Below are 115,343 nucleotides of genomic sequence, written 5' to 3'. Positions count from 1 at the left end.
GCGCTGCCGAGCGTGGCCGTCGCAGCGGTCTGGAACCAGCCGGTGCCGTTGGCGCAGCGCTCGTCCGACGGCGCGGCGCCCGCGGCCGCCCAGGTCAGCGAGTCGATCGTGTTGCCGCTGCCGTCCAGGAGGAAGACCGAGTCGTTGTCGCCGAGGCCGATGGTGGAGTTGAACGTGACGTAGCCGCCGGCCGGGATGCTGCTCGCGCTGGGCGAGGAGGAGGAGACGGTGACGGCGGAGTGGGAGGTGTCGCCGTCGACGTACTTCCACGATCCGACGCTGACCGCGCTCGTGCCGCCGTTGTACAGCTCCACGGTGTCGGAGCCGGCCGAGGTGACCTCGTTGATCCGTACACGGCTCGCCGCGGGGATCGACGACGGGCAGCCCGAGGCGTTCGCGGCGCCGAACGTGGCCGCCGTGGCCGTCGTCACCCAGGCGCCGGTGCCGTCGCCGCCGCAGCGTGCCATGGCGGGCTTCGCCTTGTCGGTCGCCCACTCCACGCGGTCGACCACCGTGCCACCGGACGTGTAGATGACCACCTTGTCCGAATCACCCAGTCCCTTGGGCGAGTTGAAGGTGACGAAGCCGCCGGCCGCGATCGTGGTGGAGGAGGGGGTGAACGTCTGCGCCGAGAAGCTGTCGTCGGACATCTTCCAGCCGCTGATGCTCACCGCGGTCGAGCCGGCGTTGTACAGCTCCACCGTGTCGTTGCCCGACGAGGTGACTTCGTTGATCCGGACGTTCTGAAAGCCGGCCGGGTCCGCGGCGGCCGCCGGCTGGGCGGCGAGTATCCCGGTGGCGAGGAGTCCTGAAAGCGCAAAGGCGACGGCGCACACAGAGGTGACGCCCGAACGCGACTGTGAGGTAGGCACGAGGGGGAACTCTGGCGAGATGATCTTGAAACGGCGTGTACTCCGGCTGAACACCGCCTGCTGGCCACCGGAACGTCAGGCATACGCGCCTCGGCCGTGCGGCGGGAGGGACGGAAATGGCCGAGAACGCCCCCTGGGGCATGCCGTCCTCTCCTACGGGCCGTGCCCGCAAAGGTTCTGACGGGCCGACGTCTCCGGCGGTTCCCTTGCCGGCCGCCGGGCCCGTTGGCACGTCGGGTCCCGGGTGCGAGCAGGGACGCGTGGCCGTGCCCGCGCCGGGGTGGCCGGCCGGGCAGACGGGTGACGTCCGTGCGTTCCGCGGGGAGGTGGCCTCCCGTCGGGGCAGCATCGGGGTGCGCCGGCGACTGGAGCCGGCCAGCTCGTGGAGGCCGGAGGGATCGGGTGCTCAGCCAGGCGATGGGGGCCATGCTGCCGGCCGCGCTGGCGGTCGCGCTCAGCCCCTTCCCCGTGATCGGGATCGTCCTGATCCTGTCCGGCGCCCACGGCCGCCGCAACGGCCTGCTGTTCGCCGCCGGATGGATCACCGGTCTCACGATCACGGCGACGGTCGTCGCGCTGCTCTTCGGCGGGGCCGACGACCCCGACAGCACGTCCTCGGCGATCGCGGACTGGGGGCGGGTGGTGGCCGGAACGGCGTTCCTCGTGCTGGGCGTGCGCACCTGGTGGAGACGCCCGCGCGCCGGTGAGGAGGCGGAGCCGCCGCGCTGGATGTCCTCGCTCGACGACGTCACGGCCGGCCGGGCGCTGCTCCTCGGCGCGCTGCTCTCGGGCGCGAATCCGAAGAACCTCGTCCTGACGGCGTCGGCCGCGACGTCGATCGCCGAGGCCGGCGCGCATGACGTCGGCCTGGTCGCCGCGGTCGCCGTCTTCGTGCTCATCGCCTCCTGCACGGTCCTCGGCGCCGTCGCGGTCCATCTCGCGGGAGGACGGCGGGGCGCCTCGTTCCTGGACGGTGTCAGACGGTTCATGGTCGCCAACAGCACCGTGATCACGGTGATCGTGCTGCTTCTCCTGGGGGCCGGCGTCCTGGGTGACGGACTGTCCGGACTCGGCCGCTGAGCGACCGCCCTCGACCGGGGCAGCGGCCGGCGGGTCGTGCCGCCGGCCCCTGCGCCCGTCGCCGTTCCTCGTCGGCGCGGGCAGCGGGCGCGGACTCAGTTGCCGGCGCCGAGGCTGGACATGAACGCGGAGGGGTAGCGGTCGCCGCGCGCCGCGCCCGGCGGTACCGCCTTCTCGATCTCGGCGAGGTCGTCCGCGGTGAGGGTCACTTCCATCGCGGGCAGCGCCTCGGCCAGCCGCTCGCGGGTGCGGGCGCCGACCAGCGGCACGATGTCCGGTCCCTGCGCGGCCACCCATGCGATGGCCAGCTGCGCCACCGTGAGGCCCTTCGCGTCGGCGACCCGGCGCAGTGCCTCCACGAGCGCGAGGTTGTGCTCCACGTTCCCGTCCGAGAAGCGCGGGCTGAAGCCGCGGCTGTCACCGGGACCCGCGGTCCGGCCGGCGGCCCAGTGCCCGGAGATCAGACCGCGGCCGAGGACGCCGTACGCGGTCAGCCCGATGCCGAGGTCGCGCAGCGCGGGCAGGATGTCCGCCTCCACCGCCCGGGAGATCAGCGAGTACTCGATCTGGAGGTCGGCGACGGGGTGGACGGCGTGCGCCCGGCGGATCGTCGGCGCGTCGACCTCCGAGAGGCCGAGGTGGCGGACGTACCCGGCGTCGATCATCTCCTTGACCGCGCCGACCGTCTCCTCGATCGGGACCGCCGGGTCCAGCCGGGCGGGACGGTAGATGTCGACGTGGTCCGTGCCCAGCCGGGTCAGCGAATAGGCCAGGAAGTTCTTCACCGCCTCGGGGCGGCCGTCGATCCCGCCGATCCCCGGGCCCGGTCCCCGCTGGACGCCGAACTTGACGCTCAACCGGTAGCTGTCGCGGTCCCGGCCGCGCAGCGCCTCCGCGAGGAGCAGCTCGTTGTGGCCCATCCCGTAGAAGTCGCCGGTGTCGATCAAGGTGACACCGGCCTCCAGGGCGGCGTGCACGGTGGCGATGCTCTCCCCGCGGTCGGCCGCGCCGTAGGCACCCGACATGCCCATCGCGCCCAGGCCCAGCGCGGAAACGGACGGACCGGTGCTGCCCAGCGTGCGTGTCTGCATCGTGTTCTCCTTCGCCGTTCGATCTCCCACCCACTGTGCGCCCGCACCGCCCGGCACGGGAGCGGAGCACCGATCCTGGGAGTGCCGCTCCCTGGATAGACCGGACGCCACAAGCGCCTCCCGGGCGATCCAGGTTGTGCCGTGGACGTCAGCGGCTCCGCCGTACGGGGCGCGTAGCCGGCAGCACGTGGGCGAGAAACGCCGGGACATGTTCATGTATTCGATGCTGGGAACTGACCTGTCCTGACCGGCCGCCGGCCGGCCCGGCGTCTGCGACGCGTCAGGAACTCCGGGTGGCGTCCAAGAACCGCTCGGCCTCGCTCATCAGGTCTGATGAGAAGCCCGAGAGGTCACTGATGATCGAGGCCAGTTGGCCGGCGACGTCCGGATGGTCGCTCCAGACAGCGGACGGCCTGGTCAGAACCGCGCGGAGCAGGTCTCCCTCGTACATGTGGCCTTCGGCCAGTGGGTCGTCTCGGAGCACCTCCACCGCCAACGGCAGAAGCACCGCCAGCCCGATGTCCTGCCCGATCAGCAGGCGCAGGTCTTCCACAGTCAGAGTCCCGACCGGCTTGCTCCGCAAGGCATGCGCCGCCGCTTGCGACTGACTCCGTCGATCGTTGTCGGGGCCGCCCGAAGTGGCAAGACCCTCTCCAACAGAACCGCCGGGCCCCGGGGCGCACCCCCTGGTCAGAGCCCCTGGCATCCCCCATACGCTTCTCCGATCACGCACGGCGGAGGAGACGGCGGAAGCGATGTTCGGGCTTGTTGGATTCATTGTGATCCCCTTGATCATGGCCGGGCTGGCCCAGTGGGCGGCGGCAAGGAGGCGGCGCGGCCTGGCGGCAGGCCGCGCCGTGCACTTCCGCTGCAGGCTCGACGGCCGGAGGGGACGGCTGCTGGCCGACCCCCGCCTCGAGGGACCTGTCTTCCTCGGCCGCTCCGGGAACACCACTGCCGTGCCGCGCGGAGGCGAGGTGCTGGACACGACGGTCGCAACCATTGGCAGGACCACGTTCGAGAAGGTGGGCCTGCGCTATCGGACGCCCGATGGCCAGGTGTTGCGGCTGGGCCTGGCCACGCACGACGCGCGGACTCTCGACACCTGGCTGCGCGAACAGAGCCGTCCGGCTCTCGTTCCCGCCCGAAGGCTGCCGCTGCCGGTCGCGCCGCTATGGGCGATTCTGGCCCTCGCGGCGTCCCTGTGCACAGGCATGGCCGCCGCGGACGTCGCCCTGCTTGGCAAGCACACCTCCGCCGAGGTCGTCCGGGTGAACCGGGACGACGACAGCTGCACCGTCGGCTGGGACGGCGGCTCACAGCGGACTGCCGTGGACTGCGACACGACAAGAGTCCGCTCCGGCGACCGCATTCCGATCGTCGCGCTGCCCTGGCCCTTCCTGGGGGAAGGCGTGGACACGCGGACGACCCCGGACGTGGTTGCCGTTCTCGTAGGCGGCCTTGGCCTGCTCGGCCTCGGCGGTGCGCTGGTGGTCAGCCCGCTGGCCAACGCCCGGCGCGTCCGGCTGGCACGCCGGGCCGAGCCGGTGATACCCCCTCAGACGGCCGCGGGCGACGCAAAGGGCGAGGACGGCGAGGACAGATGGCCGGGCCTCGAGGACGACCTGAGCTACGCGAACCTCGCCGCCGCGGCCCGGCACGGCGATCGCCATCGGCCAGACCCCCAGGTGACCCCTCCCCGCCGCGGCGCCGGCCGTACGTCCCTGTCGCCGGGCGTCTGGGTGCTGAGCACCGTCCTCGGCACCGGCGCCTGGTACTTCCTGCTGCTCTCCCTCGGCGCCATTCTCGACGACCAGTTCCACCTCGGGCATTGGCGCTTCCTCGTACTCGGTACGGTCGGCATCGTCTCCCTCGCCCGGATCGGCTGGTTCGCCACCAACCGCTCCGCGCTGTGCGGTCCAGTACTGCGTGCCGCGCGTTCGGGTACGGGGGAAGGCAAGTGGCAGCCCATGCGCTACGTCCGGCTGCGCCGGGATCCGGGCGAGATGGTGCTGGTCCTCTTCCGGCCAGAGGGCTGGGCGATCGCGGCGCCGCAGTTCCTCCAGCCGATCTCACTGTCCCGCGGCCGTGGGCGTCGCACTGTCGGCGGCCCCGCTCCGGTGGGCGAGGCCCTGGTATGCGACACCGGCGTGGGGCCGCTGCTCTGTGAGATCGACGGCGTCCGCTACCTCCCGAAAGGCCGTGCCACCGAGGTCGCGGCCGACACCGCACTGAACCACCGCGAACTGCGCAGCCTCGCCGAGAGCCACCTCCGACCAGCCGGACGAAGCTAGTTCGGACGGGTGATTCCGCGCAGTCGGTCGCACCTGGTCATCGGCTCAGCGTCGGCCGGCTTCGTCGGGACAGGACATCTCACGGCCCCGACGGGGGCAACCCGTCCGGGTCCGTCAGACGTACTCCGTCGCCGCGTCCAGCAGCCAGTGCGCCAGATGGCCGGCGTAGGACGAACGGACCAGTACCCAGAACCCGGCCCTGGGTTCGTCCCGGGCGATCAGGACGACCTGGGTGCGCCCCAGGGTCGTCTGGGCGCAACGGCCGGGGCCGAAGGCCCTCGGGTGCAGATCCAGCGAGCAGCCGTGCGCCAGCAGATCGCGGGCGCGGGGGCCCGTCACGAGGAGCGTGGTGCGCTGGGCGGAGACATCGGTGACGGAGACGGGCTCGTCCCCCACCGCCTCCCGGATCCGGCGCTCCAGGTCCCGTTGGCTGCCGGCCGCGGCGGCCACCAGCCATTCGTCGGGACCGAGCCACAACGCGGTCAGTTCCCCGGCGCGTACGACGGTGTCGGGTTCGAGGGGCAGTCGCAGGCCCAGCGCGAGCCCGACGGCGTCCGTCGCCGCTCCCTTGACGTCGAGGCGCACGTCGATCTGGGCCAGGAAGGGCAGTTCGGCCAGCCGGATCGCGCCCCCCGACGTGCGGGTCGCGGCGGCGAGGCGGTCCGCGACCTGCGACAAGGGGCTGCGGAGCGGGGCGGTCGGGGCGGTGTCAGCCATCGCGGCGGGCTCCCTCGGGGTCGTAGAGGACGGGGCTCGCGACGGTCACCGGGACGAGCCGGTCGCCGACGGGGGCGTACAGCCGCTCGCCGATGCGGTCACGGCCGCTCTTGACCAGGGCGAGCGCGAAGGTCCGGCCGAGGGCGGCGCTGCGGTAGCTGGAGGTGACATGGCCGAGCATCGGGACGGGCGGTGGGGGCAGTTCGCCGTCGGCGACCAGGTGGGTGCCCTCGGGGAGGAGGACGGCCGGGTCCACGGGGAGCAGGCCGACGAGGTGCTTGCGGTCGGGGCGGACGGTGTCGGCACGGGCGTGGGAACGCTTGCCGATGAAGTCGGGCTTCTTCTTCGACACCACCCAGTTCATGCCGAGGTCCTGCGGGGTGACGGTGCCGTCGGTGTCCTGGCCGATGATCGGGTAGCCCTTCTCGGCGCGCAGGACGTGCATGCTCTCGGTGCCGTACGGGGTGATGTCGTACGGGGCGCCGGCCTCGCCCAGTGCCTGCCACAGGGTGAGTGCTTCCCAGGGCGACACGTTGATCTCGTAGGCGAGTTCGCCGGAGAAGCTGATCCGGCACACCCTGGCCCCGATGCCCGCGACGGTGGTCTCCCGCCATGCCATGAACGGGAAGTCGCCGTTGGCCACGGCCAGTCGGGGTGCCAGCGCGCCGAGGACATCGCGGGAACGGGGGCCGACGAGGGCGACGGTGGCCCACTGATCGGTCACGGACGTGCAGTGGACCCTCAGTTCGGGCCACTCGGTCTGCAGCCACTCCTCCATCCAGTCCAGGACGACGGCCGCGTTTCCGGTCGTGGTCGTGACCAGGAAGCGGTCCCGGGTGAGGCGGAGGACCGTGCCGTCGTCGAGGACCATGCCGTCCGGACGGCACATCACGCCGTAGCGGATCATGCCGGCCTTCAGGGTGCTCATCATGTTGGTGTAGAGCAGGTCGAGGAAGGCGCCGGCGTCAGGGCCCTGTACGTCGATCTTGCCGAGGGTGGAGGCGTCCATGAAGGCCACGCCGCCGCGGGCGGCGGCGCACTCGCGCAGGACCGCGGCTTCCCTGTCCTCCCCGTCCCGCGGGTAGTACCAGGGACGCTTCCACTGGCCGACGTTCTCGAAGACGGCGCCGTGCGCGGTGTGCCACGCGTGGAGGGCGGTCGTGCGGACCGGGTCGCTCAGGACGCCCCGGTGACGGCCGGCGAGCGCCGCGAAGGAGACCGGTGCGTACGGCGGCCGGAACGTGGTCGTGCCGAGCTCGGAGACGTCCACGCCGAGCAGTTCGGCGACGACGCCTCCGGCCAGCACTCCCGAGGTCTTGCCCTGGTCGTTGGCGGTGCCCGCCGTCGTGTAGCGCTTGGTGTGCTCGACCGAACGCAGACCGGCGCCGGCCGCCCGCGCTAGGTCGTCGACGGTGACGTCGCGTTGGAGGTCGACGAAGCGGGGCGAGTCCGGTGCACCGGGAAGGGTGTACACGTGCATCGCCGGCGTCGGCAGCGGCCGCGGGGCCACGGCAGGCAGACTGGGCGCGTGCGGCATGTAGCCCTCGGCCTCCACCGCGCGGGCACCGGCGGCGGCGCCCTGGGCCAGGACCTCGGCCGGATCCAGGGCACCGCTCGCGCTGCCCGCGACCTCGACCGCCTGCCGGCAGGTGTCCGGAACGAAGGAACCCAGTGCCTCGTCGTGGCGCAGCGTGCCGCCCGACTGGCTGAACAGGTGGGCCACCGGGTTCCAGCCGCCCGAGACCAACAGCAGGTCGGCGGTGAACTCCCGCTGCCCTGAAGCGTCTTCGTACGAGGCGACGGTCACCGCGGTGAGCCGCGCCTCGCCCTTCGTGCCGGTGACGGCGTGCCCGGCCAGCACCTCGACGCCCGCCTGCCGGGCGCGCCGCGCCCACTCCCCCGGTTCGGCTCGGGTGTCGACGACCGCCGCGATGTCCACGCCCGCGGCGGCGAGGTCCAGCGCCGCTTCGTAGGCGCTGTCGTTGGTGGTGAGGACGACCGCCCGGCGGCCCGGCAGCACACCGTGACGGTTGACGTGGGTACGGGCCGAGGCGGCGAGCATCACGCCGGGGCGGTCGTTGTCCGCGAACGCCAGCGAGCGCTCGTGGGCACCGGTGGCCAGGACGACGCGACGCGCCCGGATGCGCCAGACGCGCTCGCGGGAGACGTGCTCGGGCGCGTCGGCGCCGAGGTGGTTGGTGCGGCGTTCGACGGCGAGGAGATGGTTGTCGTCGTAGTAGCCGAAGACGGTGGTTCGGCACAGGATGCGCGCCTCGGGGTCGTCGGCGAGCTGCCCGGTGACGTCCGCCACCCAGTCGAGGTGTTCGGCCCTGCCCAGAAGGCTGCCACCCGGCTCCGGATGCTCGTCGGCGACGATGACACGGGCTCCGCTGTGGACGGCGGCCGCCGCCGCGGCGAGGCCGGCCGGTCCCGCGCCGACGATCAGCAGGTCGCAGTGGGCGTGTACGGCGTCGTAGCGGGCGGGGTCCGGTTCGCGGGCGAGGCGGCCCTGACCGGGGAGGCTGCTCGCGACCAGGCCCTCGTAGAGCTCGACGGTGGTCGCGGGGAGCATCGGCTCGGGGAAGGGCGCCTCGATCTGCACGACCGCGTTGGGCTCCTCCACTCCGGCCGAGAAGATGCCCCGGGGGCGGCCGAGTCTGATGCTGCTGCCGGCCTCGATGACGCCGTTGGCGAGGAGCGCGGAGGCGAGGGTGTCACCGCGCAGGCCCTCGTACTCGGTACCGTCGAAGGTGAAGGTGAGGGGGGTGTCGCGGTGGACGCGGCCGCGGGTGGGGTGCCGGAACGGCAGGCGCGCGGCGGAGCCGCTGACGGATGCGGCACGGCCTGTAAGCGCGCCGCTGATGGATGCGGCACCACCACGGCTCCCACCCGTCCCGCCCCGAACCGGCTCCGTCCCGTCCTGAACTGGCTCCGTCCCGTCCTGAAGCAGCTCCGCCCCGCCCCGAGAGAGATCCTTCCCGTCCGTCCTCGTCGCCGTCGGCGGCGAAGACGTCTCGTCCTCGGAGTTCCCCGGAGCGGGCACCCCCGGACAGGCTGGGCGCACCGGGCGTGGCTTGGGGGTCGCGGGGCGTTCCTCACCCGCCGGATACACCGTAAGGATCTCGTTGGTGGCCGTGTCCCGTACCGCGTTGAACCACCGGCGGCAGCCCGACGCGTGACTCCAGCGCTCGGCGAACGGGCCCTTCGGGTTGTCGCGGAAGAACAGATAGCGGGCCCACTCCTCGTCGGTGAGCGTCGAGGGGGCCTCGGGGTAGGGAACGTGGGCCTGGCCGCCGTAGTGGAACTCGGCCTCGTCGCGGGGCCCGCACCACGGGCAGGGGATGAGCAGCATGGTCGGGCTCCCTAGTGGGCCACCGCGGCGGCGCCGTGCTCGTCGACGAGCGCGCCGGTGGTGAAACGGTCGAGCGAGAAGGGGGCGTTGAGGGGGTGCGGGACGTCGTGGGCGATGGTGTGGGCGTAGACCCAGCCCACACCCGGAGTGGCCTTGAAACCACCGGTGCCCCAGCCGCAGTTGAGGTAGAGGTTGTCGACGGGGCTGAGCCCGACGATCGGTGAGGCGTCGGGGCTGACGTCCACGATGCCGCCCCAGGTGCGCAGCACATGGGCGCGGGCGAAGACCGGGAAGAGCTCCAGGGCCGCGGACATCTGCTCCTCGATGATGTGGAAGGCGCCGCGCTGGGTGTAGGAGTTGTACGCGTCGATGCCCGCGCCCATCACCAACTCGCCCTTGTGCGCCTGGCTGACGTAGACGTGGACCGCGTTGGACATGACGACCGTCGGGTGCACCGGCTCCAGCAGCTCCGACACGAGCGCCTGCAACGGATGGCTCTGGAGCGGGAGTTCGATGCCGGCCATGGCGGCGAGGACCGAGGTGTGACCCGCCGAGCAGAGCGCGACCTTGCCCGCCGCGATGGGGCCGAGGTTCGTGCGGACTCCGACCACGCGGTTGCCGGCCAGTTCCAGACCGGTGACCTCGCAGTTCTGGATGAGGTCGACGCCGGCGGCGTCCGCCGAGCGGGCCAGGCCCCAGGCCACGTGGTCGTGCTTGGCGATGCCGGCGCGCGGCTGGTAGGTGGCGCCCAGGACCGGATGGCGCACGTCCGGCGAGGTGTTGACGATCGGGCAGATCTCCTTGACGCCGTCCGCGTCGAGCCACTCCGCGTCCACACCGTTGAGGCGGTTCGCCTCGACGCGGCGCACGCTGTCGCGGACGTCCTGGAGGCTGTGGGCGAGGTTCAGCACACCGCGCTGGGAGAAGAGGATCGGGTAGTCGAGCTCCTCCGCGAGTCCTTCCCACAGTCCGAGCGCGTGCTCGTAGATGCCGGCGCTCTCGTCCCACAGGTAGTTGGAGCGGATGATGGTGGTGTTGCGGGCCATGTTGCCGCCGGCCAGCCAGCCCTTCTCCAGCACGGCGACGTCGGTGATGCCGTGGTTCCTCGCCAGATAGTGGGCGGTGGCGAGGCCGTGGCCGCCGCCGCCGACGATCACCACGTCGTACGAGCACTTCGGCTCGGGTGTGCGCCAGAGGAAGTCCGGGTGGTCCGGGAGGCCGGCGCCCGGGGTCGCCTTGCCGTCCGGCAGCTCAGGGGTCACCGGCGGTGCTCCTTGTCTCGAGGTCGGCGCTCAGCCACGGAGGCGGGACATGGTCGGATCGAACAGGGGCTCCTCGGCGACGACCGCCTCGACGCGCCGGTCGAAGTAGCCGATGTGCACGGTGGTGCCTGGGGTGGCGAGTTCCGTCGGGAGCCAGGCGTACGCGATGCCCTTGCCGATCGTGTGGCCGTAGGCGGCGCTGGTCACGTAGCCGACGGCGCGGTCACCGTCGTACACCGGTTCCTTGCCCATCACGACGGACCACGGGTCGTCGATGGTGAGGCAGGTCAGCCTGCGGCGGACGTCGGTTGCGCGGCGCCCGAGGGCGGCCTTGCCGATGAAGTCGCCCTTGTCGGTCCTGACGGCGAAGCCCAGGCCGGCTTCGTAGGGGTCGTGCTCGAAGGTCATGTCGGTGCCGAAGGACCGGTAACCCTTCTCCAGGCGAAGGCTGTTGAAGGCGCCGCGTCCGGCGACGACGCCGCCCAGCGGCCTGGCCGCCCGCCACAGGGTGTCCCACAGTTTCCGGCCCAGGTCGGCGGTGGTGTACAGCTCCCAGCCCAGCTCGCCGACGTAGGACAGGCGCATCGCGGTGACGGGGACGGAGCCGATGTGGGCGCGCCGGGCGCGGAAGTACTTCAGGCCGTCGTTCGAGAAGTCCGTGTCGGTGAGGGGCTGGAGGACCTCGCGGGCGAGCGGGCCCCACAGGCCGACGCAGCAGGTGCCCGGGGTGATGTCACGGACCTGGACCCTGCCGTCGGCGGGGAGATGGCGGGTGAACCAGTCGAGGTCCAGGTTGCCGTTGACGCCGACCTGGAAGAGGTCGCGCGCCAGCCGGGCGACGGTGACATCGCTGCGGATGCCGCCGTTCCGGTCCAGCAGGAGGGTGTACGTGACCGAGCCGACGGACTTGTCGACCTTGCCGGTGCAAAGCCCCTCCAGGAAGGCGGCGGCACCGGGACCCGTGACCTCCAGGCGTTTGAGGGCCGTCATGTCGTACATCGCGACGCTCTCGCGGGTGGCCTGCGCCTCGGCGCCGACGATCGGGGACCAGAAACGCGCGGCCCAGTCGTTCGGGGCCGGGATGGAACGGCCCTCCAGCAGGCTCGCGTTGGCCTCGTACCACTGGGGGCGCTCCCAGCCGTTCGCCTCCAGGAAGAAGGCGCCCAGTTCCTGCTGGCGGGTGTGGAAGGGGCTCGTGCGGATCGGGCGCGGGTCCCCGGACGGCTGGAGCGGGTGAAGGATGTCGTAGACCTCGGCGAAGTTCCGGCAGTCGCGGGCCAGGACGTACTCGGGGGCGAGCTGGTGCGGTTCGAAGCGGTTGACGTCGCACTCGTGCAGGTCGAAGGACGAGCAGTGGCCGTCGACCAGCCATTCGGCCATGGCCCGGCCGACGCCGGCGGAGTGGGTGACCCAGACGGCCTCGGCGACCCAGAAGCCCCTGACGTCCGGGGACTCGCCGAGGAGCGGATGGCCGTCGGTGGTGAAGGAGAACAGGCCGTTGACGCCCTCCTCGATCTTGGCCTCGCGCGTGGCGGGGAGCAGGGAGCGGGTCTCGGTCCAGGCGTCCTCGAAGTCGTCCGCGGTGAACTTCAGGACCGACGGCATCCCGCCGGCCTCGTCCACGGGCAGGATGTCGTCCACGGGGACGGGCATCGGGCGGTGACCGTAGGAACCGATGCCGATGGTGTCGAAGCGGTCGCGGTAGTAGAGGTCGGCGTCCTGGTGGCGCAGGATCGGGCGCACCGCCTCCTCGCGCTGGCCCGCGAGCGCCGGTACGGGACCGGTCCAGGCGAGCTGGTGGGCGAGCGGGGTGAGCGGGAGGTCCATGCCGACCATGCGGGCGATCCTCGGACCCCAGATGCCGGCGCAGCACACGACGACGTCGGCGGGGATCTCCCCCTGGTCGGTGAGGACGCCGGTGACGCGGCCCTCGTCGTGCCGGACGTCGAGGACCTCGTGGCGGGCGAGGAAGCGTACGCCGCGCTCGGTGGCGCGGCGGATCTGTGCCTCCACCGCGAGGACGGCCTTGGCGAGGCCGTCGGTCGGGACGAGAAGGCCGCCGAGGACCTTGTCCGGGTCGAGGAGCGGGTGCTGCCCGACGCACTCCTCGGGGCTCAGCAGCCGGGCCTCGATGCCCCAGGCGGTGATCCAGCCGTGGCGGCGGTGCAGTTCTGCGGCGCGCTCGGGGGTGGTCGCGACTTCGAGGCCGCCGACCCGGAGGAAGCAGGGCTCGCCGTCGACGTCGAGGGAGCTGAGTTTCTCGACCGTGTAGCGGGCCAGCTCGGTCATGGTCTTGGAGGGGTTCGTCTGGAAGACCAGGCCCGGGGCGTGTGACGACGATCCCCCGGTGGCGGGCAGCGGGCCCTGGTCCACCACGGTCACCTCGGTCCAGCCGCGCGCGGAGATCTCGTCGGCGAGGGCCGCTCCCACGACGCCCGCTCCGATGATCACCACTCGGGGTCCCGCCATCGCCGCACCTCCGAAATCGAAGCCCGCAAGTTGCTTTGTGCGCAACGGAATTCAGGTTGCGCAACTCAATGTGCCCGCCGCCGGGAGGGGGTGTCAAGGGGGCCGCGAGGGCCCGGAACAGGCCGGGACACCGCCCGGAAAACAGCCCGGAAACGCCGATGCCCGGCGGGCGGCGCGCCTGTGCACGCACCGCCCGCCGGGCATCTCCGACCGGCTCGTGGCCCCGGTCTACTTCAGCCAGGCGTCCACCTTGTCCTTGTTGGCGTCGACCCACTTCTTCGCCGCCGCGTCGTCGGACAGCTTGTCCTGGGCGATGTACTTGGCGACCGTGTTCTGGTCCTCGTTCGTCCAGTTGAACTTCTTCACCAGGTCGTAGGCGGGGCTGCCCGAGCCGGCGAACTTCGAGCTGACGATCTTGTCCAGGTCGTAGACGGGATAGTCGCAGGCGACCTTCTCCGCGACGGCGTCACAGCCGGTCGTGTACGTCGGCAGGGAGACCTTCTTCAGTGGTGTCTCGGACAGGAACCACTGCGGCTCGTAGAAGTAGCCGATGACCCACTTCTTGTTCTTCTCGGCGTCCCGGAAGGCCTGGATGAGCGCGGTCTCGCTGCCCGCGTACACCACCTTGAAGTCCAGCTTCAGGTTCTTCACCAGGGCCGCGTCGTTCGTGACGTACGAGGGGTCGCCGTCGAGGAGCTGCCCCTTGCCGCCCGACTCGGACGTCTTGAACCTGGACGCGTACTTGTTCAGGTTCTTGTGGTCGAGGATGTCGGGGTGCGCCTTGGCCAGCCATGGCGGCACGTACCAGCCGATGATCCCCTTGTTGCCGGTCTGGCCGGCCTCGACGGCGGTCTTCTGCTGGGTGATGTACTTCTTCTTCAGGTCGTCGTGGCCCCAGTTCTCCAGGACGGCGTCGACCTCGCCGGTGCCGAAGCCCTGCCAGGCGATCTCCTCCTTCAGGTTCTTCTTGTTCACCTTGCAGCCGAGCTCGTGCTCGGCGACGTACGCGACGACCGCCGCGTCGGCCTCGTAGCCCACCCAGGGGTTGACCGCGAGGTTGAACGTCCCGCACTTGCCCGAACTGCCCGTGCTGCCCTTGCCCGAGGAGGAGTCGCCGACCTTCGCCCCGCCGCACGCGGTGAGGGTGAGGCCGAGGACCGCCAGGCCGGCCGCGCCGGCTCGCCAGTGTCTTGCCATGGTGTCCTGCTCCTTAAGCGCCGACGCGCCGCGCCGCCGCCTGAGTGATCCGGTCGAACATGACTCCGAGCAGTACGATGGCCGATCCCGCCGCCAGCCCCTTGCCGTACAGCTCGCCCTGCGAGAAGCCGGCCACGACGTCGTAGCCGAGGGCTCCCGCTCCCACCAGGCCGCCCACGACGACCATCGACAGCACATAGATCAGGCCCTGGTTGGTCGCGAGCGTCAGGGCACCGCGGGACATCGGCAGTTGAACCCTGGTGATGATCTGCCAGGTGTTGCACCCGGCCGAGGTGGCCGCCTCCACGGTGGTCCCGGGCACGGCCCGGATCCCGTCGGCGATGATCTTCATGGCGACCGGCGCACCGTAGACGACCGCGGCCACGATGGCCGTGAACCGGGTGGCACCGAACAACGCGAGGAACGGCACGAGATAGACGAACGGCGGCATGACCTGGGCCGCGTCCAGAGTGGGCCGGATCAGCCGGTCCACGAGCGCACTGCGCCCCATCCACACGCCGAGGACGATGCCGAGCACCATCACCAGCACCGTGGCGACGAGCGTGGAGGCCAGCGTCGTCATGGCGTCCGACCACACCCCCGTACCGACCAGCAGGCCCACGCACACGGCCGTGGTGGCCCCGGTCCTCCAGCCGCCGAACACCACGCCCAGCGCGACCAGTACCGCGCCGACGAGCCACCACGGGGAGTCGGTGAGCAGCGACTGGAACGGATTGAGCAGGCCGTTGGTGACGGCGTCGCGGAACGCGTTGGTCACACCCGACAGATGGTCCTGCGCCCAGTTGGCCGCGGTGTCCGCCGCACCGGCGATGTGGTGGCCGACCGTGCCGTCGCCGGGGAAGTCCGCCGCCCACACATAGGTGTGCGAGAGATCGATCAGGACCGCCGTGACCACGGCGCCCGCGCCGAGCAGTGGCCGCCGCCACTTCACGGAGCGGTTCACCGGACGCCGCGCGCTCTCCGCGCGGGCACTGGCCGCGGTCGTGACCCGGTCCAGGACGATCGCCATGACCACGATGGCCAGACCCGCGTTGAAGGCCGTGCCGACGTCGAGCGACTGGAGTGCCTGGAGGACGTTCACGCCCAGACCCGGCGCGTTGATCAGGGCAGCGACGGTCACCATGGCCAGGGCGGCCATGATGGTCTGGTTGACCCCCATCACCACGGTCCGTCTGGACATCGGCAGCAGGACCTTGAGCAGGGACTGACGGCGGGTGGCGCCCAGGGATTCGGCCGCCTCGACGGTCGTCCGCGACACGTTGCGGATGGCGTGCGCGGTGATGCGGATCGTCGGCGGGGCCGCGTAGATGACGGTGGCGATGGTGGCGGACGCTCCGCCGATGAGGAAGAACAGGGTCAGCGGTGCCAGGTAGACGAAGGTCGGCATCGTCTGCATGAAGTCCAGGAAGGGCGTCATGATCCGGTTGAACCGGTCCGACAGCCCGGCCCACACCCCGAGCGGGATCGCGAACAACAGGGCCACGAACACCGCGGACAGCGTCAGGGCGAGGGTGTCCATGCTCTCCTGCCACAAGCCCTGCAGCCCGAAGAAGGTGAAGCCCGCCACGGCCAGCAGCGCGACCCGCCAGTTCCCCACGGCCCAGGAGACGTACCCGGCGATGCCGACGACACCGAGCCAGCCGATCTGCGGAACGGGCCGGGCCCCTGACGGCTGGGAGATCAGGTGCTGGAGGAAGGTCACCAGGTAGTCGATGACCAGCCGGATCTCGTTGAAGAAGTACAGGAAGAGCGGGTTGGAGTTGCGATGGGCGCCGATGGAGTCGTTGACGTCGTTGATCCACCGGTGCAGTCCTGTCAGATCCGCCGTCGCCAGCGGCAGGGTCTGCTGTCCGCGCAGGACGACGAACAGCACCAGCCAGAGGGCCAGGATCGCGCCGGTCACCACGGGCCGGCTCACCCTGCGCGCGCCCTCGGCGGGCGCGGCCGGCTCCACGGCCTCCGGTTCCCCGGGTCTGCGGGATTTCTCGACGGCCACGGTCATCACGCGCCGCCTTCGCGCCCGGCGAGCACCGCGAGCATCTCCTCGTCGCCGACGATGCCGAGCAGCTTGCCGTCCTCGACGACCTTGACGGGCTTGTCGGCCGTGAGCACCGCCCGGGTGGCGTCCTTCACCACGACGTCGGGGCCAAGCTCGGGGCCGTCGAGTTCGTCGCCGTCCTCCCGCGCGCGCATGATCCAGCGCAGGGTGAGGACGTCGCCGCGCGGCACGTCCTTGACGAACTCCCGTACGTAGTCGTCGGCGGGGGCGCCGACCAGCTCGTCACCGGTGCCGCACTGGACCGTCCTGCCGTCGCGCATGATCAGGATGCGGTCACCCAGCTTGAGGGCCTCGGAGAGGTCGTGGGTGATGAACACCATCGTCTTGCCGACCTCGTGGTGCAGCCGGATGACCTCGTTCTGCATGTCCCGGCGGATCATCGGGTCCAGAGCCGAGAACGGTTCGTCGAAGAAGAGGACGTCGGGGTCGCCGGCCAGCGCCCGGGCGAGACCGACGCGCTGCTGCATACCGCCGGAGAGCTGGTCGGGGTAGGAGTTCTCGTAGCCGGAGAGGCCGACCAGTTCGACGACCTCCAGGGCCCGCCTGGTGCGTTCGGCCTTGGCCATGCCGCGGATCTCCAGGCCGAACGACACGTTGTCGACGACCCTTCGGTGCGGCAGCAGCCCGAAGTGCTGGAAGACCATGGAGAATTTGCGGCGGCGCAGTTCGCGCAGGCGCTTGTCGTCGGCCTCGCGGATGTCCTGGCCCTCGAAGACGACCTCCCCCGCGGTGGGTTCGATCAGCCGGGTCAGACAGCGCACCAAGGTGGACTTCCCGGAGCCGGACAGGCCCATGACCACGAAGACCTCGCCGGGCGAGACGTCGAAGCTCACATCGCGTACGGCGGCGGTGCATCCGGTGCGGTCCATCAGCTCGCGCCGGGTGAGCCCGCACAGCTCCTCGGAGTCCGGCACCCGGTCCGCCTTCGGCCCGAACACCTTCCACAGCTTGCGCACGGAGATGACCGGGGTGGGGGCCGAGTCCTGGGGCGTGCCGCGCCGCTGCGGTGCCTCGGCCTGTGCTGGGGTCACGATCGGCCTCTCTTCGGCGTTCAGCCGCGGAACCAGTGCTGCGGCCGGGGTTGGATGTTCTGCCAGATGTGCTTGGACTCCCGGTACTCGCCGAGACCGGTCGGTCCCAGCTCCCTGCCCACGCCCGAGTGCCCGAGGCCGCCCCATTCCGCCTGCGGCACGTAGGGGTGGTAGTCGTTGATCCACACCGTGCCGTGGCGCAGTCGCCGGGCGACCCGCTGGGCCTTCCCGGCGTCCTGGGTCCAGACGGCTCCGGCCAGTCCGTACTCGGTGTCGTTGGCGATGCGTACGGCGTCGTCCTCGTCGGTGAAGCGCTCGACGGTCAGTACGGGTCCGAAGGACTCCTCGTGCACCACCCGCATGTCCTGGGTGCACGCGTCGAGGACCGTCGGCGGGTAGTAGTAGCCGTCCTGGAGAGCGGGATCGCCGGGCCGTTCCCCGCCGCAGCGCAGTACGGCGCCCTCCGCGAGGCCCGCCGCGACGTACGCCTCGACCTTCTCCCGGTGCCGCGCGGAGATCAGCGCGCCGGTCTCGGCCCCGGGGTCGAAGGGCCCGCCCAGCCGGATGCGCCGGGCGCGACGGACGACCTCGTCGACCAGGGCGTCGTGGATCGCGTCCTCGACGATCAGCCGGGCACCGGCCGAGCAGACCTGGCCCGAGTGCAGGAAGACGGCCGTGAGGGCGAAGTCGACGGCCGTCTCGAAGTCGGCGTCGGCGAACACCACGTTGGGGTTCTTGCCGCCTAGCTCCAGCGCGACCTTCTTCACGGTCGCGGCCGCGGCGGCCATGACGCGCTTGCCGGTCTCCAGGCCGCCGGTGAAGGAGACCATGTCGACGGCCGGGTGCTCGCACAGCGGTGCGCCCGCCTCGGGGCCCGTGCCCAGGACGAGATTGGCGGCGCCGGCCGGGAGCCCGGCCTCCTCCAGTGCCCGCATCAGCAGGATCGAGGTAGAGGGGGTGAGCTCACTGGGCTTGAGGACGATCGTGTTGCCCGCGAGGAGCGCCGGGGCGACCTTCCAACTGGCTTGTAACAGGGGGTAGTTCCAGGGGGTGATGAGCCCGCACACGCCGACCGGTTCATGCACGACACGGCTGACGGCGTCATCACGGCCGGTGTCGATCACCCGGCCGGCGTCCGTGCCGGCGATCCCGCCGTAGTAGCGGAGGCACGAGACGGCGTCGGCGATGTCGTACTCGCTCTCCACCAGGCGTTTGCCGGTGTCCAGCGACTCGGCTCGGGCGAACTCCTTGGCGTCGCGCTCGACGAGCCCGGCGGTGCGCAGCAGCAGCGCGCCGCGCTCCCTTTCGGGGGTGTGCGGCCAGGGGCCCGAGTCGAAGGCCAGGCGTGCCGCCGCGATCGCCGCCTCGGTGTCCGCACGCGTCGCCTCGGACACGGTCGCGACGAGCGCGCCGTCGGCGGGACAGCGGATCTCCCGGCGGCCACCGGCCACGGCGTCACGCCATTCACCGGCCACGTACAGGTCTGCCACTCGTCAAGCCCTTCAGCCGTTACGAGTTGCGCATCGTGCACTCAATTGCTCGTGGTGGAACACCATGGCGAACGCCGGAGACCTACGTCAAGGGGTTGACGGACGCGGATCGAAACAGGGGTCGCCCACGCCGCATGTGGCCTGCGCGGGCTTGTCCCCCATGGCCTGGACGGCGAGGTGGTCCACCGGCTACCCGGCCTGCTTCCGGGCGTCGCGGTGGCGGTAGTAGGCGGCCTTGGAGGGGGGAAGCGGCTCCTTGCCGAGGATGAGGTCGGCCGCCTTCTCCGCGATCATCATCACCGGCGCGTAGATGTTGCCGTTGGTGACATGGGGCATGACCGACGCGTCCACGACGCGCAGCCCCTCCAGGCCGTGCACCCGCATGCTGGTGGGATCGACGACGGACATGGCGTCGGTGCCCATCTTGCAGGTGCAGGAAGGGTGCAGGGCCGTCTCGCCCTCCTTGGCGACCCAGGCGAGGATCTCCTCCTCGCTCGCCACGGACGGTCCCGGTGAGATCTCACCGCCGTTGTACGGGGCCAGGGCGGGCTGGGCGAGGAGCTCTCGGGCGACCCGCACCGACTCGACCCACTCGCGGCGGTCCTGTTCGGTGGACAGGTAGTTGAAGCGCAGCGCCGGGTGTTCCCGCGGGTCCTTGCTCTTGATCTTCACCGAGCCGATGGCGTCGGAGTACATGGGGCCGACGTGCACCTGGTAGCCGTGGCCGCCGGCCGGCGAGGAGCCGTCGTAGCGGACCGCGACGGGCAGGAAGTGGAACATCAGGTTGGGGTAGTCCACGTCTTCGTTGCTGCGGACGAAGCCGCCGGCCTCGAAGTGGTTGGTCGCGGCGGGGCCCTTGCGGAAGAGCCACTGCAGGGCGATGAAGGGCGCGCGCCACTTCGCCATGTACGGCTGTACGGAGACGGGTTGGCTGCAGGCGTACTGGATGTACACCTCCAGGTGGTCCTGCATGTTCTCGCCGACGCCCGGAAGGTGGTGGACGACGTCGATCCCGAGCGCGCTCAGCTCCTCGGCGTTGCCGACGCCCGAGAGCTGGAGCAGCTGCGGGGAGTTGATCGCGCCGCCGCAGAGGATGACCTCGCGGGCCCGCACCCGCCGGGCCTTGCCGCGCCGCAGGTACTCGACGCCGACGGCCTTCCTGCCCTCGAAGAGGACGCGGGTGACCAGGGCACGGGTGGTGACGGTGAGGTTGGGCCGCTTCCTCACGGGCTTGAGGTACGCCTTGGCGGCCGACAGCCGGCGGCCGCGGCTGACGTTGCGGTCGAAGTGCGCGAAGCCTTCCTGCCGGTAGCCGTTGACGTCGTCGGTGGGGGCGTGGCCGGCCTCCTGGGTGGCCTTGAGGAAGGCACCGAACAGGGGGTTCGTGGCGGGGCCGCGCTCCAGGACGAGAGGACCGTCGTGGCCGCGGAACTCGTCGTCGGGTTCGGCCGCGAGACAGTTCTCCATCCGCTTGAAGTACGGCAGACAGTGCGCGTAGTCCCAGGACTCCATGCCGGCCCCGGCCGCCCAGCGCTCGTAGTCCATCGGGTTGCCGCGCTGGAAGATCATGCCGTTGATGCTGCTGGAACCGCCCAGCACCTTGCCGCGCGCGTGGTAGATGCGCCGGCCGCCCATGTGCGGCTCGGGTTCCGACGCGTACTTCCAGTCGTAGAACCGGTTGCCGATCGGATACGTCAACGCCGCGGGCATGTGGATGAAGAGGTCCCACGGATAGTCGGGCCTGCCCGCCTCCAGAACCAGCACCCGGTTGGCCGGGTCGGCGGAGAGCCGGTTGGCCAGTGCGCTGCCGGCGGATCCACCGCCGACGATGACGAAGTCGTAGTGCAGGGGAGCCATGGAGCCTCGTCTCGCTCGCGCCACAGATACGCGGGGCATGCTATTACGGGGCGCGTCAGGCGCACCAGGTTGCGAACAACGCAACTTGCGGGGCCCGTGTTTCCGAGTCGTTTCTTGCGCCGCTGTTGTTTACTACGCGTATAGTTTCGCTGTGAGCAACTACGGTCCAGAGATCGAAACGACAGGTTCGCAGTCCGGCGGCGTGCAGTCCGTCGACCGTGCCATCAGCGTGCTGGAGATCCTGGCCCAGCGCGGCGAGGCCGGTGTCAGCGAAGTGGCCGCCGAGATCGATGTTCACAAATCGACCGCGTTCCGGCTGCTCGGCGCCCTGGAGGCGCGCGGCCTGGTGGAACAGGCTGGCGAGCGCGGCAAGTACCGCCTCGGCTTCGGCATCGTGCGTCTGGCCGGCGCGGTCACGGGGCGCATCGACATCACGCAGCAGAGCCGCCAGGTCTGCGAGCGGCTCGCCGAGGAGATCGGCGAGACCGTCAACGTCGCCGTGATGCAGGAGCACTACGCGATCAACCTCTATCAGGTACGGGGCCCGGGGGCCGTCGCCGCGCACAACTGGGTCGGCCAGCTGACCCCGCTGCACGCCACCTCCAGCGGCAAGGCCCTGCTGGCGTATCTCCCCGCGGAGGAGCGGACCGCACTGCTGGCCGAGGCCGGCCTGAAGAAGGTGACCCCGCACACCCTGACCTCGAGGACGAAGCTGGAGAAGAACCTCGCCGAGGCCCGGGAGCGCGGCTACGCCTGGACCCTGGAGGAGCTGGAAGTCGGGCTCCACGCCATGGCCGCGCCGGTGCGCGACCGCAACGGCGACGTCATCGCGGCACTCAGCGCCTCAGGACCCGCGTACCGGTTCACCGAGGAGCGCCTGCACGAACTCGCTCCGGTACTGGTCAAGGGCGCGGAGGAGATCAGCCACCGGATGGGTCACCTGGGCTGACCGGCCCGCTACGGCCGGGGAGTGCCGAGGCGCTCGTTCACCCAGTCGTGGAACGCGCCGATGTGGTGTTCGCTGGGCACCAGGACCCCGCCCCTGGCGTACATCCGGGAGCTCATCCCTGGCTGCGTGCGCTCGCAGGCCTCGAAGTCCTGGCGGTTGACCCGGTCGAAGAGCTCCACGGACCGGCTGACGTCCTCGCCGCTCTCCACGACGTGCGGGAGGTACAGCCAGTCGCACTCGACGATGGTGCGGTCGGCGGCCACCGGGTACATCCGGTGGAAGATCACGTGATCGGGGACGAGGTTGATGAAGACCTGCGGTTTGACGGTGATCGCGTAGTAGCGGCGGTCCTGGTCGTCGGACACGCCGGGTATGCGGTCCACGCCCTCGGAGCCGTCGACGGTGAAGCCCCGGATCTCCTCACCGAACTCGGCACCGTGGCCCACGTAGTACTGGGCCGCGTAGCCGTCGGCGAACTCGGGGAGCACCTCGGTGAGTTCGGGGTGGATCGTGGCGCAGTGGTAGCACTCCATGAAGTTCTCGACGATGAGCTTCCAGTTCGCCCCGACGTCGTAGACGATCCGCTTGCCGACCGTGAGGTTGCCGACGTCGTAGTGCTCGATCGACTCCACGTCGCCGAGCCGGCCGACGACCGCGCCGATGACGTCGTCCTCGAAGGGGGGCGGGTTCTCCGCCGGGCAGACCCAGACGTAGCCGAGCCATTCGCGGGTGGCCACCGCGACCAGACCGAACTCCGTGCGGTCGACGTCGGGCATCTTCGTGAGGTTGGGGGCCGCGACGAGCTTGCCGTTCAGGTCGTAGGTCCAGGCGTGGTACGGGCATTGGAAGGCACGCCTGACCACTCCGGCCTCCTCGGTGCGGAGCCTTGCGCCGCGGTGCCGGCAGACGTTGAAGAAGGCGCGTACGGAGCCGTCCCGCGCCCGTGTGATCAGGATGCTCTCGCGGCCCACCTCGACGGTCCTGAAAGCACCGGGTGTCGCCAGCTCCGAGGATCGCACGGCGCAGAACCACATCGTCTCGAAGATGCGCTCCTGTTCCCGGGCGAAGACTGCCGGATCCGAGTAGGAGGAGCCGGGGAGGGTGGCGATCAGACTGTCCGGCAGGCGGGTCGGGATCACGGTGCACTCCTCGGGAAACGTCGTGGAGGGGCGTTCACGGGCCGGGAGGAATCACCCGGGCAGTGTGGTGCGGGCGGCGACACCCGCGTGCGATGCGCGGCCGCCGCGGGGAAGGCACAGGGGTGCGTCAGGTGCTCGCGGCCGCGAGCTGCCTGCGCCAACGGGTGAACAGTCGCGGCTGGTTCATGCCGAGCACGGCGACCGGAAGCCCGGCTCGCCGGTAGACGGCCAGGACGTCGCGGTCGTCCGCCACGCCCGCCTCGACGGTCACGCTGTCGGCGGCCGCCGCGTGACCGGCGAACTGGATCCTCACTCCGTACTGGTCGGACCAGAAGTACGGCGGCCGGGGCACACCCTGTTCCACCGCACCGCCCGCCAGCAGGGTCGCGACCGCGACAGCGGGACGCTCGCGCGCTCCGGTCCAGTGTTCGACGCGGTGGTGGGCGCCCGCGCGGGCGTCGTACCAGTTGGCGCAGTCGCCGACCGCGACCACGCCGGCCAGGCTGGTGCGGCCGTCGGCACCGCACTTGACGCCGTCGTCCAGTTCGACGCCCGATCCTTCCAGCCACTCGACGCACGGGCGGGCGCCCACACCGACGACGACGATGTCGGCGGGGACGGCGCGGCCGTCCTCCAGCAGGACGGCGTCCACCCTCCCCCGGACTCCGTCCGCGGGGTCCCCCGTCCCGCTTCGCCCGTCCCCGCTCAGCCCCTTGACCCCCACACCGCACAACAGCCTTACGCCGTGGTCCGCGTGTAGGGCGGAGACGATGCCGCCCATCGCCGCGCCGAGCGGTCCGGCCAGCGGTGTCGGGGCCGCCTCCACGACCGTCACGTCCAGCCCGAGGGCGTACGCGGTGGAGGCGACCTCGGCTCCGACGAAGCCGGCGCCGATCACCACCAGCCGTCCGCCTCCGGCCAGTTCGTCCCGCAGGGCGCGGGCGTCGTCCAGGGTGCGCAGGGTATACACCCCGGCCAGGCCCTCGGATCCGGGCAGCGTACGCGCCACGGCGCCGGTCGCTATGACGACGCCGTCGGCGCGGACCACCTGCCCGTCGGCGAGCCGGACGGCGTGTCCGGTGCGGTCCCGGACGCCGTGTCCGGAGCGGTCGGCGCGCCCCGTGTCGTCGGTGCGGTCGAGTCCGGTGGCACGAGCGCCGAGCATCCACTCCGCCCGCAGATCCTCGCCGTCCGCCTCCAGCGAGAGATCGGCCTCGGCGAGGGTGCCGGCCAGGAACTCCTTGGACAACGGGGGCCTGTCGTACGGGCGGTGGAGTTCGTCACCGATGAGGATCAGCCGCCCGTCAAAGCCCTGTTCCCGCAGCGAACGCGCCGCCGACAGACCGGCCAGGGAGGCACCGACCACGGCGACGGTCCTCACCCGGACCCGCCGGCGAGCCGGGCTGTGACGCAGGGCGGCGAGTTGGGGGCGTCCGCGGACAACCGGACGTGGATCACACCGTCCTCGACGACGACGTCGTGCGTCCGGACCGGGCGCTTGGCCGGCGGGGAGTCGACCGCGCCGGTCCGCAGGTCGAACTTCGAGGCGTGCAGCGGGCATTCCACCTCGCAGCCCTCCACCCAGCCGTCCGCGAGCGAGGCGTCCTGGTGGGTGCAGGTGTCGTCGATGGCGAACAGCTCGCCGTCCTCGGTGTGGAAGACCGAGACCGGCGGATCGATGTCGAGCCGGTGGGCTTCGCCTCGCGGCAGATCCGCGAGACGGCACGCGGGAATCATCATGACACCTCGGTGCGTATAGCGAAACGGATTGCGGTAAGCGCAACGTCAGTTTGGGGTCGCCCTGAACCCTTGTCAAGGCATCCACAGGGCACTCCGAAGGGTCCGTCACGGTGCGCACCACGAGACCCGATTCCGAGGGAAAATCGACGACTCGACGCCCTCGACTCACGACCGACACGGGCCGGGAACGGGCCGTCATGGGGCGCGAGTGGCCGTCAGGAGCCGCGCCCGTTCCACTCCCTGGAGGTGCAGGGGCGTCGACGGGAACGCCGCGGGAGCAGGGTCGGTGCGGGGTGGCGGGGTCAGCGGCGCGGCACTTCGCCCCGGCGGCGCGCGACGACCCCCTCCAGCATGGCGGTCAGAATGCGTGCCAGCCGTGGCTCCACGTCCACGATCGCGTGGGCAAGCCGCGGATCGTCGCGGTACAGCGCCGCGACCTCGGGTCCCGGCGTCGCGATGTTCCAGAACGTGCCGGCCATCGACGTCGCGGCGGCGATCAGGTCCACCCCGTCGGCCTCGGTCAGCTCCGGCAGCCGCTCGCGGACCGCGGCGACGACCGCGGCGACCCCGGTCAGGGTCACCAGCTTGAACTCGAGCACCGCCTCGACCGAGACGTTCCGTTCGAGGTTCATCGGCGCCTGGGCGAGCAGGTCGCAGAACATCCCGCGGGCCGCGAGGGTACGGGCGAAGGCCGCGGCCACGTCCGCCGGGTCGCCGTCGGCGCCCCGGCCGATCTCCGCGCACAGGACCGGCACCCACTCCTGCCAGCCGGCCGCGGTCAGCCGCAGGTAGATCTCCTCGCGCGTCTCGAAGTAGCGCAGCAGCGCGGACTTGTGCATACCCACGGCCGCCGCGATGTCGGTCAGCGTGACCTGCCGGATGCCGCGCTCGGCGCCCAGGGCCCGCGCGGCGTCCAGGATGGCGGCCTCCCGCTGCTGCTTGGCCTGCGGGGACCGGGCGCGCCGGAAGTCGGTGGTGTCCACGACCCCATCGTAACGCAACCACGTTGCACTATTAACGAAACAGTGTTTCACTAACTCCATGAGCGAGAACCTGACCGAAAACACGACCGACGACACGACCGAGAACACCCAGCAGACCTGGTTCGTCACCGGCTCCTCCCGCGGCTTCGGCCGCGCCCTCGTCCGAGCCGCCCTGGAGGCGGGCGACACCGTCGCGGCGACCGCCCGCCGGCCCGAACAACTCGACGACCTGGCAGCCGAGTTCGGTGACCGGATCGCCCCGATCGCGCTCGACGTGACCGACCCCGTGGCCGCGAAGGTGGCCCTGGAGGAGGCCAGGAAGCGCTTCGGGCGGATCGACGTGCTCGTCAACAACGCCGGCTACGCCAACGTCTCCCCCATCGAGACCACGGACGACGACGACTTCCGGGCCCAGTTCGAGACGAACTTCTGGGGCGTCTACAACGTCACCAAGGCCGCGATCCCCCTGCTGCGCGAGCAGGGCGGCGGGCTGGTCGTCCAGTTCTCGTCCATGGGCGGCCGCGTCGGCGGCTCCCCGGGCATCGCCTCGTACCAGGCGGCGAAGTTCGCGATCGACGGCTTCAGCCGGGTGCTGCGCGTGGAGACCGCGCCGTTCGGCGTCCGCGTCCTGGTCGTCGAGCCCAGCGGGTTCCGCACCGACTGGGCCGGCCCCTCGATGACCGTGCACGAGGTGCCCGAGGGCTACGAGGACACCGTCGGCGCGATCAACCGGCGCATCCGGCAGAGCGCCGAGGGCCCCGCCGGCGACCCGGTGCGCGCCGCGGAGATCCTCGTACGGATGGCGAAGCGCCGCGACATCCCGACCAACCTCGCGCTCGGCGTGACGGCGTCGGAGGGTTCCATGGCCCAGGACCGGCGACTCCTGGCGCAGGACGAGAAGTGGAGCCCGGTCGGGCGGTCCGCGGACTTCGCGGAGGCCTACCCGGTGGATTTCCCGGAGGACGCGAGCGCCTAGTGGGCGGAGGGCTTCAGGGCCGTCCGGCCATAGGGGCGGCCTCCAGTTCCCCGGTCCCGTCAGACGGCGAGCCGGTTGATGTCGGCGGACCGCAGGACGTGGGGCCCGGCGCCCTTCAGGCGGGTGGTGGCGAGCATGGCGCGGCCCACCTGTTCGGTGCTCGTCACGTACCGCGGGGCCACGCGCCGGACGACCGGGTACAGCCATGAGGTGAGGCGGTACATCACCCGGTACCAGCGCGTGCCCGACGTCTCGCCGTGGACGGGCTGGATCCATCCGGGCCTGAAGGCGTACGCGTGCATGTCCATGGCCAGAAGGGCGTTCTCCGTGCGGCCCTTCACCCGGGCCCAGGCCGAGCGGCCCTGCTCGGAGCTGTCGGTGCCTTCTCCGGAGACGTAGACGAATGTCAGGCCGGGGTTGCCTGCGGCGACGACGCGGGCGGCCTCGAGCGTGTACGTGTAGGTGATCGTCTCGTACTCGGCGGCGTCGCGCCCGGCCGCGGAGACGCCCAGGCAGTAGAAGCACGCGTCGGCCCCGGCCAGTTCTCCGGCGATCGGGGTGAGGTCGGTGAAGTCCGGGTGGAGCAGTTCCCGGAGCTTGGGGGCGGAGCGGCCGAGCGGGCGGCGAACGACAGCGAGCACCTCGGTCACCTCCGGGTCCTCCAGGCAGGCGCGCAGCACGCCCTGACCCACCATGCCGGACGCCCCGAAAAGGATCACCTTCACCGCATGGCCTCTCTTGGCTGATTCGCGCGGGCCGGCGCGACAGCGAACACGGCCGCCGTGACGGGCACGTCGGTCCGCGATCAGTAGACGGCCGACCGACAACGGAGTCAAGCAACCGCTTGATCTCTCGCACCGGCCAGGGGGCCGGGCCGCGCCATGACGTCGGCGGGCGCGGGCACGGGAGCGGCCGACCGTCGAGGGCACCTTCGACAGGGGATGCCGTCCACGGACCCGGATTCCAGCGGCGGTCACGTGCCCCGAGGCCCTGCTCCATGGGCGCCCTGATGCACGCGCCGACCACCGCGTTCCGCCCGGCGTGAGCGCGGGGCTCCTGGGCCGTTCGGGTGGCTGTATCGTCGCCGGGTGGCGACGAGCGATGGGTACAGGCGGCTGGGTGAGGCGGCATGGTCGTGGGTGCTGGACCAGGTGCGCGAGGACGAGGGCCCGTGGCTCCCCGAGACGGTGTCCGGGGACGGGCGGGACGTGACACCGGCGAAGGACCGCGACTCGCTGTACTCGGGGATCGCGGGTCTGGCGCCCGTACTGGCGGAGATCGCGCGACACCGTGAGCTGACGGGGCGGGAACGGGCCCTGGCCGACGGGATCGTGACCAGGCTGTCGGCCGAGGCCGAAGGGCGTGTCGAGCCGTCGTTGTACGACGGGCTCGCCGGTGACGTCACGGCCCTGCGCCTGCTCGCGCCGGGCACGGAGTCCGTCGCCCTGCGACGGCTGCACGATCTGACGACCTCCGACGGCTGGAGGACGACCCTCGAGTTCGAACCGGACTCCGACGCCCCGCTGAACGACATCATCATGGGGACCGCGGGCGTCGTCATGACGGCGCTCTGGGCAGGAGGAGAGTACGCGGACGCGATCGCCACAACGGGCTGCGAGGCGCTGCTGCGCACGGCGGACCGCACGGAAGCGGGCCTGGACTGGGGCATCGGGGCGCATACGCCGTCACGGGCGCCCAACTACTCCCACGGCACCGCCGGGGTGGCCGCCGCGCTGGCCGTGGCGGGCGCGGCGCTCGGCCGCGGCGACTTCGTCGAGGCGGCGGTCGCCGGCGCCCGGCACGTCCTGTCGGTGGGTGTGCTGGACGACGGCGGGTTCGTCGTGCCGCACACCATCCCGCCGTCGAGGCGAGAGGTGGAACCCCTCACCTACACCTGGTGTCACGGCCCCGCGGGAACCTCGCATCTGTTCTCGGCGTTGTCGCACGCCGGCGTCACCGAGGTGGCCGGATTCCGGGTCGACGATCTGCGCCGCCGCTGTCTGACATCCCTCCTGACCTCGGGCATTCCCGAGCGGCTGCGCCCCGGCTTCTGGGACAACGACGGCCGGTGCTGCGGCACGGCGGGCGTCGGTGACGTACTCCTGGACGCCGCACAGGACTTGACCGACTCCCACTGGGCGGAGACGGCTCTGCGCGGGGCCCGCACGATGGGCGACGCACTCGTGGAACGGGCGGTGCGGGACGAGTCGGGTGCCCGCTGGCGCTTCGTGGAGTACCGGAGCGACGAGCCCCTGCTGCCGCCCGGCACCGCGTGGATGCAGGGCGCGTCGGGCATCGCGGCCTTTCTTCTGCGCCTCGCCCGGTACGGGGAGACAGGGCCGAAGGCTCTCGTGGTGGACCGGCCGGATCAGTGGTGGGCCGTGCCCGACGACGTGCGATTGACCGCTCGGGACAGCTGAGACCCCTCGGCGGACGCCCGTGCGAGCGTCCGCGAGGCCCGCCTCAGGCCGGAGGGGCTGGAGCGGGGGCCGACGCCCGTATCCGGTTCAGGAGTTCTCTCTCCGCGGTGCCCGCCTCCTGGTCGTCCCACATGCCCGTGAACGGCACCCGGCGCAGGTGGCGGCCCTCCGGATCGAGCACCTCTCCGGCGTGCTTGAGCACCCAGAGCGTCATGGCCCGGTCCGCGATGGCGAGTTCGGGGAACCGCTGGGCCAGCGCCGCCTCGAACGACTGGACGTCGCCCAGGGAGCGCAGCCACACCGTGACCATGAGGTTGTGCGGGCCCGACAGCGTCGCGCAGAGCCGGGTCTCCCGCATTCCCGAGAGCTGGGCCGTGATCCTCGCGGTCTCCGCGGCCGGGGCGACACCCCAGAGAGTGGCGCTCACCGGCCAGCCGGAGACGGATCGGGCGGCCTCGCAGCGGTACGAGATGGCCCTGGCCGCGTCCAGCCGGTCGAGCCTGCGCCGGACGGTGGTCGGGCTCAGTCCGCTGCGCTCGGCCAGCCGGGCGACGCTCTGCCGGCAGTCCTCCGAGAGCAGCAGGATCAGGTCCAGGTCCGACTGGCCGAGGACCGAGCCCTCCGGCAGCCGGGCACGGTCGGCGCGCAGGATGCCCCGGCGTTCCTCGGCCAGCCGGTCCAGTCGCCAGCGGCTGCCCTCCGTGTGGAGCGCCGTGGCCAGTTGGGTGCGCGTGGCGCCGATCCCGTCGAGCCCGCCCAGCCGGAAGCCCACGTAGCGGGCGAGCTGTGCCTGCGAGCGGAAGACGCCGGTGAGCATCAGGTCCCGGGCCCCGGTCGTGTGCTCGATGTTGAAGAGCGGGGCGTCGTCCAGGAGTTGCTCGCTCACGTGGTGCAGTTTCCCCGGCACGCAGTCGACCTCGATGAAGGCCACGATCAACTCGCCGATGAGCGCGGGGTTGGGGTGGCAGCCGAGCCAGGCGAGACCGGACTCGGTGAGCCGGGCCCAGCGCCGGGCGGCCGTGGTCGCGTCCACGTCCAGTGCGGCGCCGATCCGCCGCCAGTCGGCACGGGGCGCGTGCTGGAGGGCCGTGATCAGGAGGTAGTCCAGTTCGTCCAGCATCTCCGCGCTTCCTTCCCCCGTGATGGCGGATCCTTGCAAATGATCATGGATAAGTGGCTGAAGCCGTCGTTCGGGGGCCGGTGCGTGTCCTCGAACGCACGATACCGGCCATGTTCCAGCACTCAGACGCCGCCGCCCTGCTCGACGACCTCACCGATCTCCGCCGTCGGCTCCACCGTGATCCCGAGATCGGCCTGCACCTGCCACGCACCCAGGAGAAGGTCCTGACGGCTCTGCGAGGACTCCCCCTGGAGATCACCCTGGGCAAGGACCTGTCCTCGGTCACGGCCGTCCTGCGGGGCGGCAGGCCGGGCCCCGCCGTACTGCTGCGCGGCGACATGGACGCGCTTCCGGTCCACGAGGACACCGGACTGCCGTACGCCTCCGAGCGCCCCGGTGTGATGCACGCCTGCGGCCACGATCTGCACACTGCCGGTCTGGTGGGTGCGGCGATGCTCCTCGCCGCGCACCGCGAGGAGCTCGCGGGGGACGTCGTGTTCATGTTCCAGCCGGGCGAGGAGGGCGAAGGCGGTGCCCGCATCATGGTCGAGGAAGGCGTGCTGGACGCGGCCGGCGAACGGGTCGTGGCCGCGTACGGCCTGCACGTCTTCTCGACCCAGGTCCCGATGGGCACGGTCGCCACGCGTCCCGGCACCATGCTGGCCGCCGCCGACGCGTTCGACGTCACCGTGATCGGCCGGGGCGGGCACGGTTCGATGCCTCACCTGACCCGGGATCCCGTGGCCGCCGCCGCGGAGATGGTGACCGCCCTGCAGACGCGGATCGCGCGCGAGATCGACGTCCAGGACCCGGCGGTGATCACCGTGGGTTCCTTCCACGCCGGCACCGCCCGCAACGTGATCCCCGACACGGCCGAACTCGGGGCGACCGTACGCACGTACTCCGAGAGGACCCGCGACCAGGTTCAGGACATGGTCGAACGCACCCTCCGCGGCATCGCACAGGCCCATGGCGTGGACATACGGCTCGACTACACCCGCCAGTATCCGGCCACCGTGAACCCAGCGGACCAGGCGGCCTTCGCCCTGGAGACGGCACTCGACCTCTTCGGCCCGCACCGGGTGTTCGAGACGCCCCGGCCGGTCTCCGGGTCAGAGGACTTCTCGTTCGTACTCGACGCGGTACCCGGCGCCTTCCTCGCCGTGGGGGCCTGCCCACCCGACCGCGACCCCGCCACCGCCCCGGTGAACCATTCGGCGCAGGCGGTGTACGACGACCGCGTGCTCCCCGACCAGGCACTGCTCCTCGCCTCACTCGCCGTACGCTCCCTTGACCGTCACGCGGCAGCGGGCCGGTCCGCGTGACCGAGACCTCGCCCGCGACGGACCAGCCCCGCCTCGGCGAGGACGAGGCGGCGCCCGCATCCGTCACCACCGTCGTGGGACTGCTCGTCCTGTTCGAGCTGATGAGCGGGTTCGTCCAGACGGGGATCGCACCGCTTCTGCCCGCGCTGGGCGAACACCACGGAATCGGCGACTCCACGCTGAACTGGATCGTGGCGCTCCAGCTCCTGGCCGGAGCGGTGATGGTCCCGGTCTTCGGCCGGCTCGGCGACCTGTACGGGCATCGCCGGATGCTGCGTGCCGCCATCGCCGCCGTGGCCGCCGGGACCCTGCTGGTCGCCCTCGCCCCCGATTTCCCGGTCCTGCTGCTCGGGCGGGTGTTCCAGGGCGCGCTCGTGGCACTCCTCCCGCTGGAGATCGCCCTGGTCCGCGACCGGCTCCCGGTCGAACAGGCCCGCCGGGCCATCGCGAGGCTGGTGGGCGCGCTGACGCTGGGCAGCCTGCTGGGCGCCGTCGTCATGGGCGCGACGGCCAAAGCCGTCCACAACATCCAACTCGTGCTGCTCGTACCGGCGTTCCTGGCTCTGGCGTGTGTTCCGGTCAGCTTCCTGCGCATACCGGAGAGCGTCCCGAGGGCGGTCGGCCGGCCCGACTGGCCGGGCGCCACTCTGCTCGGCCTCTCGTTGGTCTCGCTGCTCGGAGGTGTCTCCCGAGTCGCCCACGACGGCTGGGTGTCGGCGGGCGTCCTCCTTCCCCTCGCGCTCTTCGCCGTCCTGATCTCCGTCTGGGTGCGTACGGAACTGCGGTGCACGGCACCACTGGTGGACCTCAGGGCCATGAAGGGCCGCGGGGTCGCACGGCTCTATCTGGTCTCCTTCTTCTTCGGCGTCATGTACTTCGGCAGCCAGTCCCCCAACGCGACGTTCCTGGCCGCCGATCCCGCGACGGACGGCTACGGGTTCGGGCTCACCGCGCTGGACATCTCACTGGTCAGCCTGCCCGGAGCCGTGGCGGCGCTGATCACCTCCGGCTGCACCGCCCTGATCGCCCGGCACCTGGGCTACCGGGGCACGCTCATGACCGCGTTCGGTCTCATGGCGGCCGGCTTCCTCGGCCTCGGCTGCCTTCACGAGACCGTGTGGGAGATGGTGGTCGCCCTGTCGGTCTGCGGTGCCGGTACCGGCGCGGCGCTGGGCGCCATGCCCACCGTCGTGGTGGAGGCGACGAAGCCGGAGCACACCGGGGTCGCCTCGGCGCTCTACAACAACGTGAAGACCGTCGGAGGCGCGGTCGCGGGCGGCGCCGTCGCCTCCCTGCTGGCATCACACACCAGGCCCGGCGGGACGACTCCGTACGAGGGCGGCTACACGACGGTCTGGCTGCTGTGCGCCGCCTGCGGACTCTGCGCGATCATGGCGGTGGCCGGACACGGCTCGGGCGCCGGGCCGGGCCGTTCGCCCGGTCTCCTCCGGCGAGGGCGTACGAGGGAACGGCCCGCGTCCGGGGCACACCGCCCCACCGCGCGAGAACCATGACGAAGCGCGAGTGAGTCGAGGTTCTCTGGCGCGGGACGCTGTTGCCTGTCGCGGCACTAGAACGGGGGCCAGTCGGAACCGGGAGGCGGGGCGGGAGAGTCCCGGTTGCCGTTCCGCATTTCCCGTGGCCACCGTGCGTCGATGACCGCCGCGGCCTCCTTGCACGCGTCGCAGGCACTCGGCCACTGTTGCATCCACGGGTACGGCGAGACCGTGAGCCCCTCGTGGACGAGACCGCACAGCGTCCCACCGAAGCCGTCGGCGGAGTACGCGTAGGCCACGTCGTACGCGTGGGCGATGTCCTCCGGCAGCTGCGGGGATTCCGCGCGCTCCCACGATCTGTAGCCGTACTGCGGCCGCGAGACCTCGCGCGGGTCGTGTCCGAATTCGGTCCAGGCGTAGCACCAGGGACAGAACCAGCGTTCCTTCACCGCCATGTCCCACGGCATCCGCCGTTCAGGAACCGGCTTGCGTCGCATCTCATGGCCGCAGACATCACAGGTCACACCGCATTGTGCCAAGACCGCTCTCCGTCGGGCGGCCGACCCCGCGAACCGATGTCAGAGGCGGCCGATAGCTTCCCGACATGGGTATGTACATGGTGAGCGTCGGCGCGGAGGAATGGTTCGACGACGAGGAGGACGGGTGGGGCGAGACCGCCTCGGCGCTCAACGCCGAACTCAGGAAGCGGGGCTTGCCGCCGTACGAGGAGGTTCCCCCGGAGACGGATTTCGCGCCCGGCTCAGGGCTGGCGTTCGAGGAGAAGCTGGCCCCGTACATGACCGGGTTCAACGCCTTGTGCGAGACGCACCTGTCACGAGAGGAATCGGAGACCCTCCTCGGATGGGCGGTCCTCGTACCCTTCTCGCTCGATGAGGAGATCCGACTTCCCTTCGAATGCGGCGAATACGGCTCCATGGTCGCCGGCGCCCCCCAGGTACTGGCGCTCGCCGAAAGGCTCGCCGCGGTCATCGGTCTTCCGCCGGAAACCCCTGCGACGTGCGACAACCTCGACCTGAGCACGTGGTTCAGGCAGCAGGCGAAGGAACTGGCGATTACTCGTCCAGGGCCGTGGAGCAAGGACCTCGACACAGCCTTCTACGTCGCGCTGTACCTGCGCGCCGCCCAGCACTCGATCCGACGCGGCTGCCCCATCGTCTACAGCTGAGACCCGCCCATGTGCCGACGGTCCGGGCGCGCGAATCCCGGCCTGCCGAACAGGCCCTCGGCGGGCGGGTGGGTCACGGACTACGCTGGCGTCCCCCTCCTGACAGTCCAGCCCAGGGAGCAGCGTGCCGCCGTCCTTCGTCCACCGGATCACCAAGTACGACCCCGCCGACCGCGACGAGCACGGCCACTACCACGGCGCCGAGGACACGGAGAGCGACCACGGCCCGGTCGAAGCGGCCTATCTGGAGGCGATCGCCGCCTTCGCACGGGAATCGGGTGTCGACCGGTTGGAGATCCGTGATCCGGGGGTCACCGGCTTCGTCAGCTTCGGCCTGGAGGCGCCGGTCGAGGGACACGGTCTCGCCGGGCTGTTCCCGCCCGACCTCACCGGCTACCACGACGGTGCCGAGGTCTCCGTGCCGGTCGCGCTGGAGCTGGTCCGGGTCATGCTCCGGGACGGCGCCTGGTGCCGGCTGGAGCATCAGGACCGGTTCACCGTGCACGTCGGGTGGGATCAGTACGTGTACGTCGGCAGCGACCGTCCGTGCGAAGCGGCCGTCGCCCGGACCCACGAACTCGGCCTGTTCGCGGAGCCGATCACTGCTTCGCCCTACGCCAGAGACCTTGATGAACCAGAGGTGACACAGGCCGCGGACGAGGAGTTCTGGGAACGGGTACGCGCGGAACTCGCCGCATCACAGGCGCTTCTCCTGGAGGAGCGCTACCTCTCCAACGACACCCGCTGGCACCGCCTCACCCCGAGCAACGTCGATACCGTTCGCGCCGGTCTCGGTCCCCGTGCGCTCCTGACCGTCTGGCCCGACCTCAGCCCTGATGTCGGTGCGGTCCTTGCCACGTTGCCCGAGGACGACTCCGTGGACTTCGTCTGGGAGGCACCGGACGGGACGATCCGTCACCTGACCGTCGCCGAGACCGACCACCAGCAGCTCAGCACTTTGGCGGCGGGAGCGAGGGCGGCCTGCGTCTTGCCCCTGGCCGTCGACGAACGCCACCCACTGTTCCAAGCCGCCCTCCCCGACGCCGACGGGGTGCTGCGCGCCAGGTGGTGAACGCGTTCTCCCAATGAGGCAACGGCGACGGTCACACCCGGGCTCACGCTAGGACCACTCCGGGACCTGGGCAGCTCAGCTGTTGAGGATGCCGAGGTCGGGATGGTCGGGTCTGACCGTGGTGGTGAGGATCGGCTCCGTCGTGTGATGCCGTTACGGGCAACCGGAACCGGCGGCCACGCGCCGCCGGCCCCGTTCATTCGCCCGCGCTGTCCTCCGCCTCCCAGCGGAGCAAGTCGCCCGGCTGGCACGCGAGCACCTCGCAGAGCGCGGCAAGCGTCGTGAAGCGCACCGCCTTGGCGCGGCCGTTCTTGAGCACCGCGAGGTTGGCGGGCGTGATCCCCACGCGGTCCGCGAGTTCCCCCACGGACATCTTCCGCCTGGCCAGCATCACGTCGATGTCGACGGCGATCGGCATCAGATCACCTCGTCCAGGTCGGCCTGCAACCTGGCCGCTTCGGCGTCCCGGTCGACGGCCTGGACGAGCAGCATCCGCAGCACGAGCACGATGAGCGCGACTCCGAGGATGGCCAGGCCGATCCCGCCCATGATGAGGGTGACCCCCGGATCGTCCCGCTGGCCGGGCGCGTTCACGGCCGTGACCGCGAACCACATGAGGGCGACCGCGACGATCGCGCCGATGATGAGGTCCACGTACCGGAAGGCGTCGTGGGAGAACACGGTTCCGCGTCGCACCATCGTCACCAGCCGCCACACGGAGACAAGGGCGACCTGGGCCGCCCCGATGCCCAGGATCGTGATCACCCGCAGCGGGGTCAGCGGAACCGAGCCGTCCTCCGGGTCGTTTCCGCTGATCAGTGTCCAGACCATCAGCGCCTGCACCAGCACGCTGCCGGTGAGCACCACCGCGAGCACAGCGCGCAGCGCGCGCACGGCCAGTTTCCCCATGCCTCATCCTCTCATCGACCTACGATCGAAATCTATCGAATATCGATAAGCAAGGCTAGGGCGTGCCGGTCGCCGACGCGCGCTCGATCTCGCCCGGTCGAGGGGACTCCTCGGCTGCCGGACTCACACGCTGAGTGCTGCCCGTACGGTCTGTTCGGCGGCCGTTCCCCCGTCTCCCGAGGACGTCACCCGTCCGGCCTCCAGCACGTAGTACTGCTGGGCGGCGCGCATGGCGAAGCCGACGTGCTGTTCGACGAGGAGGACGGACAGCCCGCCGCGCCGGGTGAGGGCGAGGATCGTCTCCTCGATCTCGGCGACGACCGAGGGCTGGATGCCCTCCGTCGGCTCGTCGAGCAGCAGGAGCCTGGGGCGGGTGATCAGTGCGCGGGCGATGGCGAGTTGCTGGCGCTGACCGCCGGAGAGGAGTCCCGCGCGGCGGCCGGACAGGTCGCGCAGGGCCGGGAAGAGGTCCAGCGCCTCTGCGGTCGCCGCGGGGCCGTCGGGGCGGCCGTCGGCGACCAGCCGCAGGTTCTCGCCGGTCGTCAGATGCGGGAAGCACTGCTGGCCCTGGGGGACATAGGCCATCCCTCGGGCGACCCGCTGATGCGGGGCGAGGTGGGTGATGTCCTCGCCGTCCAGCCGGACGGTGCCGCTCCTGGGCTTGATCAGGCCCATGGCGGCGCGCAGCAGGGTGCTCTTGCCTGCGCCGTTGTGGCCGAGGACGGTGGCGACCCCGTCGTCGGGGACGGTGAGCGTGACGCCGTACAGGACCGTCGTGCGGTCGTAGCCGGCCCGGACGGAGGTGATCTCCAGCATCTGACTCACGCCTCCTCGGCGACGGCCACGGGCGGGGCAGGGGCGGGTTCCGCGGTGCGGCCGAGGTAGACCTCCTGGACCTTTGTATCGGCCTGGACCTCGGCGACGGTGCCCTCGCTGAGGACCTTGCCGGCGTGCAGGACGCTGACACTGCGGGCGAAGGAGCGCATGAAATCCATGTCGTGCTCGATGACGACGACCGTGCGGTCCATGCTGATCCGCTGGAGCAGCGCGCCGGTGGTCTCGCGCTCGTCATGGCTCATACCGGCGACCGGCTCGTCGAGCAGCAGCAGTCGTACGTCCCGGACGAGCAGCATGCCGATCTCCAGCCACTGTTTCTGCCCGTGGGCGAGGACGCCGGCGGGGCGGTCGCGCAGGGAGGTCAGCCCGGTGGTCTCCAGGGCCTCCGCGACCGGTTCGGGGATGTGCTTGCGGCGCCGGAGCATCGTCCACGGGCTCCGTCCGGCGCCCGCAGCGATGTCGAGGTTCTGCAGGACGGTCAGTTCCTCGAAGACCGTGGCCGTCTGGAACGTGCGTCCGATGCCCATGCGGGCGATCTTGTGGACCGGTCTGCCCAGCAGGTCCTGGTCGCCGAAGCGGACCGAGCCCGCCGCCTTGGCCAGGCCGGTGACGGCGTCGACCAGGGTGGTCTTGCCGGCGCCGTTGGGACCGATGAGGAAGCGCAGGTCGCCGGGGTGGATGTCGAGGTCGACGCCGTCGACGGCGGTGAAGCCGTCGAAGGTCACCCGCAGGTCGCGGACGATCAGTGCCTGGCCGCTCATGCCTTCTCTCCCGTCGTGGGCGCCACGGTGGCCGTGCCGAGGGCGGACGCCGGGGCCGAGGCGACGGTTCGGCGCTTGCGCAGGACGGCGCCCAGGGAGGCCAGGCCGCCGGGCAGGAAGCCGACCGCGACCACGAACAGCAGGCCCTGGAGGTAGGTCCACGCGGCGGGAAAGGCGTCGGACAACGTGCTCTGCGTCCAGGCGACCGCGATCGCACCGAGCACCGCGCCCACCAGTGAGGCCCGGCCGCCCACCGCCGCGCCGATGACGAAGCCGATGGACGGCACGATCCCGATCAGCGCCGGGGAGATGATCCCGACCGCCGGAACGAACAGGGCGCCGGCGAGGCCGGCGGTGCCGGCCGCGAGGACGTAGGCGACGAGTTTGACGTTGGCCGGGTCGTAGCCGAGGAAGCGGACCCGTTCCTCGGAGTCCCGTGCGGCGACGAGGAGTTCGCCGAACCGGCTGACGAACAGCTGGCGGGCGCCGGCCATCAGGAGCAGCAGGACGGCGGCGATGACGAAGTACACCATCCGCTGGTTGACGGGGTCGTCGAGGGAGTAGCCGAAGAAGCCCTGGATGTCGGTGAGACCGTTGGTGCCGCCGGTGGTGGCCTGCTGGCCGATCAGCCAGATCGACAGGGCGGCGGCCAGCGCCTGGCTGAGGATCGCGAAGTAGGCGCCCTTCACCCGGCGCCGGAGGACGAAGAAGCCGAGCAGGGCGGCGACCGCCATCGGCAGCAGCACCGTCATGGCGAGCGCGAAGGCCGGGTCGGCGAACGGCTTCCACCACCAGGGCAGGGTGTCGCCCGTGCCGTAGAGCTGCATGAAGTCGGGCAGGGTCGCGCCGGTGGCCGCCGCGTCGGTGAGCTTGAGGTGCATGGCCATGGCGTAGCCGCCGAGGCCGAAGAAGACACCCTGGCCGAGCACCATGAGTCCGCCGCGGCCCCAGGCGAGGCTGACGCCGACGGCGACGATGGCGTAACACAGGTACTTGGCGAGGAGGTTGAGGCGGAAGTCGGAGAGGACGGCCGGCGCGAGGCCGAGGAGGAGCACGGCGCCGGACACGAAGGCGGCGGGGACGCGGAGGCGTTCGGCCAGGGTCGGGCGCGCCGGGAGCGGCACGGCGGGAGAGGGAGCGGGAGCGGGGGTGGTCGTCGTCATGCCAGGCTCCGGGTGCGCAGCGTGTACAGGCCCTGGGGTCGCCATTGCAGGAAGGCGACGATCGTCACGAGGACGATGACCTTGGCGACGCTGACCGTGGTCGAGTATTCGAGGACCGACTGGAGGATGCCGAGCGCGAAGGCGGTGATGACGCTGCCCTTGAGCTGTCCGATGCCGCCCACGACGACGACCAGGAAGGCATCGACGATGTAGTTGGTGCCGGTCGTCGGGCCGATGGGTCCGACGAGGGTGAGGGCGACGCCGGCCACGCCCGCGAGGCCCGAGCCGATGAAGAAGGTGATGCGGTCGACCTGCCCGGTGGCGATCCCGGAGACCTCGGCCAGGTCGCGGTTCTGGACGACGGCCCGGATCCGGCGGCCGAGCGGCGTGAGTCTGAGGATGAGGGTGAGCGCCAGGACGCTCAGCAGGGCCAGGCCGAGGATGAACAGGCGGTTGCTGGCGAAGGTGATGCCGCCGCCCAGTGCGATGTTGCCGGTGAGGAGGTCGGGCGCGGCGGTCTGCACGTTGGGGGCGCCGAAGATGTCGCGGGCGAGCTGCTGGAGCATCAGCGAGACGCCCCAGGTCACGAGCAGCGTGTCGAGCGGGCGGGTGTAGAGGCGGCGGATGAGCAGCCATTCCAGGAGGGCGCCCATGGTTCCGGCGGCCAGGAAGGCTGTCGGGAGGGCGACGAGCAGGGAGAGGCCCGCGCTGCTGATGGACTGCTGGAGGACGTACGTGGTGTAGGCGCCGGCCATGATGAACTCGCCGTGCGCCATGTTGATCACGCCCATCTGGCCGAAGGTCAGGGTCAGACCCAGGGCGATGAGCAGCAGGACGGCACCGATGCTGATGCCGGTGAGGGACTGGTTGAGGATGACCGTCATGGGTCGGCTCCGGGTCGGGGCGGGGGTCGGGTGGACGCGTGCGCCGTTGGCGTGGCCCGGCCCCTGGAGAGGGCCGGGCCCGGTGCCGGGCGGGGATCAGGAGAGTCCGGAGGCCCAGGAGTAGCCCTTGAGGTACGGGTCCGGCTTGACCGGCTTGCCGGAGTTCCACACCTCGGTGATCAGACCGTCGGAGCCGACCTTGCCGATCCGGGCGGTCTTGTAGACGTGCTGGGTGGCGCCGTCCACGGTGACCTTGCCCTCGGGGGCGTCGAGGGTGATGCCGCCGGAGGCGGCCTTCACCTTCGCCACGTCGAAGGACCCGGCCTTCTCGACCATCGCCTTCCACAGGTAGACGGAGATGTAGGCGGCTTCCATCGGGTCGGACGTCGGCTTGTCCTTGCCGTACGCGGCCTGGTAGGCGGCAACGAACTTGGTGTTGGCCGCTCCCGGGGTGGTCTCGTAGTAGTTCCAGGCCGTGAGCTGGCCGTCCAGGTACTGGGTACCGATGCTCTTGACCTCCTCCTCCGCGATGGAGACGGAGACCACCGGCAGGCTCTTCGCGGTCAGGCCGGCCGACTTGTACTCCTTGAAGAAGGCCACGTTGGAGTCGCCGTTGAGGGTGTTGAACACGGCGTCCGCGCCGGCGCCCTTGACCTTGTTGACGATGGTGCCGAACTCGGTGGAGCCGAGCGGGGCGTAGTCCTCGCCGACGACATCCATGCCGTTGGCCTTCGCATAGGCCTTGATGATCTTGTTGGCGGTGCGCGGGAAGACGTAGTCGCTGCCGACCAGGTAGAGCTTGGTCAGACCCCGCTTCTTGAGGTAGTCGAGTGCGGGCACGATCTGCTGGTTGGTGGTGGCGCCGATGTAGAAGATGTACGGCGACTGCTCCAGGCCCTCGTACTGCACGGGGTAGAACAGCAGTGACTTGTACCGCTCGAAGACCGGCTTGACGGCCTTTCGGCTGGCCGAGGTCCAGCAACCGAAGGTGGCGACCACCTTGTCGTTCTTGATGAGGGTCTCCGCCTTCTCGGCGAAGGTGGGCCAGTCGGAGGCGCCGTCCTGGCTGACGGGCTGAAGTTTCTTGCCCAGCACGCCACCGGAGGCGTTGATCTCCTTCACCGCGAGCAACAGCGCATTGTGGACGGTGACTTCGCTGATCGCCATGGTGCCCGAGAGCGAGTTCAGCAGGCCGACCTTGACCGTGTCGCCTGATGTGTCGGCCTTGGCGCCGGAGCCGGTGGAGGTGGTGTCGCCCGTCTTGGCGCCGCACGCGCCGAGGGCCGCCGATGCGCCGGCGGCCGAGATACCGGCCAGGAGACCGCGTCTGCTGATGCTGTACCCGGACATGCACAACCTCCTTGCCCCGAAGGGCGATACGAGAGAGCGGAAAGACTCTGGGGAGGGAATGAAGGGGACGGCGCTTCAGAGGTGGCGGTGTCGGCGCACGGGTTCCCCAGCCGTTCCGGGGTGGTGTCCGGGCTGGTCGCTGAAGTGCGACCACAGCCTGGAGGGAAACTGTTTCCACCGCGTTTCGGAGCAATTGATGAACAGTTTCCAGTGAAAGTATTGCGCTTCGGAGAAAACGGAGGAAGCCGCCGTTGGATAGCCCCGGTTGAGGAAATGGCGGAAACGACCATCAATGTTTCCCCGGGGAAGGGTCGGATATTCTGATTCCCCTTTTCCGGGGCCCGGTGATCGACGGTACGCTCGGGCATCGGTCGGCGGGCACGAGCGGAGGAGCACGATGGCGGGACGACCCCAGGAACTGCTCCACCTGCTCACGCGAGCCGAACGGCTCGCGGTGCGCCGAGTGCAGTGCGTCCTCGACGAGTTCGGGTGTTCCGTGGAGGCGTGGCGGGTGCTCGACCTGCTCTCGGACGGCCGGGGCCACAACATGACGGCCCTCGCGGACCACGCCTTCCTGCCGGCGCCGAGCCTGACCAAGCTGATGGACCAGCTCGTCGACCAGAACCTGGTCTACCGTCGCGTCGACCCGGCCGACCGGCGCCGCGTCCTGGCCCACCTCACCCCACGGGGCATGCAGCGGTGGCAGTTGCTGGCACGCGAAGTGCGGGCCGACTGGCCGGACCTGGATGCCCTGCTCGCGGGCGAGGGGCTGGACGACCTGCTCGCGCGGCTGGCCGAGGCCCTGGAGGGACGGCTCACGGCCGGTCCGGCGCGCGTCACGACAGGTCGTGCGGGGAAGGCAGTTGGGCGAGCACGTTGAAGTCGGGACCGTCCGCCTCCGCAAGGTAGATGCGCTGGCGGACATGCCGGTCCCGGAGGTGGAGCAGGCCGCGCGGACCCTCGTAGGAAACGTTCTCCGCGGCGGCCGAGATCGCGGAGACGTCCAGGGTGCGGGCCCGCTCGATCAGCGTGGCGAGCAGCAGCACTCCCTCGTAGCACGACTCCCCGAGGCTGCCGGGGGCCGGCGCCTCCAGGCCGAAGCGGCCGGCGTAGCGGCCGTGGAAGTCCAGGGTGTCCTGGTTCGCCAGCGAGGAGAAGAAGCCGGCCGTACTGAACAGGTTGCCGGTCGCCTCCGGGCCGCTCGCCATCAGCATGTTCTCGTCCATCAGCGTGCTCAGCCGCAGACATCGCCGGTCCAGGCCGTTCGCGGCGAACGCCCGGTTGAAGCGGACCGCGTCGCTGCCGACCAGCAGCATCAGCACGCCGTCCGCCTCCGTGTGCTCGATGCGCCGCAGCACGTCGGCGAAGTCCTCCGTGCCCAACGGCAGATAGGCCTCGCCGCAGACCCGGCCGCCGCGCGGCGCCTGGGCGTAGCGGCGTGCGGCGCGGGCGGTGCGCCGCGGCCAGACGTAGTCGTTGCCGACGACGAACCACCGGCGTGTCCGCCGCGCCCCGGCGAGCAGGTGCATGGCCGGCCGGAGTTGCCAGTCCGGTGTCTCGCTGGTCATGAAGACACCGTCGGTGCGCTCACCGCCTTCGTAGAGGGCGGTGTACACGTATGGCACCCGGTGCGCGACGCGCGGCGCCACCGCCTGCCGGACCGAGGAGATGTGCCAGCCGGTCACCCCGTGCACCACGCCGGTCGCCACCAGGGCCCCGACCTCCTCGGCGACCTTCTCCGGCCGGGCTCCGCCGTCGACCTCCAGCAGCCGCAGCTCCCTGCCGAGCACACCACCGGCCTGGTTGATCTCCTCGGCGGCCAGCCGCGCGCACGTCCCGCAGGCGGGACCGAGGATTCCAGCGGGCCCTTGCATCGGGTACACGAGCGCGACGTTCAGGGCCGACTCGTCGGCCGTGAACCACTCGGGGCTGCGGGGGTGGAGCGGCCGGCGCATGGTCACATGATGGCGTGACGGCGTTCCTCACCCAAGCACGGGCCGGGATCGAGACCGATTCGTGGGCGCGAGGAGCCGCCGGGCGCCGACGGCTCCTCGCCCCGCTCCCCCGGCGACCCGGGGCCCTCGGCCCATCAGGCAGGCCGGGCGAGCTCACCCCTGTCCGCGGCCCGGGCTTGGACATGCGCGTCCAGGGCGGCGAAGGTGGCTCCGGGGCGCTCGATGTGCGGCAGATGGCCGGCCTCGGCGATCAGCTCGAACGACCCCCGCGGAAACGCTCCCGCGAAGGCCCGCCCGTAGGCGGGCGTGACGATGCGATCGCTCTCGCCCCACAGCACGAGAACCGGGATCCGCACCCGGCCGAGCCGGTTCAGGAGCTTCGGGTCGTGCATGTACGGGTCGCCCGCCAGCACGCGCAGCGCGGCCATGTTGGCCCGCTGGAGCGCGATCCGCTCTTCGGTGAGCGTGGCCGGGTCCACGGCGAAGCGGGCCGGATCGTGGAAGGAGTACGCGGCGATCTCGTCCGGCCGGAGTCCGAAGATCTCCCGGACGGGCTCGCCCGGGACCTCCACACCCGCGGCGTTGACCAGCACCAGCGAACCGATCACAGCGCCGTCGTCGCGGAAGGCCATCTCTGCCGCGGTCCAGCCGCCGAGCGAGGAACCGACGACGAGGACGTCACGGTGACCCTCGTCCCTGAGCCAGTGCAGATAGGCGATCGCCAGATCGTCGACACCGGTGAACCAGCCGGGGCGCTCCGTGCCGTTCCAGCCCGGGTGCGTGGGAACGACGGCCCGCATGCCGTGCCGGTCGGCCAGGTGCGCGGCGATGCCCTGGACGGTGGCCGGGCCGCCACCGCCGTGCAGGACGAGGGCGAGGCGGCCGTCGGCGGGGCCGGTCTCGGTGAGGTGGAGGGGTAGGTCGGGGCGCGGGTGGACGGTACGCGTACGCATCTCGGCATCAGTCATGGGCGAGACCGTATCTACGTATGCGTATATACGCAAGCTTAGATTCGACCTAGGATGCGGTCATGACTGCGCACCAAGAGACGAACGGGGCCCGGGCCGCGGCCGGCGGAACCCGAGGCAGGACCGACGACGGCGGACCCGCCACCGACACAGGGCACGGCTCCGCGCACGGCAGCGCCGCTTCGGCCGCCAGGACCCCGGGCCCGCCTCCCGCTTCCCCCGCGGCGCCCGATCTCGAAGAGCTGGGGCGCGCCGTGAAGGAGGCGCAGTACCGGCACCACCGCACCCTCGACACCCGGCTCGCGGCGGTGGGCACGACCCTGGCCCAGTGGGACGCGCTGCGGGCGATCTCCCGTGCACCCGGAGCGTCCGCGCACGAACTGGCCGTCGCGACCTTCCAGGGCGACCAGTCCTTCGGCACCCTGGCCACGCGGCTCGCGGCCCAGCACCTCGTCGAGCGCCGGCCCGGCCGCGGCCGACGGATCGAACACCATCTGACGGAGACGGGCGAGCACGTCCTGGCCGCGGGGCGCACCGTCGCCCGCGAGGTGCTGGCCGCGTCCTTCGGCCCCCTGGACGACGACGAGCGGGCCACGCTGCTCGGCCTGCTGCGCCGGATCGGCACTCCGGGCGAACCGCTCGACGCTCAGCGGCTGTGAGACGAACGAGGCGACCGCGAGAGAGTGCGGCGGCTCAGTGCGCGCCGGGCGGCGCGGGCGGCTCGGCCCGGCCTGTGCCGGCCGGCGGGTTGAGGAGGTAGGCGATACTGCGCGCGGCGTCCGTGATCTGCCGGTCGGTGGCGTCGAGATCCTGGGCGGCGTGGAAGGCGAAGTGGACGCTGAGCAGGGCCATGCGGATGCGGATCGCCTCCTCGACCGTGGCGTCGGGGCCGGTGAGGCTGTCGTACAGGGCGTTGAGACGCTCCAGGACGTTCTCGCGGTCCGGGCGCAGGTCCTTGAGCAGGTGCTGATTGGTGAGCGCGAACCGCATGACGGGCAGCTTCTGCTCGGAGGCCGTGGCGATCATGCGGTCGATGACCTGCGCGCGCAGCTCGGGGCCGGGGGGCTGGGTGCGGACCCAGGAGACGAGCTCGTCGAGGGCCGCCAGGTACTCGGTGAACAGCGAGCGTACGATCTCTTCCTTGCTCGGGAAGTGGTAGTACAGCGCGGCCTTCGTCACACCCAGGCGCTCGGCGATCTCCCGCAGCGAGGTGGCCTCGTACCCCTGCTCGGTGAACAGCTCGAGCGCGACAGCACGGATCTCGGCCTTGGTGTCGCTGCCACGCCGCTGCGCCGCGCCCATGTGGTGTGCCTCTCTGCGGTGGTGCCGCGGACGACTGGTGCCGTCGCGGGGCCTGGCTTGCCAGCTTACCGCCCGGCAAGTAAGTTACTTGACGACAGGTAAGTGACAGAGAGTCATCATAGGGCCTCTGTCGCTCCACAGGCATGTCCGCTCGTACCGTGCTCTCCCCTGCGCCTCCTCTTTCGGGCCCAGCCGCATGGACGCGCGTCCACCGTGCTGCCTGCATCACAGAGCGTCCCGAAGAAAGGCAACACCCATGGCGTCGGCCGAAGCGATCCCCACCGAGGAGAAACCGGCGGGGTTCACCCATCGCGAGATCATGGCGACCATGAGCGGTCTGGTCATCGCCATGCTCCTGGCCATGCTCGACAACATGATCGTGGCCCCCGCCCTGCCGACGATCGTGGGTGACCTGGGCGGCCTCAACCACCTCGCCTGGGTGACCACCGGCTACATCCTGGCCTCGACCGTGGCCACGCCGATCTGGGGCAAGCTCGGCGACCTCTACGGCCGCCGCATGACCTTCATCGCCTCGATCTCGATCTTCCTGATCGGCTCCGCGCTGTGCGGCATGTCCCAGAACATGGGCGAGCTGATCGGCTTCCGCGCCCTCCAGGGCCTGGGCGCCGGCGGTCTGATGGTCGGCGTCATGTCGGTCATGGCCGAGATCGTGCCGGCGCGCGAGCGCGGCAAGTACCAGGGTGTGCTGATGGCCGTCATGCCCGCCGCCATGATCGGCGGCCCGCTGGCCGGCGGTTACATAACCGACCACCTCACCTGGCGCTGGGCCTTCTACGTCAACCTGCCGCTGGGCGTCGCCGCCCTCGCGGTGTGCTGGTTCACGCTGGCCAAGCTCTCCCGCGGCACCGGCAAGGTCCGCATCGACTGGATCGGTACGGCCCTGCTCAGCACCTGGATCACGGCCCTGGTCCTGATCACCAGCTGGGGCGGCAACGAGTACGACTGGGACTCGGCGATGATCATCGGCCTCGCCGTGCTGACCGTCGTGGCCTTCGTCGCGTTCGTGTTCGTCGAGCGCCGCGTCGCCGAGCCGATCATGCCGCTGTCGGTCTTCAACAACCGCAACTTCTCCCTCGCCGGGACCCTGAGCTTCATCGTCGGCTTCGCCCTCTTCGGCGGCATCACCTTCCTGCCGCAGTTCCAGCAGTTCGTGCAGGGCTCCTCCGCCACCAACAGCGGTCTGCTGCTGCTCCCGATGATGCTCGCCTCCATGGCGATGTCCATGGGCGGCGGCGCGATCATCAGCCGCACCGGCCACTACCGCGCCCTGCCGATCGTCGGCACCATCCTCATGGCCGCGGGCCTCGGCCTGTTCGCCACCATGGGCACCGGCACCTCCCGGGGCACCACCTCGCTGTACATGGTCGTCCTCGGCGCGGGCATGGGCTGCCTGATGCAGACCACGATGCTCATCGCGCAGAACAACGCCCCGCTGCGCAACATGGGTGCCGCCACCGGTGCCGCCACCTTCCTGCGCAACATGGGCGGCTCCCTCGGCGTCTCCCTGCTGGGCTCCATCTACACCTCGGCCCTCACCCACTCGCTGACCTCCCACAGCGGTGGCGCGGCGGCCGGCAGCGGCTCCGTGCACGTGGCCCAGATGACCCCGCAGGCGCTGCGCAGCCTCCCCGAGGCCGCTCAGCACCTGTTCCAGCAGGCCGTCACCGACGGTGTCGACAAGGTCTTCTTCTGGGGCGCCATCGTCTCCGCCGTCGGCCTGATCGTCGCCCTGTTCATCCGCCACACCCCGCTGCGCGGCTTCGGTGACGCGAAGCCCGCCGAGGACAAGGAAGCTCCGGTCCTCCAGGTGGCCGAGTGACCTGAGGGATCCGTGCCGCCGGTCCGGCGGCACCCCTCCGACAACACATGACGCAGCCTCGCCCGGTGATCCGGGCGAGGCTGCGTCGTTGTGTGCGGAGGTGCGCTAGTGGCCGGCCGAGGCCTGCTCCTGGAGGAGGGCGGTGATCTGGTTCACGTCGTTGAAGATGCTGATGAAGCTGTTGAGGTCGGCGGTGGCGGCGCCGTTGACGCCGACGAAGAAGGTCAGCAGACGGCCGTCGTCGGTCTTCAGATAGCCGGCCTCGTTCTGGGCGGTGGCCGCGAGCTGCTGGTTCAGGTCGTCCACACCGACGATGGTGCCGGGCTTGGCGAACACCTTGCCCTTGGCCGGGCAGTCGGTGGTGCAGGAGATCCCGTTCGAGCCGTCGACGCCCAGGATCGGGAGCAGCTTGCGGAAGGCCCTGGCGTCCGGGGTGTGCAGCCAGTAGGTGAGGAGCTCGACCAGGCCCTTCGGCGTGACCCGCTCGGACGGCGTGCCGCCGCGTCCGTCGGAGAGCTGGAACTGCATCGGGTCGACGTGCGCGACGTTCGTGAGGAAGTCGTGCTCGATCGGGAACGCGTCGAAGCAGTTCTTGCTGCCGCGGGCGACGGCCATGTTGCACAGGGCCAGGTTGGCGCCGAGGTTGTGGCTGACCTTCAGGATCAGCTTGGCGTACTGGCTGTACGGCGGGGAGACGTACGCGGCGACGCGGCGGTCGCCCCGGTAGGAGGCGGGCAGCTGGTTCTTCGGGTTGGCCCCGGTGGGCGGCGCGGTGACGGTGACGCCGACGCGGCCGAGGGCCTCGATCAGCGCGGTGCGGCCGAACGCGTTCGGGTCCTGGATGCCGGAGACCCGCAGCAGCGGCTGCGAACCGGCGGCGATGGTGCCGGAGAGGTGGATCTGGGTGCCGTCGGGCGAGGCGGTCACGTTCACGGAGGTGGTGCCCCCGCGGGAGACCGTCCGGACGCTTGAGGTGACGTGGTACGGCGACACCTGTGGGCGCCAGAACAGCTTCGCCGCCTGCCCGGGCCTGGTCGGGGTCGTCAGCAGGTCGATCAGGTTGTCGTTGAGGATCAGCGGGGTGGGCTGCGGGCTCAGGTCCGGCAGCTTGAAGATGCGGGGGTCGATGATGACGTTGCCGTCGACCCGGGTGATGCCGGAGTCGCGGATCTGCCGGGCGATCTGGTTGATGCCCGCCAGCGGGTTCTCGGGGGTCAGGGTCGCGCCGGGGAGTTCGGCCTCGGTGTGGTCGATGTCCGTGTAGTCAACCGAACCGTCGGGCTTGGTGCGCCCGCCCATGGTCAGGTCGCCCTGCGCGACCAGCGCCAGGTTCCCGTGCAGCGTCGAACCGGTACGGGTGCCGGTCGCCATCACGGGAGTGGTGAACCGGTGGTTGGGGCCGAGCGTGTTCCAGGCGGTCGAGATGGTGACCAGCTTGACGGTGGAGCCGGGGACGAAGAACTGGTTCGCGAACTGGGAGTGGATCACCCGGCCGCTTTCCGGGTCCGTCTCCAGCACGCCCCACTGCGCGTGCTTGTACTCGGGCTTGTGCATGATCGCCTCGATGGCGGGGCCGAGGTCGTCGCCGTGCGCAGCCGCCGGGGAGCCGGCGGCCGCCGCTCCCGCCAGAAACGTGAGGGTCGCGCCGGCAGCGGCCCAGGTCCGTAGCCGGCCACAGTTCATCGGTCTCATGCGTTCCGCCGTTCCTGATGTCGAAAGAGCCGAATCGAGGAAGCGCGCGTCGCGCGGGGCCTGCTCGCGCGGGCCCTGCTCGCCGGGCGCTCCTGCGGCATCGTAGGAACAGGGACCGCGCGCGTTTCCGCTGATCGAGGCCGCGCCGACGGTGCGGGGGCGAACTTCATCCGGTCGGTCGATCGTCGTCACACGCCCGGCCCCGGGGACGCATCGCGACCGGGCGGCACGCGGGTCGCCCGGTCGCGGAACCCCCTCGCGTCCGGGCCGGACGCGGGCCGCCACTGACGGGGACCCCCGCGCGACCGGGCCGGACGCGGGCCGGACGCGGGCCGCCGCTGCCGGCCCGGTGCCCGGGACCCGGCTACGGCTGGTCGGTCACGAACCGGTCGACCACGGCCGTGAGCTCCTCCGGCTTCTCGACGGGCAGTTCGTGCCCGGCGTCCACGATCCGGACCACGGCGTCCGGGCAGGCCTTGGCCATCCGCAGCATCTGCGACACGGGCAGCTGGATGTCGTGGTAGCCGTGGACCAGGAGCGTGGGCGTGCGGATCTCGCCGAGCCGGTCGAGGACGTCGAAGGACCGCATGGCCCCGTAGCACGTCATGACCACCTCGCGGGGCGTCCCGGCCGAGGCGCGGACGTAGGCGCGGATCTTCTCGCGCGGGTAGCCGGGGGCGAAGGCGCGCTGGATGTTGGCGGCCACGAACAGCTTGAACGGCACCATGGTCGAGACCGCCATCAGCAGCCCCCTCCCCCGGCTGTACGTCATCCTGCTGATCGAGTTCACCAGCACCAGCCGCTCGACCCGCTCGGGGTGGTCGAGCGTCAGGGTCTGCGCGATCATCCCGCCCATCGAGTGGCCGACGAGGACGAACCGGTCGAGCCCGAGGTGATCGAGGACGGCGAGCACGTCGCCGGCCAGCGCCGCCACCGTCGACCGCCCTGACCCGTCGCTCTCGCCGTGCCCGCGCAGGTCCAGCCGTACCACCCGACGCTTCTGGGCGAAGTGGTCCATCTGGTGGTCCCAGCGGTGCCGGTCGGCCGTCCAGCCGTGGATGAACACCAGGGGCACGCCGTCACCGTCGCGGGGGCCCTCGTCGTCGTACGTCAGCGTGGCGCCGTCGACTTCGAGCTGCGGCATGGGGCCTCCTGGAGTGCGGTCGCGTCTTTGTGGTTACTGGTCGGTACGGTAACGGGCCGCGGGGCCCCCGTCACCGTCGTTCGCCGAGGAATTCGAGGATGTGACCGAACACGTCGAGGGCGGCACCGCGGCCCAGGAACGTGTCCAGGTGGCCGTAGGCGGGGATCTCGGTGTACGACACGTCCAGCTGGGGCTGCCGGTGTGCCAGCACCTGGTGGCAGAGCTTCTGCGAGTCCAGCCAGAGTCCGTTCTCGCTGCCCGCGAGGAGCAGCACCGGGGTGTCGATACGGCCGGCCGCGTCCAGCGCGTTGGGCGGCAGCGCCCGGTAGCGGTGGTCGCTGTCGTGCCAGCGGACGACGCTGCGGGCGAGCTCGATACGGCGCAGGTGCGGCAGGATCCACAGGGGCGCGGGTCCGAGGAGTTCGGCGAGCCGGTCATGGGTGGCCTCGGACAGGTTCTCGTGCAGGAACAGCGAAGCACCCGAACCCCAGGCCGAGTTGTGGAGGATCTGGCAGGTCGGGTCCGGGCAGCCGGCTCCGCGGGAGGCCAGCGCGAACAGGGCCGTGTACTTCGAACGGAGGCCGACCTTGCGGAAGTCGACCGGGATGTGGTCGATGCGGTTGCGCAGCAGCTCGCCGGCCACCGTCATCCGCAGCGAGGTGCGTCCCGCGAGCTTCGGCGTCAGGAACACGCCCTGGGACACGACGCCCGCGAGCCCGGGCACCAGTCCGGCCGTCATGCTCAGCGACAGCGTGAGGGCGCCGATGCAGTGGGCGACCACGAACAGCGGCCGGTCGCCGATGCGTTCACGGATCCGGGCGACGGCCGCGGGGATGTCGTACAGGGCGACGTCGTCGTACGTGTACCTGTGGCCGGTCTCGTTGTAGGGGAGCCGGCAGCTGCCCCGCCAGTCGAGCAGCCACGGCTCGTAGCCGTCGTCGAGCAGGACGTCGACCAGGTTGCGGGTCTCGGGGAGCAGGAACATGTCCGCGGACGCGGTGTGCCCGTGCAGGAGCAGCACGGCGGGCCGGTCCCGGTCCCCGCTGTCGACGCGGGTGAGGCCGAGGCGCAGGCCGTCACCGGCGTGGAAGGGGATCTCCTCGACCCGGGCGGGATCGAGCCGGTGGCACAGCGGTCTCGGGGCGGGGCGCCTCCTGACCCTGCGGATCGGTTGCCTGGTACGGGAGTTGGTCGTCCTGAGGATCATCGGTGGCGCTCCGAGGGGGTACGGGTACGGCGGAGTTCGAGGAGGTCCGCGGCGGCGCGGGCGAAGGGGTTGAGCAGACCGCGGCCCATTTCGGCGCCGAACCAGGCGAGCCAGGTCAGCTTGGCGGCACGCTTCTCCGGGCCGGTCAGACGCGGGTCGACCTCGATGCCGTCGATCTGGTCGCGGACGTAGCTGTCGGCGGGCACGACGAGTTCACCGGCGAGGCTCGCGGGTTCGTCCTCACGGCCGATCTCGACGGACAGCGCGCGCGTCTGCCGCCACACGTCCCGGCGGGCGCGGGCGTACTTGTGGCCTTCGAGCCACCAGCGGCCGCCGTCGGCGTCGCGCAACGTCAGCCGGTAGCGCAGGAGTCGGGTGCGTGTCCCGTGCCGCTGCGGGATGCCGTCCTCGGGGCGGATCCAGAGGTCGCCGCGTTCCACGAGCAGCGGCTCGGGATGGATCGCGGCACACGTCAGTTCGCCGGCGGCGTCCACCCGGCGCTCCCGCACCAGTTGGTACATGCTCGCGATGGAGAGGGTGAGCGCCATCGAGCAGGGGGCGCCGGCACCGACGGCGGCCGCCGCTCCCACCGAGTCTTCCGCCCCGACCGGGACCGCCCCGGCCTGGGCCCCTTCTCCGACCGGGCGCACGGCACCCTCGGTCGTCTCGGAGAACCACAGGTACGGCTGGTCGTCCTTGTGCGGGAGCCGGGCCAGGCCGTCCTCGGCGAGCCGCTCGAACGTCCTGAGCTGGGCCCGGGCGTCGTAGCGGGACGCCGGGCGAAGGCCCAGCGCCTCGACGAGCGCGGCGGTGCGTTCGCCGGTGGCCGCCGGGCCCTTCAGGGTCGCCTCGCACAGCCTGAGCGCGGTGGGACTTTTCAACACCCTTGTGAGGAAGCCCAGTTCGGGGACGGGTTCGGCCTCCAGGCGGGCCAGGGCGTCGGTGCGCCACTCGTCCCAGTCCTGTACGCGCACATGCATCCCGCCGACCGCCATGTCCCGTACGACGTCGTCGAGGGTGTTGGGCACGCCGGTCAGGTTGTAGTCGAATCCCCAGGCGTCGGGCTCGCAGACGACGGCGGCCGCGACCCGGCTCACCCAGTCGACGGGGGCCGCGTTCAGACGGTGGAAGGCGGGCACGGTGCGCAGCCGCCCGAAGGCCGCGACGAGTCCGCTGCTGAGGTCCTGCGGGTTGTGGGCGCCCGTGCGGGTGTGGCCGCCGATGCCTCCCGGGCGCAGCGCGGTGACGATCAGGCCGTGGTCGCGGGCCCGCCGCAGGGCGACCTCGGCGGCCCACTTCGTCTGGTCGTAGCCCGCGACGAGACGGTCGACGTGGGCGAGCGGGTCGTCCTCGCCCATGGAGGCGATGCCGACCTCGTTGAAGACCGCGATGGAGGAGATGTGGTGCAGCGGCTTGGGCGGTCCGGTCGCGGCCAGTTCCGCCAGGGTGAGCGCGCCGAGGACATTGCTCCGGCGCAGCGACTGGTAGCCGCGCAGGAAGTCGACGGCGGCCGCCACGCCCACGATGCTGTCCAGTTCGTGGGCGAGCTCGTTCCACAGGTCGTCGGACAGGCCGAGGTGCGGCTGTCCGAGGTCGCCGGGGAGCACGGTGATCCGGCGGCGGATCTCGGAGGACCAGGGCAGCCGGTGGCTCTTCAGCGCCTCGCCCAGGCGGGCCGTGGCCGCGTCCGTGTCGGCGGCGCGCACGAGGCAGTGGACGTGCGCGTCGCTGTGTCTGAGCAGGTCGAGGAGCAGATGGCCGCCGAGGAAGCCGGTGGCGCCGGTGAGCAGGATCCGGCGGGGCGGCACGGGCTCGGGCGAACCGATCCAGGGCAGGCGGTCGGCCAGGGAGAGATCGGCCAGGATCTGGTCGAGATCCTCGGGACGGGCGGTGGTGTACGGGGGACGGGCGTCCGAGGTCCGGAGGGCACCGGCCGTAGACGCCGACGGGGCGGGAGCCGTAACCGGGGTCGGAACGGGCGCCGGGGTCGGGGTCGAGGTCGGGGCCTGCACGGTGATCGGCTCGGTGATCCGATCGGTGATCCGCTCCGTGCCCCCCTCCGCGACACGACCGGTGACCTGCCCGGCGAGTGGCCCGGTGACCTGCCCGGTGATCCGCTCGACGAGTTGCCCGGTGATCCCCTCGTTCGTCGTGGCCGGCCCATGGCCCGACGGCGTGACGCCCGCGGTCGCGGCACCCACGGTCGCCACCCAGCGCAGCGCCAGGCTCCGCGGACGGGCGTCGGCGAAGACCTCGTCGAGGTCGATCTCCATGCCCAGCTCGTCCTCCAGCGCGGCGACGAGTTCCACCGCTCCCACGGAGGTCCCCCCGGCGTCGAAGAAGTCGGCGTCGGGCGCCAGTCGCCCTGCCGGTACGAAGCGGCCGGCGGTGGCGGCGATGACGACGGCCAGGCCCTCCGCGTCGGGGGTGGCGGAGTCCGACGGGGCGCCGGTGCCGTGGTCCGCCACGCCACCACCACCGACAACACCACCGCCACCGCCACCGGCACGGCGGCCCGTCCCGTCCGCGACATCGGTTCCGCTGCGCGTTCCGGTCGCCATCGGCTCGGGGGCGGGCGCCGGGGCGGGCGTGGACGGCTGTCCGACCCTGGCCAGGAGGTCCTCCAGGCTCGGCCCGCCGTCACCCCGCTCGATCGCCTCGGCGATCGCCCGCTGTCCGGCGTAGGCCGTGTTCTCTGTCTTCTCGCTCATGAGAGCCCTCCGCGCTGTGCGTTGTGCCATGTCCTCGTCCGCGTTGCCGCTTGCCCCGGCGGGCCTCGCCGTGGGCCCGCTCACGGCCTCCGCCAGGAGCGGAAGGCCCGCAGTTGTTCCGGCGTGACCACGCTCTCCAGGTGTTCGTCGTCCTGGTCGCCACCGCCGAGCGCGGCCAGCAGGCGCCGGGCCGGAACGTTGCGGTCGGTGCGCCGCGCCGTCAGCCGGACCTTCGCGCCGCCGAGCTCGTCGGCCCGGTCCGCCAGCCAGCCCAACAGCCGCTCCTCGACACCGCGGCCGAGGGCACGGCAGCTCAAGTTCCATGCGAGCACGTCGAGTCGGTCGCCGTCCCCGCGCAGGGCGAGCAGGCCGATCTGCCCGTAGTCGCCGAAGCGGTCCCGCGCGGCGACCGTCCACACCTCGCCCTGCTCCCGCCAGCGCGCCAGATCACCACCGTCGGCGGACCGGGGGTGCAGGGTGAACTGAGCGGTACGGCGGACGAGTTGTTCGGCCCGCTCGACGTCCGCGGCGGACAGGGCCCTGATGTCGACCTCCAGCCGCAGTTGGGCCAGGAACTCCTCGAATCCGGCCTGTTCCCGCGCCGCGTCCCGCTCGCGTTCCTGTGCGTAGAACCCCGCCCGCAGCGCGTCCTCGGCCGTCGCCGCCGCGGGAACGAGCGGCCACAACCGGCGCAGGAACGCGTCGAGTTCGGCCGCGGGAGGGCAGGTGACGGACAGGACCTCGGGCAGTGCCGCCCGCACGGCCGCGATCTCGACCGCGTTGTCGTCGAGGAACAGGAAGCTGTCCAGTCCCAGGCCGAGCGTGCGCGCGGCCTCCGTGAGGCGGTCCGGCTTGGGTCCCCAGCCCGCGGACAGGACACTGAGGTGCTCGGCCTTCAGCAGGCTGTCGGGACGGTCAAGGACGGCCCGTACGGTGTCCTCGTCGTTGTTGCTGACCAGGGCGAGCAGCGTGCCCGCTGCCCTCCACCGCAGCAGCGTCCTGGCCAGCGCGGCGCGCGGTCCGGTCAGGTCCACCGACTCGGGTCCCGTCTCCCCGGCGACCCCGCCCCACAGGGTCTCGTCGCCGTCCACCGCGATCACCTTCGGCGTGGGACGGAGGGCCGCGCGGGCGGCCTGGGTCAGCCGCAGCGCGACCGCCGCCTGGAAGCGGGGCGTGAAGGGGAGATGGGCCAGCCGCTCGGTCCGCTCGTCGAAGGGATCGGGGACTGCGTGGTGACCCGTCCAGTCGTCGGGGCCGATCACGGCGATGCCGGGCGCCTCGCTCAGTTCGACGGCGAGGTCGTTCTCCCAGCGCGCGAAGCGGTCGTCCCGCCGCGCGGAGGGCAGCACGCCGACGATCAGGGGCCGACGGGTCCGCTCGGACAGGGCCCGCAGCGCGGCCCGGTAGGCGGTGCCCAGTTCGGCGAGCACCACGTCGGTCACCGCGCCGAAGCGCTCCAGGTCCGCCGCCCTCAGCAGCACCACACCCACCGCCGTGGCGGGATCGGCGAGAACGCCCGACGGATCCCTCAGGGCGGCGAGCACGTGGTGGTACGGCGCTTCGGTGACCGTCAGGCCCGTGTCCCCGTCTCCCTCCGCCATCGCCGCCTCGCACAGCAGCGGGAGGTTGCCGAGCGCGAAGGTGGAGGCGACGGCGAGTGAGCGGCGCGAGCGGTCAGCGGGAGCCTTCTCGGACGGAGCGTCCTCGGGCGCCTTCTCGACCGGAACCTCCGCGGCCGTCGGAGCCGCCACGGGACCCGGTGCGCGGACCGTCGCCGTCGGGTCGTCCGCCGTCTCGGCGAGCAGCCGCAGGAAGGCCTCCGCCAGCTCGGTCGAGGTCTCCGCGTCCAGGATGTCGAGGTTGTGGTCGAGCCGGACGCGGCCGGCGTCCGGGGTCATCGTGATCATGAGGTCGAGGTCGGAGTAGCCCGTTCCGGCCGGAAGCACCTCCAGCCGGCGGAGCGGGGCCGCCGAGGAGCGTACGTAGTTGAAGTACACCTCCACCAGCGGGGCGTTCGGCCGGTGCAGCCCCTGCCCGGCCAGCGCCGGCAGCACGTCCGAGAACATGGCGCCCTGCGCGAGGATCCGGTCCAGGCGTGTGTCCGTCCGGCGCAGGACCTCCTCGATCCGCTCCCCCGCCGCGGCCTGCGCAGGGAACGGCACCGGCACGCCGAAGAAGCCCACGGCGCCGTAGGCGTCGGCGTGGATGCGCGTGTCGACGGGCACGGCGAGCACGAAGCGTTCCCGCTGCCGCATCCTGGCCAGCAGGACGGTCAGGGTGCCGAGGCAGAAGGCGGCCGGGGTGACGGCGAGTCGGCTCGCCGTCGCGGACACCCGCTCCATCAGCCCGCCGGGCAGCTCCACGGTCACGCTGCCCGCGCGGTACGAACGGGTCGCCGGACGCGGCCGGGCGAGTGTCAGGTCGAGGCGCCCGCTGCCGTGGAAGGCCTCGCGCCATCCCGAGCCGGAGGCGGAGGCCTCGCCGGTGCGCTGGGCCTCGACGAGCAGGTCGATGTCACGGTTGGTGACCGTGTCGCCGAGCGGGGTCCCGGACAGTTCGGCGTCGATCTCGCCCGCGACGAGCAGCAGCGACTGGAGATCGCTCACCGCGTGGTGCGCGCCGAACACGAGGGTCTGGCCGTGTGCGCCCGCGTCGAGGAGTTCGAACCGCCACAGGGGTGCCTTCGCCAGGTCGAACGGCGGCTCCAGCAGCCGGGACAACCAGTTACCCGCGTCCGGGGCGGCGTCCGCGGGCACGTGCGTCCAGCGCAGCAGCGGCTCGGTCAACTCCCTTTCCACCCGCAGCTGTCGGCCCCGGCCGGTGCCGGCGACGATCGCGGTGCGCAGAGCGGCGTGCCGTGCGGCGAGCCGGGTGACGACGCCGGTGAGCGTCTCGCGGGTGGCCGGGGTGGTGAGCCGTACCGCGAGTCCGACGGCGTGCGCAGCGTCCGGCATGCCCGGCTGAGCGCTGCGCAGCAGCCGGACGACGTCGCGGGTGGCGGGCCGCAGTTCGCTCTCGGGCACCTGCGACGGGGTCGCGGCCCGGGGCTCCGGTCGCGGTGTCCCGGTGCCGTGTTCGGGCAGCACCTCGTCGAGGGCCCGTGCGAGGCCCCGGATGTCGGACGCCGAGAGGACGGCGGCGGCGGGGAGTTCGGCGCCCAGGTCGCGTGCGAAGGCGTTGCGCAGCCGGACCAGCATGAGGGAGTCCAGGCCCAGCTGCTTCAGGGGTGTGGTCGCGGACAGTTCGGCGGCGCCGGAGATCTGGCCGGCCTTGCCCCGTACATACGCTTCGAGCCGTGCGGTCCGGTCCTGACCGGCCGGCGCCGCGAGCACCCGTGCGACGAGCTCGTCGGTGCCCGTCGGGTCCGTGGTCACGGTGATGAGGTCGCCCAGGATCGGGCGGGCGCGGGCCGCGTCCGGGTCGAGTTCGAGTGCGGCCCGGTCCAGCGCGAGGGGGGCGAGCTGGCGGCGGGAGGAGCCGAGCACCCGCTCGAACATCTCGCCGCCCTCCGCCGGGGTGAAGGCCAGGAGTCCCGAACGGCCGGTCTCGGCGGCCCGGTCGACGGAACCGGCGACCATGCCGACCTCGGCCCAGGCGCCCCAGTCCAGGCTCAGCGCACCACGGCCGGTGCGGGAGAGGTGGTGGGCCCAGGCGTCGAGGAAGGCGTTCGCCGCCGCGTACGGGCTCTGCCCCGCCGAGCCCAGGACACCGGCCGCCGAGGCGAAGAGGACGAACCTCTGTGCCTCCGGGGCCAGTTCGGTGAGCAGGGCGGTGCCGAGGACCTTGGGGGCGAGGACGCGCAGGACGCGGTCGCCGGTCAGGTTGGCCACGGTGGCGTCGTCGAGGACGCCCGCCGTGTGGACGACCGTGGCGATCGGTCCGGCCGTACGTCGTACCTCGTCCAGGGCCGTCTTCAAAGCGGTGCGGTCGGCAACGTCCGCGTGGACGAGGTGCACCGCGACTCCGCGGGCCTCGATGCCCTTGATCCACGCTTTCGCGGCCGCGTCGGGGCCGCTTCGGCTCAGCAGGGCCAGTCGGCGGGCGCCCCGGCGGAGCAGCCGTTCGGCGACCACCTTGCCGAGGCCGCCCAGGCCGCCGGTGATCAGGTGCACGCCGTCCGCGGTGATCCCGTCGTGTCCGCCGTCGTCCGGTCGGGTACGGGCCAGTCGCGGCACCAGCCGGCCCGACTCCCGCAGCGCTACGAGCCGTTCGTCGTCCGCGTGACGCAACTGCGTCCACAGGGCGTCCTCGGCGCCCGTGGCGTCCGTGGCGCCCGTGGCGGGCAGGTCGATCAGCGTGGTCGACAGGTGCGGGTACTCCTGGGCCACCGAGAGTCCGAGGCCCCAGGCGAGCGCCTGCTGAGGGTTCGTCACCTCGCCGCTGTCACCGGCCGCCTGGCTGCCCCGTACGACGACGAACAGGCGCGGGGAGCGGCCCCGGGGACGGTCGGCGAGCGCCCGCACCAGGTGCAGGGTGCTCAAGCAGCAGCACAGTGACGCCTCTTCGGCCGTGACGGTGTCCTCGACGGCAGGCGCGTCGAGCGCGGACAGCTGCACCACCCGTTCCGGCGGTCCGTCGGCGAAGGCCTCGTCGAACAGACGGGTCAACTGCCGTGGATCGGCCGGATCGAGAACGTAGCGGCCGGGACCCTCGACGGAGAACGCGGGTCCCCTGCGGGCGATCACATGGGGCACGGCGGCCGAGGCCAGCCGCTCCGCGAGGGCGTCGGCCGCTCCGGTCCGGTCGGCCAGGACGAGCCAGCCGCCGTCGACGGGCCTCTCCTGTGCGGGAGGGCGCGGCTGCCAGCGGGTCTCGAACAGGGCGCCGTCCAGCGGCGAGAGCGCTGCGAGTTCGAACTCCGTCGCCTCCAGGATGAGTTGCTCCTTCTCGTCCCAGAGCCGCAGGTCCAGGAGCGCGGTGTCGCCGTCCACGGAGCGCAGCCGGCAGGTCGCCCAGACGGGCGCCGACCGCAGACCGGTGAAGCGCAGCCGTCCGACACCGGCGGGCACGAAGGCCCGGCCGGAGGGCGCGCCGGCCGGCAGGGCCGCCGTGTGGAAGGCGGCGTCGAGGACCGCGGGATGCAGCAGATGACCGGCGGCGGGCTGCCGGACGAGGCGGCCGATCGCCGTGGTGTCCGTACGGCGGCCCTGCTCCAGGAGCCGGAAGGCGGGGCCGTAGTCGATGCCCAGGGCCGCGAGGCCCGCGTAGACGGCGGACAGGTCCGCCTCTGCGTCACACCGTTCGCGCAGCACAACGAGGTCTTCGCACGCGTCGCCAGCGTCGGTCGGGTCGGTCGCGTGGTGCGTGTCGGGCGCGAGGGGCGTCGCGGGCACCCCGGTCGCGTCGCCCGTGTCGGCCACGCCGGACGCGGGTTCGGGCGTGGCGTCGACGACCCGTCCGGTGACATGCCCTTCCCACGGCGCGGGCCGCTTCCCGGTGGCCGCGGAGGCGATGGTGAACTCCCGGGAACCGTCCTCCGCCGCCGGACGCATCACCAGTTGCAGCCGTACGGGCCTGTCCACGTCGAGGGCGAGGGGCCGCACGAACCTCACTTCGGTCAGGCGTACTTCGCCGCCGTCCCGCAGCAAGGAGGCGGCCTCCAGCGCCATGTCGAGGAACGCGGCGCCGGGCAGCCAGACCTCTCCGGCGACCCGGTGGTCGGTGAGGTACGCGAAGCGGCTGTCGCGCAGGTCGATGTCGGTCTGGAAGAGGTGGTGGCCGGGGGTGTCGCTGGCCTCGACATGGGTGCCGAGCAACGGTGAGGTTCCCGGCGTGCCGGTGGCCGGGGCGGGTGCGCGCCAGTGGCGTTCGCGGGCGAAGGCGTACGTGGGCAGGTCGATCCGGCGGCCTCCCGGGAGCAGCTTCCGCCAGTCCGGGGTGTGCCCGGCCTCGTACAACTCCCCCAGCCGGCCCAGCAGAACGTCTCGTCCGTCCGAGCCGCGGGCGAGCGAGCCGACCGCGACCGCGTCGACGCCCGCCTCGGCCGCCACCGCCTCGACCGACGCGGTGAGCGAGGGGTGCGGACTGAGCTCGACGAAGTAGCGGTAGCCGTCGTCCAGCATCCGCCGGATCGTGTCCGCGAAACGGACGGGGCGTCCGAGGTTCGCGTACCAGTGGTCCGGGTCCAGCCGGTCTCCGGGGACCGGTTCGGCCGCCACCGTCGAGTAGAGCGGGGTGGTCGTGCGGGTGCCGCGGATGCCGTGGAGCAGGTTCAGCAGTTCGGCGCGGACGGGTTCCATCAGGGGGGTGTGGGAGGCGAACGGTGTCGACAGCCGCCGTACGGGGATGTCCAGCTCGGCCAGTCGCGCGCGCAGTTCGGCCAGTGCCTCGCTGTCACCGGAGACGGCCGTGGACCGCGCGCTGTTGACCGCCGCGACGAACAGCCGGCCCGCGTGCGGCGCGAGCAGCTTCTCGGTCTCCGCGCGGGAGAGTTCCAGGGCCAGCATGGCGCCCTGTCCGACCAGCGGGGCGACCGCCCGGGCCCGCGCCGTCACCACGGCCACGGCGTCGTCCAGGGTGAGGGCGCCCGCGCTGTACGCGGCGGCGATCTCACCCAGGCTGTGTCCGGTCACGGCGTCGGGGCGGACGCCGAGGCCGCGCCAGGCGGCGGCGAGGGCCGAGTTGACCGCGAACAGGACCGGCTGGAGGAATTCGGTGCGCCCGAACGGAGCGAACTCCTCGGGTGCCCGCAGCACGTCGAGCACCGACCAGCCGACCCGGCGGTGCACCGCCTCGTCGATCCGGGCCAGCTCCTCGCGGAAGGCCTCCGACTCGGAGCCCAGCTCGGCGCCCATGCCGGGCCACTGACCTCCGTGCCCGGCGAACACGAAGGCCACCTTGCCCGTCCGCTCTACGCGGGACGGTGCGGTCGGCGTCCGACCGGCCGCCAACGCCCGGAGCCGGGTGCGCAGTTCGTCCCGGTCGTCGGCGACGATGCCCGCGCGCCGTTCGAAGTGGCTGCGGTACCGGGCCAGGGTGTGGGCGACGTCGGGCAGGGTGACGTCCCCGTCCAGGTGACGGAGGAGCCGTACCGCCTGCCCCCGCAGGGCCGCCTCGCCGCGCCCGGACAGCACGAACAGCCGTTTCTCCGGAGCGGTTTCCGGCTGCGGCGGGATCTCGGCGGGTTCGGCCTCCTCCACGATCAGGTGCGCGTTGGTCCCGCTGATCCCGAAGGCACTGACACCGGCCCGGCGGACACGGCCCTCCGAGGAGGGCCAGTCGACCGTCTCCCCCAGCAGACGCAGACCGCTGTCCTCCCAGTCGACGTGGCGGCTGGGGGTGGAGGCGTGCAGGGTGCGCGGCAGGGATCGGTGCCGAAGCGACTGCACGACCTTGATCAGGCCCACCACGCCCGAAGCGGCCTGTGTGTGACCGATGTTGGACTTGAGCGAGCCGAGATGGAGGGGGCGGCCCTCGGGGCGCGAGGCGCCGAAGACCTCCGCGAGGGCGTTCGCCTCGATCGGGTCGCCGAGGGTGGTGCCGGTCCCGTGGGCCTCGACGTGGTCGATGTCGGAGGGTTCGAGACCGGACAGCTCCAGGGCGCGCCGGATCACCTGCTCCTGGGCCGGGCCGTTCGGCGCGGACAGGCCCTGGCTGCGGCCGTCCTGGTTGACGGCCGTCCCGCGCAGCACGGCCAGCACCTCGTCGCCGTCACGCCGTGCGTCCGTGAGCCGCTTGAGGACGACCATGCCCGCGCCCTCGGCCCAGACGGCACCGTCGGCGTCGTCGGAGAAGGAGCGGCAGCGGCCGGTCGGCGACAGGCCCCGCAGACGGCTGAACTCGACGAACGTTCCGGGCGTCACCATCAGCGTCACCCCGCCGGCGAGCGCCAGGTCGCACTCGCCCGCGCGCAGCGCCTGGGCCGCAAGGTGCAGGGCCACCAGGGAGGAGGAGCAGGCGGTGTCCACCGTCAGCGCCGGTCCGTTCAGGCCCAGGGTGTACGCGAGCCGTCCCGAGGCCACGCTCGGCGCCGATCCGGTGCCGACGTACCCGTCGAGGTCGTCGAGCCGGGATCCCGCCAGGTAGTCGCTGCCGAACATGCCGACGTACACGCCGGTGGCGGTGCCCGCGAGCTCGGCCGGCACGATCCCGGCCCGCTCCAGCGCCTCCCAGGCGATCTCCAGCAGGAGCCGCTGCTGGGGGTCCATGGCGTCGGCCTCCTTCGGCGTGATGCCGAAGAACCCGGCGTCGAAGGACTCCAGGTCGTCGAGGAAGCCGCCTTCCTTCGCGTAGGACTTCCCCGGGGCCTCGGGGTCGGGGTCGTGCAGCGCCTCCACGTCCCAGCGGTCCGCGGGGAACGGGCCCACCGCGTCGCGGCCCTCGGCGAGAAGGTCCCAGAGGCCCTCCGGATCGTTCACACCGCCGGGCAGACGGCAGGCCATGGCCACCAGGGCCAGCGGCTCCTCGGACGGCGCGGCGGAGGTGCGCGGGGGCCGCTGCCCTGACGCGCCGTGCGCGGTGGCGCGGTCGCTCGCGCCCGGTGCTGCCAGGGCGGCGGTGCCGTCGTCCGTGGCGAGCACGGTCGTCAGCAGGTGGGCGGAGAGCCGGGCCGCACTGGGGTGGTCGAAGAGCAGGGTGGCGGGGAGCCTGGCGCCGACACGGGTGCTGATGCGGTTCCGCAGCTCCACCGCCGTCACCGAGTCCATGCCGAGCTCGCGCAGGGGTTGGTCGGGGCCGACGGACTCCGCCGACCGCAGGCCGAGCGCCCTGGACGCCTCCTCACGGACGAGGGCCAGGACGCGTGCGGCGCGGTCGGCCTCCGGGAGCCGCGCCAGCCGGGCCGCCAGGCCGACGCCGCCGTCCCGGCCGGCGCGGGGCGCGGGCAGCAGCGAGCGCCCCAGGGCGGCCGTCGCGTCGTCCGCGGCGGCCGTGGTCTCCCGCAGCCGGGGCAGGTCAAGGGACGCGGCGACCAGGTGCGGTGTGTTCCGGCGCAGGGCGAGTTCGACGAGTTCGCGGCCCTGGTCGGGGGTGAGGCTGCGGTGGCCCAGCCGGGCCATCCGGTCCAGGTCGGCGTGTTCGGCGGCGAGACCCTCGCCCGACCAGGCGCCGAACGAGACCGACACGGCGGGCAGGCCCGAGGAGCGCCGGTGGTGGGCGAGTTGGTCGAGGAAGACGTTGGCCGCCGCGTAGTTGCCCTGCCCCGGACTGCCGAGGAGGCCGGCCGCCGAGGAGATCAGCAGGAACAGGTCCAGCGGGACGCCCGCGGTGAGCCGGTGCAGCTGTGCGGCACCGTCCACCTTGGGGCGCAGCACCCGCGCGAGACGTTCGGGTGTCAGCTCGGCGATCACCCCGTCGTCCAGGATGCCGGCGCAGTGCACGACACCACGCAGGGGCAGCGTGTCGCCGACGCCTGCGAGCACGCCGGCCAGGGCGTCGGCGTCCGCGACGTCGCACGCCACGATCTCGACCTGGCAGCCGAGCGCGGCCAGTTCGGCGGTGATCTCGGCGGCGCGCGCGCCCGACGGGCCTTGACGTGATGTCAGAAGCAGCCGCGGTACGCCCTGTTCGGCGAGGAGGCGGCCGATCCGGCGGCCGACGGCGCCGAGTCCGCCGGTGATCAGGACGGTTCCGTCGGTGGGCACGGAGGCGCCCCGGTCGACGAGCCCGAGGACGGCGGGGGCGCTCGACTCCTCGCTCGGCAGGGTGTGGGTCGCGCGGGCTCGTATCAGCCGCGGAGCGAGCAGGACGCCTTCCCGGAGGGCGAGTTCGGGTTCGCGGTCCAGGGCCGCGGCCGTCGTCAGGACGTCGGCCGGACCGGGGCCCGCGAGGTCGAGCAGGGTCAGGGCGAGGTGCGGGTGTTCGGCCCTGGCGCTGCGCACGAGGCCCCACAGCACCGACTGGGCCAGACCCGGCACGCCGTCCCCGGCACCGGTCGCGACCGCGCCACGGGTCACCCAGAGGGTCCGGGTGGCCGGACGGTCGTCGGCGAGCGCGATCAGTGCTTGCAGTTCGGCCAGTGCGGAAGCGGCCAACTCATGTGCTGCGGCTGCCGGTTCGGTGCCGGACGCCGGTCGCGGCCAGAATCGTACGACGATGTCGGCGTCCGCCTCGCGCACCTCGACGCCTGCCGACTCCAGCCCGCGCAGGGCGTCCCCGACCTCCGGATCGGAGCGGTCGCCGTGCACCACCCACACGGCGGGCGACGCCGTCCCGGGCCGCTCGGTCACGGCCGTCCACGCCACCTCGTACAGGTGCCGGGCGTTCTCCGAGGCGCCGTTCAGGTCCGCGGGGTCGGCGGCCCGCAGCCGTACGTCCTCCAGCCGGCCCGCCGGAAGGCCGTCGGCGTCCCACAGGGTCACGTCGAGGACGACGTCCGTCCCGGAGCCGCCCGACCTCCGTACCAGCGCCGTGAGGTCGCCGCCCGGCTCGCCGGGCGGCAGGACGCAGCGGCCCACCGCGACGGGCAGGAGCACCCGGCCGTCGGAGGTGTCCAGCGCGGCGGCGACGTGCAGTGCGGCGTCGAGCAGCGCCGGGTGCACGGGGTAGGGACCGGCCGCGTCACGGGCCGCGTCCGGCAGCGACAGCCGGGCCAGCAGCTCGCCGGCATCGGGCGTCGTGACCGCCGAACGCACGGCCCGGAAGCTGGGACCGTAGCCGAGTCCGAGCGCGGCCAGTCTCTCGTAGGTCGCCGCGCTCCAGAGCGGCTCGGCGCTCTCCGGCCACACCGGCGCGGGGGCCGCATCCACGGGGGCGGGGGCCGCCGCCGACGCGGTGGCGTGCAGGGTCCAGCCGGTGGTCTCCCGGGCGCGTGGGCGGCTGTGCACGGTGATCTCGGGCGCGGATCCGGCGGTGACCACCTCGACCGACACCTCGACCGTGCCGGTCCGCGGCAGCACGAGCGGCGCGAGCAGGAGCAGATCGGTGACGTCGTCGCGGGCGTCCGGGCGGGCCACGGCGAGTGCGGCCCGGCACAGCTCCATCACGGTCGTGCCCGACACCACGGTCCGGCCGAACACGGCGTGGTCGGGAAGCCAGTCGGCGGTGGCCGGGGACCAGTCGTTGCGGAAGGTCCAGCGGGTCTCGTCCGGAGACTGCAACTGGACGCCGAGCAAGGGGTGCGCGGCGCGGTCGAAGGGGCCCGGGACCACGGACCCGGATCCGGTTCCGGGCTCGGTCCAGTGGACCTGCTGATCCCAGGCGTACGTGGGCAGTTCGGCCGTGGTCGTCCCGGGTACGAGGCGGCGCCAGTCGATCCGCCGTCCGTGGACGTGGAGTTCGGCGGCGGCGCGGTCGAGACAGGCGGGTCCGTCCTCGTCGCGGCGCAGCGATCCGACGGCGACCAGGTCCGTGATGCCGTGTTCCTCGGCGACGGTGCGGACGGCGGTGACGAGGGAGGGGTGGGGGCTGAGTTCCACGAAGTGGCGGTAGCCGTCGGCCGCCATGCGTTCCACGGCGGACGCGAAGCGCACCGGTTCCCGCAGGTTCGTGTACCAGTAGCCCGCTTCCCTGTCCTCGGTTACGGGCTCGCCGGTGACCGTGGAGTACCAGGCGACGTCGCTCGGGGTGGTGGTGACGCCGTCGAGTTCGTCGAGGATCGTCGTGCGCAGCGGCTCGACGCGGGGGGTGTGGGAGGCGTAGTCGACGTCGAGGCGGCGGACGAACACCTGCTCGCGGGCGAGGTCGGCGAGCAGGGCGTCGAGCGGCTCCACGTCACCGGCGATCACCGTCGAGCGGCCGCTGTTCACGGCGGCGACGGAGACGCGGCCGTCCAGTCCGCGCAGGCGCGCCTCGACCTCGGTGCCCGGCAGGGCGACGACGGCCATGGTCCCGGTGCCGGACAGACCGGTCAGGGCCTGGCTGCGCAGGGCGACGACCGCGGCGGCGTCGTTGAGGCTCAGCGCCCCGGCGACGCAGGCCGCGGCGACCTCGCCCTGGCTGTGTCCGACCACCGCGTCCGGGCGCACCCCGCGAGCGCGCCACACGGCGGCCAGGGAGACCATCACGGCGAAGAGGACCGGCTGGACGACGTCCACCCGTTCCAGGGAAGGGGCGCCCGCGTCTCCGCGCAGCACGGCCGCCACCGACCAGTCCGTGAACGGCCGCAGCGCTGCGTCGCAGCGGTCGAGTTCGTCGGCGAACACCGGTGACCGGTCGAGGAGTTCGCGGGCCATACCGGACCACTGGGAACCCTGGCCGGGGAACACGAACGCCAACTTGCCCGGCGGGGGCACCTGTTGGGGGCCCACGACGAGGTCGGGGTCCGGCCGGCCGTCGGTGAGGCCGCGGAGCGCGGTGAGCAGTTCGTCGTGGCTGCCCGCCCGGATGACGGCGCGGTGCTCGAAGTGTGTGCGGTGGTGGGTGAGCGTCGCGGCAACGGCGGCGAGCTCCGGCCGGGGTCGCGTGTCGAGCGCGTCGATCAGCCGGGCCGCCTGCCCGCGCAGGGCCGGGAGGGTGCGGGCGGAGAGCGGGAAGAGGAGCGGTGCGCCGGGACGTACGGGCTCGGCGGGCGTCGCGGCGGCGGTCGGTGTCGGCGAAGCAGCCGTGGTCGGTGTCAGGAAAGCAGCGGTGGCCGGTGTCGGAGGATCGGTCGGGAACGTGGCCGGCGTCGCCGGCGTGACCGGGTGGGCCGGGGACTCCACGGACTCCGGGGACTCCGGCGACCCCACGGACTCCGGGGACCCCACGGACCCCACCGACTCCACGGACCCCACGAACTCCTGGGACTCCTGGGACTCCGGGGACTCCGGGGACTCCGGGGACTCCGGGGACTCCGGGGACTCCGGGGACTCCTCCAGGATCACGTGGGCGTTGGTGCCGCTGATCCCGAACGCGCTCACCCCGGCCCGCCGCACCCGGTCACCGCGCCGCGGCCACGCTTCCGCGCCGCTCTGCACGCGCAGGCCGCCGCCCGCCCAGTCGACGCGGCCGGTCGGCGTATCGGCGTGCAGGGACGCCGGGAGCCGTTCGTGGCCTAGGGACAGGACCGTCTTGATGACACCGCCGATGCCCGCCGCGGCCTGTGCGTGACCGATGTTGGACTTCAGGGAGCCGACGCCCAGGGGCCTGCCGGCCGGACGCCCTGGTCCGAAGACCGACGCGAGCGCCCGGCCCTCGATGGGGTCGCCGAGCGGCGTGCCGGTGCCATGCGCCTCGACGTAGTCCAGGTCGCCCGGGTCGAGCCCGGCGTCGTCGAGGGCGGCGCGCAGCACCCGTTCCTGGGCGGGACCGTTCGGCGCGCTCAGGCCCTGGCTGCGGCCGTCCTGGTTGATCGCCGACCCCTTGATCACCGCGAGGACCCGGTCGCCGTCCCGGCGCGCGTCCGCGAGCCGTTTGAGGAGCACCAGCCCGCAGCCCTCGGCCCACACCACCCCGTCGGCCTCGGCCGAGAACGGGCTGCACCGTCCGGACGGCGACAGCGCGCGCAGTCTGCTGAACTCGACGTGCCCGCGCGGTGTCACGAGGAGTGTCGCCCCGCCGGCCAGGGCGAGGTCGCATTCGCCTCCGGCCAGGGCCCGGGCCGCCAGGTGCACGGCCACCAGGGAGGAGGAACAGGCGGTGTCGACGGTGACGGCCGGCCCCTGGAGGCCCATGGTGTACGCGATGCGCCCGGACGCGACGCTGGACGCCGAGCCCGTTCCCACGTGACCGTCGAGCCGGTCCAGCGGGGCCGAGGCGAGGTATCCGCTGTCGTACAGGCCGATGTAGACGCCCGTGAGGCTTCCGTCGAGTGTCTCCGGGACGATCCCGGCGCGCTCGATGGCCTCCCAGCCGGTCTCCAGCAGCAGCCGTTGCTGCGGGTCCATGGCCGCGGCCTCGCGCGGCGAGATGCCGAAGAAGGCGGCGTCGAAACGGTCGATGCCGGTCAGGAAGCCGCCGCGCAGGGTGTACGCCGTCCCCGTGGCCTCCGGGTCCGGGTCGAGGAGTCCCTCGGTGTTCCACCGGCCCGCCGGCACCTCGCCGACGGCGTCCTCGCCCGCGTCCAGCAGCCGCCAGAGGGCCTCCGGGTCGTGCGCGCCGCCGGGAAAACGGCAGGCCATGGAGATGATCGCGATGTCGTCGTCCCCCCGCGCGGACCGGCCGACCGGTGTGTCGTCCGGAGCCGGGGCCCTACCGGCCGTGCCCGGAGGCTGTTCGCCGCAGAGCATCCCGGCGATCCCCGCGATCGTGGGGTGGTCGAAGACGAGGGACGGTTCCAGCGGCCGCCCGGTCCACTCCGACAGGCCCGCGGCCAGCTTCACCAACTGCACGGAACCCAGGCCGAACTCGGCGATCGGCCGTTCCGGTGCGACGGCCGACGGGGCGAGCCCGGCCGCTTCGGCCACGGCGGACGTCAGCCAGGCCCGTACCCCTTCGACGGTCGTCGGGGACAACTCGGGGGACTGCTTCGGGGACTCGTTCGCAGGCATCTGGGCTGTGTCCTCGTGAACTTGGGCTCAGGTGGTGGATTCCGGACGGCGGGAGCGACGGGTGCGCACGGCCGGCGGGGACGACGGGTGGCGGAACGGCAGCGGCAACGGGCGCACCCGTCGGTGGCGGCCGACTCCGCGGGCGCGCGCGGACGTCGCCGGCCGCAGGAACGTGTACGCCGATGGAGCCACCCCGCGGCCGCCGCGCCGCCGATGACCCCGGCCGTTCAACCACGCTTCCGGGAAAGGCTGTTGCACCGCCGACGGCGCGCGAGCACGCCGTCGGCGGGAACTCAGGTCGTCGCGGGTGCGCCGACCAGGGAGAGAGTGCCGTCGAGATAGGCCGCCCGGGAGGCACGGCGCTGGATCTTCCCGCTCGACGTCTTGGGGATGGTGCCGGGACGGACGAGCACGACGTCACGCACCGGCAGGCCGTGCGCCTCGCTGATCGCGCCGCGGATGAGATCGATGATCTTCTCGGACTCGCCCACGGCCTCCGGTGCCGTCTCGGCGACGACGACGGGCTGTTCGCCGTCCCCTCCTCCGTCCACGGAGAAGGCGGCGGTGCAGCCGGGCCGCAGCGCCCAGTGGGACATCTCGGCGGACAGTTCCAGGTCCTGCGGGTAGTGGTTGCGTCCCTCGATGACCATCAGGTCCTTGAGACGGCCGGTGACGAAGAGTTCGCCGTCCCTGAGGAAGCCGAGGTCACCGGTCCGCAGGAACCGGCCCTCGTGGCCCTTGAGGCCGGCCCGGAACGTCTGCCGGGTGGCCAGCGCGTTGCGCCAGTAGCCCTTGGCGACGCTCGCGCCGGAGACCCAGATCTCGCCGACCTCGCCCTCGGGCAGTTCCTCCTGCCGTTCCGGATCGGCGATGACCACGGTGACCCCGGGGCCCGGCCGGCCGGAGCCGACCGCCGCCGCGTCCGGATGGGCCCCAGCATCCGTAACTGCGCCTGCATTCGCAGCCATTGCTGTCCCCGATACCCCTGCGCCTGCGGCCGCGGTGGCTGCCAGCGTCGGAGGTGCCTCCACCGAACCGCCGGTGACGATCAGCGTGGCCTCGGCCAGGCCGTAGCACGGGTAGAAGGCCTCGCGGCGGAAGCCGGCCGGGCCGAACGTCTCGGCGAACCTGCGCAGGGTCGCGGCCCGCACCGGTTCGGCGCCGTTGAAGGCGACCCTCCACCGGCTCAGGTCGAGGCCGCCGAGCGGATCGGGCGCGGCGTGCTTCAGGCAGAGTTCGTAGGCGAAGTTGGGGCCGCCGCTGGTGTGCGGACGGTACCGGTCGATGGCCTTGAGCCAGCGCTCGGGCCGCTGGAGAAAGTGCAGCGGGGAGAAGAGGGTCGCGGTCACGCCGAGGTAGGCGGCGTTCAGGACCGGGCCGATGAGGCCCATGTCGTGGTAGACCGGCAGCCAGCTGACGAAGAGTTCGTGGTCGTACTCCTCGATGACGTCGGGAGTGTGACCCATCCGCTCCGTGATGACCCGCTCGTTGTCCATCAGGTTCCCGTGGGTCACCATCACTCCGCGCGGGGCGGAGGTGGAGCCGGACGTGTACTGGAGGAAGGCGACCGAGTCGGCGGTGAGGTCGGGTTCGCGCCAGGAGCCGGCCGCCGCGTCGGGGATGTCCTCGGTGGCGACGCGGGTGATGTCGGCCAGTTCGGGCAGGTGTTCCGCCAGGCCGGCCAGGTCCGCGATCACCTCGCGGCCGCCCAGGATCACCTTGGCGTCCGCGTCGGCGATCAGGCGCTTCATCCGCAGCAGCGCGCGATGGTTCTGCGACCGCCCGTGCGGGGGCAGCCCCGGCACGGCGACGACCCCGGCCGAGAGGCAGCCGAGATAGCCGCAGATGAACTCGATGCCGGGCGGATACAGCAGCAGGACGCGGGACCCGGCCAGGCCGCGCTCCTGGAGCCAGGCGGCGACGGCACGGGAACGCTCGGCGAGTCGTCCGTACGAGATGTCCTGGATCTCTCCGTCACAGTCACCCGTGACGAGGTACCGGTAGGCGGTGCGGTCGGGCTGTTCGGAGGCGTGCAGAGTTAAGAGATCGACCAGGGAACGAGCCATGAGAGGAGTCTCACCTGTTCGGATATTCGAGCGAAAAGAACGGAGTTCGAAGGCCGCGTCATCGGTACGCGCAGATGCCGTGTCCGCCTGGCCCCCTTGCCAGAACGTCCGTTTCGACCAATCCGCCGGGAAGCGGCGGCGTTGCTCGCGCCGGCTCCCCGTGGCCCCCTACGGATTGCTACCAACGAGTAACACGATAGCAAGCCGGACCTGCCCCATCGATGTAACCCCGGGTACTAAATACGGAATTGGTCATCCTGACGGTCGGTCAGCACGCGGAGACGGAGCGAAGTCGCTGGTACGCGCGGTGAGTCGGAGGGGCGTGTGGAGCGCGTCACTTCCCGCGAACCACGTTCGGGCCACTCGGCCCACCCGGCGGGCACCGCGGGCCCGGCGGAGCCGGCAGACCCCGTGAGCCGGGCACCGCGGGCTCGGCCGGCGTTTTCCGTCCTAGGCATAGACATGACAGTTTGCCGGTGGTGTCATGCCGTTCGGAGCACCTTTGCAACGTTAGAAACCATCGGCGTCAGAGACCACGAGTCTCGCCCCGTACATGCAATCTCCGAACGGCCGCCCGCCGTCCCCCACGCATCGGAGACCCACCCCATGGTCGACCCCGCAGACTCCGGCACCCCGGGTGCCAGCCGTCGCTCGCTCTTACGGTGGACCGGCGCCCTGGCCGCGCTCACGGCCACCGACGGGTTGTTCGGCGCAAGAGCCGCCCAGGCCGCGACGCCGGCCACCACCGGCGAGGCCGCGTCCGCGCGCGCCCTCGCCGCGTCCACGTTCAGTCCGCTGCGCCCGCCCGCGGTCCCGCTGGCCGTACGCTCGCCCTACCTCTCCACCTGGGTTCCCGCGGACAACCTCGCCGGAACCTGGGCCACCTTCTGGACCGGCCACGTCACCGCCCTGTGCGGCCTGGCCAGGATCGACGGCGCGGCCTACGTCTTCGCCGGGTCCCCCGCGCTGCCCGGCGGCCCCGCCCCGGCCCTCATGCGGCAGCTCTCGCTGGAGCTCACGGCGACCCGCTCCGTCTACACCCTCAGCGGCGGCGGGGTGACCCTCACCGTCACCTTCTTCTCCCCGGTGGACCTGGAGAACCTCCGGCGCCAGTCGGTGCCGCTCAGCTACGTCACCGTGCGCGCGGCCTCCGAAGACGGGCGGGACCACAGCGTCGACGTCCATGTCGACGTCTCCGGGGAGTGGGTGCACGGCGACAGCGGCACCCCCATCACCTGGGAACAGCAGCAGTCCGGCGGGATGACCGTCCTCAGCGCCCAGCCCGCCTCACCCGCGGTCCTCCAGGAGAGCGGCGACCAGGCCGCCTGGGGACGGCTGGTGCTCGCCGCCCCGGCGGGGGCCGGTACGAGCTGGCAGATCGGGCAGGACACCGTGGTGCGGGCCGCCTCGGTGAGCGACGGGCGCCTCGCCGGCACCGTGGACGCCGACCGGCCCAGGGCGATCAACGACCGCTGGCCGGTGCTGGGCTTCAACCGGGACTTCGGCACCGTCACCCCCGGCGCGCCCTCCCCCGACTTCACCGTCGGCCTCGGCCATGTCCGTACGCCCGCGGTGAGCTACCTCGGCACCCGGCTCCAGCCCTGGTGGACCCACTACTGGGACTCCTGGACCGACATGGTCGTCTGGTTCGACGCCGACCACGCCGCCGCGCTGGACGCGGCAACCGCCCTCGACCGGCGCGTCCACGACGACGCCGTCACCGCCGCCGGCGGGGGCGCCACGGGTGAGAACTACGCCGCGGTGTGCGCCCTGGCGCTGCGTCAGGCCGTCGGCAGTGCCGAGCTGGTGGACCGGGACGGCACCCCCTGGGCGTTCCAGAAGGAGATCTCCTCCAGCGGCAACATGTCGACCGTGGACGTCGTCTATCCGACGTTCCCCGTGTACCTCCACCTCTCCCCCGCCTATCTGCGGATGCTGCTGGAGCCGCTGCTCGACTACCCGGAGCACGGGGGCTGGCCCAACACCTTCGCCGAGCACGACCTGGGCCGGCTCTACCCGAACGCGGACGGCCACGACGACGGCAACGAGGAGTCCATGCCGGTCGAGGAGTCGGCCAACCTGCTGATCATGGCCGCCGCGCTCGTCCAGCGGCTGCCGTCCGACGAGGCCGCCTCCTTCGCCCGTAGCCACTACACGATCCTGCGCCAGTGGGCCGAGTACCTGTCCGCCAACGCCCTGGATCCCGGCTACCAGAACCAGACCGACGACTTCACCGGCTTCATCGCCCACAGTTCCAACCTGGCGCTCAAGGGCATCATCGGCATCGGCGCCATGGGCGTCGTCGCCGGGGCCGCGGGCGACGACGGCGACGCGGCCCGCTACTCCGCGCTCGCCCGCAGCCACATCAGCCGCTGGACGACCCTCTCCGAGGACTCCTCGGGCCGTCACCTCAAGCTCGCCTACGACCAGGACGGCACGTGGAGCCTGAAGTACAACGGCTTCCCCGACCGGCTGCTCGGCCTGGACCTGGTGCCGCTGGGCACCGCCGCCCGCGAGGCGTCCTGGTACGCGGCGCACGCCGGGACGTACGGAGTGGTCCTCGACCCGCGCAACGACTACACCAAGGCCGACTGGGAGCTGTGGACCGCGGCCTGGCTCGCCGATCACCCCGCCACCCGCGACACCCTGGTCAACGGCGTCTACCACTTCGCCGACACCACCGCGCAGCGTGCCCCCTTCACCGACTGGTACGTGGTCGCCACCGCCGCCCAGCGGGGCTTCGCCGACCGGGCCGTGGTCGGCGGGGTGTTCGCGCTCCTGCTGCCTCCGGCCCCGTCCGCCACGGTCTGGCGCCGGATCCAGAACCGCAACTCGGGAAAGGTGCTGGCCGTCTCCGGGATGTCCCTGGCCGACACCGCCGAGGTCACGCAGTACGCCGACAACGGCACCGCCGACCATCTGTGGACGCTGATCGACGACGGCGACGGGACCGTACGGATCGTCAACCGCAACAGCGGCAAGGTGCTGGCGGTGCACGACCAGAGCCTGGACGACGGCGCCCATGTGCAGCAGTACCAGGACAACGGCACTCCGGACCACGTCTGGCGGACCGTCGACAACGGCGACGGCTGGCTGAAGATCGTGAACGTCCGCTCGGGAAAGCTGCTCGCCGTCGACGGGATGTCCACGGCGGACGGCGCCCAGGTCACCCAGTGGGCGGACAACGGCACGTCCGACCACCTGTGGCGGTTCCTGTAGACCCGGTCCTGTCCGTGAGGAGGACGAGCCATGTCCGTACGTCCCCTGCCCAGAATCCTGCTGTTGCCGGTGCTGGTCGCGCTGCTTCTGGCGGCCGGCGGGAACCGGGCACCGGCGGCCGCCGCGCCGCGGACCGTGGCGTCGCGGGCCGTGGCGTCGGCCTCCGTCTGCTCCCTGTACTGCGACACGCTCGACCCGTCGAAGGCCGCGCAGGAGACCTTCCCGGTGGCCGATGTGAACCTCAACGGCCGGCTGCTGCGGCTGCACGTCGACGACGCCGACGGCATGGCCTGGGCGAGCATCGACCGCGGGACGACCGGCGACGCCGTCTGGCTGGACCGCTCCTGGGACGGCGGTGCCACCTGGGAGGGACTGCTCGGCAAGGCGGCGGTCCCGGCCACCTGGACCGGCACCCGGACCCTCATGTACAACCTCTACGACCCGGGCGGCCACCGGCGCGGTCTGCTGCGGGCCTGCGGCGACGCCCAGGGCGTGACCTGTACGGGGTGGGCGCACACCGCGGTCTGCGCGACGGTCTGCGACGGCGCGGGCACGGCCTCCGGCGACAGCCGGCCGGTGGCCCCGACCACCCTCGCCGGGCGCACCATCACCCTGCACGCCGACAGCACCGGGATGGCGTGGGCGACCCTGGCGGGCGGCCGGGCGGGCGACGAGGTGTGGCTCGACCGGTCCTGGGACGGCGGCGCGAGCTGGCCCGACGGATCGTCGCTCGGCCGGCTGCCGGTCCCCGCGGGGGCGACCGGGACCGGCACCGCGCGGTTCAACACGGCCGATCCGCTGGGCCGTCTCTACGGTGGAGCGGTGCGGGCCTGCGGCCGTGCGGTGGAGGGCCAGAACGGCAGCTGCACCGCCTGGGCCCGGCCGGTTACGAACAGGGCGGCTGCGGCGGCCGACGCGCTGATGTACGCGTACGACCCCAACACAGCTTACTGGCGCTCCAGTTGGTGGAACTCGGCGGTGGCGCTGACCACCGTCATCGACTATCTGCGGCAGAGCGGCGACACCCGGTACACCTGGATCGTCGAGCAGACCTTCAAGACGAACAAGGTGGCGTTCCCGGCCGGGGCGCGCAGCTCCGATCCCATCGAGGGCGACTTCATCAGCCGTTCCACCGACGACTCCGAATGGTGGGCGCTGGCCTGGATCGACGCCTACGACCTCACCCGTGACAGCCGCTACCTCGACGAGGCCGTCACCATCGCGAACTACGTCAACGGCCTGTGGGACACCGGCAGTTGCGGCGGCGGAGTGTGGTGGGACCGCGAGCGGACGTACAAGAACGCCATCACCAGCACGCTGTACGTGCGTCTCACGGCCGCGCTGCACGACCGGCTGCCCGGCGACACGGTCTGGCTCGGCCGGGCCACCACCGCCTGGAACTGGTTCCTGGGCAGCGGCATGGTCGACTCCTCCGGTCTCGTGAACGACGGACTGACCGGCGGCTGCGCCAACAACGGCCAGACCGTGTGGAGTTACAACCAGGGTATGGCGATCGGTGCCGCGGTGGAGATCTGGCGGGCGACCGGTAACGCCACCGCGCTGGCCACCGGCCGCCGGCTCGCCGACGCGGCTCTCGCCTCGCCCTCGCTGGTCGGCGCGGGCCTGCTCACCGAGTCGTGCGACGCGCTCACCTCGGACTGCGACGACAACGCCAAACAGTTCAAGGGGGTGTTCATGCGCTACCTCCAGGACCTGGACTCGGTCACATCCGACAGCTATCGCGCCTTCGCCACCACTCAGGCCGACAGTGTCTGGACCGCCGACCGCGACAGTCTCAACCAGTTGGGCCAGCGCTGGTCGGGCAACGGCTCCGCCGCCCATCCCAACGTCCGCGACTGGCGCACCCAGGCCTCCGCCCTGAGCGCGCTGCTGGCGGCGGGCTGACCCCTCAGGGCCTGTACGCGGCTGTCGCGGTCTCGACGAAGGACCGGATCAACGGGTTGGTGTCGCCCTCGTTCCACACCGCCACCACGCGGCTCGGAGGCATGTCGACGAGGGGGACCACGGCCAGTTCCGCGGGCAGGTCGTGGCCGAGCGGGGCCAGGCCGACCGTGCCGTTCCACAGCACGGCCTGCAGGCATTCCTGGACGGCGCGCACCACCGGGCCCTCGCGCGGTCTGCCGCCGTTCCAGTACGCCTGCCAGACGGGGTCGGTGTCCCGCGGGAACTGGAACCAGCGGCGGTCGTCCAGTTCGGCCAGCCGCAGTTCGTCGCGGCGGGCCAGCGGATCGTCGGCGCGCAGGACCACGCCGACGGGATCGGCCCGTAGCGTGCGGACCGTCAGGGCGGTCTCGTCGAACGGTGCCCGGGTCAGGGCGACGTCGACGAGCCCGGCGCGCAGCCCGCAGGTGGGGTCGGTCAGGTCGGTGTCGCGGACCCGGATGTCGATGCGGGGGCGGCTTCGGCGGTAGGCGGCGGCCAGCCTGGCCACTCCCGGGTCGGTGCCGTCGCCCAGGATGCCGACGGTGATGGTCGCGGCGCCGGCCGCGGCGCTCACACGCACCCGGACGCGGTCGGCGTGGTCGAGCAGGGCCCGCGCCTCGTCCAGCAGCACCGAGCCCACCGCGGTGAGGGTGACGCCCGTGGGCGAGCGGGTGAACAGCGGGGCCCCGACCTCGGCCTCCAGCTGCTTGATCGCCCGGCTCAGCGGCGGCTGGCTCATGTGCAGCCGGGTGGCGGCCCGGCCGAAGTGGAGTTCCTCGGCGACGGCCACGAAGTAGCGCAGGGTCCGTAGCTCCACGCAGCAACCATACCCACGCGGTATCGGCGCCCCAGGAAGGGTCTTGGACAGCCGCGGTTCCCCGGCGGTGAACTCGTGGGCATGACCGAAGAAACGAAGTCCGGTGAGCCGCAGACCCGCCCCGGCGTGTCGGTGGTGGGCCCCGGCGACGGCGAGACGATCGTCCTGGGCACCACGCGCATGCGCGTTCTGGAGGACGGCAGCCGCACCGGGCACCGCCTCGCGATCGCCGAGTCCGTCCTCGCGCCGTACACCCAGGGACCGCCGCAGCACCGTCACGCCCTGCACGACGAGGGCTTCTACATCCTCTCCGGCACGGTGCGCTTCACCGTCGGCGAGGAGGTCCACGACGCCGTCGCGGGCACGCTGGTGATGGTCGCGCCCGGCACCCCGCACGCCTTCGCCAACCCGACCGGCCAACCCGCCGTCATGCTCAGCACCTTCACCCCCGACCTGTACGTCCAGTACTTCCGCGACCTCCAGGAGGTGCTCGCCGACGGCCGCCCGCTGACGCCGCAGGCCAACATCGAGGCGATGAGCCGCTACGCCACCGAGCCGGCCACCGGCCTCGCCTGAAGCCGGCCGCCCGACACGGCCGGCCTCAAGACGGCCGGCGCGGTCAACGCACCCGAATCGGCTTAGCCTGGAGGCTTCCACCCCACTCGCCGAGGCCACAAGGTGGACCGCATGGCCGTTGACCCGATGGCGCACCCGGATCCGCCCGCTCTCGGGCGGGTGTTCAACGAGGTGCCCGAGCTGTACGACCGGGTCCGTCCGGGGTACCCCGAGGAGCTGTTCGCGGACCTGGTCGCCGTCACCGGTGCGGACGCGGGGGCGTCGGTGCTGGAGGTCGGCTGCGGTACGGGGCAGGCGACCGGCTCGTTGGCGGCGCTAGGGCATTCGGTGACCGCCGTCGAGCCCGGTCCGGAGATGGCCGCGCTGGCCCGCCGCCGGTGCGCCGCGTTCCACGACGTCGAGGTCGAGACGTCGGCGTTCGAGGAGTGGGACGACCGCGGTCGGCGTTTCGACGTTCTCGTGGCCGCCTCGTCGTGGCACTGGATCGACCCGTTGGCCGGCTGGCGGCGGGCGCACGAGGTCCTGCGTCCCGGCGGCTGGGCGGCGTTGCTGGGCAACGTCGTCGTCCGTCGGCCGGGCGAGCCGGAGGTCTACGCGGAGACGGCCGACCTCCATGAGCGTTTCTGCCCCGGGAACCCCGGCTGGGGCCATCCGCCGCTGGAGGCCGAGGTGCGCACCACCGACCGGGGGTGGGACCCGGTCGCCGATCCCGGAGGGCTGTTCGGCCCGGCGATCGTGCGCTGGTACCCCGTCGTCCAGTGGTTCGACGGGGACGGGTTCGCGGATCTCCTGCGCTCGACGTCGCTGTACCGCAGGCTCGCCCCCGACGTCCGTGAACCACTGCTCGACGCCGTCGCCGAGCGCATCCGCACGCGGCTGGACGACCGGGTGTCACGCCGATATCTGAGCGTGCTCCGCGTCGGCCGGCGCGTCGAGTGAGCCGGGCCTCACGCATCACAATCCGTCGGGGCCGCCCATGAGTCGAGCCGCGTCAGCTCTTGTGGGCTCAGTTCGAGGTCCGCGGCCCTGGCCGAGTCGACGACGGACGCCGGACGGCTGGCGCCCGGTACCGGGATCACCGCGGGGGAACGGGCGAGCAGCCAGGCCAGGGCGACCTGCTGCGGGCTGACCCCGTGGTCGTCGGCGATGCGGTGGAAGGCCGTGCCGGCCGAGGTGGGGCCGGAGGGGCCGTCGAGGGAGCTCCGCGAGATGCCGCCCAGCGGGCTCCAGGGCAGAAACGCCAGACCCAGCCGTGTGCTGAGCCGCAGCTGCGCCTCACTGTCGCGCAAGGCGGGCGAGTACCGGTTCTGCACGGAGGCGAGTCCGTCGCCGAGGATCGCGTGCGCCTCGTGGATCTGGGCGGTGGTGACGTTGGAGATGCCGGCGGCGCGGATCGTGCCGGCGTCGAGCAGGTCGCGCAGGGCACCGACGGACTCGGCCCAGGGCACGGCGGGGTCCGGCTTGTGCAGCTGGTACAGGCCGATCGCGCCGACGGCCAGGCGCTCGGCGGACGCCTCGGCCGCGTGCTCGAGATGTTCCGGGGTGGCGGTGACGGTCCAGCCGCCGTCGCCGGGGCGTCCCCGGCCGCCCTTGGTGGCGACCAGCACGCCGGAGACGTCGCCGCCGTAGAGGGCCAGGGCGCGGGCTATCAGCAGCTCGTTGTGGCCGGCCTCGCCGGCGTGCCAGTGGTAGCTGTCCGCGGTGTCGATGAGCGTGACACCCGCCTCCAGAGCGGCGTGGATGGTGGCGATGGCCCGCGTCTCGTCCGGGCGGTGCTCGATGGACAGCGGCATGGCACCCAGGCCGATGGCGCTGACAGTGGTGTGGGCGATGGTGCGGTATCGCATGCTGACCTGCTTCTCAGACGGTGGACGGTTCTTCGGCGGTGAGGGCCTCGGCGACGGCGCCTGGCAGCCAGTCGCCGGTGCGGGAGAAGGCCCAGCCCAGCTCCTTGGCGCGGGCGTTGCTCATGGCGTAGGGGCGGTCGAACGAGAACGGCGACGCCTGCGTGCCCGCCGGTACGGTCCGGTGGACGGGCGTCCGGCCGACCTGCGCGGCGATGACCGCGGTGAGGTCGTGTACGTCGAGCGGGTCGTCGGAGCAGGCGTTGAGGGGGCCCGTGAAGTCCTGTGCGGACGCCCACAGCAGCAGGTGGGCCAGCTCTTCGTAGTGGACGAAGACCGTGGGCAGCGGGTGCGCGTGTACGGCGATCTCTTCGCCCCGGGTGAGGCGATCCGTGTAGTGCGCGAGCCGGCCGGTGAACTCCCGTGCGCCGCCGCCGAGGACGTGGGCGCTGCGGACGGCGGCGAAGGCGAACGGGCCTTCCCGTGTGAGGACGGCCTCCGCCTGGCGCTTGCCCTCGGCGTAGTGGGCCTCCCGGTAGGCATCGTCGTGCCAGGGCAGGTCCATGGCCGCCGGCCAGGTGGCCGGGTCCACGGTCTCCTCCGCCACCGGCACGGCCGGCATGGCCGACAGCAGTGGGGTGGTCGCCGGGTCGTAGACCTCGATCGTGGACGTCATGACGTAACGCCGGGTGCGGCCGGCGAAGGCACGGCAGGCGATGGCGGCCTGCACCGGCGTGTAGCAGACCTGGTCCACCACGACGTCGAAGGCGCGTGAGCCGACGGCAGCCGTCAGGGCCGGCTCGTCGTCGCGGTCCACGACGAGGTGCTCGGCACCGGCGGGCGGCCGGGTGGAGCCGCGGTTGATCACGGTGACCTGATGGCCGGCCGCGAGCAGCAGGTCGACCAGGAGCTTTCCGAAGTACCGGCTTCCGCCGATGACGCAGATCCTTTGCATGCCCCCACGGTGGACGCCTACGGTCATCAGCAGAAGTACTGACCTACTGGATACGTGTTAAGGAGAACTGTTGATCGACGTGCAGCGGCTCCGCGTCCTGCGGGCGGTGGCGGAGCATGGCAGCTTCAACCGGGCGGCCACCGCCCTGCGCCTGACCCCGTCGGCCGTCTCCCAGCACGTGGCCGCCCTGGAACGCGGCCTCGGCGCCCAGGTCGTCGCCCGCAGCACCCGCGGTGTCACCCTCACGCCGGCCGGCCGGATCATGGTCGGCGCCGCCGAGTCCGTCGCCGCCGAGCTCGAACACGCCAGACAGCGGGTCGACGAACTCAGCACCGGTCGCGTACGACTCACCGTCGCCACCTTCACCAGCGGCGGCCGGCTCCTGCTGCCCGGGGCCATCGCCCGGCTGATGGCCGCTCATCCCCGCACCGAGCTCCACGTCAGGGAGGGCGAGCCCGAGGTCACCCTGCCGCTGGTCCGCCGAGGAGCCGTGGACGTCGCCCTCGCCTATCGCTTCGACGGTCCGCTCCCCGTCGGGCCGGGCCCCGGCTCCGGCCTGGAATGGACCCCCGTCCTGGAGGACCCCCTGCACGTCGTCCTGCCGGAAGGGCATCGCCTCGCCGGCCGTGACGTGCTCGACCTCACCGAACTGTCGGCCGAACCGTGGGTGCTCGGCTGTCTGAAGACCGAGTCCTATCTGCGCCGCTTCGCCGAGCGCGCCGGCTTCGCTCCGGAGGTGCGCGGCACGACCACCGACTACTTCTTCGCCCGCTCGCTCGTCGCCGCAGGCATCGGGATCTCCCTGATCCCCTCCATCGCCCTCACCCCCGCGATCCCGGGCCTTCGCGACGTCCCGATCCAACCGCCGGGTCCGGTCCGGCACATCGGTGTCGCCACGATCGCCGACCGGGACCGCCCCCACATCACGACGTTCGTCGAAGCCCTCCGCGAACAGGCGCCCCAGCAGCACCGGCAGAGTGACTGATCCCCCACCACCCGCCCGATGCCGTGCCCACGGCCACCATGGGTCAGGGGTGGGGGTCCGGGGCCTTCTCGATCGCCGTGAGCAGGCGGTTCACGGCCTCGTCGACCGTGGAGCGGGGGCAGCCCAGGTTCACCCGCATGTAGCCGTGGCCCTCGCTGCCGAACTTCTGGCCCTTGTCCAGCCACAGCCGGGCCCTGGTGAGCATGAACCGGTCCAGCGACTCGGCGTCCATCCCCAGCCCCCGGCAGTCCATCCACGCCAGGTACAGGGAGTCGGCCGGCAGGACCCGTACCTTGGTGGTCGCGGAGTTGACGGCGTGCGCGAAGTGCGCCTGGTTGCCGCGCAGATAGGTGAGCAGTTCCTCCAGCCAGGGTTCGCCGTGGGTGTAGGCCGCCTCGGCGGCGACCGCGCCCAGCACGTTCGCCAGGGGGAACACATTGCGCTCGTACTGGCGGGCCAGCTCCCCCCGCAGCCGGGGATCGGGTACGAGGACATTGGCGCACTGGAGGCCGGGGAGGTTGAACGTCTTGCTCGGCGAGGTGCACGTGACGCTGTTCCGCGCGAACTCCTCGCCGAGCGAGGCGAACGGGACGTGCCTGCGGTCCGGGTTGATGATCAGGTCCTGGTGGACCTCGTCGGAGACGACCAGCACGCCGTGCCGGGCGCAGATCTCGCCCATGGTGCGCAGTTCGTCCTCGGTCCACACGTTGCCGGTCGGGTTGTGGGGGTGGCTGAGGATGAACAGCTTGGTGTCGGGACGGATGGCGGCCTCGAACACCCCGGCGTCGAACCGGTAGCCGTCGTCCGTCCGTCGAAGCGGCGCGAACGCGAGGTGGCGGCCGTTCAGCAGGACGTCCTCGTGGAAGTGGACGTAGACCGGGGGCTGGATCAGGACCGAGTCGCCCGGTGCCGAGAACGCCTGCACGACCGTCTTGAGCGTGGTGATGATCCCGGAGGTCTGGATCACCCACTCCCGCGGCACCTCCCAGCCGAACCGCCTGGCCTGCCAGCCGGTCACGGCGTCCAGGTAACGGTCGCTCGCGCCGGCCGGATACCCGAAGACCCCGTGGTCCACGGCCTGGTGGAGGGCGTCGAGCACGGCCTGGGGAGCCTTGAAGTCGGTGTCGGCGACCCACATCGGCAGCGGGTCGGCCGCGGCCTCGTCCGCCGTCAGGAACTGGTCGGCCGCGGCCCACTTCATGGAGTTGCTGTTCCCGCGCTCGACGACGGTGTCGAAGATCGATCCGTCCCCGGTCGCGGTCGCGGAGCCGCTCCGCCGTTCCCGGCCGTGGGGGGTGGTGTCGGTTGCCATGACCGGATGTTAGCCAGGCCGGTCGGCGGGGCGGATCACCCGCACCGAGCGGGCCCGGAGCGTCATTTCGTCACGGAGTAGGAGTGGGCGCCCGTACCGGCCAGCGCGCCGCCGTCGACGATCAGGTATTCGTCACGGATGGGCCGGCCCGCGAACCAGGATTCCAGGATCTCCCGGGTCCCGGCCGCGTAGCGGGCCTGCGCGGAGAGGGAGGAGCCGGAGATGTGCGGGGTCATCCCGTGGTGCGGCATGGTCCGCCAGGGGTGGCCGGCGGGGGCGGGCTGCGGGTACCAGACGTCACCGGCGTAGCCCGCCAGCCGGCCGCTGCGCAGGGCCCGGTCGACGGCGTCACGGTCGGCGATCCGGGCCCGGGCGGTGTTGATGAGGTACGCGCCGCGCTTCATCAGGGCCAGCAGTTCGTCGTCGAACAGGCCCTCCGTCTCCGGGTGGAGCGGCGCGTTGACGGTGACGACGTCGCAGTACGGCACCATGGCGGCCGCGCTCTCGTGGAAGACGAGGCCCAGTTCGTCCTCCACCTCCCGGGGCAGTCGGTGGCGGTCGGTGTAGTGCAGCTTCACGTCGAACGGTGCCAGGCGGCGCAGGACCGCGAGCCCGATGCGGCCGGCCGCGACCGTACCGACGTGCATGCCCTCCAGGTCGTACGAGCGGGCCACGCAGTCCGCGATGTTCCAGCCCCCGTCGAGGACGACCTGGTGGGAGGGAAGGTAGTTGCGCACGAGCGACAGCGTCATCATCACGACGTGTTCGGCGACGCTGATGCTGTTGCTGAACGTCACCTCGGCGACCGTGACGCCGTGAGCGACGGCGGCGTCGAGATCGACGTGGTCGGAGCCGATGCCCGCGGTCACGGCGAGCTTGAGGTTCTTGGCGGCGGCCATGCGTTCCGGGGTGAGGTACGCGGGCCAGAACGGCTGCGAGATCACGACGTCCGCGTCGACGAGTTCACGGTCGAAGGCCGAGCCGTCGCCGTCCTTGTCGCAGGTGACGACGAGGGTGTGGCCGGCCTTCTCCAGGTAGGCGCGCAGGCCGAGTTCACCCGACACGCTGCCGAGGAGGTGCCCCGGGGTGAAGTCGATCCCCTCGGGGGTGGGGGTGGTCTGCCCGCCCGGGTAGCGGTCGATCGCGGGGAGGTCGTCGCGGGCGTACTCGGTGGGGTATCCGTCGGTGGGGTCGTCGTACAGGACGCAGAGGACCTTGGCCATGTCGCAGCTCCTCAACTGACAGTACGGGAAGGTGATTTCACGATCCCGGCGCCGAGGGGTGCCGGTCAAAGCGATCCTTGCTATCCCCGGATAGGCGGCGGTTATCGCCGATGCCCGTCGAGCGGCCCGGCGTGGACCGATATTCGCTGGCCGCTCCGCCTCGTGGTCCGTAGCATGGTGGACGTCGAAGCGGGGTGGAGCAGTTAGGCAGCTCGCTGGGCTCATAACCCAGAGGTCACGTGGTTCGAATCCCGTCCCCGCCACGAAGATCCGGCCCCTCCGCCCGCACGGCGGAGGGGCCGGAGCCGTATGCCCGTGTGAACCTGCCCGGCAGGGCGGTCAGTTGGCGACGGGAGCCGGCTCCTCCCGGGGTGCGCGGGCCGAGCCGGGGCGCAGGATTCCCGCGGCCGCCGCCGTGGTGACGCACAGCAGGGTCAGCAGGACGAAGGCGTGGTCGAGGGCGACGACGTGGGTCAGCCAGCCGATGACCGCGGGGCCGGCGAGCATGCCGACATAGCCGAGGCCGGCGACGCGGGAGACGTTCGCGCCGGCGGCCGCGGGGTCGGCGTGACCGGCCGCGCTGAACAACTGCGGGACCGTCCCGGACAGGCCGAGGCCGAACAGCGCCCAGCCCGCGAACGCGGCCCACAGCCAGGGGCCGAGGGCCACGAGCGTGATGCCGACGGCGGCCGTCGCCGCTCCGTGGCGCAGGACGGCCACCGAGCCGAACCGGGCGACGAGACGGTCGGCGAGCAGCCGGCCGGTGGTCATGGCCGCCGCGAAGGTGCCGTACGCGAAGGCGGCCGTGCCGGCGGGCGCGCCGAGGACGTCCTTCATGTGCAGGGCGCTCCAGTCGTTGGCGGCGCCCTCGCAGAGCATGACCATCAGCGCCAGGACGGCCAGGAGCCAGACACGGCTCCGGACGTCGCGCGGCGCCGCTTCGGTCCCGCCCCCGGAAGCGGATGCCGAGCCGGTGGCCGAGCCGGGGGCCGTGGCGGCGTCGGCTCCCGTGCCCGTGTCCGGTTCGGTGTCCGCGGTCGCGGTCGTGGTCGTGGTCGTGGTCGTGGGAGCGGAAGGCAGCAGGGCCCGTGCCGTCGCCAGGGCGATCGCGATGCCGACGGCTCCCAGGACGGCCATGCTCGTGACCGGAGTCAGCCCGGCGCTCGCGGCACCGGCCGCCACCAGCGCGGCGAGGACCCCGCCGACGGAGAACGTGGCGTGGAATCCGGACATGACGGGCCGCCCGTAGGCCTTCTCCACGTGCACGGCGTGCGCGTTCATGCCCACGTCCAGGCAGCCGTTGCAGAACCCGAAGACCAGCAGGGCTCCCGCCAGCGTCCAGGGGTCCCGGGCGAGGCCGGGCAGGATCAGGGCCGCGCCGCACAGCACTCCGCCGGCGGGGACCACGACACGCGCTCCGAAGCGGTCGGCCAGGGGGCCGGCCACCCGCATCCCCAGGAACGCGCCGAGCCCGAGCAGGACCAGCAGGCCGCCCAGCGTCGCGTGGCTGACGCCCACCCGTTCCTCGACGGCGGGGATGTTCACCACCCAGGCGCCCATCAGGGTGCCGCACAGCACGAAGTACACATAGGTCGCCACGCGGGCGGCTCGAAGCGATCGTTCCATGCGGCCAACGTAACCGAACATTCCCCATGTTCGAAAGCCCGCGAATTGAACGCGTTGCATGTTCGTTGTGTGGTGGTGTTCAATCCCGCCATGAGCAACGCAGACCGGCACGGGCTGATCGCCAAGGCCGTACGGGACTCCGGCAACGTCACGGTCCATGACCTCGCGGAGCTGACCGGCGCCTCGGAGATGACCATCCGCCGCGATCTCGACGTCCTGGCGGCCCAGGGCGTCCTGGAACGGGTCAGGGGCGGGGCCCGCACCCTGCTGCTCAGGGGCGAGGAGCCCCCCTTCGCGCTGCGCGCCAACGACTCGGCCGACGCCAAGCGCCGGATCGCCGCCGAGGTCTGCGCGATGATCGCGGACGGGGAGAGCGTCCTGCTGGACAGCGGGACGACCTGTCTGGAGGTCGCCCGCCTCCTGCGTGAGCGGCCCGTCACGGTACTGCCGCTGTCCCTCCAGGCCATCCACGTGCTCGGCGGGACACCGGGCGCGGCCACGCTGGTGGTGCCCGGCGGTCAGCCCCGCGCCGCCGAGGGAGCCCTCACCGGCCCCCTGACCCTGGCCTCACTGGCGGCCCTGCGGTTCGACACCGCCGTCATGGGCTGCTGCGGCCTGAGCGCGGCCGACGGACTGACCGCCTACGACCTGGACGACGCCGCGGTGAAGCGTGCCGCCATCACCTCGTCCCGCCGCGTGATCCTCGCGACGGACGGCAGCAAGCTCGGCCACACGGCCTTCGCCCACGTCGGCCCGTCCACGCTCCTGCACACCCTCGTGACCGACACCACCGCACCGCCCGACGAGCTGGCCGCGCTGGATCAGGCCGGCACCGCCGTCAGGACCGTCTGACCTCAGCCCCGCCGCGTGCCGCCACGCCGGATCAGTCCGGAATGCGGACCGTCTCCACCCAGCCCGGCGGCTGCGGGGCCGCGGAGCCGATGAGTGCCGCGATCACCCGGCAGGGCGGGGCCTCCTGGGGCCAGGGAGTGATCCCGTCGGTCAGGACCACGATGATGTTCGGACGGTCCGGTGTCGCGAGCGCCGCCGTGATGCCGACGCGCATGTCCGTGCCGCCCCCGCCGCCCAGGGTGATCTGCTCGGTGGCCGTCACCCGGGACACGGCGTGCACGTCGGCGTCGCAGGCGAGCACGGTCACGCGGTTGCCCCGGACGCCCACTTCGCGCAGGACTCCCGTCACCTCGCCCAGGGCGGCGGCCAGTTCGTCGTCCCCCATGGATCCGGAGGTGTCGATGACGACGGCGACCCGCGGCAGCGGGCGGCGCAGGCTCGGCAGGACGACACCGCGCAGGGCCGGCGTGCGGCGCGAGGGACGGCGATACGTGTAGTCGACGGCTCCGCCCGCCCAGGCGGCCGCCTCGCGTACCGCGCCGGACAGCGCCTGCCGCCAGTCCACGGTGGGTTCCAGCGTCTCCTCGGCCCAGCGCTGCCAGCCCGCGGGCAGGGTGCCGCGTGAACGCTGGTGACCGCGCATGGCCTCCGCGGTCTGCCAGCGCAGGGCCTGCGCCTCGACCTCCCCGATCCCCGCGGCCCCGGCGGTACCCGGCAACTCCCAGGCCCCCGGGCGGCCGTGGGCGCCCGAGCCGCAGTCCGGGGTCCGCACGTGCGGCGGCAACCGGTCCAGGTACTCCTCGAACAGCCGGCCCTCGGGAAGCCCGAACCGCCGTGGCTCCATGCGCCCTTCGGGCAGCCGCAGCCCGTCGGCGAGCAGATCGTCGTTGATCTCGCAGTCCTGGGCGACGTTGACGCGGTGCCAGTCCCGCTGGGCCTCGGCGGGAAGCCGGTCGGCCCGGCCGTGGTGGTCGCGCAGCAGGTGCGCGACCTCGTGCACCCACACGCCCGCGAGCTCGGGGACCGGTGTCGCCTCGACGAAGGCGGGGGACACATAGCAGCGCCAGCGCCGGTCCACTCCCATCGTGGGCACGTCCGTGCTGGGCACGACGGTCAGGGAGTACAACGCGGCCGCCAGATAGGGGCGGTCGCTCGCCGCCCGGTAGCGGGCGGCGAGCAGCTTGGTCATGTCCAGTGCGCCGCGCGGGTCCCCCGTGGCCCCGGAACGGTTCACCGGCCGCCGCCGGGCAGCGCCCCCGACATCTGGAGCAGGTCGAGGAACCCGTCGATGCCGGGCGGTACGGGCCAGTCGAGGTGCCGCATCGCCGCCAGGTCGGTCGCGGCCCGGGCGGCCACGTCCGGTACTCCCGCGTCCACGGCCTTCGCCAGGACCGCCCAGCCCGCCTCCCAGCGGGGCCGGGTGAGGTCGCTCTGGATGGCGGCGACCACCGCGATGAGGAAGGCCAGTTGCCGGTCGCCGCGCTCGGGCAGGGCGAAGGCGTCCGGGTCGGCGAGGACGCGGTCGGGGTCGGGCAGGTCGAGGTGTTCGAGGTACGACAGCAGTTCGAGGCCGGCGCCGTCCCCGACCGCACCGGTCAGCGCGGCGGCCAGCGCCTCGCGCCCGGCCCCGGCCGCGTACGCGGTGGCGAGCAGTTTGAGCGCCATCTCCCACGTGCGGGGGGACGGCCAGGATCGGCCGCGGTTCTCCGCGTCCCCGGGGATGTGGTGGACGAGGCCGGGCCGGGCGGTGAGGAAGCCGGAGATCGCGCCGCGGGCCCGCGCGACCGCGCCGGGCACCTTCGCGGCGCCGACGAGCGGCACCGTGACCTCGGGCCAGGTCCCGGCGAGACCGCGGGCGACGATCCGGGAGTCGTGGGTCCACTGGAGGTGCACGAACCGGTTGGCGAGCGGCGGGCTGAGGTGCCAGCCGTCGGCCGCGCTGGACGGCGGGTTGGCGGCGGCGACGATGCGTACGGACTCCGGCAGGACCAGGCTGCCGACCCGCCGTTCCAGCACCACGCGCAGCAGGGCGGCCTGCACGGCGGGCGGCGCGGAGGAGAGTTCGTCGAAGAAGAGCAGTCCGTGTCCGGCCCGGGCGAGGCGCACCGCCCAGTCCGGCGGGGCCATCGGGACGCCGGTCACGGCGGGGTCGTCGCCGACGATGGGCAGTCCGGCGAAGTCGGAGGGTTCGTGCACGCTGGCGATGACCGTCTCCAGCGGCAGGCCGAGTCCGGCGGCGAGCTGCTCCAGAGCGGCCGACTTGCCGATACCCGGTTCCCCCCACAGCAGTACGGGCTGATTGGCCGTCACCGCCAGTGCGAGCGCCTCCAGTTGAGGGTTCGCGGCGGGCTCCGTACGGCTCGTGCGCAGCCTGCGGTTGAGGTCGTCCGCGGCGGCGAGCGGGCTCGCGGAGTGGGTGCCGGGGGCGGTCCCGTTGGTACTCACAGGGGGAGGCCTCTCCTCGTCGTCAGGCTGGTTCTCGTCGCCGGACCGGTCGTGGTCCCGGGGCGGGTGGTCGTCGTGGGGCCTGTGTTCGTCGCCGGGCCGGTCGGTGTGGCCGGCCCCGCTCGTGGTCCCGGGGCTATTCCTCGTCGTCGGACGCGTCCGGCTCGTCGGCCCAGTAGTCCGCCTGCTCGTCCATCCACTCGTCCCACTCCGCGGAGCCGACGTCGGGATGCTCCGCCTCGACGCGCTCGCGGAGGAAACCGAGGTCGGGCCGCTTGTAGCGGCGGACGACCTGGGCCAGCGACAGCTCGGACCCGTCGACCACGTCGAGCCGCGCCCCGGCGGCGACCAGCGCCTCCACCAGCGCCTTGGAGCCGAGGTCGTTCGCCGCCACGAACAGCGGAGTACGGTCCCGCTCGTCACGGGCCTCCAGGTCGAGTCCCTCCGCCAGGAGCCGCGGCAGGAGCACCTCGTGATCGAGGAGGTTCAGTACGTGCAGCAGGCTCCGGCCGGTGGCATCCCGTACGCGGGGGTCGACGCCGGCGTCGAGGAGTTCCAGCACGCCGGGGGTGTCGCCGTGCTGGGCGCGCACGAACAGCTCGTTGCGCTGGGCCCGCAGCGCCCTCGGCAGGCGTCCGTCCCCGGTGGTCCACGTCTGCTGCACGGCGAAGCATCCGGCGACGGCACCGCCGAAGGCGCGCAGGGCGCGTTCGCGCTGCTGCTCCTCGTCGGTGTGCGGCATGCGCAGCAGGCCGCCGGGGTGGAAGGCCACCTCGTGCCACGCGCCCCGGCACCTCACCCGCACCGGCTGGGGAAGCGTCGGTCCGGGCGGACCGGCCGGGCCCGCGGGGGCGGGAAGCGCGGGGAACAGCGCCTCACGGACGAGGGGATGCAGATGCTCGGGCGCGACGCCCCCGAGGCGCATCAGGTCGAGGTCGGGGAGTCTGCGCCACAGTGCCTCGGCGAGGACCGGCTCTCCCTTGACCGCTTCGCGGTCGACGACTCGTAGCACCAGGCCCCCGGCGTCCGCGGGCTCCAGCACGATGTGCGTACGCCAGTCCCCGGCGATGACGAAGCGGTGGCCATTGCCGTCGGCGATCTGCCGGCGGATCTCCGGTTCGAGGCGGGTGTGGGCGAGCGCGGTCCCGGCCACGTGTTCCACCGGGTTCGCCTGGTACCAGCCCGACTTCTGCGTGGGGGTCAGGTCCGCGTCGATACCGGCGGCGGCCAGGGCGGCCTGTACGTCGCCCCTCTGGTGCAGCAGCGTGGCCCACTCGGCCCGCGCCGCCGGGTCGCCGGGGCCCGGGTCGGCCGTGGGGAGTTCGTCCGCGCCGAGCGGTGTGGCGTCGGCGTGGAAGAACGGCGGCCTGTCCGGGCCGCCGCCACAGCGTTCGAGCAGTTCGGCGGTGTGCCGGGCGTCCCACAGATGCCGTGCGGAACGCCAGTCGTCGGTGCTCGGCCCGAACCCTCCCGCTGCCCGCTCGTCCTTGACCGGACCGAACCGCAGCGCGATCCGCTGCGGTCCGGCGATCATCGCGGGTGTCGTGATGTGCAGGTGACCCGTGGTCGGGCGGTCCTCGCCGGCCGCCTTCGAGCGGTACCGCGCGAGCACGATCGTCCGGTCGGTGGCGAGCGTGGTCAGCCCGCCGAGCGCGCGCGGGAGATGCCAGCGCACGAGGTCGGGGACGAAGTGACGGAGGTCCCCCTCCAGCTCCGTCGCGACGTCGTCGCCCCAGCCGTCCGCGATCTCGGACAGGTCGAAGGTGATGTCGACGTTCGCCACCGCGCAGGCCCCGCGCCAGTCACCGGCCAGACGGCAGGCGGTCGCACGGTCGATCATCCAGCGGGGCACCGCGTAGCGGCGGATCCGGCGCCGGCTGGACACCTCGTCCGGGCGGAAGCAGGGGAGTTCACCGCGAGCGCTCATCGGTAGACACTCCCGATCGCGCGCAGGTCGGGGTGCGTCCTGCCGACGGGCCGCAGCCGCAGGGTGAAGGAGCGCTTCACCTTCCGGGGCAGGCCGGGTCCCAGCCCGACGTACTCCAGTGCCGAGCGGTCGGGCACCGCGGCGAGCAGTGTCTTCGCGCCCCGGCCGGTCAGGCCGGTGTGGCACAGTTCCAGCCGTCGCAGCGGGCTGCCCGGCAGGGCGGCGGCCAGCGCCTGGGCGCCTTCGTCGCCGGTGGTGTTGGGGGGCGCGCCGAGGCTGCGTGCCGACAGCGGCCGGCCCAGGTCGAGTGCCTCGATCCCGTGGAGGGAGTCGGCGAGGGCCCGGGCACCCGCGGGGCCGATGCCGTTGCCGCCCAGGCCGAGGCGTACGGGCCGGGCGGGGTCGACGGCTTGCGCGAGGATGGCGGCGCCCTCGTCCCCGAGGTGGTTGGCGGGGAGGTACAGCTCGCGCACACCGGCTTCGCGGATCAGGCGGGCGAGGAGCGGGGCGGCTTCCGCGGTCAGGCCGTTGCCGCCGAGGAAGAGCCGTTCCACCGGGCTAGGCCGGTCGGTGAGGGTGTCGCACAGGGCGCGCAGACCGTCGGTGGTCAGACCGGTGTTGACCAGGTCGAGGGTGCGCAGCGCGGTGTTGCGACGGAGCATGGCGGCGAGCACCCGGGCCCCGTGGTCGCCCACCGGGTTGCGCTTGAGCCACAGGGCGTGGACGGTGTCGTCCGTCGTCAGCGCGGCGGCGAGCGCGGTGACGCCTTCGGCGCCGATGCGGTTGCAGCCGAGGTAGAGGGTGCGCAGTCCGTGTCCGTCGGCGAGCGCGTCGGCGACCGTGCGGGCGCCCTCGTCGCCGATGGCGTTGGTGCCGAGCAGGACGTGCGTGGCGTGCGGGGAGGCGGCGGCCACGGGCATGAGCCGGGCGGCGCCGCCCGGGCCGAGGCCCTGCTTGCACAGGTCGACCCGTCCGTCCGCGCGTACGGTGCCGAGCGGGAACGTCTCGTCGGCCTCGACCGGCGTGCCGGACCGCAGCCGGTCGAGCAGCGGCTCCAGAGCGGCGGGTTCGCTGATCGGGATGTCGGGGTGCTCGATCGCGGGGCAGCGTACGGGCGTCGGCTGCGTCATCACCACTCCACCGGTCCATCGCCGGTGCCCGGCGCGCCCAGGGCGGCATCGCCCTCCGCCCGCCCGGGGTGAACCGACGCCAATCGATATTCCTCTACGACAAAGGTGGCAAGACCGGCCGGATTCGAACCGGCGTCCTCCAGCTCGATGCTTGGGCGCGACGACCTCTGCGCTACAGCCTTGCCATGGGTGATCATAGCGGCTTTCGTACCGGCGTTCGGGCCGAGTTGGGGAGATCCGGGTCCGAAGGGCCGCCTGCCTGGAGGCGATGGGGCGTCCACCGTCCCGTCCCTGTGCAGGCCTCTTGTCAGGGTTCCCGCGGGAGGAGGAGTATGCCGCCTTCGGCGACCGGTCGAGGGGAGACCACCGTGCTGGATCAAGAGGCGGATACTGAGGGCGACTTACCCGTGAGGACGGGACTGGCGACGGCCGCCGCGTACGGCATCGCCGCTCTGGTGCACCTCGTCGCGCTGAGCCTGCTGACCGTCGGTCTGCTGCTGGTCGTTCTGCGCCTGCGGACGATCGTGCAGCCGTTGATCGGCCTGGTGCTGCTGCTGACCGCCGCCGTGCTGCGTCCGCGGCCGGGCGGACTGGACCCGGACCTGCCGACGCTGCGCCGGGAGGAAGCGCCCGCGCTGTACGCGCTGTTGGACGAAGTGGCGGACACGGTCGGCGTGCGGCGCGTCGATGCCGTACAGGTCGGTACGGACTTCACCGTGCGGGTCCGCTCCTACGGGGTGCGGCGCAGGAGGCGACTGGTCCTCGGTTACCCCCTCTGGATGACCTTCGCGCCGCAGCAGCGAGTCGCCGCCGTCGCCCATGAGTTGGGGCACTTCGCGGCTCGCGACGCGCGACGCGGGGCGCTGGTCGGTGCCGCACTCTCCGGCCTGACCGGCGCGGTGCGACAGCTGCAACACCCCACCGCCGCGCCGGACGCCGTCCTGGCCCCTTCGCCGCTGTCACGGTACGCGGAGGAGATGACCACCGCGGCGGTGCGGTTCAAGGCCCACGGTCTCACCGCGAACTGGGCGCTGTGGCTGCCCGGACTGCTGATGAAGGGCGGGGTCCGGTCACTGCTGCGGCTCACGCTGCCGAACGCTCGGCGTACGGAGTTCCGGGCGGACGCCGTGGCTGCCCGCGTGGCGTCCACCGAGGCGGCGGTCTCGGCGTTGCGCGACCGGCGACTGGCCCATGTGGTCGACGTCGAGGTGCACCGGTTGGCGATCGCGACCCGGACGTTCGGCTGGACCGGAACGGCGCAGGGGGTGGACCAGGACTTCTGGCCGAAGGTCGCCGCACACACGGCGTCGGTGTCCGAGGGCGTATCGGTGTCCGACGGCGTACGCGACGAGCGGGCCGCTGCCGGCTCGGACAGCGAGGCGGTTCCGGGCCCGGACGGGCGGGGCGGCCGGGCCGGGGACCCGGGCTCGGGTCTGCCCGGTATCGGAGCACGTGTCGCCCGACTGTCCACGGGTCCTGCGCAGCAGGCCGCCGTCCTGCTCGACGCGGCCCGGGCCGATGCCATCGAGGTCGAACTCCGCGAGCCGAAGCGCGTACTGGCCGCCAAGGTCCTTCAGGACTGCGTCCAGGCCTGACGGGGTGAGCGCGTCCACGCCACGCGCGACGTGCCGCGGCGCGCCGGCCCCTTTGCGTCATGCCTCTCAAGCCCTGCGGGAGGGTGATCGGCGGTGGCTTCGGGAAGCCACCGCCGATCGGCTCCGTCAGCGCATGTCGGTGAGGAGGGTGTTGAGCTCGGCCTCCTGCTGTGCCGGTGACATCGGCGGGTTCGAGTGGTCGATGCCGAAGGTCTTCAGCACCTGGTCCATCTGGGCGTCGAGGAACGTCCAGCCGGTGTTGTCCAGCGGCTGCAACGTGGCCTGATCGGCGTCCCAGAGGTCGCGCAGGGACTGGGTGGCCTTGTGGGCACCGGACGCGTCGCCCGAGCGTGCGTCCTTGAGCGAGGTCGAAGCGAGTGCCTTCAGCGCGTCGACCTTCGCCGCCGGGAACTTCTTCACGGCCTGGCCGGGGGCGAGGTGAACGGTGGAGGTGGCGTCGCCCTCCGGCGCCGGTCCGACGTGCGGCTGGCCGTGCGCCCAGACCAGCAAGGCCCCCGTGGCGACCGCGAGAAGACCGAAGCAGGCCAGGCCGACACGCTCCCTCCGCGGATCGGCGGTGACCTGCGGGGTGTGCGTGGCGTCGTAGGTCTCGGTCACGTCGGAGCGCGTCACCGTCAGGTAGACGACGGTCGCCAGGATCAGACCGAGGAAGATCAGGCTTGTGGTGAAGGTGCCCAGCGCGAGGCCGGTCGGTTCGCCGGGGCCCTGAGCGACCTTCGGCGCGGCGAGCCAGTCACCGATGTTGGCACCCAGCGGGCGGGTCAGGATGTAGGCGAGCCAGAAGGACAGCACCGGGTTGGCGCCGAACTTCCACAGCAGCGTGATCGCCGCGATGAGGCCGAGCGGCAGGAGGACCGACGCACCCGGGCTCCAGCCGGTGAGCTCCAGGGTCCAGTCGCCGGTCGCGGTCCCGAGCGCGAAGGTGACGAGAACGGTGAGCCAGTAGAAGGACTCACGCGAGCGGGTCGTGACCGAGTGGATCGAGAGGGTGCGCTCGCGCAGCCACCACACGCCGAAGACCACGGCGAGCATCACCGAGAACACGCTGGAGCTGATCCACAGCGGCACGTTGAGCTGGTCGGTCAAGATGTCGGTGTAGAGCGTTCCCGTGACGCTGACAACGACCACGGTCAGCCAGTACGGGAACGGGACGTACCGCTTCAGCCGCATCTGGACGACCAGGACCACGACGAACACCGCGGTGAAGATCCACGCCGTGTTCACCAGGCCGACGCCCAGCTTCATGTTGATCCAGTCGGCGAAGCTCTCACCGACCGTCGTGCAGAGGATCTTGATCACCCAGAACCAGATGGTGACCTCGGGAACCTTGTTCAGCATCAGCCGCCCGCTGCGGTGGCCTGTGCCGACTTCGCTTGTCGTCGTCATGCGGCCAGGCTGCCTCGGCCAACCTGCACTCAACCTGACTACGCGACCGCCTCGGGCGTGGGGAAGGTGACCTCGACGCGACCGCGACCGTCGGCGATCGCGCGGACCGCCACGCCCGCGGACGCGGCGAGGCGCTTCACCACGGCCAGCCCCAGCCCGTGCCCGCCGCCGCTGGTCACACCCGCTTCGAAGACCCGGTCCACCTCGGCCGGATCGAACCCCGGGCCGTCGTCGAGGACGTCGATCACGGCCCCCTGCGGCTCGACGCGCCCCGTGACCCAGACGCGCGACCTCGCATGGCGCAGGCCGTTCTCCAGCAGGGGTGACAGCACAGCGACGACGAATTCCTCGGCCACGGCGACGTCGACGTCGGAGGGGACGGCGAGATCGATGGAGCGACCGGCGATCGCCTGTCGCGCCGCCGCCGTGAGATCGCAACAGGTGTCGCCGTCGATCCGTGACCGGGCGGAGCCCAGGATCGTCGTGATCGCCGTGTTCAGACGGTCCACCTCGGTCAGAACGGACTCCGGTGCCAGACGATGACCGGAGAGCTGGGCCAATTGCGCCTCGCCCCGCAGGGCCGTCAAGGGGGTCCGCAGTTCGTGGGCGATCTCGTCGGTGAGCCGGCGCTCGTCGGCGAGCGCGTTGTCCACACGGTCGAGCAGGCGGTCGAGGGTTCGCCCGAGCTCCCCGAACTCGTCGCGCGGATCGCCGAGGTCGAATCGGCGCCCGCGTCCGTGATCGCTCCAGTCGTCGGCGAGCGCGGCCATGTCGTGGACCACCCGCAACGCGCGACCCACCACGACGTAGGCGACGACGCCCGCGAGAAGGATGACGACGCCGCCCAGCATGAGCGACATCGTCAGGCTGCGCTGCTCCGACGTCTCGTACGGCGTCAGGTCCACCCGCACGACCGCCATCACGTGGTGGCCTTGGAGCCCGATCGGCCGGGCGTACAGAAGGTGGCTGCCGACCGTGGTGGTTCGGGACTGCCCGGATCCGACCAGCGCGTCGACGCGGCCGAGGAGGCCGTCCGGCACGAGCCCGTCGATGAGGTGCCCGTCGGCGTACACCCACGAGACCGTGTCCAGCGCTTCGTTTCCGCCCTCGATCAGCACGACGTGGCCACCGCGTACGACCACGTTCGCCGCGACCGCCTCCGCGCGGGTGTGCGCCAGAGCGTTCGCGTCCGCGTCGGTCACCTGGCTCAGCAGCACGTGTGAGACCACCACCAGGACCGCGACCACCGCTGTCGCGATCAGGACCGCGAGGGCGACGACCCTCCCGCGGAAGCCCGTCACTCCCATCGGTAGCCCACCCCACGGACCGTCGCCAGGCGATCGGCCACGCCCAGCGCACCGAGTTTGGTCCGTAGCCGTCGGACGAAGGAGTCGAGGGTGTTGTCGCTGACGTGCGCGCCGTACGGCCAGCCGGCGGCGACGAGGGCGTGGCGGCGCACGGCGTCGCCCTGCGAAGCGACCAGCCGGCCCAGCAGGCGGAACTCGGTCGGCGTCAGGCTCTCGCTCGTCGAACCGTGGGTCACGACGTGCTTCGCCGGGTCGAGGATGACGCCGTTCTGCGGGGTCGCCGCGGTCGTCCTGCGGAGCAGGGCGCGAACCCTCACCAGGAGCTCCGGGATGTCGAACGGTTTCGTCATGTAGTCGTCGGCTCCCGCCTCGAAGCCGCCCACCTTGTGGTGCATGCCGTCCAGAGCGGTGAGCATCAGGACCGGAGCGTCGACGCCGCGTGCCCTCAGCGCCAGGCAGACATCGCGGCCGTCGGCGTCCGGGAGCCCCAGATCCAGGACGATCAGTTGAGGGGTCGGGTCGAGGTTGCCCAGCAGGCTGTCCGCCGTGGGGGTGACGGCGATCTCGTGGCCGTCGTGCTCGAGGGCGCGCTTGAGAACGTCACGGACCGCCGCGTCGTCCTCGCACACCATGATGAAAGCCACGTGCTGCCCCTAGGTCGTCCAGGCGGAGTGCATCGTTCCTCGTGGTCGCCACACGTGCCGTCCGCGGGACTCATGACGGTGTCCCCTTCCGGCGCGGATGGACGGTCCTCGCCCCGGCGAGCCGCCGTGGTGACGTTCACCGGTCCTTGCGGCACGATGAGCGCGGACCGGGCGCCCATCATGACTACAGCCTTGTAGAAGCCATCTGGAACCTTAACCGCTCACCGGGTGGACTCCCGCATCCCCAGCCGATTCAGCGACGTGCGTCACAGCCGCCACGCGCCACCCATGTATGTGATCTCGAAAAAGCCGGTCAGGCCACGTGCCGACGGTCGTGCTCCGGGTCGGTGACGTCCGTGACGTCCACACGCGTCGCTGCCAGGTACACGACCAGTCCGACGATCACCATCGAGAACAGCGCGCCGGTCACGACCGTGCCCAGCTCAAGACCACCGTCGCCGCTAGGTCGGGAGAGGTAGTCGCCGACGGAGGCGCCGAGCGGACGGGTCAGGACGTAGACGGTCCAGAAGCTCCACACGAGGTCCAGGTCGAGCTGGAAGTGTGCCAGGCCCACGGCGGCGATGGCGAGGCCGAACAGCACCGCGGACAGCCAGTGGCCCAGGTGCAGCCGCTCCGACACGAGGTCGCCGGCGGCGGTGCCGAGGGCGAAGGCGAACAGCACGGCCAGCCAGTAGAAGGACTCGCGGCGGGTCGTGTCGATGCTGTGGATCGAGAGCGTGCCCTCGCGCCGGTACCAGACCACGAACACGATCGCGAGGGCGACGACGAAGACCGAGGAGGTCGTCTCCGGCGTGGCGCCCGTGGCGTCGACGAGGTTGTCGCCGGCCAGGGTGCCGACGGTGCCGACCAGGGCGACGGTCGGCCAGTACACACCCGCCCGGTACTCCGTGCTGCGGAACTGGGCGGCCAGCACGACGGCCAGCAACGCAGTCATCAGCACCGACACCGCGGTCAGGCCGAGACCGGCCTTCTGGTTCAGCAGATGGACCGCGGTGGCCCCGACCGTCGCGCAAAGGACCTTTATCGTCCAGAAGTAGGCCGTGACTTCGGGGACTCTGTTCCGGCCCGGCCGACGACCGGACGGCGGAACCGCGCGCGAAGTCGCCACTGGGAACCCGGAGGTCTCAGGACTCTCAAGGGTCATGGTGCTCGACCGTGCCGCAGGGAACCTGAACACATCCTGACCACCGCCCGACACCACGCGCACCGCCGTCCGGCCGTCCGCCGGACGGCAGGCACTGGAGGTGAGGCCGGACAGGTTCTAGACGACGTCGAACTCGTTGCCCTCCGGGTCCTCCAGCATGACGGCGTAGTGCGCCATCTCCGGCCGATCCGTGATCCGGCCCACGCGGGCGCCGGCCGCGACCAGTCTTTCCACCGTGGCGGTGACCCGCTGGGTACGGATCTCCAAGGGGACATCACGCCCGCCACCGACCTTGAGGTCGAAATGAATGCGGTTCTTGGTGACCTTGGCCTCGGGAACCTTCTGGAACCACATCCGGGGCCCGTGCCCCGCGGGGTCGACGATCGACTCCGGAATGTCCCCCGCGCCTTCGGGCAACTCCTCGTCGGGCACCCCCATGTCCGCCCAGTACTCCCGCCAGGTGGCATGCCCGCCGGGAGGAGGCTCGGGAACGTACCCCAGGGCCTCGCACCAGAACGCGACCATCCTTCGGGGATCGGCACAGTCGACCGTCAGCATCCACGTCATCTCCATGCCCAGACCATGCCAGACGCCTCTGACAATCGAGCAGCACAGCACGCGCAGCCGAGCACCGTGACTTGTCGCCGTCCGGGTCTCGTTCGTCCCGTGAGTTTCGGCGGCGTCGGGCATGCCGAGGCGCGTGGCACGGGTGTGGTCCTGCATCCTGGTGGCCGTCGACGAGATCCAACGGGGGCGCTGGATGTGGTCAGTGTTGTCAACGTGCGAGGTTCCGGCAGGGGAACGGTTCGACTGGTACTCCGACATCGTCTCGCGTGAGGTGATGCCCGCCGCGCTCAGCAGCGAGCAGCCCGCCGAGTTCCAGGGCGAGGCCGCGGTGCTGGACCTCGGCGACGTCCGGGTGTCGAGGTTCTCCTTGTCGCCGCTGCAATCCCGGCGCACGGCCGCGATGATCCGGCGCGGCGACCCGGAGCAGTACCAGCTGGCCCTGTTGCGCAAGGGGGCCACGTCCCTGTCTCAGCACCGGAACGAGTGCGTCATCGGGCTCGGTGACCTGATGCTCTGGGACACCTCGCGCCCTTCGTACAACCGGATGTCCGCCACGGGCGGCCAGGTGCAGGCGACGATCCTGCTGCTGCCCCGCGACATCGTGCCGCTGCGCACCCAGCGCCTCGACCAGGTGCTGGCCCGCCGCATCCCGGGCGGCGAGGGCTTGGCCGCGATCCTGTCGTCCTTCATGACCGCGCTCGAAGACCACGGCGCGGAGTGCGGTCCGCAGGAGCTGCGTCGTCTGGGCTCCGTCGCCGTCGACCTCGCGACGGCCTGCCTGGCCCAGCACATCGACACCGAGGACCAGCTTCCGGCCGAAGTCAGGACACAGGCGCTGGTGCAGCGGATCCACGCGTTCATCGAGCACAATCTCGGCGACCCCGAACTGAATCCGTCGGCGGTCGCCGCCCACCATCACCTGTCGGTGCGCACGCTGCACCAGCTGTTTCACGACCGGGGCGAGAGCGTCCGCGCCCGGATACGCCGGCGCCGCCTGGAACGGTGCCGCAGCGACCTCATCGACCCCGGTCTGCGTGCCCGTCATGTGAGCGCCATCGCCGCCCGCTGGGGCTTCAGCGGACCGGCGGTCTTCAGCCGTTCCTTCCGCGAGGCCTACGGAATCAGCCCCACCGAGTTCCGGGCGCTGTGCGTCGACGACTTCTGAGTCCGGCCTTCGGTGCGCCCAGGCCAACTCCCGGCTCTCGGCTCCCGGCTCCCGGCTCCCGGCTCCCGGCTCCCGGCTCCCGGCTCCCGGCCCATCCTTCCGCGGGCCCGCGCGTGCCCGCGGAAGGATGTTCACGCCTGTCTCAGCAGCCGTTGTTGATGGCCTTGGTGCCGACGTAGAGGACGCCGTTCGCGTTCATGTCGACGGTCGAGCCTCCACCCCCCTTGGTGTTCGAGGCCCAGACCGCTCCGCCGCTGCTGTTGTAGACCACGAAGTTGCCGTCCGTCTGGTAGACAGCCCAGTTGTTGTTCCCGGAACCCCAACTGTTCGTCGCCCAGCAGACGTAGCGGCTGCCGTCGTCGAAACGGAGGTACTCGACCAGGTTGCCGTCGTTCTGCATGACGAGCTGGATCTGCCAGCCCTGCGGGGAGAACCGATAGATCATCTGCCCTACGTGCAGGGCCTCGCCCCGGTACAGAAAGCTCTGTCCCGCGGCCGCCGACGCGGTTCCGTTGGCGCCGATGAGGGCGGACACGGCCAGACCGGCCGTCGCGACGGCCGCTGCAAGCTTGCGGGTCATGCTCATACTCACGGTCCTCCATTCGAAACGTCCCAGTGCGGTGCTGCGGAGGTGCGGGTACATGGCGGACCGGCCGGCCGGTCGTACGAGTGGAGGCCAGTCGCCGCCGCAGTTCCCTCGTCAAAGATGCCAACGGCCGGTGCGACGGAGTTGACGTGGCGTGCGGGACCTCTTGACCTTGCGTGCAGCGGTCATGCGCACACCGGTCAGCCGGTGGCCTCGCGTCCACGCCCCGCCGGGCGGGAGTCGGGGCCGGCCCCTGTGTCGACCTGGGTCAGAGGGACGCCAGCCAGGTCTCGGTGTCCTGGGGGCGGCCGAGGTGGTGGGTTTCGAGGGGGGCGAAGCGGGGGTCGGCGAGGCGGTGGGCGATTTCGCGGTGGCGGGGTCCGTGCTGGGACCAGGCCCACCACGCCGGGTGTTCCCGGCTCAGCCAGCCCCTCCACGTCTCCCTGTTCCCGCCGAAGAGTGCCTCGCGCGTCACGGTGCGCTTCAGGGACCGGCGCAGGACCCGGGGCATGACCACGCGCCTCGGATAGTCCAGCCAGACCACGGTGTCGGCCCGCTCCCAGAGCAGGTCGCGCACCTCCGGGTAGCCGAGCGAGTCGACGACCCAGCGCGGCTCGGCGACCAGAGCGGTCACGTCGTCGGTCAGTCCGTCGTTGACGGACCAGCCGGGGCCGTCGAAGTAGAGCGCGTCCATCTCGTGGTAGGGCAGGCCCAGTCGGGTGCTCAACACCCTCGCGAGCGTGGATTTGCCCGCCCCCGTCACACCCACCACCAAGATCCGCTGCACGGCCGCACCCTATCCCGCCGGCCCGAAGGAGGCCGCGGGGGACAGCTATACGCTCTCGGTCCATGACGACTCCCGACTGCTATGTCTGCCGCAAGGAAGCCGAGTTCGACGCCCTTCCGCCCCGTGAGTGCGTCGCGTCCGACCAACACTGGCGCGTGGCCCACGTGTTCAACAGCGCCGTGCCCGGCTGGCTGGTGCTCGTGCCCCGGCGGCACGTGACCGCGGTGCACGACCTCACCGACGCCGAGGCGGCATCCCTGGGGATGTGGCAGGTCGGGCTCTCCCGGGCGCTGAGGGGCGTGACCGGCTGCGAGAAGACCTACGTCATCCAGTTCGCGGAGGCGGAAGGCTTCTCGCACGTGCACTTCCACATCGTTCCGCGCGCGGCCGACCTGCGACCCGAGCACCGCGGACCGGGCGTCTTCGAGCTGCTCGGGCGGCCCGCCGAGGAGTCGGTGCCCTCCGACGAGGCGGACCGGATGGCCCACTCCCTGCGCGCTCTGCTCGGTGAAGCCTCCAACGCGCAGGCCTGAGCGGGCGCCCTCGGGGGTCACATGTCCTGGCAGGCCTTGGTCTTGAACTCCGCGACGGACACGGCTCTGGTGGTTTCGTCGCCGTTGTCCGAGACCGTGTCGTACAGGATCCGTCCCGGCGAGAGCCGGCTCCGGTCGGCCGAGGTGAAGGAAATACTGCCCGACGACGACGAGTTGTCGTTCGTCCACCCGTAGAGCGTGTAGGTGGTCCTGGAGGCGAGCGGGCCGAGGGGTTTGGTCGCGGTCCAGCCGGCGGCGGGAGCTTGGAGCGGCCAGGTGGTCAGACCGTGCGTGAGTGGAGGGCGGGCGGTCCATGAGCCGACCGTCACCGTCTTGTCGGCGTGGGGGTCGTCCACGTAGAGCGTCGCGCCGTCGATCCGGTGTCCGCACACCATCATGACGCCGATCAGATGGCCGTCGCCGGTCACGGAGACGCCGGCGACGGCGTCCACGGGAACCGTGCACCCGGACGTCGTGGCCAGGACCGCGGCCGTGACGACGGCTCCGGCGAGACAGCGGAACCCTGAACGCGCGGTGGTCGACCTCATGGCGGACCCCTCCCCCGGGACGCGTACCGTCCTCTGCTCAGAGGTTAGGGCGCGACCGGCCTCCGGCCGCAGGACGCCGTCCACTCGTTGTGCGCTCGTTGCCGCCCCGTAGTCGCGGGACGTCTCGCCCGCTCATCGCGTCCTCCGGGGCGGGGTGAACACGTACAGGTCGAGGATGTCGGGGCAGGGAGCGACACCGGGGCCGCCGGCCCGGACCCAGTCGGTGATGTCCGCGGTGGCCTCGGCGTCGTTGACGAGGCCGAGCCAGACGGGTCGGGCTCCGGCGGCACGCGCGGCCGCCGAAGGCTGGACGACGATCACGTTGGCGTGTTCGCACACATCGAGGCAGGCCGAGACCCGTACCGGCACCTGCTCGGACAGCCGCGCGAGCTGCCGTTCGTGATCCACGCCGGTGACTTTCGGGGTTCCGCAGCAGCAGTCCCGGCAGACGACGACCCGGCACGGCGCCGGTTCGGCGGCGACGCGCTTCTCGTCGCGGCGGTCGTCGGACACCGCATGCGATTCGGGGGTACGGGCTGGAACGGGGGTGCGGGCCGCGCCCGAGGTGGGGGCCGAGCCGGGTGTACGGGGCGAAGCGGGAGTTCGGAGCATGGGCATGCCTCGGGGGTCGGGGCTCGTACGCGGAGCCGGCCTACAGGGCCTCCGGGGGACGGAGGTGCCAGCAGGTCTTCGGACTCGGGTTCGTCCGGACGGGACGCCTTCCCGGTCTCCCAGTGGCGCAGTGCCCCGCCCGTCCCCCTCACCGCTGCGCGTCAGCTCCGGATTCGCACCGGATTCCCTGACCACGGATGTGGTTCGACTGGCCCGTCGAGGTTATCAAGTCCCGTTCGCTGCCCGGATGACGGAGGTTCCGCGCCCTTCGCGCGCGACGAACCCGTAGGGTGGCGTACGCAGCTGGTTCGCCCCGTCCGCCAGGCGGGATGCGTCGCAAGAGGGAACCCGGTGGGAATCCGGGACTGCCCCGCAGCGGTGAGTGGGAACGACCGCCGTCATACGCACTGGGTCCGACGTACGGGATCCGGGAAGCGACGGCCAGTAGGTGTCTCGTACGACCTCGTACGACGGGACGTGCCCGCGAGTCCGAAGACCTGCCAACTGCCCGCGCCCGAACCACTCGTGCGCGGACATCCCGGTGACCTCGAGGGCGGGTCGGCGACACACCAGACGGACGGCCGCGCCCTGCGCGCGAGGTCGGCACCGTCCGGTTCCGTCACCCCTTCGCGCTCTCGTCCCGTCTCCGGGATCTCAGGGATTCATCTCGCGAAGGAGATCTCCGTGACCACCGAGCCCGCAACCGCGGCAGCACGGTCCACCGTGTACGGCTACCCCCGCCAGGGAGCGAACCGGGAACTGAAGAAGGCGATCGAGGGCTACTGGCGGGGCCGGGTCACCGCCGACGCCCTGCGCAGCACGGCGGCCGGCCTGCGCCAGGGCAAGTGGCGGCGGCTCGCCGAGGCAGGCATCGACGAGGTGCCCACCGGCGACTTCTCGTACTACGACCATGTGCTGGACACCACCGTCATGGTCGGCGCGATCCCCGCACGGCACAGGGAGGCCGTCGCGGCCGACCCGCTCGACGGCTACTTCGCCATGGCCCGCGGCACCCAGGACGTCGCTCCGCTGGAGATGACCAAGTGGTTCGACACCAACTACCACTATCTGGTCCCCGAACTCGGCCCGGACACGGTGTTCTCGGCCGACGCGGCCAAGCAGGTCGCGGAACTGGAGGAGGCCGTCGCACTGGGCCTCACCGCCCGGCCCGTCCTGCTCGGTCCGGTCACCTTCCTGCTGCTGGCCAAGCCCGCACCGGGCGTGTCCGCCGACTTCGACCCCCTCACCCTGCTGGACCGGCTGCTCCCGGTGTACGCCGAGGTCCTCGCGCTCCTGCGCGCCGCGGGTGCCGAATGGGTCCAGCTGGACGAGCCCGCTCTCGTCCAGGACCGCACCCCGGCGCAGCTGAACGCCGTCGGCCGCGCCTACCGCGGCCTCGGCGCCCTCACCGACCGGCCCAAGCTGCTGGTCGCCTCCTACTTCGACCGGCTCGGCGAGGCGCTGCCGGTGCTCGCCAAGGCCCCGGTCGAGGGTCTGGCCCTCGACTTCACCGGACCGGCCGCGGCCAACCTCGACGCCCTCGCGGCGGTGGGCGGCCTGCCCGGCAGGCGTCTGGTCGCCGGTGTCGTCGACGGCCGCAACATCTGGGTCAACGACCTGGAGAAGTCGCTGTCCACGCTGGGCACCCTGCTCGGGCTGGCCGGCCGCGTCGACGTGTCCGCGTCCTGCTCCCTGCTGCACGTCCCGATCGACACCGCCCCGGAACGGGACGTCGAACCGGGCATCCTGCGCTGGCTCGCCTTCGCCGAACAGAAGACGCGTGAGGTCGTCACCCTGGCCAAGGGGCTCGCCCAGGGCACCGGCGCGATCGCCGCCGCCCTCTCCGCCAACCGCGCCGACCTCGCCTCCCGTACGAACTCGCCCATCACGTTCGCCCCGGAGGTACGGGCCCGCGCCGCGGCCGTCACCGAGGCCGACGCCCGCCGCGCGGCGCCGTACGCGGAACGCTCCGCGGCCCAGCGCGCGCACCTGCGCCTCCCCCTGCTCCCGACGACGACCATCGGCTCCTTCCCGCAGACGGACGAACTGCGGGCCGCCCGGGCCGATCTGCGCGCGGGCCGCATCGGCACCGTCGGCTACGAGGAGCGGATCAGGACCGAGATCCAGGAGGTCGTCGCCTTCCAGGAGAAGACGGGCCTGGACGTCCTCGTGCACGGGGAGGCCGAGCGCAACGACATGGTCCAGTACTTCGCCGAGCAGCTCACCGGATACCTCGCCACCCGGCACGGCTGGGTCCAGTCCTACGGCACCCGCTACGTCCGCCCGCCGATCCTGGCCGGCGACATCTCCCGCCCCGAACCGATGACGGTGCGCTGGACGTCGTACGCCCAGTCCCTGACCTCCCGACCGGTCAAGGGCATGCTCACCGGGCCCGTCACCATGCTCGCCTGGTCCTTCGTGCGCGACGACCAGCCGATCGCCGACACCGCGCGGCAGGTCGCCCTCGCGCTGCGGGACGAGGTCGGCGATCTCGAGAGGAGCGGGACGTCGGTGATCCAGGTCGACGAACCGGCCCTGCGTGAGACACTGCCGCTGCGGGCCGACGACCGGGCGGGGTACCTGACCTGGGCGACCGAGGCGTTCCGCCTCACCACCGGCGGTGTGCGGCCTGACACCCAGATCCACACGCACATGTGCTATGCGGAGTTCGGCGACATCGTCCGGGCCATCGACGACCTCGACGCCGACGTCATCAGCCTCGAAGCCGCGCGCTCCCATATGCAGGTCGCCGGTGAACTGGCCGCACACGGCTATCCGCGCGAGGCGGGGCCGGGCGTGTACGACATCCACTCCCCGCGCGTGCCGGGCGCGGACGAGGCGGCGGCCTTGCTGCGCAAGGGACTTGAGGCGATCCCGCCGGAGCGGCTGTGGGTCAACCCCGACTGCGGCCTGAAGACCCGCGGCTGGCCCGAGACCGGTACCTCGCTGGAGAACCTGGTCACCGCGGCCCGCACGCTCCGTGCGGAGCTTGCCGCGTCCTGACCGCAGACCCCATCGGCCGGGGGAGGACGCTCCTGCCGCCCTCCCCCGGCCCCGGCAGCGCAGAAAGCATCGGCCCATGGCTCTCGGCATGGCCAGCACCAGGGCTGACGCGCGCGCCGAGCTTCTCCAGGCTCGACTCAAGCATCGAGCACTACGGGCGCGAGTTGTCGCAGGACGTCGTCGAGGCTGGTCTCCTCGTTGTTGCAGAGGATCACGATGGTCATGTCACGGGCGGGCAGCCAACCGAGGAAGGACTGGTATCCCGGGTTGTCACCGATATGGAAGCGCAGGGGAAGCCCGGACAGCGTGCCGAGGGCGTAGCCGTACCCGTAGCCGTCGGCGATCGTCGGCCCGTCGGTGCCCCAGGCGCCCGCCATGGGGGCGTACTGAGTCACCATCGCCTCGCGGGACCCGGCGGAGAGCAGTTGTCCGGCATTGAAGGCGGCGGTGTGGAGAGCCAGGTCGCCGACGGTCGACCAGAGGTCGCCCGTCCCCGGCATGGCTGCGAACTCCGGGACGTCCACCCGCTGGCTCTCCCGGTAGCCGCGGGCGGCCAGTTCGACCGGGGCCGCGCCGACAGACGTCGACGTCATGCCGAGGGGCCGGAACACCTGTTCGTCGAGAAAGTCGGCGTACCGCTGCCCGGTGAGGCGCTCGACGACCCGGGCCGCCAAGAGGTAGCCGGGCGAGCTGTAGTGCCACGTACTTCCGGGTGTGCTGCGAAGAGGCACCTTCGAAAATCGCTCAAGGAACGTGCGGACATCGCCGGGGTGGTTGACGTCGAAGCCGGGGAGTTCCGGCCAGTGACCCAAGCCCGTGGTGTGAGAGAGGAGTTGATGCAGGGTCAGTGCTCGCCAGGTCTCGGGGCAGTCGGTCAGCCAGTGGGCGATGGGGTCGTTCAGACCGACCCTTCCCTCCTCCGCCAGCAGCATCACCGCGGAAGCGGTGAACTGCTTGCTCACCGAGGCGATTTGGAACCGGGTGTCGCTCGTGCACACCGTGCCGGTCTCCGCGTCCGCCATACCCGCGGAAGCCTGCATGACGATCACTCCGCCGCACGTGACGAGGATGGCACCGGAAAATCCGTCGATCGTCTCCACGCTGCAACGATAGGTGCTCGGCTCAAGGCTCAAGCTCGGCTTGATAGGCAAGTGATTGCTTGCCTATGCTGATGACCGTGGCAGAGGATGTCTTCAGGGCGCTGGCCGACCCCACGCGTCGGCGGATCCTTGACGAGCTTGTGGAGCGGGACGGGCAGACCCTGTTCGAGATATGCGCGCGACTGGTGACCAAGCACGGCCTGGGGCTCTCCCGTCAGGCGATCAGCCAGCATCTGGCCGTGCTGGAGTCCGCGGACCTGGTCGTCTCGCGACGCCAGGGCAGATACAAATTCCACGACCTCAACACCGAACCTCTCGAGCGCATCGCGACCCGATGGCTCAGACCCGACACCTCGGAGAGCACCCAATGAGGATCCATCTGACCAGCGTCTTCGTCGACGACCAGGAGAAGGCCCTGCGCTTCTACACCGAAGTGCTGGGATTCGTGAAGAAGCACGACGTCCCCCTGGGCGAGCACCGTTGGCTGACCGTGGTCTCCCCGGAGGATCCCGACGGGACCCAACTACTGCTTGAGCCCTCGGGCCATCCCGCGGTGCAGCCGTACAAGACGGCCCTGGTCCAGGACGGCATCCCCGCCACCGCGTTCGCCGTGGACGATGTGCAGGCGGAGTTCAGTCGGCTGCGCGATCTCGGGGTGACCTTCACGCAGGAGCCTTTGGAGATGGGTCCCGTCACCACCGCGGTACTGGACGACACCTGCGGCAACCTGATCCAGATCGTGCACCAGAAGTAGACCACCCGACGCGAGACCGGACGGACCCGGAACAGTCGCGTCCCGAAGCGCGGCACAGGGACCCCGGATGCCGTGAAGCCCAGCCACCGTTGGGCGCGAAGCGTCCCGGCACGGCGAAGCGCGTCACGTATCTGCCCGAGGACGTCAATCACACCGCGGGTGTCTGGGAGTTCAGTGCCACCGTCAAAGCGGACGACGGTGACCGCTGGGACGGTCAAGACGGACGGAGCCGGCAACCTCCGCACCCACGTCACGCCGCCTGCCGGCAGAACCTGGGTCCGCTCCCCCGCGTGGTCGCCATCCAGGATTGCTTGGTCCGGGGGTTCACGCCGCACTCCAGGGACGCGCCTGTGTCGCCGAACGCCGAAACGCCGGGCGTCATGCGTACTTCTACTCATGACCGTGCGCCGCGCCCCGTGCGCCCGCGAGGGGCGCCCCGGCTTCGGTGGTCCACGGCCACGCGGCTTCGCGGCCCGCCTCGATGAGGCCGACCATCCGGAACGCGGCGTCCGTGAGACCGCCGAAGGTGTGCCGGTGGGGGCCCGTTGGGATGTGGGCGGGTTGGTAGCCCGCGAGGTTCCACGTGTAGACCGGGATGTCGGACGGGACCGACTGGGCCGGGCCCCCGGCGCAGCGGCAGGCGGCGGCCTGTTCATCGGTGACGATCAGGACCCGGTCGTGCCCCCGGTAGTGCGCCTGCACCGCCGCCGCGGTGTGGGTGCCACCCAGGTCGTGGAACCGTTTCAGTACCTCGAGCACCGGCTCACCCGCCGCGAACGGCACCCGCACGCTGGTCGACCCGAACTCCACCAGTTCCGCCTGCTCGGCGCGCATGGCAAGCGCGGTGCCGAACATGGCTGCCGCGTCCGCCCGGGTCAGCTTGGATCGCTCGGAAACGGTGTCGAAGAACATCGAGCCGGACCGGTCCACCAGGATGAGGGTCCGGCCGGGCAGCGGCGGCACGTTGTTCAGGGAGTGGGTCAGTGCCTGTTCCAGCGCGGCCGCCCAGCGCTGCGACGGCGCGTGCTGGTGGGCGGCCAGGTAGCGGAAGGGGAACTGCCGGGACCTGGCCACCTCGGAGGCGTCCGCGAGGCGCGCGGCGACCTCGGCCGCGACATCGTCCGAGACTTCCGCTTCGTCGAAGTTCCGCAGGTTCCGCAGAAGCGCCATCGGCCCCATCGTGGGGATCACGGCTTCCCACACGGCCGCGTCCATCGGTCCGTGGAGCCAACCCGCCAGCGCCTCCCACGTCATGCCTGCCGCGGCCAGCCGCTCGGAGCCGTGCGGCGCGGTCACCACGGCACGCCGCTGGTCCACCGGCACTTCCATCAGCGTCCGGTGGGCGGTCAGCAGACGGTCGGAGGCCGGCGGGACCGCCAGTTCCGGGTGGTGGCGGCGGTCCAGGGCGTACCGGAAGAGCGCACCCTGCCAGGGCTTGTCGGGGGCGGGGGTGGCGTGCACCAGGTTGAGGGCGTCGCCGAAGCGCAGCCCCTTGGAAGCGGTGTCGTACTTGAGCAGGGACCGAGACGTGTACAGACGGCGTACGCCGTCGGCGATGCCCCGCTTCACCGGCTGCGGTACGTTCCGCCCGTACGCCGAGATCCAGTGGGCCAGCAACTCACCGGGCTCGTCGGCACGCTGGAGCACCGAGTCGATCACGGACCGGTTCGACGGGCCCTTGGACTCCCCCGCTGTGAGCCGGGCCCGCACATACGCGGCGGCGCCCACCAGGGACGCCGTGCGCATGTTGCCCTCGCCACGGAGCCAGCGCAGCAGACCGGCTGTCCAATCGGGGTCCTGAAGAGCGAGTTCACCGACGAGGCGGGCGTACCGCTCGTCCCGCTCGGCGCCGCTCTCGTAAAAGGTGCGCTGGGAGACGAAGTTGCCGACCGCGAGCAGGAAGAGTTCCTCGCGGGGTTCCCGGACGAAGGCCGGGCCGCCTTCGTATGTACGGAAGTGCGGCGTGCACTCATGAACGAGCCGTGCTGGGGCCAGAGTTCGGGCGGTGGCCGAGATGTGCGGGGCCACGAGCATCTCGGACCAGATCTTGGAGACGCGCGGGGTGTGACGAGGCAGTGAATCCCCCCGGATTCAAATGACTGGACGGCCCCGGGCCGAAGGATCGGCGGGGCGAAGGCGCCCCGACGGGGCCAGCGCGCCCGCGCCTCACGAGATCAGAAGTGGCGGCGGCGTAACTTGGTTTCAGAAGGAAGTAGCCGCAGCCGAGCGCATCGGAGGCGCGGTCGCGATCACAATGTACAAGCGCCACCGCGTCGCACACCAACGATTTAATGATCCACCCGCGATTCAGCATCCGCCCTGGTCAGAGGCATTTTCCGGGGCGGGTGACGCGTTCTCAGCCCGCCGAGCCCAACCGCAAGGTCACCTCGTGGTCGCGCACCGGCGGCAGGCAGCCGGCGGTCTCGCTGCACGCCCCGTACGTGAGGAACACCCGTGCACTCTCGGTGTCTTCAAGCCGCCGGACGGGGAGTTCGAGGGTGACCCGTCCGTCCTCGTACACGGGCAGGCTCACATCGAGGCCGGCGGGCCGCAGCACCCGCTGCTTCGCATCGGTGGTCGCCGGACCCGTGGCCCTCAAGCCGCCTTCGGCACGGATGCGGGTCGGTATGCCGATGCCGTCGATGCCGCCGTTCGGAAGGGTGAGGCTGTAGAGGTGAAAACCGGGCTGCTCGGGGCGCAGATCCGCGAGGACCCGCAAGTGGCCGTCGTGGGATTCCGCCCGCACCGTCACGGTCACGCCGCCGATCGTGAAGGGGGCCGCACTCGCCGTGGTTGTGGTCCCGGCCGGACCCGCGCACCCGGTGAGCGCGGCGGCGGCCGCCACGAGCGCGCAGCCGATCCTCGAACGGTGGGCCCGGAGCCGCCCCTCTACTGCCATCGCTTCAGGAACTTCTCGACCTGCGCGGCAGGCATCGTACGGGCGTTGGAGAACTCGCCCTGGTTCGTGGCCACCTCGATCCGGCCGGACGCGGCGTCCAGGACGGTCAGGGCGGGTATGCCGCTCGTACGCAGGTCGACGTAGCGCTTGGCCACGTCGAGGTTGTGGTCGAACTCGCCGACGTCAACCTTCACCACGTGGTACTTGGCCAGCAACGCGGACGGCCCGGCTTCTTCGAAGCGGGCGCTCAGGACGCGGCAGTCCATGCACCAGTCGGCGCCGAAGTCGACGAGGACAGGACGGCCGTCCCGCTTCGCCAGCTTGAGAGCGGCCGCTATCTCGGCCGCCGCGTTCGCCTTCGGGTCGTACTCGAACGCGCCCGTCCCCGCGGAAGGTGCCGTCGAAGTCCTGTCCGGTGAAGCCGACTTCGCGGCGGGTGCTGCCGAGACGGCATCAGGGGTCCCGTGGGAAGCCACGGCCTCGCAGCCACTGAGTACCGGCAGGGCGAAGGCGGCCAATGCCAGTGCGGCGGGAAGCAGGGGACGTCTCACGTGACTCCTTGTCGTTCGCCGAACGGAACCCGCCTATGGTGCGGGCGCCGCCGGTGTCCTGCGTGGTCTGCGTGTTCTGCCGGAAAGCGGCAGATGCGCGCGTAGTTTCGCACATAGGCACGCGAGCCTGCTCCTGCGTTTTCCGCTCAGGCACAGGTGACGTTGACGGGTGCGCAGCGGTGCCATCCGGAAGTCGCGGCGGGGACTCCGTCTCCGTGCCCCGGACGTTTCTCGGCACACCAGGTCAGCCCTCTTGGACCGTTGCCGATCACGCCTACGACCTGCGATGATCCGGACCCCGCCATGATCCTGTCGTTCCTGGAGAACCATGCACATCCGTACGGCCACGGCCGCCACCTTCGGCAGCCTGGCGCTGCTCACTCTTCTCGCGCCCGCCGCCCAGGCGGACACCCACAAGGGCGACACCGCCTTCACGTCGGTGACCTTCAGCAAGACCACCGTCAACGTCGGCACCAGCGCGGTCCAGAAGCTGACCGTCACCGCCACCGCCAAGGACAACTCGGGCATCAAGCTCATGGCCGGCCTGAAGCTGGTGAGCTCGGACGGCCGCCTCCAGTACGCGAACTCGTCGACGTGCACGCGTCCCACATCGACGACCATGAAGTGCGTATGGTCGTACGACCTGGACCCTGACGGCACCGACTACTTCGATCTCCGCAACAGCTCGGCCGGCACGTGGCACCTCGACGTGGAGACCGCCGGCTACGACGGTGACTTCTACACGCTCGACAGCAGCGCCACCATGAAGATCAAGCGCTTCGCCAAGCTCGCGACGACCCAGGCGACGCCCGAGCCGGTCGCCAGGGGCGGGAAGCTGACAGTCACGGGAGCCCTGACGCGAGCCGACTGGAACACCAACGCCTACGTGGGCTTCGCCGCGCAGAAGGTCGCCCTCCAGTTCAAGAAGTCCGGCACCTCGACGTACACCACCGTCAAGACGGTGACCACCGACAGCGCGGGCAAGCTGAAGACGACGACCACGGCGAACGCCTCCGGCACCTGGCGCTGGCACTTCGCGGGCACGGGTACGACCAGCTCGGCCACGGCGTCGGGCGACGGCGTCGCGTTGAAGTAGACATCTGCGGGTGCGGTCGGCCACCTCAGGGACAGCTCTTGGCAGCCCCCTCGCCGCGGTCGGCACCCTCTCCGCTCGGTGGCTCGCGCCGCAAGGAAACCCCCAGGTCTTCGGCCTGGGGGCACTGACAACGCGGATCCACGAAGCCGCCACTCGGCCTCCGCAGGCGCGTGAGCCGACGCTCCACGCCCCCTCCGGAACCGCCCGCCCGCTGTGGTCGTCTTGTGCGCTGACTGTGCACACGGCAGGGATACGGGGGATGTTGTGACGCGGAACGTGACGAAGGCCGGGTTGCTGATGGTGGCCCTGGCGACGGTGTTCGGGGCCTCGGCCTGCGGCGGGAAGGCCGGTGCGGCGGCGGACGGCGCGGTCCCCGCTCACCGGAAGGGCGAGTCGGTGAAGCCCTTCGGGCAGGGGGCGTCCGCCGGTTGGACGCCGACGCGCTCCGGCACCGCGGGCACGTCGTCGAAGGTGGCCGCGGCCTCGCCCGTCACCCGGCACGTGCCGTGGAATCTCGACATCCTGGACCAGCGGTCACGGCCCCTGAACGGGAAGCTCACGACGACCGCCCAGGGCAAGGGCGTCCACGTCTATGTGATCGACACCGGGATGGACATCGCTCACGCGGAGTTCGGGGGCCGGGCCCACCTCGGCGCCGACTTCGTGGGCCCGAGGGACTCCGGCGACTGTTTCAGCGAGAGTGGCATCGGTCACGGCACGTTCGTCGCGGGCATCATCGGCGGGGCCAGGTACGGGGTGGCGCCCAAGGCGGATCTCGTACGGGTCCAGGGCGTCCTGTGCGAGAGCTCGGGCGGCGGTTCCCAGGCGGCGGCCGAGGCGGCCGTGGTGAAGTCGGTCAAGTGGGTCACCGCGCACGCGCAGAAGCCGGCGGTGGTGAACATGTCGCTCAACCTGGACCACCGGTCAGCGGCCGTGGAGTCCGCGGTGAAGAAGATGGTCGACGCGGGGATCCCGACGGTGGTGTCGGCCGGCAACTTCCACGACAACGCGTGCGGGCACTCCCCCGCCGGCGTCCCCGGGACGATCGTCGTGGCGGCCTCCACCCCGAACGACCGCCCCTGGACCGACGGAGGCTCCTACGGATCGGGGTACGGGCCGTGCGTGGACCTGTACGCACCGGGCCAGAAGGTGACCGCCGCGCTCGCCGGGGGCGGTACGACCACGGAGACCGACGGCGCGACGTCGTGGGCGGCGCCGCACGCGACCGGCGTGATCGCGCTGTACCTGTCGGCGCACCCGCACGCCACGGCGCGCGAGGTCCACGTCTGGCTCGACCACACCGCCACCCGGGGTGTCCTGCACGGCGTCCGCTCGGACACCCCGAACCGGCTGCTGAACACCGGCGGGCTGTGACCCGGGCGGGGTCGGAGAAGCCGATCCGGTGCCGTCAGGCCTTGCGGGCCATCCCCGCGGCGATCAGGTGCTCCCAGACGGTGAGTTCGCGTTCGGTGCCGCCGTTCCACAGCTTGCCGACCGGGGTGGGGCGCCACAGCGGGGCGGCGACGACGCCCGGGTCGAGGATGTCCAGACCGTCCAGCAGGGAGGCGATCTCCTCGTCGGTACGCCAGCGGCCACGGCCGAACGTCTGCTGGAGGACCTTCTCCGCCTCGGCCGTCTCCGGGTTGTTGCCGGAGCGGAAGTGGCTGACGAAGAAGTAGCTGCCCGAGGGCACCCGGTCGCGCCAGTAGCGGACGATCGCGGCGGGGTCCTCCTCGTCGTTGACATGATGGAGGATGGCGCTGAACACGACGGCCACCGGGCGCTCGAAGTCGATCAGTTCGCGCGTCTCGGGGTGGTGGTAGACCGCCTCGGGGTCGCGGACATCGGCCTCGATGACCCTCGTCCGCTCGTTCTCCTCCAGCAACGCCCTCCCGTGGACGAGCACTTGGGGGTCTATGTCGACGTAGACCACACGGGATTCCGGGGTGTGGCGCTGCGCGACCTGGTGGACGTTGTCGGCGGTGGGCAGACCGCTGCCCAGGTCGATGAACTGGGTCACGCCGGTGGTCGTCGCGATCTCGGCGACCGCCCGGGTCAGCGCGGAGCGGTTGGCGAACGCGATCGCCACCGAGCCGGGGAGATCGCGTTTGAACACATCGCCGATCTCCCGGTCCACGGCGTAGTTGTCCTTGCCGCCCAGCAGATAGTCGTACACGCGCGCGATGCTGGGTTTGGTGGCGTCGATCGAGGTGCCTTCGCTCGTCATGGTGACCATCCTCCCCTGCGATAGAACCGCTGCCCAGCACTTTGGACCATCGAACTGCCCAGTATCGCGGGGAGGTTCAGTGGAGGTCCGGCCCGGTGACGCCGGTGCGGACCGGAAGGGCGAGGAGACCACGGGAGCGCATCGAGGGACGCCACCGCAGTTCGCCCGGCGGCACGTCCAGGGCCAGGTCGGGGAAGCGGTCGAGGAGGGCGGACAGGGCGATCTCGGTTTCCATGCGGGCCAGCGGAGCGCCCAGGCAGTAGTGGATGCCGTGGCCGAGGGCGAGGTGACCCGTGGCGTCGCGGTCGATGTCGAAGCGGTCGGGGTCGGCGAAGCGGTGCGGGTCCCGGTGGGCGCCGGCGAGGGACAGCAGGACCGTCTCCCCCGCGGGGACGGTCACGCCGCCGATGGTGACGTCCTCGGTCGGGAACCGGCGGATGGCGAGGGGCACCGGGCCGTCGTACCGGGCCAGTTCCTCGACCGCCGCGCCCAAGCGCGTGGGATCGGCCCGTAGTTCGGCGAGCTGATCGGGGTGGCGCAGCAGGGTCAGCACCGCGTTCCCGATGAGGTGAACCGTGTTCTCGTACCCGGCGAACAGGATGAGGAAGGCCAAGGACATCAACTCGTCCTCGCTCAGCCGGTCTTCCTCGTCGCGCACGGCGATCAGCGCGGAGAGCAGGTCATCGGTCGGAGCGGTTCGTTTGTCGGCGATGAGCCGGGTGAGGAACGACAGCAGGCTGCCGACCGCCTCCTTGGCGAGGTGCGGCCGCGTCGGATCGGGGGCGACGAGAGTGTCGGTCCAGGAACGGAAGTCCAGCCGGTCGGCCGGGCGTATGCCGAGCAGGTCGCAGATCACGGTGATCGGCAGAGGCGCGGCGTACGAGGTGATCAGGTCCGCGCGTTCGGCGGCGGCGACGACGTCGAGCAACTGGTCGGCGGTGCGCCGGACCGGCTCGCGCAGCCGCTCGATCTGGCGTGGGGTGAAGGCCCGGTTCACCAGTCGCCTGATGCGGGTGTGGTCCGGGGGGTCCATGTTGAGCAGGTTCGCGTCCAGTGCCGGCGGTAACGCCATGCCTCGGTAACCGCCGGGCGGCGCGTTGCGCTTGTCCAGGGAGAGCCGGGGGTCGGCGAGAGCCTGGCGCACGTCGTCGTAGCGGGTCACCAGCCAGGCGGGCAGCCCGTCCGTCCCGGTGACCCGGTGCACGGGCCCGGCCTCGCGGAGCCGCGCGTACACGGCGTACGGGTCGGCGGCGAGTTCGGCGGGGTCAACAGGAGCCTGGGGGGCGGGGGTTGTATGGGTCATGCTCCGACCCTACTGATCCAGTGATCCGCACCGAACGGTACCGGCTGGAACCTGCCGAGTACCTCCGGACGGACGGAGGGGCGCCGGCCTGCCGGAGGGGCGCTGGCCTGCCCCGCAGGCCGACGCCCTGACGGACCGGCCCGGCGGACCGGCCCGGCCAGCAGGTCGGCCTGGCCAGCAGGTCGGCCTGGCCAGCAGGTCGGCCTGGCCAGCAGGTCGGCCTGGCCAGCCAACCCATCTGGCGAGTTCGGTCAGTCCGCCCATCCGGTCCGTCCTGTCAGCGGATCGGCGCGGCTGAGCCGGCCGG

General features: G+C 71.7%; 86 protein-coding genes, 2 tRNA genes and 2 riboswitches (1 of these 90 running past the window's edge). Of the genes, 27 read left to right on the top strand and 61 right to left on the bottom strand.

What is annotated here, in order from left to right:
• Positions 1-872, bottom strand: partial view of a lamin tail domain-containing protein gene (locus ACFWI4_RS16970; protein WP_387196501.1) — the start only. Its footprint begins 1,111 nt before the window's first position; only the first 872 of its 1,983 coding nucleotides appear in the window; its start codon is at positions 870-872; the stop codon falls past the left edge of the window.
• Positions 873-1,274: 402 nt separating this feature from the next.
• Here ACFWI4_RS16970 and ACFWI4_RS16965 point away from each other — a divergent pair, with 402 nt between their 5' ends.
• On the top strand, positions 1,275-1,952 hold the full coding sequence (locus ACFWI4_RS16965; protein ID WP_387196499.1) for a GAP family protein: 678 nt from the start codon (positions 1,275-1,277) through the stop codon (positions 1,950-1,952).
• 95 nt (positions 1,953-2,047) lie between these two features.
• On the opposite strand, the gene ACFWI4_RS16960 is transcribed toward ACFWI4_RS16965, so the two are convergent.
• Together ACFWI4_RS16960 and ACFWI4_RS16955 are read right to left on the bottom strand one after the other, a co-directional pair.
• Positions 2,048-3,043 (bottom strand): aldo/keto reductase, encoded by a 996-nt coding sequence (locus ACFWI4_RS16960; protein ID WP_387196496.1) that lies wholly within the window; start codon positions 3,041-3,043, stop codon positions 2,048-2,050.
• Positions 3,044-3,323: 280 nt separating this feature from the next.
• Entirely contained in the window at positions 3,324-3,749 is a 426-nt protein-coding gene (locus ACFWI4_RS16955; RefSeq protein WP_387196493.1) for a contact-dependent growth inhibition system immunity protein, read from the bottom strand.
• Between the two features lie 73 nt (positions 3,750-3,822).
• On the opposite strand from ACFWI4_RS16955, the gene ACFWI4_RS16950 reads away from it, so the two are divergent.
• On the top strand, positions 3,823-5,337 hold the full coding sequence (locus ACFWI4_RS16950) for a hypothetical protein (protein WP_387196490.1): 1,515 nt from the start codon (positions 3,823-3,825) through the stop codon (positions 5,335-5,337).
• A gap of 114 nt (positions 5,338-5,451) precedes the next feature.
• Here ACFWI4_RS16950 and ACFWI4_RS16945 read toward each other — a convergent pair whose 3' ends face one another.
• From ACFWI4_RS16945 to betA, 9 genes are all read right to left on the bottom strand, one after another.
• A complete protein-coding gene (locus ACFWI4_RS16945) occupies positions 5,452-6,054 on the bottom strand; it encodes a sarcosine oxidase subunit gamma (RefSeq protein WP_387196487.1) in 603 nt (200 codons plus the stop codon).
• Positions 6,047-9,406, bottom strand: a complete 3,360-nt coding sequence (locus tag ACFWI4_RS16940; protein WP_387196484.1) for a sarcosine oxidase subunit delta family protein — start codon at positions 9,404-9,406, stop codon at positions 6,047-6,049. The genes ACFWI4_RS16945 and ACFWI4_RS16940 overlap by 8 nt, the downstream gene beginning before the upstream one ends.
• An 11-nt stretch (positions 9,407-9,417) precedes the next feature.
• Positions 9,418-10,668, bottom strand: coding sequence for a sarcosine oxidase subunit beta family protein (locus ACFWI4_RS16935; protein ID WP_387196481.1), 1,251 nt, complete (start codon positions 10,666-10,668; stop codon positions 9,418-9,420).
• Between the two features lie 30 nt (positions 10,669-10,698).
• On the bottom strand, positions 10,699-13,137 hold the full coding sequence (locus ACFWI4_RS16930; protein ID WP_387196479.1) for an FAD-dependent oxidoreductase: 2,439 nt from the start codon (positions 13,135-13,137) through the stop codon (positions 10,699-10,701).
• Between the two features lie 228 nt (positions 13,138-13,365).
• Complete coding sequence (locus ACFWI4_RS16925; RefSeq protein WP_387196476.1) at positions 13,366-14,334, bottom strand: ABC transporter substrate-binding protein; 969 nt, start codon at positions 14,332-14,334, stop codon at positions 13,366-13,368.
• Between the two features lie 13 nt (positions 14,335-14,347).
• Positions 14,348-16,357, bottom strand: coding sequence for an ABC transporter permease (locus ACFWI4_RS16920; protein ID WP_387196473.1), 2,010 nt, complete (start codon positions 16,355-16,357; stop codon positions 14,348-14,350).
• A complete protein-coding gene (locus ACFWI4_RS16915) occupies positions 16,357-17,445 on the bottom strand; it encodes a glycine betaine/L-proline ABC transporter ATP-binding protein (protein WP_387196470.1) in 1,089 nt (362 codons plus the stop codon). The genes ACFWI4_RS16920 and ACFWI4_RS16915 overlap by 1 nt, the downstream gene beginning before the upstream one ends.
• A 20-nt stretch (positions 17,446-17,465) precedes the next feature.
• Positions 17,466-18,935, bottom strand: coding sequence for an aldehyde dehydrogenase family protein (locus tag ACFWI4_RS16910; protein ID WP_387196467.1), 1,470 nt, complete (start codon positions 18,933-18,935; stop codon positions 17,466-17,468).
• Between the two features lie 189 nt (positions 18,936-19,124).
• Positions 19,125-20,792 (bottom strand): choline dehydrogenase, encoded by a 1,668-nt coding sequence (gene betA / locus ACFWI4_RS16905; protein WP_387196464.1) that lies wholly within the window; start codon positions 20,790-20,792, stop codon positions 19,125-19,127.
• A 202-nt stretch (positions 20,793-20,994) separates the two neighbouring features.
• Here betA and ACFWI4_RS16900 point away from each other — a divergent pair, with 202 nt between their 5' ends.
• Positions 20,995-21,741: an IclR family transcriptional regulator gene (locus ACFWI4_RS16900; RefSeq protein ID WP_387196525.1), complete on the top strand. Its 747-nt coding sequence runs from the start codon at positions 20,995-20,997 to the stop codon at positions 21,739-21,741.
• Positions 21,742-21,749: 8 nt separating this feature from the next.
• On the opposite strand, the gene ACFWI4_RS16895 is transcribed toward ACFWI4_RS16900, so the two are convergent.
• The 4 genes from ACFWI4_RS16895 to ACFWI4_RS16880 form a co-directional block, all read right to left on the bottom strand.
• A complete protein-coding gene (locus tag ACFWI4_RS16895) occupies positions 21,750-22,880 on the bottom strand; it encodes an aromatic ring-hydroxylating dioxygenase subunit alpha (protein ID WP_387196461.1) in 1,131 nt (376 codons plus the stop codon).
• Between the two features lie 127 nt (positions 22,881-23,007).
• Positions 23,008-24,261, bottom strand: coding sequence for an NAD(P)/FAD-dependent oxidoreductase (locus ACFWI4_RS16890; protein WP_387196458.1), 1,254 nt, complete (start codon positions 24,259-24,261; stop codon positions 23,008-23,010).
• Entirely contained in the window at positions 24,258-24,620 is a 363-nt protein-coding gene (locus tag ACFWI4_RS16885) for a bifunctional 3-phenylpropionate/cinnamic acid dioxygenase ferredoxin subunit (protein ID WP_387196455.1), read from the bottom strand. Before ACFWI4_RS16885 ends, ACFWI4_RS16890 begins: the two co-directional genes overlap by 4 nt.
• A 302-nt stretch (positions 24,621-24,922) precedes the next feature.
• Entirely contained in the window at positions 24,923-25,603 is a 681-nt protein-coding gene (locus ACFWI4_RS16880; protein WP_387196452.1) for a TetR family transcriptional regulator, read from the bottom strand.
• A gap of 58 nt (positions 25,604-25,661) precedes the next feature.
• Between ACFWI4_RS16880 and ACFWI4_RS16875 the strand changes: the two genes are divergently transcribed.
• Entirely contained in the window at positions 25,662-26,579 is a 918-nt protein-coding gene (locus tag ACFWI4_RS16875; RefSeq protein WP_387196449.1) for an SDR family NAD(P)-dependent oxidoreductase, read from the top strand.
• A 59-nt stretch (positions 26,580-26,638) separates the two neighbouring features.
• Here ACFWI4_RS16875 and ACFWI4_RS16870 read toward each other — a convergent pair whose 3' ends face one another.
• The gene (locus ACFWI4_RS16870) at positions 26,639-27,304 is read right to left on the bottom strand and encodes an epimerase (RefSeq protein ID WP_387196446.1); all 666 of its coding nucleotides are present in this window, start codon (positions 27,302-27,304) and stop codon (positions 26,639-26,641) included.
• A gap of 363 nt (positions 27,305-27,667) precedes the next feature.
• Between ACFWI4_RS16870 and ACFWI4_RS16865 the strand changes: the two genes are divergently transcribed.
• On the top strand, positions 27,668-28,999 hold the full coding sequence (locus ACFWI4_RS16865) for a lanthionine synthetase LanC family protein (protein WP_387196443.1): 1,332 nt from the start codon (positions 27,668-27,670) through the stop codon (positions 28,997-28,999).
• Between the two features lie 43 nt (positions 29,000-29,042).
• Here the strand turns inward: ACFWI4_RS16865 and ACFWI4_RS16860 are convergent, their stop codons facing one another.
• Complete coding sequence (locus ACFWI4_RS16860; RefSeq protein ID WP_387196440.1) at positions 29,043-30,119, bottom strand: Lrp/AsnC family transcriptional regulator; 1,077 nt, start codon at positions 30,117-30,119, stop codon at positions 29,043-29,045.
• A gap of 110 nt (positions 30,120-30,229) precedes the next feature.
• Between ACFWI4_RS16860 and ACFWI4_RS16855 the strand changes: the two genes are divergently transcribed.
• A complete protein-coding gene (locus ACFWI4_RS16855) occupies positions 30,230-31,444 on the top strand; it encodes a M20 family metallopeptidase (RefSeq protein WP_387196438.1) in 1,215 nt (404 codons plus the stop codon).
• Positions 31,441-32,958: an MFS transporter gene (locus ACFWI4_RS16850; protein ID WP_387196435.1), complete on the top strand. Its 1,518-nt coding sequence runs from the start codon at positions 31,441-31,443 to the stop codon at positions 32,956-32,958. The genes ACFWI4_RS16855 and ACFWI4_RS16850 overlap by 4 nt, the downstream gene beginning before the upstream one ends.
• A gap of 56 nt (positions 32,959-33,014) precedes the next feature.
• Here the strand turns inward: ACFWI4_RS16850 and ACFWI4_RS16845 are convergent, their stop codons facing one another.
• Positions 33,015-33,395 carry a hypothetical protein gene (locus tag ACFWI4_RS16845; RefSeq protein WP_387196432.1) on the bottom strand — a complete coding sequence of 127 codons (381 nt, stop codon included), beginning with the start codon at positions 33,393-33,395 and terminating at the stop codon, positions 33,015-33,017.
• Between the two features lie 149 nt (positions 33,396-33,544).
• On the opposite strand from ACFWI4_RS16845, the gene ACFWI4_RS16840 reads away from it, so the two are divergent.
• Both ACFWI4_RS16840 and ACFWI4_RS16835 read left to right on the top strand, forming a co-directional pair.
• Positions 33,545-34,126: a hypothetical protein gene (locus ACFWI4_RS16840; protein ID WP_387196429.1), complete on the top strand. Its 582-nt coding sequence runs from the start codon at positions 33,545-33,547 to the stop codon at positions 34,124-34,126.
• 124 nt (positions 34,127-34,250) lie between these two features.
• Positions 34,251-35,198, top strand: a complete 948-nt coding sequence (locus ACFWI4_RS16835; protein WP_387196426.1) for an RNA-binding protein — start codon at positions 34,251-34,253, stop codon at positions 35,196-35,198.
• 196 nt (positions 35,199-35,394) lie between these two features.
• Here ACFWI4_RS16835 and ACFWI4_RS16830 read toward each other — a convergent pair whose 3' ends face one another.
• The 7 genes from ACFWI4_RS16830 to urtA all read right to left on the bottom strand — a co-directional run bounded on the left by ACFWI4_RS16830 (position 35,395) and on the right by urtA (position 41,102).
• On the bottom strand, positions 35,395-35,616 hold the full coding sequence (locus tag ACFWI4_RS16830; RefSeq protein WP_385391776.1) for a helix-turn-helix domain-containing protein: 222 nt from the start codon (positions 35,614-35,616) through the stop codon (positions 35,395-35,397).
• Positions 35,616-36,107: a DUF2975 domain-containing protein gene (locus tag ACFWI4_RS16825; protein ID WP_385392649.1), complete on the bottom strand. Its 492-nt coding sequence runs from the start codon at positions 36,105-36,107 to the stop codon at positions 35,616-35,618. Before ACFWI4_RS16825 ends, ACFWI4_RS16830 begins: the two co-directional genes overlap by 1 nt.
• A gap of 123 nt (positions 36,108-36,230) precedes the next feature.
• Positions 36,231-36,923: an urea ABC transporter ATP-binding subunit UrtE gene (gene urtE, locus ACFWI4_RS16820; protein WP_387196522.1), complete on the bottom strand. Its 693-nt coding sequence runs from the start codon at positions 36,921-36,923 to the stop codon at positions 36,231-36,233.
• 5 nt (positions 36,924-36,928) lie between these two features.
• Complete coding sequence (urtD, locus tag ACFWI4_RS16815) at positions 36,929-37,705, bottom strand: urea ABC transporter ATP-binding protein UrtD (RefSeq protein ID WP_387196423.1); 777 nt, start codon at positions 37,703-37,705, stop codon at positions 36,929-36,931.
• On the bottom strand, positions 37,702-38,868 hold the full coding sequence (gene urtC, locus ACFWI4_RS16810) for an urea ABC transporter permease subunit UrtC (protein WP_387196420.1): 1,167 nt from the start codon (positions 38,866-38,868) through the stop codon (positions 37,702-37,704). The genes urtD and urtC overlap by 4 nt, the downstream gene beginning before the upstream one ends.
• Positions 38,865-39,752 carry an urea ABC transporter permease subunit UrtB gene (gene urtB / locus ACFWI4_RS16805; RefSeq protein ID WP_387196417.1) on the bottom strand — a complete coding sequence of 296 codons (888 nt, stop codon included), beginning with the start codon at positions 39,750-39,752 and terminating at the stop codon, positions 38,865-38,867. The genes urtC and urtB overlap by 4 nt, the downstream gene beginning before the upstream one ends.
• 96 nt (positions 39,753-39,848) lie before the next feature.
• Positions 39,849-41,102: an urea ABC transporter substrate-binding protein gene (gene urtA / locus ACFWI4_RS16800; RefSeq protein ID WP_387196413.1), complete on the bottom strand. Its 1,254-nt coding sequence runs from the start codon at positions 41,100-41,102 to the stop codon at positions 39,849-39,851.
• 397 nt (positions 41,103-41,499) lie between these two features.
• Here urtA and ACFWI4_RS16795 point away from each other — a divergent pair, with 397 nt between their 5' ends.
• Positions 41,500-41,982: a MarR family winged helix-turn-helix transcriptional regulator gene (locus tag ACFWI4_RS16795; RefSeq protein WP_387196409.1), complete on the top strand. Its 483-nt coding sequence runs from the start codon at positions 41,500-41,502 to the stop codon at positions 41,980-41,982.
• Here the strand turns inward: ACFWI4_RS16795 and ACFWI4_RS16790 are convergent.
• Positions 41,939-43,057 carry a substrate-binding domain-containing protein gene (locus ACFWI4_RS16790; protein ID WP_387196407.1) on the bottom strand — a complete coding sequence of 373 codons (1,119 nt, stop codon included), beginning with the start codon at positions 43,055-43,057 and terminating at the stop codon, positions 41,939-41,941. The genes ACFWI4_RS16795 and ACFWI4_RS16790 overlap by 44 nt on opposite strands.
• Positions 43,058-43,191: 134 nt before the next feature.
• Positions 43,192-44,025 (bottom strand): alpha/beta fold hydrolase, encoded by an 834-nt coding sequence (locus ACFWI4_RS16785; RefSeq protein ID WP_387196404.1) that lies wholly within the window; start codon positions 44,023-44,025, stop codon positions 43,192-43,194.
• A gap of 242 nt (positions 44,026-44,267) precedes the next feature.
• Between ACFWI4_RS16785 and ACFWI4_RS16780 the strand changes: the two genes are divergently transcribed.
• On the top strand, positions 44,268-44,684 hold the full coding sequence (locus ACFWI4_RS16780) for a MarR family winged helix-turn-helix transcriptional regulator (protein ID WP_387196519.1): 417 nt from the start codon (positions 44,268-44,270) through the stop codon (positions 44,682-44,684).
• A 34-nt stretch (positions 44,685-44,718) separates the two neighbouring features.
• On the opposite strand, the gene ACFWI4_RS16775 is transcribed toward ACFWI4_RS16780, so the two are convergent.
• Positions 44,719-45,327 (bottom strand): TetR/AcrR family transcriptional regulator, encoded by a 609-nt coding sequence (locus ACFWI4_RS16775; protein ID WP_387196401.1) that lies wholly within the window; start codon positions 45,325-45,327, stop codon positions 44,719-44,721.
• 256 nt (positions 45,328-45,583) lie between these two features.
• Here ACFWI4_RS16775 and ACFWI4_RS16770 point away from each other — a divergent pair, with 256 nt between their 5' ends.
• Positions 45,584-47,167, top strand: a complete 1,584-nt coding sequence (locus tag ACFWI4_RS16770) for an MDR family MFS transporter (RefSeq protein ID WP_387196398.1) — start codon at positions 45,584-45,586, stop codon at positions 47,165-47,167.
• A gap of 105 nt (positions 47,168-47,272) precedes the next feature.
• Here ACFWI4_RS16770 and dacB read toward each other — a convergent pair whose 3' ends face one another.
• The 6 genes from dacB to ACFWI4_RS16740 form a co-directional block, all read right to left on the bottom strand.
• Positions 47,273-48,859 (bottom strand): D-alanyl-D-alanine carboxypeptidase/D-alanyl-D-alanine-endopeptidase, encoded by a 1,587-nt coding sequence (dacB, locus tag ACFWI4_RS16765; RefSeq protein ID WP_387196395.1) that lies wholly within the window; start codon positions 48,857-48,859, stop codon positions 47,273-47,275.
• Between the two features lie 364 nt (positions 48,860-49,223).
• Positions 49,224-50,003 carry an alpha/beta fold hydrolase gene (locus ACFWI4_RS16760; protein ID WP_387196392.1) on the bottom strand — a complete coding sequence of 260 codons (780 nt, stop codon included), beginning with the start codon at positions 50,001-50,003 and terminating at the stop codon, positions 49,224-49,226.
• A gap of 70 nt (positions 50,004-50,073) precedes the next feature.
• The gene (locus tag ACFWI4_RS16755; RefSeq protein ID WP_387196389.1) at positions 50,074-51,210 is read right to left on the bottom strand and encodes an alpha/beta hydrolase; all 1,137 of its coding nucleotides are present in this window, start codon (positions 51,208-51,210) and stop codon (positions 50,074-50,076) included.
• A complete protein-coding gene (locus ACFWI4_RS16750) occupies positions 51,207-53,921 on the bottom strand; it encodes a thioester reductase domain-containing protein (protein ID WP_387196386.1) in 2,715 nt (904 codons plus the stop codon). Before ACFWI4_RS16750 ends, ACFWI4_RS16755 begins: the two co-directional genes overlap by 4 nt.
• Positions 53,922-54,001: 80 nt before the next feature.
• Complete coding sequence (locus ACFWI4_RS16745; RefSeq protein ID WP_387196383.1) at positions 54,002-68,266, bottom strand: SDR family NAD(P)-dependent oxidoreductase; 14,265 nt, start codon at positions 68,264-68,266, stop codon at positions 54,002-54,004.
• A 293-nt stretch (positions 68,267-68,559) separates the two neighbouring features.
• A complete protein-coding gene (locus ACFWI4_RS16740; protein ID WP_387196380.1) occupies positions 68,560-70,332 on the bottom strand; it encodes a fatty acyl-AMP ligase in 1,773 nt (590 codons plus the stop codon).
• A 606-nt stretch (positions 70,333-70,938) separates the two neighbouring features.
• Between ACFWI4_RS16740 and ACFWI4_RS16735 the strand changes: the two genes are divergently transcribed.
• Together ACFWI4_RS16735 and ACFWI4_RS16730 are read left to right on the top strand one after the other, a co-directional pair.
• Positions 70,939-73,551 (top strand): glutaminase domain-containing protein, encoded by a 2,613-nt coding sequence (locus ACFWI4_RS16735; protein ID WP_387196377.1) that lies wholly within the window; start codon positions 70,939-70,941, stop codon positions 73,549-73,551.
• A 30-nt stretch (positions 73,552-73,581) separates the two neighbouring features.
• Positions 73,582-75,456 carry a glycoside hydrolase family 76 protein gene (locus ACFWI4_RS16730; protein WP_387196375.1) on the top strand — a complete coding sequence of 625 codons (1,875 nt, stop codon included), beginning with the start codon at positions 73,582-73,584 and terminating at the stop codon, positions 75,454-75,456.
• Positions 75,457-75,460: 4 nt separating this feature from the next.
• On the opposite strand, the gene ACFWI4_RS16725 is transcribed toward ACFWI4_RS16730, so the two are convergent.
• Complete coding sequence (locus ACFWI4_RS16725) at positions 75,461-76,312, bottom strand: LysR family transcriptional regulator (protein WP_387196372.1); 852 nt, start codon at positions 76,310-76,312, stop codon at positions 75,461-75,463.
• Positions 76,313-76,393: 81 nt separating this feature from the next.
• Here ACFWI4_RS16725 and ACFWI4_RS16720 point away from each other — a divergent pair, with 81 nt between their 5' ends.
• The gene (locus tag ACFWI4_RS16720) at positions 76,394-76,888 is read left to right on the top strand and encodes a cupin domain-containing protein (RefSeq protein ID WP_387196369.1); all 495 of its coding nucleotides are present in this window, start codon (positions 76,394-76,396) and stop codon (positions 76,886-76,888) included.
• 111 nt (positions 76,889-76,999) lie between these two features.
• The gene (locus tag ACFWI4_RS16715; RefSeq protein ID WP_387196366.1) at positions 77,000-77,827 is read left to right on the top strand and encodes a class I SAM-dependent methyltransferase; all 828 of its coding nucleotides are present in this window, start codon (positions 77,000-77,002) and stop codon (positions 77,825-77,827) included.
• Positions 77,828-77,835: 8 nt separating this feature from the next.
• Here the strand turns inward: ACFWI4_RS16715 and ACFWI4_RS16710 are convergent, their stop codons facing one another.
• Together ACFWI4_RS16710 and ACFWI4_RS16705 are read right to left on the bottom strand one after the other, a co-directional pair.
• On the bottom strand, positions 77,836-78,735 hold the full coding sequence (locus ACFWI4_RS16710) for an aldo/keto reductase (RefSeq protein WP_387196363.1): 900 nt from the start codon (positions 78,733-78,735) through the stop codon (positions 77,836-77,838).
• 13 nt (positions 78,736-78,748) lie between these two features.
• The gene (locus tag ACFWI4_RS16705) at positions 78,749-79,687 is read right to left on the bottom strand and encodes an NAD-dependent epimerase/dehydratase family protein (RefSeq protein WP_387196360.1); all 939 of its coding nucleotides are present in this window, start codon (positions 79,685-79,687) and stop codon (positions 78,749-78,751) included.
• A 70-nt stretch (positions 79,688-79,757) separates the two neighbouring features.
• Between ACFWI4_RS16705 and ACFWI4_RS16700 the strand changes: the two genes are divergently transcribed.
• Positions 79,758-80,672, top strand: a complete 915-nt coding sequence (locus tag ACFWI4_RS16700) for a LysR family transcriptional regulator (RefSeq protein ID WP_387196357.1) — start codon at positions 79,758-79,760, stop codon at positions 80,670-80,672.
• Between the two features lie 43 nt (positions 80,673-80,715).
• On the opposite strand, the gene ACFWI4_RS16695 is transcribed toward ACFWI4_RS16700, so the two are convergent.
• Together ACFWI4_RS16695 and ACFWI4_RS16690 are read right to left on the bottom strand one after the other, a co-directional pair.
• Positions 80,716-81,984, bottom strand: coding sequence for a MalY/PatB family protein (locus ACFWI4_RS16695; protein ID WP_387196354.1), 1,269 nt, complete (start codon positions 81,982-81,984; stop codon positions 80,716-80,718).
• 62 nt (positions 81,985-82,046) lie between these two features.
• On the bottom strand, positions 82,047-83,207 hold the full coding sequence (locus ACFWI4_RS16690) for an NAD-dependent formate dehydrogenase (RefSeq protein ID WP_387196351.1): 1,161 nt from the start codon (positions 83,205-83,207) through the stop codon (positions 82,047-82,049).
• Positions 83,208-83,395: 188 nt separating this feature from the next.
• On the opposite strand from ACFWI4_RS16690, the gene ACFWI4_RS16685 reads away from it, so the two are divergent.
• Positions 83,396-83,470 (top strand) — tRNA-Met (locus ACFWI4_RS16685).
• 76 nt (positions 83,471-83,546) lie between these two features.
• Here the strand turns inward: ACFWI4_RS16685 and ACFWI4_RS16680 are convergent.
• Positions 83,547-84,833 (bottom strand): MFS transporter, encoded by a 1,287-nt coding sequence (locus tag ACFWI4_RS16680; RefSeq protein ID WP_387196348.1) that lies wholly within the window; start codon positions 84,831-84,833, stop codon positions 83,547-83,549.
• A gap of 90 nt (positions 84,834-84,923) precedes the next feature.
• Between ACFWI4_RS16680 and ACFWI4_RS16675 the strand changes: the two genes are divergently transcribed.
• The gene (locus ACFWI4_RS16675; RefSeq protein WP_387196345.1) at positions 84,924-85,685 is read left to right on the top strand and encodes a DeoR/GlpR family DNA-binding transcription regulator; all 762 of its coding nucleotides are present in this window, start codon (positions 84,924-84,926) and stop codon (positions 85,683-85,685) included.
• Between the two features lie 31 nt (positions 85,686-85,716).
• On the opposite strand, the gene ACFWI4_RS16670 is transcribed toward ACFWI4_RS16675, so the two are convergent.
• The 5 genes from ACFWI4_RS16670 to ACFWI4_RS16650 form a co-directional block, all read right to left on the bottom strand.
• Positions 85,717-86,874, bottom strand: coding sequence for a VWA-like domain-containing protein (locus ACFWI4_RS16670; RefSeq protein ID WP_387196342.1), 1,158 nt, complete (start codon positions 86,872-86,874; stop codon positions 85,717-85,719).
• 41 nt (positions 86,875-86,915) lie between these two features.
• Positions 86,916-88,130, bottom strand: a complete 1,215-nt coding sequence (locus tag ACFWI4_RS16665) for an AAA family ATPase (protein WP_387196339.1) — start codon at positions 88,128-88,130, stop codon at positions 86,916-86,918.
• A gap of 136 nt (positions 88,131-88,266) precedes the next feature.
• Positions 88,267-90,057, bottom strand: coding sequence for an ankyrin repeat domain-containing protein (locus ACFWI4_RS16660; RefSeq protein WP_387196336.1), 1,791 nt, complete (start codon positions 90,055-90,057; stop codon positions 88,267-88,269).
• Positions 90,054-91,187, bottom strand: a complete 1,134-nt coding sequence (locus ACFWI4_RS16655) for a gala protein (RefSeq protein ID WP_387196333.1) — start codon at positions 91,185-91,187, stop codon at positions 90,054-90,056. The genes ACFWI4_RS16660 and ACFWI4_RS16655 overlap by 4 nt, the downstream gene beginning before the upstream one ends.
• Positions 91,188-91,293: 106 nt before the next feature.
• Positions 91,294-91,369: transfer RNA gene (locus ACFWI4_RS16650), tRNA-Arg, on the bottom strand.
• 225 nt (positions 91,370-91,594) lie between these two features.
• Between ACFWI4_RS16650 and ACFWI4_RS16645 the strand changes: the two genes are divergently transcribed.
• Positions 91,595-92,782 (top strand): M48 family metallopeptidase, encoded by a 1,188-nt coding sequence (locus ACFWI4_RS16645; RefSeq protein ID WP_387196330.1) that lies wholly within the window; start codon positions 91,595-91,597, stop codon positions 92,780-92,782.
• A 126-nt stretch (positions 92,783-92,908) separates the two neighbouring features.
• Here ACFWI4_RS16645 and ACFWI4_RS16640 read toward each other — a convergent pair whose 3' ends face one another.
• The 5 genes from ACFWI4_RS16640 to ACFWI4_RS16620 form a co-directional block, all read right to left on the bottom strand.
• Positions 92,909-94,189 (bottom strand): hypothetical protein, encoded by a 1,281-nt coding sequence (locus tag ACFWI4_RS16640; RefSeq protein WP_387196327.1) that lies wholly within the window; start codon positions 94,187-94,189, stop codon positions 92,909-92,911.
• A gap of 38 nt (positions 94,190-94,227) precedes the next feature.
• The gene (locus ACFWI4_RS16635; protein WP_387196324.1) at positions 94,228-95,496 is read right to left on the bottom strand and encodes a sensor histidine kinase; all 1,269 of its coding nucleotides are present in this window, start codon (positions 95,494-95,496) and stop codon (positions 94,228-94,230) included.
• Positions 95,487-96,140, bottom strand: a complete 654-nt coding sequence (locus tag ACFWI4_RS16630; RefSeq protein ID WP_387196321.1) for a response regulator transcription factor — start codon at positions 96,138-96,140, stop codon at positions 95,487-95,489. The genes ACFWI4_RS16635 and ACFWI4_RS16630 overlap by 10 nt, the downstream gene beginning before the upstream one ends.
• 313 nt (positions 96,141-96,453) lie before the next feature.
• Positions 96,454-97,305, bottom strand: coding sequence for a hypothetical protein (locus ACFWI4_RS16625; RefSeq protein ID WP_387196318.1), 852 nt, complete (start codon positions 97,303-97,305; stop codon positions 96,454-96,456).
• 117 nt (positions 97,306-97,422) lie between these two features.
• Complete coding sequence (locus ACFWI4_RS16620) at positions 97,423-97,878, bottom strand: VOC family protein (RefSeq protein ID WP_387196315.1); 456 nt, start codon at positions 97,876-97,878, stop codon at positions 97,423-97,425.
• Between the two features lie 115 nt (positions 97,879-97,993).
• On the opposite strand from ACFWI4_RS16620, the gene ACFWI4_RS16615 reads away from it, so the two are divergent.
• Positions 97,994-99,037: a helix-turn-helix domain-containing protein gene (locus ACFWI4_RS16615; RefSeq protein WP_387196312.1), complete on the top strand. Its 1,044-nt coding sequence runs from the start codon at positions 97,994-97,996 to the stop codon at positions 99,035-99,037.
• A gap of 142 nt (positions 99,038-99,179) precedes the next feature.
• On the opposite strand, the gene ACFWI4_RS16610 is transcribed toward ACFWI4_RS16615, so the two are convergent.
• Positions 99,180-99,623, bottom strand: coding sequence for a hypothetical protein (locus ACFWI4_RS16610; protein ID WP_387196310.1), 444 nt, complete (start codon positions 99,621-99,623; stop codon positions 99,180-99,182).
• A gap of 268 nt (positions 99,624-99,891) precedes the next feature.
• On the bottom strand, positions 99,892-100,410 hold the full coding sequence (locus ACFWI4_RS16605; RefSeq protein ID WP_387196307.1) for an adenylate kinase: 519 nt from the start codon (positions 100,408-100,410) through the stop codon (positions 99,892-99,894).
• A 62-nt stretch (positions 100,411-100,472) separates the two neighbouring features.
• Here ACFWI4_RS16605 and ACFWI4_RS16600 point away from each other — a divergent pair, with 62 nt between their 5' ends.
• A complete protein-coding gene (locus ACFWI4_RS16600; RefSeq protein WP_387196304.1) occupies positions 100,473-100,943 on the top strand; it encodes an HIT family protein in 471 nt (156 codons plus the stop codon).
• 17 nt (positions 100,944-100,960) lie between these two features.
• Here the strand turns inward: ACFWI4_RS16600 and ACFWI4_RS16595 are convergent, their stop codons facing one another.
• The gene (locus ACFWI4_RS16595) at positions 100,961-101,491 is read right to left on the bottom strand and encodes a hypothetical protein (RefSeq protein WP_387196301.1); all 531 of its coding nucleotides are present in this window, start codon (positions 101,489-101,491) and stop codon (positions 100,961-100,963) included.
• 132 nt (positions 101,492-101,623) lie between these two features.
• The gene (locus ACFWI4_RS16590) at positions 101,624-102,004 is read right to left on the bottom strand and encodes a (2Fe-2S) ferredoxin domain-containing protein (protein ID WP_387196298.1); all 381 of its coding nucleotides are present in this window, start codon (positions 102,002-102,004) and stop codon (positions 101,624-101,626) included.
• A gap of 150 nt (positions 102,005-102,154) precedes the next feature.
• Positions 102,155-102,331, bottom strand: a riboswitch (cobalamin riboswitch).
• A gap of 59 nt (positions 102,332-102,390) precedes the next feature.
• Positions 102,391-102,623: riboswitch (cobalamin riboswitch) on the top strand.
• A gap of 164 nt (positions 102,624-102,787) precedes the next feature.
• Between ACFWI4_RS16590 and metE the strand changes: the two genes are divergently transcribed.
• Complete coding sequence (gene metE / locus ACFWI4_RS16585) at positions 102,788-105,106, top strand: 5-methyltetrahydropteroyltriglutamate--homocysteine S-methyltransferase (protein ID WP_387196295.1); 2,319 nt, start codon at positions 102,788-102,790, stop codon at positions 105,104-105,106.
• 137 nt (positions 105,107-105,243) lie between these two features.
• Here the strand turns inward: metE and ACFWI4_RS16580 are convergent, their stop codons facing one another.
• Positions 105,244-106,206 (bottom strand): serine hydrolase domain-containing protein, encoded by a 963-nt coding sequence (locus tag ACFWI4_RS16580; protein ID WP_387196292.1) that lies wholly within the window; start codon positions 106,204-106,206, stop codon positions 105,244-105,246.
• Positions 106,207-106,283: 77 nt separating this feature from the next.
• Here ACFWI4_RS16580 and ACFWI4_RS16575 point away from each other — a divergent pair, with 77 nt between their 5' ends.
• Together ACFWI4_RS16575 and ACFWI4_RS16570 are read left to right on the top strand one after the other, a co-directional pair.
• On the top strand, positions 106,284-106,577 hold the full coding sequence (locus ACFWI4_RS16575; RefSeq protein WP_387196289.1) for an ArsR/SmtB family transcription factor: 294 nt from the start codon (positions 106,284-106,286) through the stop codon (positions 106,575-106,577).
• Positions 106,574-106,960, top strand: a complete 387-nt coding sequence (locus ACFWI4_RS16570) for a VOC family protein (protein WP_385391677.1) — start codon at positions 106,574-106,576, stop codon at positions 106,958-106,960. The genes ACFWI4_RS16575 and ACFWI4_RS16570 overlap by 4 nt, the downstream gene beginning before the upstream one ends.
• A 390-nt stretch (positions 106,961-107,350) precedes the next feature.
• Here the strand turns inward: ACFWI4_RS16570 and ACFWI4_RS16565 are convergent, their stop codons facing one another.
• From ACFWI4_RS16565 to ACFWI4_RS16555, 3 genes are all read right to left on the bottom strand, one after another.
• Positions 107,351-108,994 carry a TROVE domain-containing protein gene (locus ACFWI4_RS16565; RefSeq protein ID WP_387196285.1) on the bottom strand — a complete coding sequence of 548 codons (1,644 nt, stop codon included), beginning with the start codon at positions 108,992-108,994 and terminating at the stop codon, positions 107,351-107,353.
• Positions 108,995-109,316: 322 nt separating this feature from the next.
• Positions 109,317-109,859, bottom strand: a complete 543-nt coding sequence (locus ACFWI4_RS16560; RefSeq protein WP_387196282.1) for a hypothetical protein — start codon at positions 109,857-109,859, stop codon at positions 109,317-109,319.
• Positions 109,850-110,410 carry a thioredoxin family protein gene (locus ACFWI4_RS16555; protein ID WP_387196279.1) on the bottom strand — a complete coding sequence of 187 codons (561 nt, stop codon included), beginning with the start codon at positions 110,408-110,410 and terminating at the stop codon, positions 109,850-109,852. The genes ACFWI4_RS16560 and ACFWI4_RS16555 overlap by 10 nt, the downstream gene beginning before the upstream one ends.
• A gap of 328 nt (positions 110,411-110,738) precedes the next feature.
• On the opposite strand from ACFWI4_RS16555, the gene ACFWI4_RS16550 reads away from it, so the two are divergent.
• Together ACFWI4_RS16550 and ACFWI4_RS16545 are read left to right on the top strand one after the other, a co-directional pair.
• Positions 110,739-111,506: a calcium-binding protein gene (locus ACFWI4_RS16550; protein WP_387196276.1), complete on the top strand. Its 768-nt coding sequence runs from the start codon at positions 110,739-110,741 to the stop codon at positions 111,504-111,506.
• A gap of 264 nt (positions 111,507-111,770) precedes the next feature.
• Complete coding sequence (locus tag ACFWI4_RS16545; protein WP_387196273.1) at positions 111,771-112,880, top strand: S8 family peptidase; 1,110 nt, start codon at positions 111,771-111,773, stop codon at positions 112,878-112,880.
• A gap of 34 nt (positions 112,881-112,914) precedes the next feature.
• Here the strand turns inward: ACFWI4_RS16545 and ACFWI4_RS16540 are convergent, their stop codons facing one another.
• Together ACFWI4_RS16540 and ACFWI4_RS16535 are read right to left on the bottom strand one after the other, a co-directional pair.
• The gene (locus tag ACFWI4_RS16540; protein WP_385407999.1) at positions 112,915-113,733 is read right to left on the bottom strand and encodes an SAM-dependent methyltransferase; all 819 of its coding nucleotides are present in this window, start codon (positions 113,731-113,733) and stop codon (positions 112,915-112,917) included.
• 76 nt (positions 113,734-113,809) lie between these two features.
• Positions 113,810-115,036, bottom strand: a complete 1,227-nt coding sequence (locus tag ACFWI4_RS16535; RefSeq protein ID WP_387196270.1) for a cytochrome P450 — start codon at positions 115,034-115,036, stop codon at positions 113,810-113,812.
• Positions 115,037-115,343: the final 307 nt, after the last annotated feature.

This window comes from Streptomyces sp. NPDC127038 (genome assembly GCF_042725875.1).
Taxonomy (GTDB): domain Bacteria; phylum Actinomycetota; class Actinomycetes; order Streptomycetales; family Streptomycetaceae; genus Streptomyces.
Note: the sequence above shows the minus strand (reverse complement) of the source record. Positions and strands in the feature narration are given on the sequence as shown.

What these genes read in the sequence shown, in the direction of transcription:
- ACFWI4_RS16960 (WP_387196496.1), bottom strand. Translation starts at nt 3,043, where the DNA reads ATGCAGACACGCACGCTGGGCAGCACCGGTCCGTCCGTTTCCGCGCTG.
- ACFWI4_RS16955 (WP_387196493.1), bottom strand. Translation starts at nt 3,749, where the DNA reads ATGCCAGGGGCTCTGACCAGGGGGTGCGCCCCGGGGCCCGGCGGTTCT.
- ACFWI4_RS16945 (WP_387196487.1), bottom strand. Translation starts at nt 6,054, where the DNA reads ATGGCTGACACCGCCCCGACCGCCCCGCTCCGCAGCCCCTTGTCGCAG.
- ACFWI4_RS16940 (WP_387196484.1), bottom strand. Translation starts at nt 9,406, where the DNA reads ATGCTGCTCATCCCCTGCCCGTGGTGCGGGCCCCGCGACGAGGCCGAG.
- ACFWI4_RS16930 (WP_387196479.1), bottom strand. Translation starts at nt 13,137, where the DNA reads ATGGCGGGACCCCGAGTGGTGATCATCGGAGCGGGCGTCGTGGGAGCG.
- ACFWI4_RS16925 (WP_387196476.1), bottom strand. Translation starts at nt 14,334, where the DNA reads ATGGCAAGACACTGGCGAGCCGGCGCGGCCGGCCTGGCGGTCCTCGGC.
- ACFWI4_RS16920 (WP_387196473.1), bottom strand. Translation starts at nt 16,357, where the DNA reads ATGACCGTGGCCGTCGAGAAATCCCGCAGACCCGGGGAACCGGAGGCC.
- betA (WP_387196464.1), bottom strand. Translation starts at nt 20,792, where the DNA reads ATGGCTCCCCTGCACTACGACTTCGTCATCGTCGGCGGTGGATCCGCC.
- ACFWI4_RS16885 (WP_387196455.1), bottom strand. Translation starts at nt 24,620, where the DNA reads ATGATGATTCCCGCGTGCCGTCTCGCGGATCTGCCGCGAGGCGAAGCC.
- ACFWI4_RS16875 (WP_387196449.1), top strand. Translation starts at nt 25,662, where the DNA reads ATGAGCGAGAACCTGACCGAAAACACGACCGACGACACGACCGAGAAC.
- ACFWI4_RS16860 (WP_387196440.1), bottom strand. Translation starts at nt 30,119, where the DNA reads ATGCTGGACGAACTGGACTACCTCCTGATCACGGCCCTCCAGCACGCG.
- ACFWI4_RS16855 (WP_387196438.1), top strand. Translation starts at nt 30,230, where the DNA reads ATGTTCCAGCACTCAGACGCCGCCGCCCTGCTCGACGACCTCACCGAT.
- ACFWI4_RS16845 (WP_387196432.1), bottom strand. Translation starts at nt 33,395, where the DNA reads ATGGCGGTGAAGGAACGCTGGTTCTGTCCCTGGTGCTACGCCTGGACC.
- ACFWI4_RS16840 (WP_387196429.1), top strand. Translation starts at nt 33,545, where the DNA reads ATGGGTATGTACATGGTGAGCGTCGGCGCGGAGGAATGGTTCGACGAC.
- ACFWI4_RS16830 (WP_385391776.1), bottom strand. Translation starts at nt 35,616, where the DNA reads ATGCCGATCGCCGTCGACATCGACGTGATGCTGGCCAGGCGGAAGATG.
- ACFWI4_RS16825 (WP_385392649.1), bottom strand. Translation starts at nt 36,107, where the DNA reads ATGGGGAAACTGGCCGTGCGCGCGCTGCGCGCTGTGCTCGCGGTGGTG.
- urtE (WP_387196522.1), bottom strand. Translation starts at nt 36,923, where the DNA reads ATGCTGGAGATCACCTCCGTCCGGGCCGGCTACGACCGCACGACGGTC.
- urtD (WP_387196423.1), bottom strand. Translation starts at nt 37,705, where the DNA reads ATGAGCGGCCAGGCACTGATCGTCCGCGACCTGCGGGTGACCTTCGAC.
- urtC (WP_387196420.1), bottom strand. Translation starts at nt 38,868, where the DNA reads ATGACGACGACCACCCCCGCTCCCGCTCCCTCTCCCGCCGTGCCGCTC.
- urtB (WP_387196417.1), bottom strand. Translation starts at nt 39,752, where the DNA reads ATGACGGTCATCCTCAACCAGTCCCTCACCGGCATCAGCATCGGTGCC.
- urtA (WP_387196413.1), bottom strand. Translation starts at nt 41,102, where the DNA reads ATGTCCGGGTACAGCATCAGCAGACGCGGTCTCCTGGCCGGTATCTCG.
- ACFWI4_RS16795 (WP_387196409.1), top strand. Translation starts at nt 41,500, where the DNA reads ATGGCGGGACGACCCCAGGAACTGCTCCACCTGCTCACGCGAGCCGAA.
- ACFWI4_RS16790 (WP_387196407.1), bottom strand. Translation starts at nt 43,057, where the DNA reads ATGCGCCGGCCGCTCCACCCCCGCAGCCCCGAGTGGTTCACGGCCGAC.
- ACFWI4_RS16785 (WP_387196404.1), bottom strand. Translation starts at nt 44,025, where the DNA reads ATGACTGATGCCGAGATGCGTACGCGTACCGTCCACCCGCGCCCCGAC.
- ACFWI4_RS16775 (WP_387196401.1), bottom strand. Translation starts at nt 45,327, where the DNA reads ATGGGCGCGGCGCAGCGGCGTGGCAGCGACACCAAGGCCGAGATCCGT.
- ACFWI4_RS16770 (WP_387196398.1), top strand. Translation starts at nt 45,584, where the DNA reads ATGGCGTCGGCCGAAGCGATCCCCACCGAGGAGAAACCGGCGGGGTTC.
- dacB (WP_387196395.1), bottom strand. Translation starts at nt 48,859, where the DNA reads ATGAGACCGATGAACTGTGGCCGGCTACGGACCTGGGCCGCTGCCGGC.
- ACFWI4_RS16760 (WP_387196392.1), bottom strand. Translation starts at nt 50,003, where the DNA reads ATGCCGCAGCTCGAAGTCGACGGCGCCACGCTGACGTACGACGACGAG.
- ACFWI4_RS16755 (WP_387196389.1), bottom strand. Translation starts at nt 51,210, where the DNA reads ATGATCCTCAGGACGACCAACTCCCGTACCAGGCAACCGATCCGCAGG.
- ACFWI4_RS16750 (WP_387196386.1), bottom strand. Translation starts at nt 53,921, where the DNA reads ATGAGCGAGAAGACAGAGAACACGGCCTACGCCGGACAGCGGGCGATC.
- ACFWI4_RS16745 (WP_387196383.1), bottom strand. Translation starts at nt 68,266, where the DNA reads ATGCCTGCGAACGAGTCCCCGAAGCAGTCCCCCGAGTTGTCCCCGACG.
- ACFWI4_RS16740 (WP_387196380.1), bottom strand. Translation starts at nt 70,332, where the DNA reads ATGGCTCGTTCCCTGGTCGATCTCTTAACTCTGCACGCCTCCGAACAG.
- ACFWI4_RS16735 (WP_387196377.1), top strand. Translation starts at nt 70,939, where the DNA reads ATGGTCGACCCCGCAGACTCCGGCACCCCGGGTGCCAGCCGTCGCTCG.
- ACFWI4_RS16730 (WP_387196375.1), top strand. Translation starts at nt 73,582, where the DNA reads ATGTCCGTACGTCCCCTGCCCAGAATCCTGCTGTTGCCGGTGCTGGTC.
- ACFWI4_RS16720 (WP_387196369.1), top strand. Translation starts at nt 76,394, where the DNA reads ATGACCGAAGAAACGAAGTCCGGTGAGCCGCAGACCCGCCCCGGCGTG.
- ACFWI4_RS16715 (WP_387196366.1), top strand. Translation starts at nt 77,000, where the DNA reads ATGGCCGTTGACCCGATGGCGCACCCGGATCCGCCCGCTCTCGGGCGG.
- ACFWI4_RS16710 (WP_387196363.1), bottom strand. Translation starts at nt 78,735, where the DNA reads ATGCGATACCGCACCATCGCCCACACCACTGTCAGCGCCATCGGCCTG.
- ACFWI4_RS16705 (WP_387196360.1), bottom strand. Translation starts at nt 79,687, where the DNA reads ATGCAAAGGATCTGCGTCATCGGCGGAAGCCGGTACTTCGGAAAGCTC.
- ACFWI4_RS16695 (WP_387196354.1), bottom strand. Translation starts at nt 81,984, where the DNA reads ATGGCAACCGACACCACCCCCCACGGCCGGGAACGGCGGAGCGGCTCC.
- ACFWI4_RS16690 (WP_387196351.1), bottom strand. Translation starts at nt 83,207, where the DNA reads ATGGCCAAGGTCCTCTGCGTCCTGTACGACGACCCCACCGACGGATAC.
- ACFWI4_RS16680 (WP_387196348.1), bottom strand. Translation starts at nt 84,833, where the DNA reads ATGGAACGATCGCTTCGAGCCGCCCGCGTGGCGACCTATGTGTACTTC.
- ACFWI4_RS16675 (WP_387196345.1), top strand. Translation starts at nt 84,924, where the DNA reads ATGAGCAACGCAGACCGGCACGGGCTGATCGCCAAGGCCGTACGGGAC.
- ACFWI4_RS16670 (WP_387196342.1), bottom strand. Translation starts at nt 86,874, where the DNA reads ATGACCAAGCTGCTCGCCGCCCGCTACCGGGCGGCGAGCGACCGCCCC.
- ACFWI4_RS16660 (WP_387196336.1), bottom strand. Translation starts at nt 90,057, where the DNA reads ATGAGCGCTCGCGGTGAACTCCCCTGCTTCCGCCCGGACGAGGTGTCC.
- ACFWI4_RS16655 (WP_387196333.1), bottom strand. Translation starts at nt 91,187, where the DNA reads ATGACGCAGCCGACGCCCGTACGCTGCCCCGCGATCGAGCACCCCGAC.
- ACFWI4_RS16640 (WP_387196327.1), bottom strand. Translation starts at nt 94,189, where the DNA reads ATGACGACGACAAGCGAAGTCGGCACAGGCCACCGCAGCGGGCGGCTG.
- ACFWI4_RS16635 (WP_387196324.1), bottom strand. Translation starts at nt 95,496, where the DNA reads ATGGGAGTGACGGGCTTCCGCGGGAGGGTCGTCGCCCTCGCGGTCCTG.
- ACFWI4_RS16625 (WP_387196318.1), bottom strand. Translation starts at nt 97,305, where the DNA reads ATGACCCTTGAGAGTCCTGAGACCTCCGGGTTCCCAGTGGCGACTTCG.
- ACFWI4_RS16620 (WP_387196315.1), bottom strand. Translation starts at nt 97,878, where the DNA reads ATGGAGATGACGTGGATGCTGACGGTCGACTGTGCCGATCCCCGAAGG.
- ACFWI4_RS16615 (WP_387196312.1), top strand. Translation starts at nt 97,994, where the DNA reads ATGCCGAGGCGCGTGGCACGGGTGTGGTCCTGCATCCTGGTGGCCGTC.
- ACFWI4_RS16610 (WP_387196310.1), bottom strand. Translation starts at nt 99,623, where the DNA reads ATGAGCATGACCCGCAAGCTTGCAGCGGCCGTCGCGACGGCCGGTCTG.
- ACFWI4_RS16600 (WP_387196304.1), top strand. Translation starts at nt 100,473, where the DNA reads ATGACGACTCCCGACTGCTATGTCTGCCGCAAGGAAGCCGAGTTCGAC.
- ACFWI4_RS16595 (WP_387196301.1), bottom strand. Translation starts at nt 101,491, where the DNA reads ATGAGGTCGACCACCGCGCGTTCAGGGTTCCGCTGTCTCGCCGGAGCC.
- ACFWI4_RS16570 (WP_385391677.1), top strand. Translation starts at nt 106,574, where the DNA reads ATGAGGATCCATCTGACCAGCGTCTTCGTCGACGACCAGGAGAAGGCC.
- ACFWI4_RS16565 (WP_387196285.1), bottom strand. Translation starts at nt 108,994, where the DNA reads ATGCTCGTGGCCCCGCACATCTCGGCCACCGCCCGAACTCTGGCCCCA.
- ACFWI4_RS16560 (WP_387196282.1), bottom strand. Translation starts at nt 109,859, where the DNA reads ATGGCAGTAGAGGGGCGGCTCCGGGCCCACCGTTCGAGGATCGGCTGC.
- ACFWI4_RS16550 (WP_387196276.1), top strand. Translation starts at nt 110,739, where the DNA reads ATGCACATCCGTACGGCCACGGCCGCCACCTTCGGCAGCCTGGCGCTG.
- ACFWI4_RS16540 (WP_385407999.1), bottom strand. Translation starts at nt 113,733, where the DNA reads ATGACGAGCGAAGGCACCTCGATCGACGCCACCAAACCCAGCATCGCG.
- ACFWI4_RS16535 (WP_387196270.1), bottom strand. Translation starts at nt 115,036, where the DNA reads ATGACCCATACAACCCCCGCCCCCCAGGCTCCTGTTGACCCCGCCGAA.